General features: G+C 60.1%; 102 protein-coding genes and 4 tRNA genes (1 of these 106 cut by a window edge). 35 read left to right on the forward strand and 71 right to left on the reverse strand.

The features are described from left to right. A protein-coding gene (locus DEM27_RS15665) for an FUSC family protein (RefSeq protein WP_109459186.1) crosses the window boundary here: on the reverse strand, positions 1-319 show its start. The gene continues 1,697 nt to the left of window position 1, outside the view; 319 of the gene's 2,016 nt are visible here — the first part of the coding sequence; it begins with the start codon at positions 317-319; its stop codon lies beyond the left edge, outside the window. Between the two features lie 10 nt (positions 320-329). Further along, on the reverse strand, positions 330-869 hold the full coding sequence (locus DEM27_RS15670) for a hypothetical protein (RefSeq protein ID WP_109459187.1): 540 nt from the start codon (positions 867-869) through the stop codon (positions 330-332). 225 nt (positions 870-1,094) lie between these two features. On the opposite strand from DEM27_RS15670, the gene DEM27_RS15675 reads away from it, so the two are divergent. Next, positions 1,095-2,309, forward strand: coding sequence for an NADP-dependent isocitrate dehydrogenase (locus tag DEM27_RS15675; RefSeq protein ID WP_109459188.1), 1,215 nt, complete (start codon positions 1,095-1,097; stop codon positions 2,307-2,309). Positions 2,310-2,474: 165 nt separating this feature from the next. Beyond that, positions 2,475-3,098 (forward strand): glutathione S-transferase family protein, encoded by a 624-nt coding sequence (locus DEM27_RS15680; protein ID WP_109459189.1) that lies wholly within the window; start codon positions 2,475-2,477, stop codon positions 3,096-3,098. Positions 3,099-3,141: 43 nt separating this feature from the next. Here the strand turns inward: DEM27_RS15680 and DEM27_RS15685 are convergent, their stop codons facing one another. From DEM27_RS15685 to wrbA, 4 genes are all read right to left on the reverse strand, one after another. Beyond that, entirely contained in the window at positions 3,142-3,996 is an 855-nt protein-coding gene (locus DEM27_RS15685) for an AraC family transcriptional regulator (protein ID WP_109459190.1), read from the reverse strand. A gap of 239 nt (positions 3,997-4,235) precedes the next feature. After that, a complete protein-coding gene (locus DEM27_RS15690) occupies positions 4,236-4,511 on the reverse strand; it encodes a hypothetical protein (RefSeq protein WP_109459191.1) in 276 nt (91 codons plus the stop codon). Between the two features lie 184 nt (positions 4,512-4,695). Then, a tRNA-Leu gene (locus DEM27_RS15695) sits at positions 4,696-4,781 on the reverse strand. 144 nt (positions 4,782-4,925) lie between these two features. Next, entirely contained in the window at positions 4,926-5,525 is a 600-nt protein-coding gene (wrbA, locus tag DEM27_RS15700) for an NAD(P)H:quinone oxidoreductase type IV (RefSeq protein WP_109459192.1), read from the reverse strand. Positions 5,526-5,751: 226 nt separating this feature from the next. On the opposite strand from wrbA, the gene DEM27_RS15705 reads away from it, so the two are divergent. From DEM27_RS15705 to DEM27_RS15760, 12 genes are all read left to right on the forward strand, one after another. Beyond that, positions 5,752-6,525 carry a competence/damage-inducible protein A gene (locus DEM27_RS15705; RefSeq protein WP_109459193.1) on the forward strand — a complete coding sequence of 258 codons (774 nt, stop codon included), beginning with the start codon at positions 5,752-5,754 and terminating at the stop codon, positions 6,523-6,525. 111 nt (positions 6,526-6,636) lie between these two features. Beyond that, positions 6,637-7,479: a universal stress protein gene (locus tag DEM27_RS15710; RefSeq protein ID WP_109459194.1), complete on the forward strand. Its 843-nt coding sequence runs from the start codon at positions 6,637-6,639 to the stop codon at positions 7,477-7,479. 240 nt (positions 7,480-7,719) lie between these two features. After that, entirely contained in the window at positions 7,720-8,217 is a 498-nt protein-coding gene (gpt, locus tag DEM27_RS15715; protein WP_109459195.1) for a xanthine phosphoribosyltransferase, read from the forward strand. Between the two features lie 73 nt (positions 8,218-8,290). After that, a complete protein-coding gene (locus DEM27_RS15720) occupies positions 8,291-8,875 on the forward strand; it encodes a hypothetical protein (RefSeq protein ID WP_109459196.1) in 585 nt (194 codons plus the stop codon). Between the two features lie 620 nt (positions 8,876-9,495). Beyond that, complete coding sequence (locus tag DEM27_RS15725) at positions 9,496-13,302, forward strand: vitamin B12-dependent ribonucleotide reductase (protein ID WP_109459197.1); 3,807 nt, start codon at positions 9,496-9,498, stop codon at positions 13,300-13,302. A 221-nt stretch (positions 13,303-13,523) separates the two neighbouring features. Next, on the forward strand, positions 13,524-14,753 hold the full coding sequence (locus DEM27_RS15730; protein ID WP_165823449.1) for a nucleotidyltransferase domain-containing protein: 1,230 nt from the start codon (positions 13,524-13,526) through the stop codon (positions 14,751-14,753). After that, on the forward strand, positions 14,750-16,462 hold the full coding sequence (locus tag DEM27_RS15735) for a ThiF family adenylyltransferase (RefSeq protein ID WP_109459198.1): 1,713 nt from the start codon (positions 14,750-14,752) through the stop codon (positions 16,460-16,462). Before DEM27_RS15730 ends, DEM27_RS15735 begins: the two co-directional genes overlap by 4 nt. Continuing rightward, positions 16,459-16,938 carry a Mov34/MPN/PAD-1 family protein gene (locus DEM27_RS15740; protein ID WP_205908909.1) on the forward strand — a complete coding sequence of 160 codons (480 nt, stop codon included), beginning with the start codon at positions 16,459-16,461 and terminating at the stop codon, positions 16,936-16,938. The genes DEM27_RS15735 and DEM27_RS15740 overlap by 4 nt, the downstream gene beginning before the upstream one ends. Next, complete coding sequence (locus tag DEM27_RS15745; RefSeq protein ID WP_109459199.1) at positions 16,935-18,014, forward strand: SAVED domain-containing protein; 1,080 nt, start codon at positions 16,935-16,937, stop codon at positions 18,012-18,014. Before DEM27_RS15740 ends, DEM27_RS15745 begins: the two co-directional genes overlap by 4 nt. Before the next feature lie 29 nt (positions 18,015-18,043). Next, positions 18,044-19,135, forward strand: a complete 1,092-nt coding sequence (locus DEM27_RS15750) for a S1 family peptidase (RefSeq protein WP_165823450.1) — start codon at positions 18,044-18,046, stop codon at positions 19,133-19,135. 242 nt (positions 19,136-19,377) lie between these two features. Then, complete coding sequence (locus DEM27_RS15755; protein WP_109459201.1) at positions 19,378-20,307, forward strand: RpnC/YadD family protein; 930 nt, start codon at positions 19,378-19,380, stop codon at positions 20,305-20,307. 205 nt (positions 20,308-20,512) lie between these two features. Then, complete coding sequence (locus tag DEM27_RS15760; RefSeq protein WP_245445865.1) at positions 20,513-21,019, forward strand: very short patch repair endonuclease; 507 nt, start codon at positions 20,513-20,515, stop codon at positions 21,017-21,019. Here the strand turns inward: DEM27_RS15760 and DEM27_RS15765 are convergent. The 7 genes from DEM27_RS15765 to DEM27_RS15795 form a co-directional block, all read right to left on the reverse strand. After that, positions 21,011-26,884 (reverse strand): DEAD/DEAH box helicase, encoded by a 5,874-nt coding sequence (locus tag DEM27_RS15765; protein ID WP_109459203.1) that lies wholly within the window; start codon positions 26,882-26,884, stop codon positions 21,011-21,013. The genes DEM27_RS15760 and DEM27_RS15765 overlap by 9 nt on opposite strands. A gap of 5 nt (positions 26,885-26,889) precedes the next feature. After that, positions 26,890-28,926 carry a hypothetical protein gene (locus DEM27_RS15770; RefSeq protein WP_109459204.1) on the reverse strand — a complete coding sequence of 679 codons (2,037 nt, stop codon included), beginning with the start codon at positions 28,924-28,926 and terminating at the stop codon, positions 26,890-26,892. Positions 28,927-28,929: 3 nt separating this feature from the next. Further along, positions 28,930-31,383, reverse strand: a complete 2,454-nt coding sequence (locus tag DEM27_RS15775) for a hypothetical protein (protein ID WP_109459205.1) — start codon at positions 31,381-31,383, stop codon at positions 28,930-28,932. A gap of 52 nt (positions 31,384-31,435) precedes the next feature. After that, entirely contained in the window at positions 31,436-33,256 is a 1,821-nt protein-coding gene (locus tag DEM27_RS15780; RefSeq protein WP_109459206.1) for a DNA cytosine methyltransferase, read from the reverse strand. 581 nt (positions 33,257-33,837) lie between these two features. Continuing rightward, the gene (locus DEM27_RS15785) at positions 33,838-35,718 is read right to left on the reverse strand and encodes an AAA family ATPase (RefSeq protein ID WP_109459207.1); all 1,881 of its coding nucleotides are present in this window, start codon (positions 35,716-35,718) and stop codon (positions 33,838-33,840) included. 9 nt (positions 35,719-35,727) lie between these two features. Beyond that, positions 35,728-36,348: a PDDEXK family nuclease gene (locus DEM27_RS15790; protein WP_109459208.1), complete on the reverse strand. Its 621-nt coding sequence runs from the start codon at positions 36,346-36,348 to the stop codon at positions 35,728-35,730. Between the two features lie 359 nt (positions 36,349-36,707). Beyond that, positions 36,708-36,911, reverse strand: coding sequence for a hypothetical protein (locus DEM27_RS15795; protein WP_109459209.1), 204 nt, complete (start codon positions 36,909-36,911; stop codon positions 36,708-36,710). 273 nt (positions 36,912-37,184) lie between these two features. Here DEM27_RS15795 and DEM27_RS15800 point away from each other — a divergent pair, with 273 nt between their 5' ends. After that, positions 37,185-37,634 carry a PIN domain-containing protein gene (locus DEM27_RS15800; protein ID WP_245445867.1) on the forward strand — a complete coding sequence of 150 codons (450 nt, stop codon included), beginning with the start codon at positions 37,185-37,187 and terminating at the stop codon, positions 37,632-37,634. A gap of 36 nt (positions 37,635-37,670) precedes the next feature. Here the strand turns inward: DEM27_RS15800 and DEM27_RS34040 are convergent, their stop codons facing one another. Next, positions 37,671-37,847 (reverse strand): hypothetical protein, encoded by a 177-nt coding sequence (locus DEM27_RS34040; RefSeq protein WP_165823451.1) that lies wholly within the window; start codon positions 37,845-37,847, stop codon positions 37,671-37,673. A 313-nt stretch (positions 37,848-38,160) separates the two neighbouring features. Between DEM27_RS34040 and DEM27_RS15805 the strand changes: the two genes are divergently transcribed. Beyond that, positions 38,161-40,308, forward strand: coding sequence for a DNA cytosine methyltransferase (locus DEM27_RS15805; RefSeq protein ID WP_109459211.1), 2,148 nt, complete (start codon positions 38,161-38,163; stop codon positions 40,306-40,308). Between the two features lie 39 nt (positions 40,309-40,347). Here DEM27_RS15805 and DEM27_RS15810 read toward each other — a convergent pair whose 3' ends face one another. Beyond that, positions 40,348-41,028 carry a hypothetical protein gene (locus DEM27_RS15810; protein ID WP_109459212.1) on the reverse strand — a complete coding sequence of 227 codons (681 nt, stop codon included), beginning with the start codon at positions 41,026-41,028 and terminating at the stop codon, positions 40,348-40,350. 793 nt (positions 41,029-41,821) lie between these two features. On the opposite strand from DEM27_RS15810, the gene DEM27_RS15815 reads away from it, so the two are divergent. From DEM27_RS15815 to DEM27_RS15855, 9 genes are all read left to right on the forward strand, one after another. After that, the gene (locus DEM27_RS15815) at positions 41,822-42,298 is read left to right on the forward strand and encodes a hypothetical protein (protein ID WP_128755520.1); all 477 of its coding nucleotides are present in this window, start codon (positions 41,822-41,824) and stop codon (positions 42,296-42,298) included. Between the two features lie 41 nt (positions 42,299-42,339). Next, positions 42,340-42,795, forward strand: coding sequence for a hypothetical protein (locus tag DEM27_RS15820; RefSeq protein WP_109459214.1), 456 nt, complete (start codon positions 42,340-42,342; stop codon positions 42,793-42,795). A gap of 183 nt (positions 42,796-42,978) precedes the next feature. Continuing rightward, entirely contained in the window at positions 42,979-43,824 is an 846-nt protein-coding gene (locus DEM27_RS15825) for a hypothetical protein (RefSeq protein ID WP_109459215.1), read from the forward strand. Between the two features lie 10 nt (positions 43,825-43,834). Continuing rightward, entirely contained in the window at positions 43,835-46,159 is a 2,325-nt protein-coding gene (locus DEM27_RS15830; protein WP_109459216.1) for a hypothetical protein, read from the forward strand. Between the two features lie 12 nt (positions 46,160-46,171). Next, a complete protein-coding gene (locus tag DEM27_RS15835; protein WP_109459217.1) occupies positions 46,172-47,305 on the forward strand; it encodes an AAA family ATPase in 1,134 nt (377 codons plus the stop codon). Next, positions 47,302-49,128: a TniQ family protein gene (locus DEM27_RS15840; RefSeq protein ID WP_165823452.1), complete on the forward strand. Its 1,827-nt coding sequence runs from the start codon at positions 47,302-47,304 to the stop codon at positions 49,126-49,128. The genes DEM27_RS15835 and DEM27_RS15840 overlap by 4 nt, the downstream gene beginning before the upstream one ends. Positions 49,129-49,359: 231 nt before the next feature. Next, positions 49,360-49,575 (forward strand): helix-turn-helix domain-containing protein, encoded by a 216-nt coding sequence (locus DEM27_RS15845; protein ID WP_109459219.1) that lies wholly within the window; start codon positions 49,360-49,362, stop codon positions 49,573-49,575. A gap of 123 nt (positions 49,576-49,698) precedes the next feature. Beyond that, positions 49,699-50,127, forward strand: coding sequence for a GNAT family N-acetyltransferase (locus DEM27_RS15850; RefSeq protein ID WP_109459220.1), 429 nt, complete (start codon positions 49,699-49,701; stop codon positions 50,125-50,127). Positions 50,128-50,430: 303 nt separating this feature from the next. After that, positions 50,431-50,754 carry a DUF1883 domain-containing protein gene (locus DEM27_RS15855; RefSeq protein WP_109459221.1) on the forward strand — a complete coding sequence of 108 codons (324 nt, stop codon included), beginning with the start codon at positions 50,431-50,433 and terminating at the stop codon, positions 50,752-50,754. Positions 50,755-50,790: 36 nt separating this feature from the next. On the opposite strand, the gene DEM27_RS15860 is transcribed toward DEM27_RS15855, so the two are convergent. Together DEM27_RS15860 and DEM27_RS15865 are read right to left on the reverse strand one after the other, a co-directional pair. Further along, positions 50,791-52,083: a replication-associated recombination protein A gene (locus DEM27_RS15860; protein ID WP_245445869.1), complete on the reverse strand. Its 1,293-nt coding sequence runs from the start codon at positions 52,081-52,083 to the stop codon at positions 50,791-50,793. 103 nt (positions 52,084-52,186) lie between these two features. After that, a complete protein-coding gene (locus DEM27_RS15865) occupies positions 52,187-53,539 on the reverse strand; it encodes a DegQ family serine endoprotease (RefSeq protein ID WP_420028830.1) in 1,353 nt (450 codons plus the stop codon). Positions 53,540-53,663: 124 nt separating this feature from the next. On the opposite strand from DEM27_RS15865, the gene DEM27_RS34965 reads away from it, so the two are divergent. Both DEM27_RS34965 and DEM27_RS15870 read left to right on the forward strand, forming a co-directional pair. Next, positions 53,664-53,798 carry a hypothetical protein gene (locus tag DEM27_RS34965; protein WP_280954519.1) on the forward strand — a complete coding sequence of 45 codons (135 nt, stop codon included), beginning with the start codon at positions 53,664-53,666 and terminating at the stop codon, positions 53,796-53,798. Between the two features lie 76 nt (positions 53,799-53,874). Next, complete coding sequence (locus DEM27_RS15870; protein WP_109459224.1) at positions 53,875-54,225, forward strand: lysozyme inhibitor LprI family protein; 351 nt, start codon at positions 53,875-53,877, stop codon at positions 54,223-54,225. Positions 54,226-54,386: 161 nt separating this feature from the next. On the opposite strand, the gene ilvD is transcribed toward DEM27_RS15870, so the two are convergent. Then, complete coding sequence (gene ilvD, locus DEM27_RS15875) at positions 54,387-56,222, reverse strand: dihydroxy-acid dehydratase (RefSeq protein ID WP_109459225.1); 1,836 nt, start codon at positions 56,220-56,222, stop codon at positions 54,387-54,389. Between the two features lie 309 nt (positions 56,223-56,531). On the opposite strand from ilvD, the gene msrP reads away from it, so the two are divergent. Then, positions 56,532-57,482 (forward strand): protein-methionine-sulfoxide reductase catalytic subunit MsrP, encoded by a 951-nt coding sequence (gene msrP, locus DEM27_RS15880; RefSeq protein ID WP_109459226.1) that lies wholly within the window; start codon positions 56,532-56,534, stop codon positions 57,480-57,482. Further along, positions 57,482-58,129, forward strand: coding sequence for a protein-methionine-sulfoxide reductase heme-binding subunit MsrQ (msrQ, locus tag DEM27_RS15885; RefSeq protein WP_109459227.1), 648 nt, complete (start codon positions 57,482-57,484; stop codon positions 58,127-58,129). Before msrP ends, msrQ begins: the two co-directional genes overlap by 1 nt. 73 nt (positions 58,130-58,202) lie before the next feature. Here msrQ and rplQ read toward each other — a convergent pair whose 3' ends face one another. The 31 genes from rplQ to rpsL form a co-directional block, all read right to left on the reverse strand. After that, positions 58,203-58,628 (reverse strand): 50S ribosomal protein L17, encoded by a 426-nt coding sequence (gene rplQ, locus DEM27_RS15890; RefSeq protein WP_109459228.1) that lies wholly within the window; start codon positions 58,626-58,628, stop codon positions 58,203-58,205. A gap of 43 nt (positions 58,629-58,671) precedes the next feature. After that, a complete protein-coding gene (locus DEM27_RS15895; RefSeq protein ID WP_109459229.1) occupies positions 58,672-59,682 on the reverse strand; it encodes a DNA-directed RNA polymerase subunit alpha in 1,011 nt (336 codons plus the stop codon). Between the two features lie 103 nt (positions 59,683-59,785). After that, positions 59,786-60,175 (reverse strand): 30S ribosomal protein S11, encoded by a 390-nt coding sequence (gene rpsK / locus DEM27_RS15900; RefSeq protein ID WP_109459230.1) that lies wholly within the window; start codon positions 60,173-60,175, stop codon positions 59,786-59,788. Between the two features lie 136 nt (positions 60,176-60,311). Continuing rightward, the gene (gene rpsM, locus DEM27_RS15905; protein WP_007531685.1) at positions 60,312-60,680 is read right to left on the reverse strand and encodes a 30S ribosomal protein S13; all 369 of its coding nucleotides are present in this window, start codon (positions 60,678-60,680) and stop codon (positions 60,312-60,314) included. Between the two features lie 225 nt (positions 60,681-60,905). Continuing rightward, positions 60,906-61,556 carry an adenylate kinase gene (locus tag DEM27_RS15910; protein ID WP_109459231.1) on the reverse strand — a complete coding sequence of 217 codons (651 nt, stop codon included), beginning with the start codon at positions 61,554-61,556 and terminating at the stop codon, positions 60,906-60,908. Beyond that, positions 61,553-62,893 carry a preprotein translocase subunit SecY gene (gene secY, locus DEM27_RS15915; RefSeq protein WP_109459232.1) on the reverse strand — a complete coding sequence of 447 codons (1,341 nt, stop codon included), beginning with the start codon at positions 62,891-62,893 and terminating at the stop codon, positions 61,553-61,555. Before secY ends, DEM27_RS15910 begins: the two co-directional genes overlap by 4 nt. Before the next feature lie 234 nt (positions 62,894-63,127). Beyond that, positions 63,128-63,598 (reverse strand): 50S ribosomal protein L15, encoded by a 471-nt coding sequence (gene rplO, locus DEM27_RS15920; protein WP_109459233.1) that lies wholly within the window; start codon positions 63,596-63,598, stop codon positions 63,128-63,130. 13 nt (positions 63,599-63,611) lie between these two features. Beyond that, on the reverse strand, positions 63,612-63,812 hold the full coding sequence (gene rpmD, locus DEM27_RS15925) for a 50S ribosomal protein L30 (RefSeq protein ID WP_109459234.1): 201 nt from the start codon (positions 63,810-63,812) through the stop codon (positions 63,612-63,614). 14 nt (positions 63,813-63,826) lie between these two features. After that, positions 63,827-64,396: a 30S ribosomal protein S5 gene (gene rpsE, locus DEM27_RS15930; protein ID WP_109459235.1), complete on the reverse strand. Its 570-nt coding sequence runs from the start codon at positions 64,394-64,396 to the stop codon at positions 63,827-63,829. A gap of 144 nt (positions 64,397-64,540) precedes the next feature. Further along, positions 64,541-64,903 (reverse strand): 50S ribosomal protein L18, encoded by a 363-nt coding sequence (gene rplR / locus DEM27_RS15935; RefSeq protein WP_109459236.1) that lies wholly within the window; start codon positions 64,901-64,903, stop codon positions 64,541-64,543. 12 nt (positions 64,904-64,915) lie between these two features. Then, complete coding sequence (gene rplF / locus DEM27_RS15940) at positions 64,916-65,449, reverse strand: 50S ribosomal protein L6 (RefSeq protein WP_109459237.1); 534 nt, start codon at positions 65,447-65,449, stop codon at positions 64,916-64,918. A gap of 44 nt (positions 65,450-65,493) precedes the next feature. Next, positions 65,494-65,892 (reverse strand): 30S ribosomal protein S8, encoded by a 399-nt coding sequence (gene rpsH / locus DEM27_RS15945; protein WP_109459238.1) that lies wholly within the window; start codon positions 65,890-65,892, stop codon positions 65,494-65,496. A 12-nt stretch (positions 65,893-65,904) separates the two neighbouring features. After that, positions 65,905-66,210 carry a 30S ribosomal protein S14 gene (gene rpsN, locus DEM27_RS15950; protein WP_109459239.1) on the reverse strand — a complete coding sequence of 102 codons (306 nt, stop codon included), beginning with the start codon at positions 66,208-66,210 and terminating at the stop codon, positions 65,905-65,907. Positions 66,211-66,242: 32 nt separating this feature from the next. Next, a complete protein-coding gene (rplE, locus tag DEM27_RS15955) occupies positions 66,243-66,800 on the reverse strand; it encodes a 50S ribosomal protein L5 (RefSeq protein ID WP_109459240.1) in 558 nt (185 codons plus the stop codon). Further along, positions 66,793-67,101: a 50S ribosomal protein L24 gene (rplX, locus tag DEM27_RS15960; protein WP_109459289.1), complete on the reverse strand. Its 309-nt coding sequence runs from the start codon at positions 67,099-67,101 to the stop codon at positions 66,793-66,795. The genes rplE and rplX overlap by 8 nt, the downstream gene beginning before the upstream one ends. 12 nt (positions 67,102-67,113) lie before the next feature. Continuing rightward, entirely contained in the window at positions 67,114-67,482 is a 369-nt protein-coding gene (gene rplN / locus DEM27_RS15965; protein WP_007770138.1) for a 50S ribosomal protein L14, read from the reverse strand. Between the two features lie 232 nt (positions 67,483-67,714). Next, positions 67,715-67,951 carry a 30S ribosomal protein S17 gene (rpsQ, locus tag DEM27_RS15970; RefSeq protein WP_109459241.1) on the reverse strand — a complete coding sequence of 79 codons (237 nt, stop codon included), beginning with the start codon at positions 67,949-67,951 and terminating at the stop codon, positions 67,715-67,717. An 11-nt stretch (positions 67,952-67,962) separates the two neighbouring features. Beyond that, entirely contained in the window at positions 67,963-68,163 is a 201-nt protein-coding gene (gene rpmC, locus DEM27_RS15975; protein WP_109459242.1) for a 50S ribosomal protein L29, read from the reverse strand. Between the two features lie 11 nt (positions 68,164-68,174). Then, positions 68,175-68,588 (reverse strand): 50S ribosomal protein L16, encoded by a 414-nt coding sequence (rplP, locus tag DEM27_RS15980; RefSeq protein WP_003573792.1) that lies wholly within the window; start codon positions 68,586-68,588, stop codon positions 68,175-68,177. A gap of 37 nt (positions 68,589-68,625) precedes the next feature. Continuing rightward, positions 68,626-69,363: a 30S ribosomal protein S3 gene (gene rpsC / locus DEM27_RS15985; protein WP_109459243.1), complete on the reverse strand. Its 738-nt coding sequence runs from the start codon at positions 69,361-69,363 to the stop codon at positions 68,626-68,628. After that, positions 69,363-69,752, reverse strand: coding sequence for a 50S ribosomal protein L22 (gene rplV / locus DEM27_RS15990; protein ID WP_109459244.1), 390 nt, complete (start codon positions 69,750-69,752; stop codon positions 69,363-69,365). The genes rpsC and rplV overlap by 1 nt, the downstream gene beginning before the upstream one ends. Before the next feature lie 2 nt (positions 69,753-69,754). Then, positions 69,755-70,033: a 30S ribosomal protein S19 gene (rpsS, locus tag DEM27_RS15995; RefSeq protein WP_028735901.1), complete on the reverse strand. Its 279-nt coding sequence runs from the start codon at positions 70,031-70,033 to the stop codon at positions 69,755-69,757. A gap of 15 nt (positions 70,034-70,048) precedes the next feature. After that, positions 70,049-70,885, reverse strand: a complete 837-nt coding sequence (gene rplB / locus DEM27_RS16000; protein ID WP_109459245.1) for a 50S ribosomal protein L2 — start codon at positions 70,883-70,885, stop codon at positions 70,049-70,051. An 11-nt stretch (positions 70,886-70,896) separates the two neighbouring features. Further along, positions 70,897-71,190 carry a 50S ribosomal protein L23 gene (locus DEM27_RS16005; RefSeq protein WP_109459246.1) on the reverse strand — a complete coding sequence of 98 codons (294 nt, stop codon included), beginning with the start codon at positions 71,188-71,190 and terminating at the stop codon, positions 70,897-70,899. Beyond that, on the reverse strand, positions 71,187-71,807 hold the full coding sequence (gene rplD / locus DEM27_RS16010) for a 50S ribosomal protein L4 (protein ID WP_109459247.1): 621 nt from the start codon (positions 71,805-71,807) through the stop codon (positions 71,187-71,189). The genes DEM27_RS16005 and rplD overlap by 4 nt, the downstream gene beginning before the upstream one ends. A 12-nt stretch (positions 71,808-71,819) precedes the next feature. Then, positions 71,820-72,461, reverse strand: a complete 642-nt coding sequence (rplC, locus tag DEM27_RS16015; protein WP_109459248.1) for a 50S ribosomal protein L3 — start codon at positions 72,459-72,461, stop codon at positions 71,820-71,822. 173 nt (positions 72,462-72,634) lie between these two features. Beyond that, entirely contained in the window at positions 72,635-72,943 is a 309-nt protein-coding gene (gene rpsJ / locus DEM27_RS16020; protein ID WP_003507767.1) for a 30S ribosomal protein S10, read from the reverse strand. Positions 72,944-73,231: 288 nt separating this feature from the next. Beyond that, positions 73,232-74,407: an elongation factor Tu gene (gene tuf, locus DEM27_RS16025; RefSeq protein WP_109459249.1), complete on the reverse strand. Its 1,176-nt coding sequence runs from the start codon at positions 74,405-74,407 to the stop codon at positions 73,232-73,234. Positions 74,408-74,479: 72 nt separating this feature from the next. Next, positions 74,480-76,579 (reverse strand): elongation factor G, encoded by a 2,100-nt coding sequence (fusA, locus tag DEM27_RS16030; RefSeq protein WP_109459250.1) that lies wholly within the window; start codon positions 76,577-76,579, stop codon positions 74,480-74,482. A 29-nt stretch (positions 76,580-76,608) separates the two neighbouring features. Continuing rightward, complete coding sequence (rpsG, locus tag DEM27_RS16035; protein ID WP_109459251.1) at positions 76,609-77,079, reverse strand: 30S ribosomal protein S7; 471 nt, start codon at positions 77,077-77,079, stop codon at positions 76,609-76,611. A 77-nt stretch (positions 77,080-77,156) separates the two neighbouring features. Then, positions 77,157-77,528, reverse strand: a complete 372-nt coding sequence (gene rpsL, locus DEM27_RS16040; protein ID WP_003547537.1) for a 30S ribosomal protein S12 — start codon at positions 77,526-77,528, stop codon at positions 77,157-77,159. A gap of 514 nt (positions 77,529-78,042) precedes the next feature. On the opposite strand from rpsL, the gene DEM27_RS16045 reads away from it, so the two are divergent. Next, positions 78,043-78,336 (forward strand): transcriptional regulator, encoded by a 294-nt coding sequence (locus DEM27_RS16045; protein ID WP_109459252.1) that lies wholly within the window; start codon positions 78,043-78,045, stop codon positions 78,334-78,336. An 83-nt stretch (positions 78,337-78,419) separates the two neighbouring features. On the opposite strand, the gene rpoC is transcribed toward DEM27_RS16045, so the two are convergent. From rpoC to DEM27_RS16120, 15 genes are all read right to left on the reverse strand, one after another. Then, positions 78,420-82,628 carry a DNA-directed RNA polymerase subunit beta' gene (gene rpoC, locus DEM27_RS16050; RefSeq protein ID WP_109459253.1) on the reverse strand — a complete coding sequence of 1,403 codons (4,209 nt, stop codon included), beginning with the start codon at positions 82,626-82,628 and terminating at the stop codon, positions 78,420-78,422. A gap of 189 nt (positions 82,629-82,817) precedes the next feature. Beyond that, positions 82,818-86,954 carry a DNA-directed RNA polymerase subunit beta gene (rpoB, locus tag DEM27_RS16055; RefSeq protein WP_109459254.1) on the reverse strand — a complete coding sequence of 1,379 codons (4,137 nt, stop codon included), beginning with the start codon at positions 86,952-86,954 and terminating at the stop codon, positions 82,818-82,820. 254 nt (positions 86,955-87,208) lie between these two features. Then, positions 87,209-87,586: a 50S ribosomal protein L7/L12 gene (rplL, locus tag DEM27_RS16060; protein WP_109459255.1), complete on the reverse strand. Its 378-nt coding sequence runs from the start codon at positions 87,584-87,586 to the stop codon at positions 87,209-87,211. Between the two features lie 57 nt (positions 87,587-87,643). Further along, the gene (gene rplJ / locus DEM27_RS16065) at positions 87,644-88,165 is read right to left on the reverse strand and encodes a 50S ribosomal protein L10 (protein ID WP_109459256.1); all 522 of its coding nucleotides are present in this window, start codon (positions 88,163-88,165) and stop codon (positions 87,644-87,646) included. Between the two features lie 342 nt (positions 88,166-88,507). Further along, the gene (rplA, locus tag DEM27_RS16070) at positions 88,508-89,206 is read right to left on the reverse strand and encodes a 50S ribosomal protein L1 (RefSeq protein WP_109459257.1); all 699 of its coding nucleotides are present in this window, start codon (positions 89,204-89,206) and stop codon (positions 88,508-88,510) included. A gap of 1 nt (position 89,207) precedes the next feature. Beyond that, on the reverse strand, positions 89,208-89,639 hold the full coding sequence (gene rplK, locus DEM27_RS16075) for a 50S ribosomal protein L11 (RefSeq protein ID WP_109459258.1): 432 nt from the start codon (positions 89,637-89,639) through the stop codon (positions 89,208-89,210). Positions 89,640-89,790: 151 nt separating this feature from the next. Further along, entirely contained in the window at positions 89,791-90,321 is a 531-nt protein-coding gene (gene nusG / locus DEM27_RS16080; RefSeq protein WP_109459259.1) for a transcription termination/antitermination protein NusG, read from the reverse strand. Positions 90,322-90,337: 16 nt separating this feature from the next. Further along, the gene (gene secE, locus DEM27_RS16085) at positions 90,338-90,538 is read right to left on the reverse strand and encodes a preprotein translocase subunit SecE (RefSeq protein ID WP_109459260.1); all 201 of its coding nucleotides are present in this window, start codon (positions 90,536-90,538) and stop codon (positions 90,338-90,340) included. A 196-nt stretch (positions 90,539-90,734) separates the two neighbouring features. Next, positions 90,735-90,810: transfer RNA gene (locus tag DEM27_RS16090), tRNA-Trp, on the reverse strand. A 308-nt stretch (positions 90,811-91,118) separates the two neighbouring features. After that, positions 91,119-91,793: a hypothetical protein gene (locus tag DEM27_RS16095; protein ID WP_109459261.1), complete on the reverse strand. Its 675-nt coding sequence runs from the start codon at positions 91,791-91,793 to the stop codon at positions 91,119-91,121. Positions 91,794-92,168: 375 nt separating this feature from the next. Continuing rightward, complete coding sequence (locus DEM27_RS16100) at positions 92,169-93,062, reverse strand: NAD-dependent epimerase/dehydratase family protein (RefSeq protein ID WP_109459262.1); 894 nt, start codon at positions 93,060-93,062, stop codon at positions 92,169-92,171. A 122-nt stretch (positions 93,063-93,184) separates the two neighbouring features. Further along, complete coding sequence (tuf, locus tag DEM27_RS16105; protein ID WP_109459249.1) at positions 93,185-94,360, reverse strand: elongation factor Tu; 1,176 nt, start codon at positions 94,358-94,360, stop codon at positions 93,185-93,187. A gap of 292 nt (positions 94,361-94,652) precedes the next feature. Further along, on the reverse strand, positions 94,653-95,147 hold the full coding sequence (locus DEM27_RS16110; protein ID WP_109459263.1) for a histidine kinase: 495 nt from the start codon (positions 95,145-95,147) through the stop codon (positions 94,653-94,655). Positions 95,148-95,273: 126 nt separating this feature from the next. Then, positions 95,274-95,347: transfer RNA gene (locus tag DEM27_RS16115), tRNA-Gly, on the reverse strand. A gap of 24 nt (positions 95,348-95,371) precedes the next feature. After that, positions 95,372-95,456 (reverse strand) — tRNA-Tyr (locus DEM27_RS16120). 199 nt (positions 95,457-95,655) lie between these two features. Here DEM27_RS16120 and rlmB point away from each other — a divergent pair. After that, the gene (gene rlmB / locus DEM27_RS16125) at positions 95,656-96,525 is read left to right on the forward strand and encodes a 23S rRNA (guanosine(2251)-2'-O)-methyltransferase RlmB (protein ID WP_109459264.1); all 870 of its coding nucleotides are present in this window, start codon (positions 95,656-95,658) and stop codon (positions 96,523-96,525) included. Positions 96,526-96,638: 113 nt separating this feature from the next. Here rlmB and DEM27_RS16130 read toward each other — a convergent pair whose 3' ends face one another. From DEM27_RS16130 to DEM27_RS16145, 4 genes are all read right to left on the reverse strand, one after another. Beyond that, the gene (locus tag DEM27_RS16130) at positions 96,639-97,382 is read right to left on the reverse strand and encodes a hypothetical protein (protein WP_245445871.1); all 744 of its coding nucleotides are present in this window, start codon (positions 97,380-97,382) and stop codon (positions 96,639-96,641) included. A 508-nt stretch (positions 97,383-97,890) separates the two neighbouring features. Beyond that, positions 97,891-98,100: a hypothetical protein gene (locus tag DEM27_RS16135; protein WP_109459265.1), complete on the reverse strand. Its 210-nt coding sequence runs from the start codon at positions 98,098-98,100 to the stop codon at positions 97,891-97,893. 20 nt (positions 98,101-98,120) lie between these two features. Beyond that, positions 98,121-98,369: a 30S ribosomal protein S21 gene (gene rpsU / locus DEM27_RS16140; protein ID WP_109459266.1), complete on the reverse strand. Its 249-nt coding sequence runs from the start codon at positions 98,367-98,369 to the stop codon at positions 98,121-98,123. 129 nt (positions 98,370-98,498) lie between these two features. Next, the gene (locus tag DEM27_RS16145; RefSeq protein ID WP_109459267.1) at positions 98,499-98,708 is read right to left on the reverse strand and encodes a cold-shock protein; all 210 of its coding nucleotides are present in this window, start codon (positions 98,706-98,708) and stop codon (positions 98,499-98,501) included. Positions 98,709-99,066: 358 nt separating this feature from the next. Here DEM27_RS16145 and DEM27_RS16150 point away from each other — a divergent pair, with 358 nt between their 5' ends. Genes DEM27_RS16150 through DEM27_RS16160 form a run of 3 tightly spaced genes read left to right on the forward strand, consistent with a single transcriptional unit; the run spans position 99,067 to position 100,276 of the window. Next, positions 99,067-99,678: a hypothetical protein gene (locus DEM27_RS16150; protein ID WP_245445873.1), complete on the forward strand. Its 612-nt coding sequence runs from the start codon at positions 99,067-99,069 to the stop codon at positions 99,676-99,678. Then, the gene (locus DEM27_RS16155) at positions 99,675-99,938 is read left to right on the forward strand and encodes a hypothetical protein (RefSeq protein WP_245445875.1); all 264 of its coding nucleotides are present in this window, start codon (positions 99,675-99,677) and stop codon (positions 99,936-99,938) included. Before DEM27_RS16150 ends, DEM27_RS16155 begins: the two co-directional genes overlap by 4 nt. Further along, complete coding sequence (locus tag DEM27_RS16160; protein ID WP_245445877.1) at positions 99,911-100,276, forward strand: hypothetical protein; 366 nt, start codon at positions 99,911-99,913, stop codon at positions 100,274-100,276. The genes DEM27_RS16155 and DEM27_RS16160 overlap by 28 nt, the downstream gene beginning before the upstream one ends. Here DEM27_RS16160 and DEM27_RS16165 read toward each other — a convergent pair. The 3 genes from DEM27_RS16165 to DEM27_RS16175 form a co-directional block, all read right to left on the reverse strand. Next, the gene (locus DEM27_RS16165) at positions 100,273-100,560 is read right to left on the reverse strand and encodes a type II toxin-antitoxin system RelE/ParE family toxin (RefSeq protein ID WP_109459268.1); all 288 of its coding nucleotides are present in this window, start codon (positions 100,558-100,560) and stop codon (positions 100,273-100,275) included. The genes DEM27_RS16160 and DEM27_RS16165 overlap by 4 nt on opposite strands. Positions 100,561-100,566: 6 nt before the next feature. Next, positions 100,567-100,803 (reverse strand): CopG family ribbon-helix-helix protein, encoded by a 237-nt coding sequence (locus DEM27_RS16170; RefSeq protein WP_109459269.1) that lies wholly within the window; start codon positions 100,801-100,803, stop codon positions 100,567-100,569. 78 nt (positions 100,804-100,881) lie between these two features. Beyond that, positions 100,882-101,073: a hypothetical protein gene (locus DEM27_RS16175; RefSeq protein ID WP_109459270.1), complete on the reverse strand. Its 192-nt coding sequence runs from the start codon at positions 101,071-101,073 to the stop codon at positions 100,882-100,884. 148 nt (positions 101,074-101,221) lie between these two features. On the opposite strand from DEM27_RS16175, the gene DEM27_RS16180 reads away from it, so the two are divergent. After that, positions 101,222-101,449: transposase (locus tag DEM27_RS16180; protein ID WP_133251698.1), on the forward strand; the 228-nt coding region annotated here is incomplete at its 3' end.

The raw sequence follows: 101,449 nt of genomic DNA on the forward strand, positions 1-101,449 counted from the left end.
GCTCCAGCGCCGCCGCGAGCGCTATCGCCGCCACCGCGACGAGACAACCGATCGCCCGCGTCTTCAACTGGTCGGCAGCAGAAATATCCCGCACCGTCAGCCCGCCCTGGATCGACAGGACAATGCCGATCGAATAGGCGGCCGGCGGCAACGGCATGGCAAAGATGTGCACCGCGGCCAGCAGAAGTGTGCTGATGACGATCGTCAGCGTAACGCGCAATCCGAGCCGCAGGCGCGAAAATGCCGGATCGTTGGCAAGCAGCCAGTCGCGAATCTGCAGCCCGGCGTGGCGCGAGGGCTGCTTTCCGGTCTCCGTCAGTAGGGCGATCTCAGCCTCCCTGCTTTGCGATCTCCACCATGATGCCCTTTAGCGATGAAAAATTCCCGTCATCGAAATTTTCCGTCAGGATGTCGTCGATGACGGGCTTGCCGCCCTCCTCGACGACCAGGAACTTTACCGTCGAGACCTTCTGATATTCCGGCTCGGTGCCGGCACAGCTCATGTTCTTGAAGGTCGCGTCCACTTCCGTCGCTCCATCCTTCGGTCCCTTGACGGCAATGGCCGTGTCCTGCAGCGGGCAGCCGTCCTGGCCGTTGACGATCACGTCGTAGTCGAACGGCGACGTGCCTTCGTCATAGGCCGGAAACTTGGCGGCGGCCCGGTATTTTTCGACGAAATCCTTGCTGTAGAGGCGTCCGAGACGGGGCTCGTCGAACAGATCCTGAAACTCGTGATCGCCCTCCTGCCAGTTGGTGGTGGTCGCATCCATCACTTCGCGCACCGGAACGGCAGGATCGCCGGCCAGGGCGGCGCCGGATGCCAGGCAGGAGGAAAAGCACAGGAAGGAAGCGAGGACGACGGTGCGCATGACGGCAAATCCTTGTTTTACCGGAGAGTGAGTCGGGCCGGAGAGTAGCGACTCGCCGGGGTTTGACAATCTCGAAAGAGCATGACGCCTCTGTGGCGGCTTCTCTCAAAAAAGCAGACCTCCGGTCGTTGCCGGCTTTGCGTTCCGGGGCGACAGTGCTATAGCGCACGGGATTTGACTTCACCCTCCCGGGACCCGTTCCCCCAAGCGCTCAAGAGGCTTTTCATGCAGAAGATCAAGGTAGCAAATCCGGTCGTCGATCTCGACGGCGACGAGATGACCCGCATTATCTGGCAGGCGATCAAGGACAAGCTGATCCTTCCCTATCTCGATCTCGACATCGAATATTACGACCTGTCGGTCGAAAACCGCGACGCCACCAACGACCAGGTCACCATCGACGCCGCGCACGCCATCAAGAAACACGGCGTCGGCATCAAGTGCGCGACGATCACGCCGGATGAGGCCCGCGTCAAGGAATTCAACCTCAAGCAGATGTGGAAGAGCCCGAACGGCACAATCCGCAACATCCTCGGCGGCGTCATCTTCCGCGAGCCGATCATCTGCAAGAATGTGCCGCGCCTCGTTCCCGGCTGGACGCAGCCGATCGTCGTCGGCCGCCACGCCTTCGGCGACCAGTACAAGGCAACCGACTTCAAGTTCCCTGGCAAGGGCAAGCTGTCGATCAAGTTCGTCGGCGAGGACGGCGAGGTCATCGAGAAGGACGTGTTCGACGCCCCCGGCGCCGGCGTTGCGATGGCGATGTACAACCTCGACGAATCGATCCGCGAATTCGCCCGCGCCTCGATGATGTACGGCCTGATGCGCAAGTGGCCGGTCTACCTGTCGACCAAGAACACCATCCTGAAAGCCTATGACGGCCGCTTCAAGGATATCTTCGAGGAAGTCTACCAGGCAGAATTCAAGGCGAAGTTCGACGAAATCGGCATCACCTACGAACACCGCCTGATCGACGACATGGTCGCTTCGGCGCTAAAATGGTCCGGCGGCTACGTCTGGGCGTGCAAAAACTACGACGGCGACGTACAGTCCGACACCGTTGCACAGGGTTTTGGTTCGCTCGGCCTGATGACCTCCGTCCTGCTGTCGCCCGACGGCAGGACCGTGGAAGCCGAAGCCGCCCACGGCACCGTGACCCGCCACTACCGCCAGCACCAGAAGGGCCAGGAAACCTCGACGAACTCGATCGCCTCGATCTTCGCCTGGACCCGCGGCCTCGCACACCGCGCCAAGCTTGACGACAATGCCGACCTCGCGAAGTTTGCCTCGACGCTGGAAACGGTGTGCGTCGCCACCGTCGAAAGCGGCTTCATGACCAAGGACCTGGCGCTCTTGATCGGCCCCGACCAGCCGTGGCTGTCGACCACCGCCTTCCTCGACAAGATCGACGAGAACCTGCAGAAGGCCATGGCCGCCTGAGGCTTCAGGCAAACCGGCAAGATATGCGACGGCGGGGTTTTCCCCGCCGTTTTCTTTTGCAGGCCATGGCTTGATGCCGGTCAATGCCGCCCCAAATCTGCCTGGACCGGCTTGCAATGCACTTCTTTGCATTGCAGGTTCGACGAGAGCCAAGAGGAGGCACCATTGACCGCGAAGCTGACATTCTACACCAACCCGATGTCGCGCGGCCGAATTGCCCGCTGGATGCTGGAGGAAACCGGCGCGCCCTACGAGACGGAATACCTGTCCTTCGGCGGCGCGATGAAATCGGCGGATTACAAGGCCGTCAATCCCATGGGCAAGGTGCCGGCGATCAGGCACGGCGATAAAGTCGTCACCGAATGCGCGGCGATCTGCGCCTATCTCGCCGACGCCTTTCCCGAGGCAGGGCTTGCGCCGCCGACCGACAAGCGCGGCAGCTATTATCGCTGGATGTTCTTCGCGGCCGGGCCGCTGGAGATGGCGGTGGTCAACAACGCGCTCGGCTTCCAGATTCCCGAGGACAAGCTGCGCATGGCCGGCTGCGGACGCATGAGCGACGTCATGGAAACGCTCGAGGCTGCCGTCTCCGCCTCCCCCTACATCGCCGGCGACCGTTTCAGCGCCGCGGATGTCTATGTCGGCTCGCATATCGGCTGGGGTATCGGTTTCGGCACCATCGAAAAACGACCGGCCTTCCTCGATTATTGGGGCCGCGTCAGCGAACGCGAAGCCTACAAGCGTGCCAACGCCCTCGACGACGCGCAGATGCCGAAACAGGCAGGCTGAAACCGGTGGGAGGCGCGCGGCACGGCAGCGCGCCCCGGTCGCGTCATGCCGCCAGCGGCATATAGATCTCGGTCACCAGTTCGGTCGGCGCGACATCCTGCGGCGTGTTGAGATAGTGTTCGAACATCAAGGCGTCGCGCAGCGTGCGGCCCGACTGCGGCAGCCATTCGGCGTAAAGCCAGCGATAGGCCAGATGCATGTCGGCATAAGGCCCCTTGTGGCGCAGCACGGCGTAATCGCCGCCATCCAGCGACCGCCGCTCCAGCGGCGCTTGCGCCGGCAGGTCGGCAGGCGCCTCCACGCAGGCATAGGACCGCAGTTTTTCAGCCGGCACGAGACCGGGATCGTCGAGATAGACACCGATCATCGTCATCTGCGGCGGCATCAGGCCACGCACATGCAGCGTTCCTGTAAGGGTTTCGAAAGCGCGACCGATATCCATATAGCTGCCGGAATGCGCTACGCCGACAAGGGATTTCGGGGCGATGGTCTTGATGGTGACGTCGTACATGAGGTTAGCCTTTCCACGAGCTGCTGGTTCGAAAACAACGTGGCTTCCCTCTTTCCGGTAGCGTGCCGGAGGCATGCCGTAGACCGACTTGAAGATCCGGTTGAACGACTGGAGATTGGGATAGCCGGATCGTTTCGCAATTCCTGATATCGGCAACCCGGTGCGGACGATCTCGCCCGCGGCGCGATGCAGGCGAAGCCGCTTGACGGTGGCCGCCAGCGTTTCGCCGTAGATCGCCCGGTAGATCCGATGCCAGTGGTAACTCGACAGGCAGGCGATTTCGGCGAGCCGGTCCATATCCAGCTCCTCGTCGAGGTGGTCGTGGATATAGGCTGAAACCCGCCGCAGGCGGTGTTCGTAAAGGCTCCATGCCGTTTCGCCGTTCATATCGAGGTCCCTTGCAATTCGATCGACCGGACAGAACCATACACCGATTTGACAAATCCTGCGGAGTTGCCGACCGGCCGTCTTGCGCCAGTGGCTGTGGATCGGCAGGGCACCTCATAGCACGATCAGCCTTGCCGCAGGCAGGCGGCAAGGCGAGACGCGGGAAGCACCGCCTCGATGTACCTGTGGATGATCGGGTATCGCGGCATCGTTTTTCAGCCAGTCCCGGCAGGGTTGCCTCAGTAGATGTAGCGATCGCGATCGCAAACCTTGACGCGATGGAAATAGGAATTCCCATGGCCGTCGAAGACGCGGATCCGCTCGAAGGAGCATTTGCCGTCGCTACGGACCCAGCGAACCCGCTCGTTCGGCCAGGTGGAACGGATCCGTTCGATGCTCTTGTTGCCTTCACCACGACCACCGCCCTGGTCTCCGCGGGCAGCATTGGCTTGCGTCGTGACGAGCATGGTACCGGCGCTGGCTGCGGCCAGCAGGACGATCATAACTTTGCGCATTGCGGTCTCCTCTCGTGTGAAAAGGATGATCCACGTCATCCCAACCGCGACGATGCGCCGAGCGGATCGACAGTGCAGTTCCCGGCGGAACAGGAAAAGGGATTGACATAGACCGGAAGCGCAGGCCGCTTGCCGCATCTCGCATCATCAACCGGAAGGAAACAGGACAGGCAACCGGTCCATATGGTGCGGACGACGGGGGTCGAACCCGTACAGCCGAAGGCCGAGAGATTTTAAGTCTCTTGCGTCTACCAATTTCGCCACGTCCGCGCGCGTCCTGTTTCAACGACATGGGCGCGTCCGTCAAGTACCCTTTTCAGGCCTGGTTTTTTGCAGCAGAAAGCGGCCTCTGAAATCAGGGCGCAAAAAGAGGCGCAGGTTTCCCCGCGCCTCCCGTTTTCATCTCAAAAATGCTCAGCCGGCGATCTTGGCCGCGATCTTGGCGACGTGGCCGCCCTGGTAGCGGGCGCCTTCCAGCTCGATGGCCGAAGGCTGGCGGGAGCCGTCGCCGTTGGTGATCGTCGAGGCGCCGTAGGGCGAGCCGCCCTTGACTTCTTCCGTGCCCATCTGGCCCTGGAAGGCATAAGGCAGGCCGGCGACGACCATGCCGTGATGCAGAAGCGTCGGGATGAAGCCGAGGATGGTGGATTCCTGGCCACCGTGCTGGGTGGCGGAAGAGGTGAAGACCGAGCCGACCTTGCCGACCAGCTTGCCTTCGGCCCACAGGCCGCCGGTCTGATCCCAGAAATTGCGCATCTGCGAGGCAACCGTGCCGAACCGCGTGCCGGCGCCGACGATGATGGCGTCGTATTCGGCCAGTTCAGCCGGCTTGGCGATCGGAGCGGCCTGATCGAGCTTGAAATAGGATGCCTTGGCGACGTCTTCCGGCACCAGTTCCGGAACGCGCTTGACGGTGACCTCGGCACCGGCCGCGCGGGCGCCTTCGGCAACGGCATTGGCCATGGTTTCGATATGGCCGTAGGCCGAATAATAGAGAACGAGAATTTTCGCCATTGTCTGCTCCTGAAATTGAAAAATTCGCGGCGGCTTTGCCTGGCAACAGATGTAGCAGCCCTGCCCGGCAAAGCCAGTGTTCACCGAGACAACGCACTGTTCAATGGACGTGACCGATATTTCGCTTGCAGCGGGGAATCCGCATGGCCGAAAAGAAGAGCCTGCAGGACTTGCATTCCCTCCGGCCGGGACTACGGTATCGCCAGATCGAAACACGGATGCTCCCATGACCACGCAGACCATCGTCACCGCCGCCATGCTCGCCATCGGCGACGAACTTCTTTCCGGCCGCACCAAGGACAAGAATATCGGTCATCTCGCGGATATCCTGACGCTTTCCGGCATCGATCTGAAAGAAGTGCGCATCGTCGCCGACGAGGAAGGCGCCATCGTCGAGGCGCTGAATGCGCTCAGAAGCCGCTATACCTACATCTTCACCTCCGGTGGCATCGGCCCGACCCACGACGACATCACCGCCGATGCTGTATCGGCGGCCTTCGGCGTGCCCTGCCTGCACGACCCGGCCGCCATGACGCTGCTCGGCGACATGTATGCGAAGCGCGGCATGGAATTCACCGAGGCGCGCAAACGCATGGCCCGCATGCCGCAAGGCGCTGGCCACATTGCCAATCCGGTCTCCACCGCTCCCGGCTTCACCATCGGCAACGTCTTTGTCATGGCCGGCGTGCCGCAGGTGTTCCAGGCGATGCTCGATGCCGTCATCCCGACCCTCGATACCGGCACGCGCATGCTGTCGCGCGCCATTCCCTGCCCTTTCGGCGAAGGCGACATCGGCACGCCGCTTTCCGAAATCCAGAAGGCGCATCCCGAAACCAGCATCGGCTCCTATCCGAAATACGACGGCAAGGCTTTTTCGACGGAAATCGTCGTTCGGGCACGCAGCGAGGCGGTGCTGGAACCGGCGGCAGAGGCCGTATTCGCCATGGTCGAGACGATCAAGGCCGCCAAGATTGCCCAAAACACCTCAGCGGAAGCCTGACTGCGGCAAACTGGCAGGCCGCATTTGATCCCGGTCAAGGAACCGGTGCGGACAGGCCGACATTATAGACATGAGGCGTAGCATATTCCGCCTTCCAGGGAGATAATTGCCATGACCTATAAGACAATTCTTGCCGTTCTCGATTCCCCCAGAAACACCGCTCAGGTCGCCGATTTCGCCATTTCGCTGTCGCGCGATTTCGATGCGCACCTGATCGGCCTGCATGCGGAAACACTCGCCAGCGTCGCGCTCGTCGCGCCGATGGAAATTCCCGATCCGGTCGCCATCCAGGCACTGCAGGACATGGCGCAGGCCGACACCGCCGAAGTCGGGCGCATCTACAAGGAGCGGCAATCGCTGGCCGGCGTTTCGGCGGAATGGCGCGGCCTGTCCTCGGCGGCAGGGTATAGCGGCACGACCGTCATCGATGCGGCCCGCACCGCCGACCTGATCATTGCCGGCCAGGGCAACCCCGAACATCCGACCGATGGCTGGCGGGATCTCGAAAGCTTCCTGTTCGACAGCGGCCGGCCGGTCCTGCTCATTCCTTACATCCTGCGCGAACCCCGCCCGATCAAGCGGGTGCTGATCGCCTGGAACGGCTCGCGCGAAGCTGCCCGCGCCACCTTCGATGCCCTGCCGTTCCTGAAGCAGGCCGACGACGTGGAGATCTTCACCGTCGATCCGGAAGAAACGACCGTGCAGTCCGCCGCGATCGCCGGTGCGGAAATCGCCGCCACCCTCGCCCGGCACGGCTGCAAGGTGACGGTGGCAACCGGGGAGACCAACGGACTGCCTGCTGCCGCGGTCATCGAGAATCGCCTGTCCGACGGCAGCATCGATCTGCTCGTCATGGGCGCCTATACGCATTCGCGGCTTTGGGAAATGCTGTTCGGCGGCGTGACCCGGACGCTGCTGGATTCGATGACGGCGCTAACATTGCTGTCGCGTTGAGGCGCCAGCGCCTTGAAAATGCGAAGCCCTTGCTTTTGCCGGGCAAATGCCGCTAATTGCGACGACCTGTGAGAGAAACGCTGGATCGTCGGCGATGACGGGCGCAGCCTTGGGCTGCACCCTTATTGCCGGCAGAATCGGGCAGCCTGCCGTTTTGCGGCGGCTGCCTTTGTCGTTTTCCAATGGTCGCCGATCCGTGTCGGCGTCGTCCCTTGCCCGCAGAAGCTTAAGGTCACTTCCATGTCGCTTCCCGAAAAAGCCTTTCCCGTTTCCTGGGATCAGTTCCATCGCGATGCCCGGGCGCTTGCCTGGCGCCTTGCCGGTCTCGAACAGCCGTTTCGCGCCATCGTCTGTATTACGCGCGGCGGCCTAGTGCCGGCCGCGATCATTTCGCGCGAACTCAACATCCGCCTGATCGAGACGGTGTGCATCGCCTCCTACCACGATTACGTCAACCAGGGCGACATGAACCTGCTGAAGGGAATTTCGCCGGAACTCACCGTCAATGGCGGCGAAGGCATCCTCGTCGTCGACGATCTGACCGATACCGGCAAGACCGCGGTCGAAGTGCGCGACATGTTGCCCAAGGCGCATTTCGCCTGCGTCTACGCCAAGCCGAAGGGCGTGCCCACCATCGACACTTTCGTAACGGAAGTCAGTCAGGATACGTGGATCTACTTCCCTTGGGATATGGGCTTCACGTACCAGGAGCCGATTGCCAAGGGCAGCCGCGGCTGAACACCCCTGCCCGCCATCGCCATTTGCGACCGGCGGGCATCTCGGCCGGCGGACACTTCGTGCGAGACAAAAGATGCGCAAATTTCTGCCCCATATCCTGTCACTGCTGATGTTCGCCCTGCCCGCCGGGAATCCGGCCTTCGCCGGCGAGGGCCGGCATGTGGCGCCGATCCGCGCTTTCGTCGAAAGCAACGTCCGGCCATGGCTGGCCGATCCGGCGATCATCGCCGCGCTGAAAGTGCAGAATGCGGCGCATGCGCGCCTGCTCCCCGGCGATATAGAAGCGCTGGACACGGAATGGCGCACCGAGGTCGCCGATGGTCACTACAAACTTATCAACAAGCTTCTTTCCGATCCGATATCGGCAATGCTGCTCGCCAAACAGGGCCAGTTCAGCGGCGCCGTCACCGAAATCATCCTGATGGATGCCTATGGTCTCAATGCCGCTCAAAGTTCCGTGACCAGCGACTACTGGCAGGGCGACGAGCAAAAATTCCAAAAATCCTTCGGCGACGGCAAAGACGCCTTTTTCATCAGCGATCCGGAGAAGGATCTCTCCACGCAAATGCTGCAATCGCACGCCTGCCTGACCATCGTCGACGAGACCGGAACGCCGATCGGCGCCATTGCCGTCGGCATCGATCTCAACTTCCTCTGAGGCTGCGACTCAGAAGGCACGACCCCAGGCACGTTGCAGACCGCTTGCCAATCCGCCAATCGTGGCAATCGTCGTTTTTTCGCCCTGCAGGTCGTGGTGGAGGCGAGTTTTTTTCATCGCAAAATCGCTGCCTGGGGCAAGCGCTTGAAATCTCTGATGTCTTCGGCTTTCCCCATTTTCCACAGCTGTGACCTACAATATGTTGTGGTTAAATTTCCGCTAAAAACCAGCCCTTGACGGACTCACCTGTTTTCAAGTTAATGGCAAAACGTTGCGGCGGCGGCGGAACCGGACGATGACGAGACCGGTTTATTCACGGAATGAGCTTTGTTTTGGCTGGTGCGTTCATGATGAGCGCGCCTTGTGTTGTGTGTCCATTCCGGCCGCTGTTAGAAAACGTGATGCGAGACCAGGCGGCAACAACTTGTTAATAACACGAATGCTACTATATTTAGGGTTTGCAGCCTAATCCACCACAATATACAGGGGGCACATCTTCAAATGTGTTCCCCGAATGGAAGCGGAAGACGAACTGGCTGCGCAAACCCATTGCGAAGCCGGACAGGATTTTTTGCGTCTTGCTGACGAGGGCGGGCGCGTCATAACGAGGATTGACGGACATGCGCATAGAACGTCGTTTTACCCGGGAAGGCCAGTCGCCTTACGCCGACATCGAGTTCCGGAAGGCCACCAGCGAGATCAAGAACCCCGACGGTTCGATCGTTTTCCGGCTTGCCAACATCGACGTTCCCGCGCAGTTCAGCCAGGTCGCGGCCGACATCCTGGCACAGAAATATTTCCGCAAGGCCGGCGTTCCCGCCAGCTTGAAGAAGGTCGAGGAAAATTCCGTCCCTTCCTGGCTGTGGCGTTCGGAGCCGGATGTCGCGGCCCTCAAGGATATCCCCAAGGAAGAACAGTACGGTTCGGAAACCGACGCGCGGCAGGTCTTCGATCGTCTCGCCGGCACCTGGACCTACTGGGGCTGGAAGGGTGGCTATTTCTCGTCGGAGGCGGATGCGCTCGCCTTCCGCGACGAACTGGCCTACATGCTCGCCACCCAGCGTGTCGCACCGAACAGCCCGCAATGGTTCAACACCGGCCTGCACTGGGCCTATGGCATCGACGGCCCCGGCCAGGGCCATTTCTACGTCGATCCGTTCACCGGCAAGCTGACCAAGTCCAAGTCGGCCTATGAACATCCGCAGCCGCATGCCTGCTTCATCCAGTCCGTCGAGGACGACCTGGTCAACGAAGGCGGCATCATGGACCTGTGGGTCCGCGAAGCCCGCCTGTTCAAGTACGGCTCCGGCACCGGTTCCAACTTCTCCTACCTGCGCGGCGAAGGCGAAAAGCTTTCCGGCGGCGGCAAGTCTTCCGGCCTGATGTCGTTCCTGAAGATCGGCGACCGCGCCGCCGGCGCCATCAAGTCGGGCGGCACCACCCGCCGCGCGGCCAAGATGGTGGTGGTCGACATCGACCATCCTGACATCGAGGAATACATCAACTGGAAGGTCAAGGAAGAGCAGAAGGTGGCAGCCCTCGTCACCGGCTCGAAGATCGTCGCTTCGCACCTCAAGGCGATCATGAAGGCCTGCAACGAGCTTTCCGGCGAAGACCGTTTCGATCCCGCCAGGAACCCGGCCCTGAAGCGCGAGATCCGCGCCGCCAAGAAGGACCAGGTGCCGGAAAACTATGTGCAGCGCGTCATGCAGTTCGCGCGCCAGGGTTACACCGACCTGAAATTCAAGACCTACGACACGGATTGGGATTCGGAAGCCTATCTCACCGTTTCCGGCCAGAACTCCAACAACTCCGTTTCGCTCAAGGACGACTTCCTCAAGGCGGTCGAGAATGACGGCGAGTGGAACCTGACCGCCCGCAAGGACGGCCGCGTCATGAAGACGCTGAAGGCCCGCGACCTCTGGGAGCAGATCTCCTACGCCGCCTGGGCATCGGCCGATCCGGGCCTGCATTTCAACACGACGATGAACGACTGGCACACCTCGCCGGCCGCCGGCCCGATCCGCGCCTCGAACCCGTGCTCGGAATACATGTTCCTCGACGACACGGCCTGCAACCTCGCTTCGCTCAATCTGATGCAGTTCAAGGATGCGACGACGAAAAACATCAACATCGCCGATTACGAACATGCCGTCCGCCTGTGGACCGTCGTGCTCGAAGTCTCCGTGATGATGGCGCAGTTCCCGTCGCGCCAGATCGCCGAACTCTCCTACGAATACCGCACGCTGGGCCTCGGTTATGCCAACATCGGCGGCCTCTTGATGTCGTCGGGTATTCCGTATGACTCTGCGGAAGGCCGCGCCATCGGCGGTGCCTTGACCGCGATCATGACCGGCATCTCCTACGCCACCTCGGCCGAAATGGCTGCCGAACTCGGCACTTTCCCGGGCTTCAAGCCGAACCGTGACAACATGCTGCGCGTCATGCGCAACCACCGCCGCGCCGCCCACGGCAAATCCTCGGGTTACGAGGCGCTGTCGGTCAATCCGGTCGCGCTCATCCATGGCGATTGCCCGGATCAGGACCTCATCACTCACGCCAAGGCCGCCTGGGACAAGGCGCTGGAACTCGGCGAGAAGCACGGCTACCGCAACGCCCAGACGACGGTCATCGCCCCCACCGGCACCATCGGCCTGGTCATGGATTGCGACACCACCGGCATCGAGCCCGATTTCGCGCTGGTGAAATTCAAGAAGCTCGCCGGCGGCGGCTACTTCAAGATCATCAACCGCGCCGTTCCGGAAGCCCTGCGCACGCTTGGCTACACCGAAAGCCAGATTGCCGAGATCGAGGCCTATGCCGTCGGCCACGGCAACCTGAACCAGGCGCCATCGGTCAATCCCTCGACGCTGAAGACCAAGGGTTTTACGCAGGAGAAGATCGACGCCGTCAACGCCGCACTCGGCCAGGCCTTCGACATCAAGTTCGTCTTCAACCAGTGGACGCTCGGTGCCGACTTCCTCAAGCAGGTGCTGAAGGTTTCCGACGAACAGCTCTCTGACATGGGCTTCAACCTGCTCGAACATATCGGTTTCTCGCGCAAGGATATCGAGGCGGCCAACGTGCATGTCTGCGGCGCAATGACTCTGGAAGGCGCGCCGCACCTCAAGGACGAGCACCTCGCCGTCTTCGATTGCGCCAACCCCTGCGGCAAGATCGGCAAGCGTTACCTCTCGGTCGAAAGCCACATCCGCATGATGGCGGCCGCCCAGCCGTTCATCTCCGGCGCCATTTCCAAGACGATCAACATGCCGAACGAGGCGACCGTCGAGGATTGCAAGAACGCCTACATGCTGTCGTGGAAGCTCGGCCTCAAGGCCAATGCGCTCTATCGCGACGGCTCCAAGCTTTCGCAGCCGCTCAACGCTTCGCTGATCGAGGATGAGGACGACGAGGATGCCCTCGAGGAGCTGATCCAGGCGCCTGCCGCCGTTCAGGCCGTCACGGTCACCGAAAAGATCGTCGAGCGCATCATCGAGAAGGTCGTGCGCGACCGTGAAAAACTGCCGAACCGCCGCCAGGGTTACACCCAGAAGGCCATCGTCGGCGGCCACAAGGTGTACCTGCGCACCGGCGAATTCGGTGACGGCCGCCTCGGCGAAATCTTCATCGACATGCACAAGGAAGGCGCCGCCTTCCGCGCCATGATGAACAATTTTGCCATCGCCATCTCGCTCGGCCTGCAGTACGGCGTGCCGCTCGAAGAATATGTCGAGGCCTTCACCTTCACCAAGTTCGAGCCGGCCGGCATGGTCCAGGGCAACGACGCGATCAAGAACGCCACGTCGATCCTCGACTACGTGTTCCGCGAACTCGCCGTCTCCTATCTCGGCCGTCACGACCTCGCCCATGTGGATACGTCGGATTTCTCCAACACCGCACTCGGCAAGGGCATCCAGGAAGGCCGCACCAACCTGCTCTCCACCGGCTGGACCCGCGGCTACAAGCCGACGCTCGTTCCCGGCACCGGTTCCGAACGCCAGCTCGCCGAGCCGAAGGGTTCCGCGACGGCTGCTCCAGCCAAGGCCTCGGGCGGTGCGACGATCACCGCCTTCACCGGCAACGCCGCCCGCAAGATCGAGCCGGTCGCAGCCATCTCGACCTCCGAAATCGTCGCCTTCAAACGCGATTACGAAGAGCGCGCCAAAGAATTGGCCGAGGAGATCGCCGAAGAGGTAACGGAAGAAACCGAACAGGAAGCCACCGCCCTCTTCTCCGACAAGGCCGCCGCCGACGCCGCGACCGCCAAGACGGAAGCCAAGAAGCTGGAAGCTGAACGCCGCGCCCGCTCGATCATGCAGGGCTACACCGGCAACATGTGCACCGAGTGCCAGAACTTCACCATGGTGCGCAACGGCACCTGCGAGAAGTGCGACACATGCGGCGCGACCAGCGGATGCAGCTGAGGCGCTACTGGTAACTGCACCGTGAATGAGAAACCAATCCGACTACTGGCCAAACGGCTCAAGTATTGGCCATTTTGAAACCTGAAACTGGCCAACGCCACGTCGACTGTTTCCGGGCACTGAAAAGTGCCCGGAAAATAACTCACAGAACAAATAGTGAAACCAAGCAAAAGTTGTAGTTAAGTCACCCTATTCACGCGTAGCCATGAGGTCTCCCAGTCATGAACGTGCATGTGAATTCCATCGAAACATTCCTCGAAGCCCTCCGTAAGGAACTCGAGGTTCCGGACTATCGCTACGAGCAGGCAGAGCAGAGCTACACCTCCCTCGGAAGGTGGCTACATCGCGAGGCGAGCACAGTTCGCCAATTCGATCCGCAGGTCTACTGCCAGGGATCCTTCCGTCTCGGAACCGCTATCCGACCGCACACCGATGCCGAAGAGTACGATGTCGACTCCGTCGTCGAGCTTCGTTTGCTGACGAAACGCGACAAGACACAACAGCAACTGAAGGCCATGCTCGGTGTCGAGATACAGGCCTATCATGATGCCATGGCGATGGTGAAACCTGTCCGCGAAGGGAACCGCTGCTGGATCCTCGACTATGCCGACGGTGCCCAGTTCCATATGGATGTCGTCCCTGCCGTGCCGAACCACGACCAGCAGTACAGGCTCCTGACCGCGAGCTTTCTCGATGCGCGATGGGCATCCACGGCGATTGCGATCACCGACCGACGGGAGCCGACCTACACGTTGCTCACCGATGACTGGCCTCGGTCGAATCCCAAGGGCTACGCCAACTGGTTCGCGTCGCGGCAGGCCGAAGTATTCGAGCGCCGGCAGCGTGCAGTTCTCGATTCCCTCAGAAGGCAGGGCCTCGTCACCGCAAGCGTGGAACGCCTTCCCGCTTTCAAGGTGAAGACACCCCTTCAGTCCGCCATCATGATCCTGAAGAGGCATCGCGACAACATGTTCGCGCAGGAACTGGACCTCCGTCCGATCTCGGTTATCATCACCACGCTTTCGGCTCATGCCTACAACAACCAGGACACCATTTCCGGTGCGCTCTTCGCCATCCTGAACGACATGGACAAGTTCATCGTCTATGACGGTGCCAAGTGGATCGTAGCGAATCCCACTGACCCGATGGAAAATTTCGCCGACAAATGGAATCGTGATCCTAAGAAGAAAGAAGCCTTCGATGCTTGGCTTCGCCAGGCGCGAGCAGACTTCTACGCAGCGGCGCAGGCCGCGACCTTCCAGGATATGGCCAACGCACTTATCCCGCGAATGGGTTACGCGCCTTCAATGCGGGCGATGGATCGGCTCACGGGTGGCTCTCGTCTGCTTCGGGCTGCCACTGGTGCCTCGGCTGCGGCTGTTGGGTCGGTTGCGGCCCCGAGCTTTGCAAATGCCGAGCGTCGCCCATCGAAGCCCCAGGGCTATGCATGATCTGGTGGTGGCTCGATCAGCAGAGGGCGAAAGCTGAGAAGGCAGCTTTCGTCACTCTCCAGGAAGAACATGATTGGCTGGCAAGCGTGCGCACGAGGCACCTCGCCGATTACCAGCTTTGTGTCGATGTCGAGATCATACACGCTGGCGAGACATTCAAGCTGGCCGTGATCTACCCGAGCACGTTTCCCGACACACCGCCAATCGTGATGCCCTACGGCGAGCAGCGGTTGTCCTCCCATCAGTATGGCCCCGGCGGCGAACTTTGCTTGCAATGGCGGCCGGACAACTGGGATCCCTCGGTTACCGGTGCGATGATGGTCGAGAGCGCCTACGGCCTGATTGCTGGCGAGCGACTGTCGGACGGTACGTCCGGTGCGGTCCCGTCGGAGCATCGCTCGACGCTTGCGGGAGAGCTGCGGTTCGAGACCTGGCGGCTGATGGTTCCGGAAGGTGCCTGGCGATCACTCGATGGCCAGCTCCCGGAAGCTATTCTTCAGATCGCGGTCACGATGACCGTGCGTAGGACACAGAAGGTAGCTCACCTAACCGCCATCGGCGCGACCGGTAACGAAATCTGGACAACACCGAGGCCAGCACCCGATGCACCAGGGAAACGTATCGGATATCTGATGCGGACCGCCCAGAACATGGATTCGCTGGCGCTGCACCCGGGCGGACACTTCAACGATCTCAGCAATCGGATCCCTGAACTCGCTTCACTCCTCGCCGGGCCGCAGTTACCATTCATCGTTCTCTTCGAGCAGAGTGGGAGGCGTACTGCTTTCGATATAGTGCGCAAGGACGGCCAGCCGTTCTTTATCCCGTACCGGATCATCGAGGAGCAGGAGCTATCGAAACGGTCTGCTTCGAACCGCGAGGCAATTTCTGCAACGCGTGTGGCCATCGTCGGCTGCGGCTCGATCGGTTCGAAGATCGCCGCCTCGCTCGCACGAGCTGGTGTGAGGAAGTACGTCCTTGTCGACGAAGACATATTTTTGACCGGAAACCTTGTGCGCAACGAACTCGATGCCTGGGCGATCGGTTGGCATAAGGTGGATGCGTTGGCCGACCGCATCGGACAACTCGCATCCGATACCGACATAGTGGTGCACCGCGTCGAACTGGGAAGCCAGACATCGTCCTTGATGCTGGATTCAGTGCTGGAAGCTATTGGTCAAGCCGATCTCATTATCGATGCTACAGCCGACCCAACCTCCTTCAATCTGTGTGCGGGCGCGGCAAGGCGGCACCGGAAGCCGATGATCTGGGCTGAAGTTTTCGGTGGCGGGATCGGCGGCCTTGTGGCTCGATCACGTCCGGATGTAGATCCGCCTCCCATCGAGGCGCGAAAACAGATCGCTGTATGGTGCGATGACCAGGCCACGCCTTGGGAATTCCGCCCGGGACCAAACTATGATGCCGTCGGGCGTGACGAGGTTCCCTTCGTCGCTGATGATGCCGATGTCTCTGTCATTGCAGCCCATGCGACACGACTCGCGCTTGATATCCTGCAAGGCGGACAAACGGCGTTTCCTCATTCGGCCTACATGATCGGCTTGCAGAAGGCCTGGATCTTCGAGGCACCATTCGACACCTTTCCGATCTATCTCGCGCCTATCGGCCCATGGCAGGATCCACGTTCGCACCCCGATGCCGGAGATATCGCCGAACTGATGGCAGAGATGATCGACGAGGAGGCTTCGTGACGGTGGAGCTTGTCCTCCCCCTATCGATAGTCGGCCGGATGAAAGTCAGTCTCGCTCGAGCTGTCGATCGTGAAATCGGCGGCGTGCTGATGGCGCGGCAGATCGTGCCGGGATGCTTTGAGATCGTCGATTTTTCCGTCGACGAGCAGACGGGAGAACGGGCGCACTTCGTCCGGGACCCTGCCCTCCATGATTCCTTTCTGGACGAATTCTTCGCAAGGACGGGCCACGACTACGCGAACTACAATTACGTTGGTGAATGGCATTCTCACCCCCATCTCCCGGTCACTCCGAGCCTCACCGACCTCGGCAGCATGGAAGACCTCGTCAACGGCGAGCGGAACATCCCCTTCGCGGCCCTTCTCGTTGTCAGGTCGGACACTCCTTCCGAATTCATGGCTACCGCCACTTTTCATCAGCGTGGGACGTATCCGGCCCCCGCGCGCATCAGAGTTACAACCGAGGTACATCAGTGAATAGAGAGACAATCGACTGGGCATTCCGCGAGTTCATTCGCTTTCTGCTCAGGCCGAAAGGATTCGAGGTTCGGATCGCGGCGGGCTGTGTGGCGGTTCTCGTCGTTCTCCTCGGCTGGAATTTTGTCGTCAAAGCCACTGCACCAGAAGGATATTCCATCGAAGTTGGTTCGACGAATGCCATTCCCGAATGGGTCCAGTGGCCGCTGGTCGCGATCTTTTCGGCGATCTTCGTCTTCTGCGTCTTCATGGGATGGAGGCGCTCTACGCGCGAGAACGAACTGCGGAACAGGAAGAAGGTCATCGTCATCGAAGGTCGCGGACTTCGAGAGGATGATGGTTCGCCACTGACGGAAGCCGTGCCCGCCGACATCGTTGGCAATCGTATCGGGGTTCTGCTGGACCTTAGACAGCGGAAGGATGGCATCGTGGTGGATCCTGAAGAACTACTCCTCGATGTCGACAGCACCCGAAAGCAGGTCCAGCAGCATGCGAAGCATGGTGATAGCCGCGACGTGACGCTGGTCTACGGTGGACTGACTCCGGTTCCGTTCACTTTTCTCTCGGGTGTCGTCTTCGATGACGAAGGACGGATCGTCGTCATGGACTGGGACAGAACCCTTGAAGCCTGGCGCAGCCTAGACAGCCATGATGATGGCCAGCGGTTCGAAGTCGAAGGGCTCGATGACACCGGAGGCGCGAGGGAGGTCGTGCTGGCAGTATCGGTGTCGTACCAGGTGCGGCCTGAGAACATCGCGACTACATTCAGTCATCCGGTCATCCGCATGACGATGCCGGACCTGACGTCATCGCATTGGTCTCAGGCGAAACAGAATGCTCTCGCGACGCAGTTCTTCGAGGTCGCCAAGCTCCTTGAGGCGAAAGGCGTAAGCACCATCCATCTGCTCCTCGCCGGACAGAACAGCGTCGTGTTCAACCTTGGCCGCAGATACGACAAGCGAAACCTACCTGATGTGATCGTCTATCAATACGAAGGCGACAATCCGAAAAGGTTTCCTTGGGGTGTCAGAATGCCCGTCCGCGGGCAGCGGGTGCCGTCGATCGTACGGACCTGAATTAGCTGTCATGACAGGAAATGCGTAGCATGCATCCGAGCAGACATCCTCACTATCCGATCACGGTCCAAACCTGTGAGGACCACAACCAGAATAGCCGCCGTCGTCCCCTCGTGCCCTACGATGACGAGCCTCCCACACTGTTCCGGGTGGACGATCCTTTCTGCCTGCGGAAAGCCATCGTACCGATGTTCCATGCGGATGACACCGACATCCTGACTGGCATGGGTACCGCCTTCGCGCTGGATCCGTGGGGAAATTTCCTGAGCGCAGATCACGTCACAGATTTCCTGCGTCGAGGGGTGACCGAGCAATCTGGAGAGATAGCAATTCCAGACGGTGCTCATGCTCTGGCGCTTCTTGGAATGGGCGTAATATTCGGTGAGGTTGGCATACCCCCAGAAGCGCTTGTTCAGATGACCGGCACACGAACACCCATGATCCCGGTGGACGACCCCATGAATTTCACGGGCCGAACGACGACGCGGCCGTACGACATAACTTTTCTGAGCTCTGCAACAACACCGTCGGAGCGCTTGCTGCAGAATCTTCCCATCAGGCGCTATCCGACCTCGCCTCGGGTGGGCGACCTCGTCGTAGCCGTGGGTTATCCGAAGATCGAACTGGCACGGGGACCTGCTCCGAGCCTGCCCACGTCGATCACTGAGGGAATGTTTGCGGCATATGGGGTCGTCAGCAACCTACACCCAAGAGGGCGTGACCGTGCCAACCCTACCCCTGTGTTTGAGGTCGAAGCCAACTGGCCATCTGGCATGTCTGGAGGTCCGGTCTTCAACGCCGCTGGCGAGGTCATAGGCCTTGTGAGCAGGAGCATCGCACCCGCTGACGAAGACGCTTTGGGGACTGCGTGGGCTACCTGGCTGGCGGCGTCGGTTCCGCCAACGGAGCCAGCCGCTATCTCTTGGCCGGAAAGCATCGATGCCGGCGATCTATATTTCCGGAATGCATGGGCCGCGGTACGACTTGATCCTTGGAGACTCGAAGGGTTCCCCACCACGGAACAGGAAGCGACAGCCTTGGCTCGCAATCTGGGTCATGACTTTAGACCTCGCCTGGTCAGTCAGCGGCTGGGAACTGAAATTTACAGCGTCTGCTCTTGAACGGGGATCGTACTAATGGATCTCCATCTCGCGGATCTGCAGTTGCACGCACAATTTGTGCGGATGGCTTTCACCTCCCTGGAGCAAGCCTCTTCCTGTCCGGTGCAACCTGTAGGTCGTGCGTACCTGTGATACCTGGAACGTCGCTCTCGCTCAGGGCTCCAAGTCTGGTTTCTGTACCTACTGTTAATCGTTCAGAGCGATACAGGAGGTGACAATAGCAAGGTGCCAGGGGCGGTCGGATGGGTGAGTACGATATCAGATTAAAAGACGCCTTTGGGAGAGCTGGGAAGGAGCTAGGCGAATTCTTGTTCGGCGAAGAAATCGTGTCTTACGATATCGCCAGGCTGCTCAGAGGTGACCCTCGTGAGGCTGATGTCATGGCTCGGCTGAAAGATGGCGGCCTTTTACATATCGAATTTCAGACACATAGCGAACCCGAGATGCCATGGCGCATGTTGAACTATAGGGTCGCGATGATGGAGCGGGAGTGCGAATGGAAGCCGCCCTTCGTTCCGATGAGGCAAATCGTGCTCTACTTCGGATTCTACAAACATTCGATGCCAAACGCGCTGACCGCCGAGGCGATCAGGTTTGAGTACGAAGTTCACGATATTCGAGGCGTGATCGATGGCGGGACTCGGGTTGATCGCTCGCTGACGTTCGAAAAAAATCTCCTAATCGCCCTCGCCGCAGGAAAAACAGTGGGAACACGTTGGATACCCGACTTTGATCAATGGGAGGAGCTTGTGATTATCGCTGGTTCCTTGCCGAGCAAGGAGCGAAGGTCAGATTGCCTGAGGATGGCCGAAGTCTTTTCAGTCCTTCGCGGTGCCCAACGACACGTAGCCAATTTGATAGCAAGGTACAGAAGCATGCCAATCGATGTTAACATCTCTGAGACGACGTTCACTAAGGAAGTGTTCGATCAAGGCGATGCACATGGCTACGACCGCGCCTATCATGAAATATCCGATGAGATCGAGGCTTTGAGATCATCGTTAAAACTGCGTTTAACGCGCTCCGACGCAACTGACACTCAAGCCGAAGCATTGGCTACCCTCTCATTTTCACGCTTGATCGAGATGTGCAAACTTCTTGACGGCGGGACTGCCGCCACGGACGCGCTGACAGAGATGAACCTCATCAGCAACACCTCCAGCTATGATTGAAGGGCCGTTTACCCGCCTCAGCGCAGAAAGCCCGGCACTCCGGCCGCCCTCGCATCATTGATCAGTGAATCTCAATCACCGAGCGCCTCCGCCCGCTCGATGCGATCGCCAAGGCCCATGACATCGTCCGTATCCTCTGGTTGGCGACTGCCGCTACGGGTGAACATGATTTTGCTGTGTACGCCACGCGTCAAGAGCCGCATGCGTGGCATCGCAAACTATTCCTGCGAAACTGGTGTATTCGCCATTTTCAGGCCATGCGAGTATCGCAGAGTTAAGCATGGATTATACTCCTCCCTCTTCTCCTGTACGCCGACGAATGCAGAGAACTCGCGGCCGCGACAATCTGTTCGAACGCTCCGTAAGATCACGAGTCCATGCCAAGGGCATTCGTTACAGGATCCATTACCCGGTCCCGGGCATCAAACGCTTCACCTGCGACTTCGCAATACCCGGCCTGAAGATCGCTGTTTTCCTAGACGGCTGCTTTTGGCATGGATGCACCACGCATCCGCCTTCCGTAAAGAAGAACAGCGTTTTCTGGCTGGAAAAGATCGCCCGAAACCAGGCACGCGACATCCGTGTGCGCGAGCATCTCGAAAAAATCGGATGGACGACATTGCGCTTCTGGGAGCATGAACCGGTCGAGTTCATCGTTGATAAGATAGCCTCGACCGTCCAAAATCTTCGAGCCGCCGCAATCTCATCTTGAGGACGAGCGCGCGCGCTGTAACACATGAAGGGGGCGTCGTGACAGTTCGAAACTGTCGATCGCGACGTAATGCCGATCCAGACCCAAGGAATCTAATAGACGCTCCGCGTCCCATAGGGGATGGATGACCACGCCCCAGCGATTGTTGCGTTCATCGAGGGAGAAGACCGGGATGTCCGGCCTCCCCTTGACGCTCGAGACCGTGTTGCCGGGGATGAACGTCCTCGTCTGGAGGGCGAGTTCCCTGGCGGTCGCGGGCCAGTCGTTCAGTTCGAAGTGGCCGTAGTTGCCGTCGATCCCGCACTCATAACTGGGATCGACCATCGCCCGCAGGTAGGAGAGCCCCAGCCGCCAGTCGAGGAGGCCGTGGAAGTTCCGGTTGTTGTACCTCTGCAGGCACCTGTAGCAGGATGCACCGCACCGCTTCATGTGCTCTGCATCGGCGACGTCTGTTCTCGGCCATGCACCCTCCTCGTCGAGGATGCTGCCGATCAGGGCGGAGACCGGAATGGTGCTGTCGCCAAGCAGATGTCGGCAGAAGCCGGAGCCGTTCGGCAACGCGTCCGATATCTGGAGATATGGCAGCCGCTCACCGCTCGGAGAGTGCATGATGTTGGGCGCAAGCGCGTCGAACTCCTCCGGCGCGATGTCGAGATCGAGGGCGGCGCGCTGGACGATGATCTCGGTCGCCGAGATTGCCGCAGCGCGGACGCTTGTGCGGGACGGTTCGCGGCGACCCACGGAGAGGCCGATGTCCATGTCGAGCAGGCGGAGATTCGGATTGAGCTTGACGGGTCCAATCTGCAGAGAGTTGGTGACCTTGGTGGAGGCGAGCCAGGCGCTGACTGGCGGCTCATCGACGGCCCTGTAGCGGCCGTTCTGATCATCGCCGAGGACATCAGTGGCGATGGCCTGTCCCGAAAGCCTTAGAAGCGGCTTGTCCGCCCACCACCAGATGCGCTGGGCGTTGTTGTCGACCACCTCCTGAACTTCGAAGCCCGTGAAATCCGTATCGTCCCTGAAACCGGGGTTGACGAGGAAGATCTCGGACTGCTCCGCGAAGTTGACGCTAAGATTTGCATCGGTCTTCTGCTCGTCGGGCTTGCCGAGGCTCGCAAGCGTCATGCGCTGGCCGATCTTGGAGGCAATGTTCTCGTCCGTGGGGATGAGTTCCGTGCGATAGGCCGCGGGCGTGATGCACCTTCTCCCGGTGTCGGCCAGAGGCGCGTCGCAGGCATGGCAGGATACCGTGTGTTCGGTGCCCCTGCTCCACGCGCCGCACTGGCCGCAGAAGCGGAGGTGGAAGTCGTCCTTCCTCCATTCGGAGATCGGGTCCACGGGCCCGTCGAAGTTCGTTGCGTGCTGGTCGGGATCGAGCAGAACGCCAGTGAATCCGATGCATCGGTGGCGCAGCTTTTCCCGCGTGCGCACGCTCCCCGGCGCGAAGTCGAAGATCGCCATATCCTGGTCGCGGTCGATGGTGTCCCACTCGGCCTCGAAGTTCCCCCTCCCGTTCGCCTTCTTCAGCTCGACGTAGAGGTTCCGCGACCGTGTCGGCATGCCGTATAGCGGCAGCAGCCCGCGTTCGGCGAGCGCCGCGGCGATGCCCACCGCCTGCATCCCGAACTCCTCCTCGAGACCGTCGATCTGGGCAATGACGGCGTCAGCCGTAACCTTATCGATGATCGTCTGCAGATCGCAGCCGGACACCGCGGCGAGGATCGTCGCGAGACGGATGCGCCGATGGTCTGTCCGCGCCAGCGCATCGGCCAGCCGGTTTCGCCAGTCCATGTCTTCGCGGAAGTATTCTCTGCAGTAGAGGAACTCGCCGTGAATGTCGCCGGGAATGACATCGTCGCCCGCCCATGCGCCGCCGGATTCCTCGCGCAGGATGCGGAAGGCTTCCACCAGCCAGAACTTGCGCAGCAGCCGGGACGGAATATCCGTCAGTCCCGTGGTGATGAAAGGCGGCGGCGGAGCAGAACCCGTGATCTCGATCGGGTTGTGGAAGTAGTGGATGTCATGACTCTTGCTGCGGCAGACGGTCAGAACGGTCGAAAACGCCTGCCCGCGGCGACCGGCACGGCCCACGCGCTGCTGGTAGTTGAACCGCTGCGGGGGCATGTTGCCCTGATAGACAGCTTGCAGGGAGCCGATGTCGACGCCCACTTCCATGGTCGTCGTGACAGAGAGCAGATCGGCTGTGTCGAAAAGCCTCCGCCAGCGGAAGTCCTCGTCGGTCTCGTTGTCCTCCTTGACGAACACGCCCTTGAACTGCTGCAGCCGCGTGGCTGGATCGTTCGTCTGGCCGGTAAGCTCCTCGCACTTTAGCCTGAAAAGCGGCTCGTCGCTCGAAATTGCGCGCATCACCCTGCGCCCAAGGAAGTTCTCTCCGGATATCCGCGAAGCCGTGAGATCCTCGGGCCGGGTGAGCGTCTCCCCGCATCGCGTGCAGCGTCCGAACCCGGAATGGAGATGGATGCGGCCGCAGCGCTTGCACCGCCAGGCAGCACCGGACGGATCGGCGGCGCGGAAGTAGAGCATGCTGATGTCTATCGATCCATCGCCTCGGGTCTGTCCGAGCGTGGTGCGGAGCTTGTCGAGGAAGTCGTTGCACTCCTGCTCCGGGTGCTGGAGTATCTTCTCAATCAGGCGGCGGAACTTGTTGTCGCCTCTGCCGAGCATGTCGAACGCATTGCTCCAGGCATTGCGGGTAACGTCCTGGAACTGGTTGGGCGTGATCCGGTAGGCGTCTGCAAAGATGCGCAGCATCGCATCGTCGCGCGACTTCTCAGGCGTATATTCCTCGGGGCCATAGAAGCTCGGCCATCCAAGTCCGGTCTCCTCGAGCGCGAAGTATGTCTTGCTGAACAGGAGATCCGTCGCGTCCAGCGGCTGATCGTCCTGCACCCTCTCGCGCGCCTTGCGAATGAGCTTGAGCTGTTCTTCCGGGACATCGTGCTTCCACGATATCTGATCGCTGCCATCCCTTTCGAAGAACTCGTACCAGGCGTGGCGCTTGTTGATGCGATTGAGCTTCGTGTCGGCGCCCTCGACCGGAGTGGAGCCAAGCTTCATAAGTTCCGTCAGGATCGGACGCGTAAGGTTGCCCACCTTGTCGCGTTCGAACTCGAAAAGCTCTTTAAGCGGAATGCTCGGAGGCATTCCCGCTGCGTCCTTCCGCTTCTTGAGTGCGTTGAGGTGTGGTCGGAGATGCTCGGCATCCTTGTCCTCCACCGTCAGATCGATGATCTCTTTCTTGATGCGCTGGTACTCGGCCTCGTCTTCGGGACTGTACGCGTACGCGAGTGCAATCCGCGTGGCCGCCGAGATGAGGATTTCGCGGCGCAAGTCGCGCTGGTGCTGGACCTCGACCTCAAGAGCCAAGTTTGCCGCATCCTCGCGGCTGTCGGAGAATGCGACCAGCTTTCCATCGCCGCCCTGTGCCTTCAGCGAGGCGACCAGTTCGGTGGCGAGGAGCTGGGACGTCTTTCCGAAACCTGTCCTGAAGCTTCGGATGGGCGACAGGCGGCCTTCGCGCCTCTTGGAGTTCGCCTGACGGTATCGACCGGAATAGTCGGTTCCGCACTTGGCGCAGCAGAAGGGAACCGCAGTGCCGTCGTCTTCGACTGTGCGGCTCTGGAACCCGTCAGCGCCTGACCAGCGAAGCAGGTGGCCGGGCACGTCGCCCTTCTCTTCCCTGTCGCTCACGACGCCCGTTCGCGGATTGAGATATCCCGGTGTCCAGCGATATGGTGTCCTGCCTGTCCGAATTTCGACTTCGGGCTGCACCTTACTTGGCCAGAAGAGGGCGAATTCGCGGAAGCTGGCATCCTCGAACCGTATGGAGGACGCGGTTTCGGGAAGCTTCTCAAGCTCCTGCGGAGCCGGGAGAAGCGAGACCCTGCGTGACGAGCCGGGATCCGTCTCCCCGCGCTTTCCGCCCAGATAGAGATCGCCGCAGGCCTCGCAGTAAAGCATCTCGAAGAGCCGCTTGCGGCCTTCCTGATCGCTCTCCCCGTCATAGTTCTGGCCGCGCTCGATGCTGGGAGCGCCCCATACGACGGCTCCGTCCTCTTCTCGATGGATGGACGCGAACAGGCCTTCGATGTTGCGGACGAAGCAGTGCATCCTGAAGCCGGGCAGCGCCGCGACGGTGGCACGCTTCGGCGCGAGTTCGCCTGGCAGGACGGTGTCGGGTAGATCGGGGATCGCGCGCAGCGCAAGCAGGCCGCGGACAGCTAGCCTGTCGTCGGCTTCGAACAGGGCATTGCCGATGTCCGCGACCGTGCGCGGGAGCTTGGCACCGGGTTTTTCGGGGTTCTGAAGTGCGAAGTCGAGCATCGCCGCCGCAGTCGCCGTGGCCTCCTCCAGCATGTTGGCCGGGGTCTTTCCGGCAGCGCCGGGGATGCTCGCAGCCGCCGCGAGGAAGCGGTCGAAGAGTTCGCGAGGGCTCCTTCGATGATCCAGTTCCTCCAGCGCGCGTGCGAGATCGGCGAGGTTTTCGCGGGACGGCATTGCCTCGGGGCGCTGGACTTCGATCGGGCGGCCTGTAACGACGCTCTTTCTCCAAGCTTCATCGATGTCTTCGGCCCCGGCGGTTCCAGCGTCGCCGAACATGTTCTTCAGGTAGTCGATGCTGGCTGGAGCGTTCTCCTCGTCCATCGGCAGCGACGCTGACGAGGCGAGAATGCGCAGCTTGTGGGCGTGGGCCGGATCGGTGAGACCGAGACGCTCGAGTAGTACCTTGAGCAATCCGGCCATTTCTGCACCCGCGGATCCGCGGATGAGATGGAGCTCATCGAGAACGAGGAAGAAGCGCGCATCCTTGTTCTCCATGAGCCATGCGCGTGTCTGCGACAGGATCGGGTCATCCACTTCGCGCACCAGCATCGCATTCAGAATCGACTGGTTGGTGACGAGGATGTCCGGCGGGGTCGCCTGCATGTCCCAGCGAGAGATCAGTTCGGCACCGTCGGTCGTGGGGAAGATGTAGCGCAGGTCGGGATCATTTTCCGCCGCGAGCCGCTGCTGGATGGACTGATAGCGCTGCAGCTCCGTCTTCAGCTCCTTGCGTGCGCGCGCGTTCCGCTTCTTCCATGCCTCGTCCTTGCTCTTGCGCGGATGGCTCAGGAACCCCGTGACGGGAGACTTGCCCGTGTACCGTCCGAAGAAGATGCGGTTTCCGTTGAAGTGGCGGGCCATGACATCCTGCGCGTCGTCCGAATCAAGCGCCTTGCGCAGGCGCACCATCTGGTCCTCGACAAGTGCGTTGAGCGGGTAGAGAACGAGGGCGCGGACCGCCTTGGGCCTGTCGGGGTGCTCGTTCCTGCGGTGGTGCTGGAATCGGGCACGGTCTTCGAGCCAGTCGTCATCGAGAGGCTGCAGGGGCGCAGGCCACGACGTGGCTTCCCGTGCAAGCTGGGCGAGGATCGGCAGCATGAACGATTCGGTCTTACCGGAACCCGTACCCGAGGTGACGATGCCTGGCGTTCCGTCGCGCGCCCCCTTCTCCAGCATCTCGACCTGATGGAGGTAGGGCGAGTAGGCTCCCTTGATCGCCTGACTGGACCTCTCCCGGTCGAAGAGGCCGGAAAGCGCGAGTTCCACGAAGGCCTGCCGTTCAGGCCGCGAAAAATCGGGGAGCCGCTTTTCGGGGTCATCGATCAGCCCCTCAAGTCCGTATCCTATGGGTTCGTAGCGAGGAACCGTCTCGAAGATCGGGTCGAGCGCAAGCTGTCCGGGCGTGGTGAGAAGCTCCTGCCTCATCGCCGACACGCGCGGGTCATCGATCCGGTACGCCGTGTCCAGGTACGCGAGGAATTGGTCGATCATGCGGTTGAAACCGCCAATCGGATCAAACATGTTCTTCAGCCCTCTATGTTTATGAAATATTCGTCGTATTCGTGCTCGTGTCCTTCGGCGGTCGCCGCCAGCCACTTCGCCTGCTTCATGAAGACTTCGACCACTTCGGGAACCTTCGTCCACGACGGGGTGCGTGCGACCGCCTTTGCCGTGGTCTGCATGGCGGAACCTTCCATCTTGCGGTCGACGAGAACCCCCACCGCCTCGCGGACTCTCTCCTGATCTAGGTTCGATGTCGGCCAGAAGCCTTCGAACTTCGCGGATCCGGGACGAGGAGTCTTCTGGGGCTTCAGCGGGAACAGATGTCTAAGCGTGGAATCCGGGATCGGAACCCGTAGGCCGTCCGCGCCCGCGCTTGCGACAAGCGCCAGGTTGCGCGGAATGCGTCCGACCCTCCTCATCTCGATTATCTGTGGAAGCCAGTATTCGCACGGGCCACTCGTGATGCTGCACAGCGCTGCGGCAAAAAGCACATCTGGCCGCTTCTTTGCCTTGTCGATGGTCGTCCTGAGACCCGATTGCTCGTCGTTCAGGAGATCGGTGAGGGAGATCTTGGTGGGATCGCAGAAGACGATGGCGGCATCGTCCCCGGCAAAAGCCGTGGCAATGTCGACCGCGCCCGACGCGGAATCGGGACCGAGCAGCACCGGAACGATGTCTGTGAACGTCGCGACGACAGCGGCAACGTCGGGGAGCGTCAGGCCGGTCGCGACAGCCAGCTCGTAGAGAGTCTCCTTCCTCTGCTCGTCCGAAGCGAGCGGCGGCTGCTGCGTGGCCGCTGGAATCTCCCTGGCCTGTTCCTCCACAGATGGCGCCGGGGCGGCGGGCGCGGCGGCGGCGATCTGGGCCATGTCATCACGCAGGCGGGCGACCTCGTCGCGTATGGCGGCGGTTTCGCGGGAGGATCCGCTCCTCATCCCTTCCGCTGCGCTTGCAATCTTGCTGCGCAGCATATCCTCGTGCTTCTCGGTCTCGCTTCTCAGGAGCGTCTCCCGATGGGAGAACGTCGCCAGCTTCGTTTCCGCGTCCGAGACTTCGATCCGAAGCGCAGCAAGCCTCGCGCTTTCCACCTCCGTCTCCCGGCGGATCCGCTCTTCCAGCTCGGATCGCAGGCGTGCCTTCTCCGTTCCCTCGAAGCCCGCGAGCCTTTCCCTGAACGCGGGGTCGCGTGCCAGGATCTCCGGCAGGATGTCGGCAAGCTCACTACGCTTCGACAGGTGTCCCGCGATGGATGCGAGATCAGCCTTGTCATCCTCGCTGACGGTTCTGTCTTCCAGCAATCGCAGCAGTTCCACAGGCTCCAGTGAACCAGCGTCGCCTGGAAGTCTGAGTGCCGCCTTCGATCTCGAGAGCCACCGCTCCACCGACTGGCGGATCTCCTCCTCCGACCGCAGATCCGTGCTCTTCGGCTCCGACCATTTAGCCGGAGAGACGAACACGACAAGGCCATTGCCCAGCTTGATGGTGTCGGGGCGGTTTTCAAGCGCAGCCGTGGCAACCGACCGAAGGGACTGCTGGCGCAATCCGTATCGCCCTCCCGGGAGATGTTCGAACCCCGATGTCATCCAGTGGCCGGACCGGACCTCGATCGCCGCGATGGTCGCCTCGACGGGAATGTGCAGCGTGCCCGCCGAAAGGGCGTAGATCAGTTCCTCGAAGCCACCGTCCTGCGGGCTGTAGCCGACATTGAGTTTTGTCGCGGTCGTGAAGGATACCGCATCGAACTTTCCGGGGCATGCGTTCTCGTTGACAATCTTCGGAAGCTCGAAGACGGAGCTGGCGCGGATACGGGAGGCCACAGTCGAGATGGTGGATGCGAACGCGGGAACTGAAGCGTCATCCTTCTGAACGACCAGCTTCTGCTCCTTCTTCTCGCCGCCGACCAGCCAAAAGGTATCCGTGCCGCCCAGCGCTATCCTGCTGTCGCGGGTCTCCTTGACCTTGCCGCCGTGGGCCTCGCCGTTCTTCACTTCGGCAATGATCGCGACATCGTGCGCGACCAACTGTCTCACTCTGTAAACCGTCTTGCCTGATACTGACATCTTCTATCTCTTTTCGGCCATGACGCGGGCGATCCGCGTCGTCCGTGATCTGCTGTCGTAGATCGCGCGGCCCCGGTTGGAAGCCGATGCGAGGAACCTGTCTATCCACCGCGTGCGTTCTGCTTCTTCTTCCCTCTCCTTGTCCGTGACGGACACGAGGCCTGAAATGGCCGTGAGGGAGGAAGCGCCTACGGCGTACTGGTACTGCCACCCGTCTTCGGAAGCGCCAGGAGCGGCATTGCAGAGAACCCTGTCGGATGCCCATCTCGCCCAGCTCGACGGAAGGAGGACGCGAGAGCGCCGTGGCTTGAGAATGCCGCCTGATTGAAGGAATACCGGGCCGCCAGCGCGCAGATGGTGGGAGAGGATCGCCACGGAAGGAGAGACGAACGTCTTCACAGGCTTTCCATCGACTACCGAGCGGTAGAGGAAGGGATTGCGCGATTCCTTCCTTTCGAGTCTGTAGAGGCCGTCGGCAATCTTGTCGTCGTAACGGACTGCGAAGAACCCACGCTCCTCATCGAGCCTGCCAATCACCTGGTAGCCGTGCACGCCGTCGGGATCGCCGACATCGGCGCGCGCTTGCTTCGACGTGGGCTTTTCGGCGATGGCCATCCTTTCGATGAAGTCGCGGCGCACGCGCTCGTCCGGACACCTGACGGCATATCTGGGCAGCGCCCACTTCGACAGGCCGTTCCATGTCTCGACCCTGGCTCCGGCCGCTCCCGCCGCGGCATGAAGGCGTTCGAGCACCGCGATCGGCGTCGGGCCGCTGATCCTGACGAGATCGGAGCCGACGCGCTCGGCCATCAGAGGATTCTGAAGCAGCCGGCGGACCGGGAAATGGCGCAGCAGCGTCATCTCCAGCCAGCCGGCATCAGAGAAGGATCGAAGCAGATCCCATTTGGATGGGCGGCCGTCCTCGGGCATGCCTCGCTGGATGATCTCGATGGCCTCGGAGAACGAAAGCCCCCGCGCCGTCCGTTCGTAGAGCGCCTCGCCAATCGTCACCAGCTCATCGCAGGGAGCTACGCGGTCTCCGGCCCAGTCTTCGACTGTGGTGACAAGTGATGGCACCGTATCGTGGTGGAACTCATCCTCCGAGATCTCCCTTGCGAAGTCGAAGGAAAGCCGACGAAGCTCTCCAACCTCGTTCGCCCGCGGGACAAGCAGGATCTCGCGGATCTCCTTGTTGCTGCGGGCGACGAACGCTCCTGAATAGATTCCTTTCAGGAACGAGAGACCCTCTTCGCTGCGAACCATGTCGACCGGCTTGCCATTCTTCTCGACGCGGATGGCGGCCGGCATCGGACCTGCAATCATCGGAGCCAGCGGCGTGCGGCCAAGGTGCGCCCCACCAACCCTGATGCCGTCCCGCCACCCGAATTCCCTCGGGGCGCTTGCCGTCTGGGCACCGCCTCCGACCTGGTTTCGAAAGTGGGCCACCACCCAGTTGGCGTTCAGTCCGGCAACAGATCGGATTGCGTCAGCATCGCATGCGGCGAGCTTCGAGCTTGTCATCAGGAGGATGTTGGATGGCGATGTTCCTCCCCGGTATTTGCCCCAGCCGCTGTTTTCGAGGAACACGATCCCTTTCCGAACCAGCTTTCCAAGAGTCTTGGGAATGAATTTAAGCGCCTCCTCGGGGGTCGCAATCGGCACCCGGTCGCCGAGCGGAGAAACCCGAAACAGCTCGTGTTCGCCGAAATTGCCCTCCGCGACCTCGACCTCTTCGAGCGCAGCCTGTTCCGCCACGAGCGAATACCATGCCTGCCAGAAGGGTGTCTCCATATATTCGCGCACGCCGCGTTTCCGCGCGATGTCAAATTTTTCGAAGTTGTACACGAACGACTGCATCGTCTGGCCGCTCATGTTGGCCGTCGTGATTTTGTTGGCGACGGTAAGCGGGTCGAGAAGTCGTTCCGGAGGAATGGAATCCCGTACCTTTCGCAGTTCCACCTTGTGGCGCCAGGTCGGAAAGGCCATCTGCAGCGTGCGGCCGATACGGCTGATGTTGTTTGGAATGTTCTCGGGCAGCACCAGATCGATCTGATGTTCTCGCCAGAGAAACTCCTTCAGGTGCCGCCACATCAGGTCGAGACCGTTCATCGGGAACCCGGTGAAATACTCGTTGAGCTGCTTTGCGAGAAGATCGTCGCGGAAGTCTCGATCCCCGCGCTGTCTTGTCTTGGTCGTCTGCATCCAGCAGAGGAACACGAGGATCCTCACGTAGTCAGGGGTATTCCCCTTCCTCGGTGCCATGTCGCCGGAAAAGCGAGCCTTGAGGATGTCGATGTGCGGAAGGGTCTTGATGAGCTGCTTGCGAGCCTCTTCCAGATCGGTGACCCCGAAGATGTCGAGGAGATCGTCATCGGCGACGTAGACGCTGCCGACCGGACCGGTGCTGCCCGGAGCCAGAAAATATCTTTCGATGCATTCCGCCTCGAAATTTCTCAATCTTCCTTCGCCTCCCCCCCTTAAATCCCCAAACGAAGCCTGACCCGATCCCCTATCGGTAGTGGAGTTCCTCGGACTTGCCCCTGCCCTGCTGGCGCGGCGGCTCGAGGTGAAGCACAAGATGCGGAGCCTTGAGCGATGCATCCGGCGACATGTCCGTGTCCTCGAAGGTCAGCCGCGCGAGACGGAACGTTCCCTCGTCGCTTCCGAGCAGGACAGCGGCGCCATCCTCCGGCATCGCCAGTTGAGGAAGGTCCGAGACGCGCCGCTCAGAAAGCTGGTCGTGCAGCAGCTTCAGGCGTGCGCGGAGGTAGCGGACAGGGATGTTGAGCTCGATCTGCCCCGGCTTCGATCCGAGGATGGCGAGAAGCTGGACGATCGCCCGGTCGATCGCGTCGACCTCGCCTTCCTTCGTCAGGGGCAACGCAATCATGCCTGCGCCATCGGTCCCGCGGCGCTGCTGCTCCTCGTAGACGGCGACGAGATCCTGGTCGGCGAACGTGTCGCGCGAGGCGCGCCACTCGTCGCGTCGACGGTACCGAAGCTTCGCGTTGCTCAAGCGATATCCGTTCGCGGCCACTGCGTCGGCGGGGATTGGCTCGCCCCACCCGGCCGGCCAGTAGGTTCCACTGCCGTAGCCGTCTCCCGACCGCTCGGAGTCGTTTCTCTTGTTCATGTACCGCTTCACCATCGGGGGAAGCTTGCGGCCGTTGGCGATCACCTCGGAGGTCATCCGCGCAGGAACGCCCACGGCTGCTCCGGCGAGAAGATGGCGCACGAGCTTCATCATGAAGAACGGAGGGACGGCGTTTCCAACCTGCCGATACTGCGCATCGCGGGCGCCGAGGAACTCGAAAGAATCCTTGAAGCCCTGCAGACGGGCACCTTCCCGCACCGTGAGGGCGCGGTCATGCAGAGGATGGGTGAAGCATCCCGAGGTGACGTTGCCGAAGCCAGCCGAGATCGTGTAGGCCGGAGTGGCCGCGTGGAGGCGGCCATAGAGAGTGGCGTAGTCCGTGAGCCGGACCCGGCGGAAGCGGTCTGGCAGAAGCTCGGGCGGTATATCCTTCCAGCATCCGCCCTGCGGCACCTTGGACACCCGCTTCCTGTTCAGATCGGAAAGCTTGTTCGAATGGTGGTTCGGAGCCATGCCTGCGGTGTCGCGCACGAAACTCTGAAATGCGGTGGGCAAGCCGACGGACCCGAGAGTGGCGACCGCCGCCGCGTCCGTGGAACAGTCGGAAAGGTCGGAGATTGCTTCACTGACACTGACATATTCGGGAAGCTTTCCCGACGCATCGGATGCGTGGGTGTGCAGTGGGAAGTTTGCGGGAATGGGATCCAGCGTGGCGACGAGGATGAAGCGGTTACGGAGCTGTGGCAGGCCGTAGTCGGCCATGTTCACGACGTCGGCGAAGACGTTGTATCCTCTGTCCTCAAAGAGCTTGAATAGCTCCTTCACGATGACGAGGTTCTTTCCGTAGACCACGCCGGGGACATTCTCCATGATGACGCGGCGCGGCTTGCGTCCGACGGCGGTGAACCCATCCAGCAGTCTGATGAAGTGAACGAACAGGGCGTTGCGGGGGTCATCGAGGTGGAACACGCCCATCGTGCTGACCGCCTGGCACGTCGGCCCGGCGAAGAACCAGTCGATCTGGTCGATCCCGGCGCGCTCAACGACGTCGGCGGCGGAGACAAGCGATACGTCGCAGCAGTCGACCAGTGCTTCGGGATGGCTGTTGCGGAAGGTCCGGGTTGCATCTGTGTCGATGTCCAGAGCCCATTTGACTTCGAGATCAGGTATCGCCGCGCAGGCACCGGCCGACATGCCGCCGCAGCCGGAATAAAGGTCGATTGCTGTCTGGCCCATGATTCCCCCAAGGATTTCACGCAGTAGTAGCAAAGGGAACGCAGATCATCGACAGGATTTGCAGCAAAAAGCCATTTTTTTATGAACGCAGGCAGTGACTTGAGCTTGTATAGCGGGTCAACAAGGACAAATACCCCTACACGAAGTTCCCATACGGGCGGGATCAAGGTGAAGAGCGTTAAACGGTGGGCATCGTTTCCACGCATGATAGAACAGTTCCTCCAGCAGCGCGGGGCCGCGGTTCTACCGCCGCGCGAACTGGAGGCGATAAGGCACCATCCGCTAGGCCTCGTCGCGAAAGCCAGCAACTTCTACGTTATGACGGGCACCCGACTGGAAGCTCATCGCTAACATCTGTGGCGGGTGCCCAGGCACTGGCGATGGGAGCGATCGGGGTCACGTGGTCGCGCTTGCCGTAACGGCGATCATCGGATGCACGGGTATAGTGACCTTCCTGCTGATCCGCCGGATTGCGCTAGCGCCTTAGTTCTTCGGCGACAAGGATTTGATGATCCTGTCGTGGGCGACGATGCCACTCGAGGTCGAACGGCACCGAAAGTGCCGTTCCATTTCGAAGGCCATCAAGCAGCCGTGTGATCTCCCGGAGACCGTCCGATAAGTCGCAGGACCTCCTGGCCAAGAATGACATCGCGCCCCATGAGGAGCTCGGCGAGCCCGTGCACGTCTTTCGTGCGGGCCTGGATAATCTCCTCAGCGCGTTCGAGCTGCTTCTCGAGAAGCCGTTCAACCTGCCGCCGGAGCACAGAATTCTGCCGTCGAAGCTCATCGAGGTCCTTTGATGTCGAAACATCGCAGTAAAGAAGTGCCCCCAGGCCCATGCTGGCAAGCATGAGAGTGGCAAGGTCCGAAGCCCGCTGAAGGTCTGACCCATCGGCACCGCCTGAGCCCTCGAAAACATCCCCGAGAACGACCTTTTCGGCAGCCATGCCACCGAGCATCATGGCAATCTCATCGAGATAGGACTGACGGCTTCGGCTGCGTGTCACCCGCCTCCGCCATTGAACGTGCCCAATGCTACCATCGCGATGCCCCACCTCTTTCGCGACGACGATCATTTCGATCTCGGCTACAGCGAGTTCGAGGCCGACGACAGCATGCCCGGCTTCGTGGATGCATGCTGCCCAACGCTCCGCGCTTCCGAGGGCAGCAAGGGGCGGCACGAGCGCCAGCACGTCCGCGGCCTCCACATCCCTGCCCTGTTTGCGCGCAATCCGGCGGGCATCCTTCGCGACCTGTGCAATCAATGCGCCCGAATATCCGCTCATCGCCTTCGCGGTTTCCTGCAGAGCCTCGGTAGCGCCGGAACTAAGCTCGAGATGGGTTGCGAGCATCTGCGCTCTCGCCGCCTGATCAGGAAGGTCGATGATGATGTGTCGGTCAAGGCGACCGGGCCGTCTCAAGGCGGAATCGAGATTGTCCGGGTAGTTCGACGCCGCCACGACAACGACACCCTCGCGGTCATCCGAGCCATCCAACAATTCCAGGAGGGCATTCACGACCTGCGTGCTATAGCCCGCGTTGTCCCCCCGGAATGATCGCCTGTCTCCGATCGCGTCGATTTCGTCGATCAGCAAAACTGTAGGCGCATTCTCCTTAGCATCCCGAAACGACTTGCGCATGGCCCCAAGCAGGTCCCCCAGGTGCCCTTTGGATTGCCATTGTGCACTTGACGTACCGATGAAATGCGCGCCGCACGACCTAGCCAGCGCCTGCGCAAAAAGCGTCTTGCCGCTTCCCGGCGGTCCGGAAAGAAGCAGGCCAGCGTCCACGTCCCGCCAGGCAATCCTTCCAACCCTCCAGTCCGCCAGATCAGACACGAGGTTCGTTCCCCAATCCCGCGCGTGGCCGTACCCCTCGAGTTCTTCGAGGCGCGGTTCCCATTTGGCCGGGCTCCTGGCACTGGTCGCCACGGCGAGCTTACCGAGCACGGCATCGATCGGCCTTCCCTTGCGTAATGCCGCAAACAGCTCCTTAGGACGATACTGTGCAAGCGCCACCGCATGTTCGCGCCCAATGCGAATCCGCCAAGCGTCCTTGGCAGCCGAAATCAGATGTGCCGGTTTTACCGGATCCACCTGAACAATCCGGTCGAATGCAAGTTCGAACTCAGGGGGCATCTTGCAGCCGCTCTCGATCAGGACGACCACGGCCGACTTCAATCGTACGGTATCCTGGGCATCCTCGCACATCGTCTCGCCGCGTCTGCTGAACATGATCGACGCGACATGATAGTGATCCAAGGCATCGCTCGATTTGAGCACTGCCCTCGTGGCGTCGCGGTAAGCTTCGAACGCAGCATCCGGTGGAGTTGTCAGCCCGATGACTTTTGAATCAGAACGCATCTGGAGAAAAAGGCCGCATTTTCGAAGTGCACTGCGGATCGCATAGCCATAGGCCTTGTTTTCGAGCGTGGCATCAGGCTCGATGGGTTTCTTATTCATGCCCGCCTCCTACTTCGCGCGCGGGCGGACGACCGTGTCCGGGCCAAGCAGGTTCTCATCGACGTCCACATCGAGGTGGCCGCGCAGGATCAGGGAAGCGATCGTCTCCATCGCACGCCCTTCGCATACGGCGGTGAGGCATTCGGTCAATGTGAGCGTGCCCATTTCTTCCAAGGCGGCAAGCACTCGGATACGATCTCCAAGCGTTGCTTCATATCGGGCATACCTCACCAGGTCCCTGGCATTGTGGAGGCGAACCGGATTGAGATCGGAGAAGCGCACCAACTGATAACGGTACCCTGCCATCGCGAGCACATTCTCAAGCCATTCCGAAGCCTCGTCATCTCCTGTGCAGACCTCGACCATCAAACGCTCGGTCATGGTCTGAACCATGAAGTCGACATGGTGGCGAAGGCGACGTTGACCGACATCGTCGGCGATCTGATAAGTGAACGGCTGCCATGAGACGACGTCTCGGTCGAGGTCCAGGAGGCATGCGTAATCGCGCGCTTCCTGGGATCGGAATACGGGGTGGCCGACGGCCTTCAACGTGGCGAATGGAAATAGCGGGCGGTAGTCTTGGAGATCGCTGGCGACATCACCAGCGGCATGAGCGGATAAGGTCTTCATGACCGTCCCTCCAACGAATAGCGAACTGGGCGGTGCCGGGAACGGTCCCGGGAAGCCGTCAGCGTATTCGGAAGGTGGACGTAAACCTGTTGCTCATGGATAGAACATTTAGTGAACACAAATTCGGACGTCAACCAGAATTCTTCGCCGCAGTGAGACCGGGCTCACAAATGGGAAATCGGCAGCGCCTTTTTGCTGCGAAAAACGGAGGTTTTTAAGCATTCCATGACGGGTGATACCCGCGATTCGGCCATATCAATCAGTGCGATAGACCGAAGCCACGGAAAATCGACACACCCTCTCTTGTTGGTTCTGCCGTCGCCGGTTACGGTTTGTCACCGTAGTCGCAGAAAACTTGATCAGAGATTGGTATCGTCATCGTCCGAAAGGGGACCGGGCCGGGAGAAGAGTTCTTCCAGCGTCTTTTTGCCAGAAACGAACGTAACGTCAAATCTGCCGTCGGTGTCGATCACTCTCTGAGTGCCGCGTGTTTTAGCTGCTTCCAGAACTTCCTGGATGCGGGCCTCGGCCTCGTGTCTCTGCCAATCGGAATCACGCGTCATCTGGGCCTCTCTCGGACGACATCATGCCAGCCTGCGCAGTATAGCGAACGAATTGGATCGCACCTCAGAGTTTTTCAAGACGGCAGTTTCTGACCACAGGATGTTACGGTGCGGACAGACCCTATTCTTCTACTGGATACGGACATCGTCAGCCTTATGGGTCGCGTGAAACCGCCGAACGGTCTGCGCCCCTGGCTCCTCCGCGTCGGCATACATCGTCTTGCACTCTGCTATCCAGTCGTAGCAGAACTGCTACGCGGAGCCCACCTTCGGGTGAAGGATGATCCCCAGAGAGCGCTTCTCATCGCCAACTGGGTAGATGAGCTTACCTCCATGGCCTTTCCGTTTCCGGAAATGACAACGGAGGTGGCAACGGTCTACGCCAGCATGACATCTGTCCCCAGCCTCCGGCACATGTGGACCGTTCAGAGCGGCCAGAAAAGCAACAGGCTCGGACATGATTTAATGATATCGGCCGTCGCCATCGTCCACCGGATGCCGATTCTCACTGCGAACGTCGATGATTTTCTCGAGATCGATGAACTTTTTCCCCTACCCGGCGTGTACCACCCTATGAAGGCGCGATGGTTCGTGGATCCCGGCTTCGAGGTGCCTCTGCCATATTTCGATCCAACCGAGCCCGACCCGCATGAGAAGGCTCTGCCCAAGCTCACCAGCCCTAGCGCCTACGGTTCGATCGTCCCGGGAAACGACACTCAATAGAGCACCGAAATCCTATTTTTCCGGCTTGATGGAGCCTCACCTCTTCAGACTTTCCCTACGTTTCCCCTGAGATACGATCTTGCGGCCGACCTTGGCCGGCTCGAATCCCACCTTTGACAGTGCATCGCCAAGCGTTTCATTGTCGGCCGCCATTTCCCCGATCGCGCCAGCCTCACCGGCTTCGGCCTCATCCTTCTTTCCATGGTCTGGCATGCCAATCTCCGATTTCGACAGTCCGCCATCGCGGAGATGTTACGAGCTTTGGCTTACATGCTAACCCATTTTGCAGCTTGCCTGAAGGACGCCGCTACAACGTCCACGAAGGGTTTTCCGAAATCGGGTAGCGATTGCCATCAGCGCCAGAGCCGCTTGAGCACATAGGATCTGCCCAAGCTCCCGAAGGCGCCTTACACCTTCCCGTCGGCATGACCGGCTAGCTCCGAACAGGATAGCTAGAGTTTTAATCAATCCCTTTCCGGGACAGCAATTCCGCCGCGGTACGACTACCCGAAACGGAGAGCCTGCGATGGCGCGGAAAGTCAAAAACAAGCCGGTGCTCGATGATGTCCAGGCGAAGGCCATGGGCAAGACGAAACGGGAAATCCTGAAGGTCCATGCCGAGATCGGGGGACGTTTCTTCAAGCTTGGCAAACTCATCGAGGAACTCGCACACGTCGCCCCGGAAATCGACCTACGGGAATTCCTGAGCACGGAGTGCGCCATAGACCGGGCCGAGGCCAATACGCTGCTGCGCTTCGGGGAAGTTTTCCGCGGGCGCGAGAAAACCATCACCAAGGCATACCTGCCGCCTTCCGCGCTCATGGCGATCGCGAAAGCCGATGAAGCCACCCGCATCGAAGCCTTCACCCGCATTGATGCCGGGCTGCGGCTGGACGCCGATGATGTCGACGCTCTCAAGACCGATCTCCGCCGCATGTCCCGGTCATACGACGAGAACCGCAGGGATGATCGGCTGTCCGCTCTCGAAGACAGGGCAACTCAAACCGCTCGGCTGACCGCAAGGACCCTGGAACGGCGCGTGGACGGGCTGCTCGACATGATCCACGAATTCTTCGAGGAGCACCTGCTGGTACCCGAAGGCTGGGGAGTCTACGAGTACGTTGCCGACATAGAAAGTGCTGGCTACAAGGCCAGCCATGCAAGGATTCGATCCGAGGCTGCCGCCGCACTCGATGAATTCGAACGGGTCTATGGGCGCCAGCACCTTCCAGGAAACGAATGGCGGTCCGCCCTCGCCCGGGGCGATGAACTCGGCCCCGGCCTTGCCAAGGCGCATCTGTCGCTGAAATCCTTTGTGGCCGGACGTTTCGGAGAACCGATAGGCTTCGATTTCCAGACAGACGAATCCCAAACCATCGGATTCGACATCTGGGAGGGGCTGGTATTCCTGTCTCCCGACACGAAACAGATCGGAAGCCCGTGGAAGTATCCGGTTGCCCAACCTCCGTTCCGTCTGAACTGCGTGGAGATCTGCGCTGGTGCCGGCGGCCAATCCATTGGCCTCCATGCCGCAGGATTCGACCCTGTCGCACTCTACGAGAACGACGACGACGCGGCAGCCACGCTTCGACGGAACTGGTACCGTTGGAAGGTTATAAGGAAGGACGTCAGAAATGAATCCTTCGTCCGCTATCGTGGTATCGACCTGGTGGCCGGAGGAATTCCCTGCTTGCCTTATTCCCAAGGCGGTGGCGGACTGGGGAAGATGGACGATCGCGACCTGCTGAACGAAGCCGTGCGGGTCGTGCGGGAAGCGCAACCCAAGGCCTTCTTCTTCGAGAATGTTCCCGGTTTCATGTTCGACAGGCATTCAGACCACCGAGCCCGGGCACTCGCCGCGTTCCGCGATCTCGGCTACGAAGTCACGATCCAAAAACTGGAGGGCAAGGATTTCGGCATTGGCCAGGCTCGGACACGCATTGTCATTGTCGGCTTTGCGGACGGGCTGCTGCATCGTTTCAACATGCCTCGAACCGCTGACGCGAGCACCGTCAATGTGCTGGAGGACCTGTTGATGGTGCATCGAACACCTCCGGAAACGCGCCCTCGCGACGGAGAAACCAGCGATGGGTACTCCGCTGAACAGAAGCGTTTCGACGAGTGGGCGGACCACTGGATCAGGGAATACGGTGGACGATGCACGCCGACCATTGCCGGGATCGCCAACGGTGCTCAGGACAACACCGCCAAGGCCTGGGCAGCAGCCGGCTTCGATGTCAGGAAGTTGGCCGGCGGCCCGCCAACCCCCGCCGATATCACAAGCATCGACTACCTTCCATGTCTCACGATCCGGATGCTTCAACGCCTCCAGAACTTTCCGGACGAGTGGGCATTTTCCGGAGATCGGAGCCAGCAAATCCGGCAGATCACCAACGCATTCCCTCCACGGCTCGCACGATCGATCGCGCAGGCGATCTACACGGCACTTACCGGAGTCACCTTTAATCAGAAGAGCTTGATGACTTCGCCTCTTCCACGCGGCTCGATCGGTGCGACACCGCCGAAGATCAATCTGAATGCGGGGCGGTACGAGCCGGATGATGGTGTGCCATCCGAGACTTGGAAGACGAGGTTCAAGCGAGGCGTCGCCATGCCGGGTGACGGCTGGCCGGAAGGCGACCCATATCCCGGCGATCGGACATGGGACGCATAAACCTGAGACACTCTCGGAAGCAAAGGGCAGTCCTCTCGTCTAACGGCTGTGCCTTGGCAGGTTCCTCGGGTCAAAGAGCGCGTTCAATGCCTGTTCCATTTCCGCATTTTCGTGCTGGCGAATCTCCAGCACCTTCCTGCCATCGATGGTGATGAGAGCCGGAATCTCTTCATCGAAAGGATAGGAGACTCGGAACTCTCGGCCCAGCACATCCTCGAAAACGAAGCTCTCCGTCTCCCGGACGCTATCACGTTCGACGATCACTTCCTCGATGTCGTTGACTTGAGTGGTACCACGAACCGCCTCCTCCCACGCAAGCGCGAAAGCGGTGGATTGGATGATCCTGGGCCGGGAATAGTCGACGTCGATGACGGTATACGTCATCATCTCCTCTTTCATGCCCGCGAGTATCTCCTCGTCGGTGCCTTCTATGCGATGGCTCGTATCCTGCAGGTACCACCAGTGGATCCACCCGTTGTCGCCAACCTCGATAAGATCGTAGCAATTCACGGCAACCGTCGCGTCCTGAAGAGTGACATCGCGGTCTACGTCCACGCCGAACCAGAGTGACATAGGTGAGAAGACCCTGGGGCCGGCCTGGAAACGAACTGCCAGTTCTCCCCCATCCTCCTCAATCACCATGGTCAGCCCGAGGCTCCTGTATGCCGGACCAAGCACCTGTTCGATCTTCGCTACCACGCCCTTCACGTTTTCCCGCATCGTCAGCCTCCCCTGTGAGCCGTCTTGCTCACCAGAAAGCTGCGGGGCGGCGATGCAACCGACAACGGATGCCGACAGTGTCCGGGCTCGCTTCGACGAAGGCCGTGTCGGGACGAGAAATCCAACCGGAGTCGTCAAGCTGTCTTTGTTGCGATCGCGGAGAGAGAATCAACAGGACAAGTATATGAAGATCATCGACAATATTCCCAACGAAGGATTCGCACATAAAGTTGACAATGCGCGAAATAGGAAAGAGAGATCGAATATTACCGACCACACCTAACGTCGATCCGGAATTTTTTGTAGTAACTACCGTTGACGTCAGGCGATTTTTCGTCCTCAATATTCTTCATCGAAGCTGACGAGTAGCGCAATGACCTACCATTTCGCAGCCATATCAGGGCGAATAGCCCTTCGGTCCAGTGCCGCCGTCTAGCGGACGATCTGCGCCATTGCGCGGGTTCTTCGACCGACTGAAGTATCCGGGTCCTCCAAAAAAAGTGAACCGACCTTCATTTTCCCTCCATACGGACGAAAAAAATCCGAGTATGTACTTGTTCCGGCCCGAGGCCATATGCCCCGGGAACTCAGTCTGTGCTGATGATCGAAAGGAACCACACATGCGTAATATATGTTGCTAACACCTGACCCAGGCCATGCCTAGGGCGTAAGCCCAGCGACCGCCTGGCGCATAGCCTTGCTTCCCAAACATCCGAGACCATGATCCCGACGAGCATCCATCGTCGGAACGGCATCGTGCGTCCTGCATCACGACAACCAGGAAGGTTCAGACATGAAGCCTGCCGTCGAAGAACCGTGCCCGCTGTTCGCGGCACCAATACGCCCTCGACACCTCGTCTCACGCCGAGGACCGGCTCAACCGCCAATGCTGGGTTCTGTAACCGAATCCGGCCTCACACACAAACGTTTCATGAATAGGGAGATTGAAATGGACAATCGCAGGACCTGCGAACTCATGCAAAACGCCCTCGATATTCTCACCGAGGGAACGAGAACCGCCAATTTGCGCCGGGAATTCCAGTACGACGAACTCGAGCAAGCGGCCATCCAGGAAGCACTCGGCATCGCCGCGGACCTCCCCTCTCAAGAACGCAAGGCATGGGAATTCATGGCTTCCCCGCTGGTCGAGATGAGCGAGCAGCTTGATGCCCCGCCGCTGCGATTTCCTTCGTACGAGACGTTTCTCGGCCTGCTTCGCACGAAGATTGCCGCAACCGAAGTGGCGGCGCAAGGCGAGACGGTCGGTTGAGTTCCACGATCAGCAACTTCCCCCGCAACAAGGAAACCACAATGTTTCACGAAGAAATGACCGCCTTCTACACGACACTGGCCGACTTCCACCCCTCCGTCCTCAGGTGGGCAAGCGATATACTGCAGGATGAGCCAATGCTTGCACCAACCTTCGCGACCACGCTGAACGCCATCATCCAGCAGGCCCAATTTCCGGAAATCGGCGATGATTTGGCCCACAATTCTCTGATTTACATGATCGAGTGTGAGGCTGGCCCAGCCCTCCGGCGGCTGGGCATCAGCTTGCCGATCCCCTCGCCCGCAGTTTTCGCGAAACTGGCGCGCTCTTTCCGTGAAGACGACGAAATCTCCAAAGTCCTGCTCCAGGAGCCCTTGATGGTGGAAAAAGGCCCTCTCGGGGCCTTGCGCAGGAGACTGTGGGCAGAGGGCTTGAGGGAGCCCTATGTGTCAGTGAAACTCGCCGAGATCCAGCAGCACTACGCACAGATAAACTGATTCCGTTGCGTCAGGCCGCTTAACCCAGCAAGCGGCACATTCCCACACACATCGCAAATCCGGCCTCGCCGTGCGCCCCACCGCGCGGAACGGCGGAGCCATGCCCATCCCAACAACAGACCCTCCAGCCCCGCGGGCGACTGCCCGCCGGGAACGGAGAGTCGCGTCCCAAAGGAATTCGAAATGACGCGTATTCGCCAGGTCATCCGATACATGAAGGAGCTGGAATCCGGTTTCGATCGAACTTTCCTCCCCCTGCCCATCGAAACCGTCTTCCTGAAAGCAAACGAGCCCCTCTCCGGCCGTTACGTCCCATTCGAATCCGATCCGCACGACGAAGAGGATTATTCAGGCCTCACCGGCATTCCCTGGGTATGGCAGCCGACCGAAGAGGCCACGCCTTCCAGGTGGTATCCTTCCCGTACCAAGGGCCACAGCCGCGGCACCATGGTCAACAGCAAGACGTGCAAGGCGATCACGTACTCGAGCACCTACGAGCGAAATCTCGCCTACATGATGTGCGCCTCGAAGCACGTCATGCTCGTGGAAGACCAGCCGTCCGCGGTTCCGATCCCGCAGGAGGACGGCACCTCACAGCACACCATCGACTACCGAACCACGATGGCGACAGGAACCGTGATCGTCGTGGGAGTGCGCCCGACCTACCTCTTGGAAAAGGACGGCCTGGAATACACCATCGGCACCTTGGACCGGAACCTGCCCCACGGCTTCGCCGACGGAGCCACCATCATCACCGAGCGGGAAGCCACCGATGCGCGCTGCTGGAATGCAATGAGCATCCTGCGTGCGCTCAAGCATTCCGTTGCGGCCGACAACGATCGCCTTCGCGAATACGCATCACGCTTCCACGGCACCGTCCACATCCGAGATCTCCTCGCGGGGTGGGAGATCCCAGCCTATGGCCGCAACGCGGTCTGGTGCCTGATCCACGACGAGATCCTCATGCAGGTCCGCCCGGATCTCAGGCTCGTCGATGCCCCCTACGTCAGATTCAATCACGTCAACTGAGAGCAACGACATGCAGCCCGACCTCAGACAGATTCTCGCCCTTCAGCACAATCCTGTTTCGCTGCCATATATCCGGCTCCCCGAAAACGCCCGGGTGAAGGATCTCGGCATCGAATACTGCGTCCTCTACTGCGACCGGAGTGGAGCCGTCCTGCGCCGTATGGATGAGACCAATGCGACCGTCAGCTTCACGCAGCCGGAGCTAAACGAACGGCTCAACCGCCCTCTCAACCCGATGATGGTCGAGTTCGGATTTTACGGCAAGAGCAAGGCCAAAGCGCGTCTCTCCGGCTCCAGCAGCCTGTCGACCCTGTCCCCCGCCGATCAGGACGATGTCTTGCGTAAGGAGTTCTTTGTTCGGAAGTTTCTCGAAATGCAAGCGGACTACAGGGAGCAGCGACGACTCGCCCGTATCCATGGTCTGCCCAAGCCTCCCGTCGTCAGCAAGTCGCGGGAACCGCTTCTTCGCATCATTCCGGTGATCGCCCACGAGTGGCGTGAAATGCAGGCCCGTGTGACGGGTGCCAAGGCCCTGACGTATCGCACGAAGGCAAACATCGCGCTCTTCGAGCCCAAGCCTTCGACCGTCAAGGGCTGGATTCTCGAGATGGAGCTGAACGACTTCGATCCCATCTGCCTCAGGAACGACTACAGGCGAGACCGCCCCGAATATTTCACGGCGGACGAGTTCGTTCATCTCAACGCGGCAATCCACGAGGCCTGCTCGACCACGAGGCCCGACCTTGCCGCGATCCATCGAGACATGACGTTCAAGATGGAAGCAGAGAACAAGTTGCGGGGGCCTGATGACCAGCTCAGAATTCCCTGCGAGGAAACCCTCCGCAACCGCTTCAACGCCCGGCCGGAGATGTGGCGCGACCTCGGTCGCGATGGGAAGGAGGCCGCCCGTCGGGAATGGCAACCAGAATCAGGCGGCATCGACGTGATCCGTCCGCTCGAGCGGATCGAGTGCGACGACCATGAGACCGACCTCCAGTCGCTGTTGGTCAAGATCGGCATCTGGAAAAAATTGTCGAAAGCCGAGCGCAAGAAAATCAAGCGGTTCCGTCTCACGATCACGGCGATGATCTGCGTAGCGACCCGTTGCATCGTCGCCCTGCATGTCAGTGCGGAACCGCCGTCTCTGAAGTCGGCGATGACAGCTCTGGAGATGTCGACCCGCGACAAGACGGAAATCGCGCGCCGCCTTGGCTGCCAATCGCCCTGGCCGCAGGGCGGCACGCATGAATACGTGGCAGTCGACAGCGCTATGTATTTCGCCCACCGACCATATCGTGTCGCGCTCAATGATGCCGGAATCGAGATTTTCCTGCCCAGAGCAGGTGATGCCTCGTGGCGTGGCTTCATCGAACGCTGGTTCGAGACCTTCAGCCACCAGATGTTCAATTATTTCGACGCCCGCACGTGGGGATCGGTTGCCGAGAGGGGCGACTACGACGCCGAGGCACACGCGAACATGGTCGCGGACCAGGTTGCGGAATGCATGATCCGCTGGTGCGTGGATGGCTATCACAACGCCCCGCATTCCGGTCTGAACGGCGCAACTCCCCTCAATACCTGGTTCGAACTTGCGAGGGATCACGGGGTCATGCCGGGGCCAACCGGAGCGCTTCGCACCCACTTGTTCGGCACCTACGTGACGCGCAGAGCTTCAAAAAAGGGCTATCGCGTAGCAGGTCTCTATTACCAGAGCAAAGAGCTCCAGCAGATCCGCCGGAAAAACAACAAGGCCCAGCTTGTGGGCCGCGTGAACAATCATGACCTGGGTGCGATCTCGATCCTGACACCAGAAGGCTGGATCGAGGTTCCCTGCATTCATCGGGAGCTGGAAGGGGTCAGCATCTGGCAGTGGCTGGCGGCGTCCGAGCGCCTCAGGCTCTTTAACGCCGACAACGGGAGGGCCTCCCGCCAGACCATGCTCGACACCTTCGCGTGGCTCAAGCAGCAGGCGGAAATGGCCCGGCTTGAAGCAGGTCTCGTCAGCCCGGTTCTGACCGACGAGGACTATCTCCGCTTCGAGAAAAAGATGGATCACGTCTTCGATGTCGTCGACGGCCCCGTCAAGGGCGAACCACGCCCCGAGGGGGAATGGCACCCGTCCAACGAACTATTCGCGGCGCTCCGGATCGAGCCGATCGTCTACGCCAAGGCCAGGAGCGCGAAGGAAATCCGCCAGGAAGCCGAGACGGGCGGCCGACCTGCTCTCGGTTCCACCGCCCTGCCCGCCAAGCCCAGCCCCCCCGCCACACCGGACGGCACAAAGGAGACCTCGGTCGTCCGCCGCATCAGCAACAACATCTTTGACGACGAATAGGAGCACAGACACATGACCGATTTCGAAAAAGACCATGAAGCTCGTCGCAGCCAGGCTGCCATTGACCGCGTTCGCAGCCTCGTCGGAGATGACCGTCTTGCGGTCGCCGACCGCATCTCACAGCTATACAACAAATACATTCCCCTCGACCGCGACGAACTCCTCAGAGAAGCCCTGATGGGCTTGGTCGCAAGCGTAACAACGCCGATCACCGGAAAGCCCGACAAGCGTCGCATTGTCGCCGTGTGCGGCCGCTCCGGCGCGGGGAAGACAACCGCGATCATGAAACATGTCCGCAATCTCAAGGCGATGGCCTCCTATGTCGATGAGGACGGTGTGACCATTCATCCCGTCATTTTCATGGAGGCGGGCTCTCCTTGCACCCCACGTCTTCTCGCCATCGCCGGACTCGAGGCGCTCGGTCATACGCCGCCGGACACCATCCGCGAGAACGAAGCCTGGCTGCTGTTTCGTCGCCTTCTCAAGGTGCACAAGGTCATGTGGGTCGTCATCGACGAGGCGCAGAATGCAATCGAGACTGCCAACGTCCGGCAAGCCACGGTCATCGGGGATGCATTCAAGTCCCTCACCCAGATGCCTGACTGGCCCGTCCGGCTCATCCTCGCGGGTGTACCTCCGCTCGCAAGCTTCCTTGCCCGCAAGCAGCTCTACAATCGCAGGACCGTCATCCCGTTCGACACGGTCAACGCGGACGGGAGCATGGATCTCATCGACAGCATCCTGGAAACGGTCGTCATCGAACATGCCGGAATGGAGCTCTGCCTCAATCTCGACGGCTATGCGTCGGGAGACGAGGAACCTGATCCTCGAAAGCTCAAGGAGGTCTTCCTCAGGAGAATGGCACATGCCTGCGACGGTGAATTCGGCTCTATCGTCCAGATGATCCGAGGCGCGGTCGAGGCAGCGATCCTCGACAGTCGCGAGCACGTTACGCTCGACGACTTCATCAAGACCTACGCCTCATTCTCAGGATGCAGGTCGAGCAAGAACGTCTTCACGGCCACCAACTGGGAGGAACTCGAACCCTCAGTGGCTCTGCTGCGCGACGACGACCGAGCCTGGGAAGAATCCCGCCTCAAATCGAAGGGCAAGAACGCAACGAAATACGGAGTACGCCCTCAATGACCAGGCTTGCAGAACTTCTTCCCTTCAATGCTGACGAAACCGTCGCCAGCTACTGCTCCCGGCTGGCTGTCGCGTGCGGATATCGCCATTCACGATCCTTCGCAAACGACCTCGGCTTCCGTTTTCAGGGACTGGTTGTCGGCAACGATACGGATGTCAAACAGTTCGCTTCGGTTCTGGACGTGCCGGAATCGAAACTGTCTCCTGGCGTGATCGTGACCGAGAACCGGACGAGTACCGTCTCCGGCCAGAAGCTGACGCGTGCCCTCATGGAGCGGTACCGCCTCCGGCTCTGCCCCTTGTGCATCCGTGACGACGAGCGCAACCTCGAAGGCCGGAAGGGCTTCAGAGCATACGGCCGGATAGATTGGCTCGTGTGTCCCATCAGAACCTGCGAGACCCATGGAACCAAACTGATCACACCGATTGGGGAGGATGCACGCCAGTACATGCATGACTTCGCCGTGAATCTCGCGATTGCAGCAGCCAATGTCGAGGAATTCTTGTCGCAGGCGGAACCCATGGATACCGACAGCCTGCAGCGCTACGTTCAGGCACGGCTCAGGGGAATGCCCACGGCCTCAACTTGGCTCGACACCATGCCCTTGTATATCGCCGTCCGGCTCTGCGAAATAGTCGGCGCCGCGGAGCGGCATGGGGTCCGCTTCAAACCGAAGACTCTAAATGATCAGGAGTTGTCGTCCGCCGCGGGCACAGGATTCGACATTCTTTCCGGAGGCGCGGACGAGTTCCGGGACTGGCTCGTCAGAAAAACGGAGAGCTTCTATCGCAAGAACAGCGATCTCGGCGGGCGCTTCCTCTTCGGCCGACTATACGAGAAGGTCGCGTATGAGACCGACGACAGTGCATATGATCCGATCCGTCACATCATGCGGGAGGTCGTGATCAACACCCTGCCGCTCGGTCCAGGTGAAGAGTTCTTCGGCCCCGTTACCGAGCGCCGGATTCACTCAGTGCATTCTGCATCCCGGGAATACGGCATTCATCCAGCACGCCTCGCCAAGCTACTTGCGGCTGCCGGGCTGATCACCGTGGAAGCCTCCAAACTCACGTTCGAGAAGATTCTCGTCGCCGCCGACACCATGGAGAGGTTCGTCGCCGAAGCCAAAAAAGGCCTGAACGCAGCGGAAGCGAAGGCGGCACTAAACGCGAAGGGAACACAGTTCGAGCAACTCGTGAAGCTCGGATACATCAAGGCCGATGTGGAAGACGAAACGGGAGCCTTCTCCTTCATCAACCGATTTTCACCTGCGGGAATAGAGGAGTTCCTGCGGAAATTGCGGGTGGCCGTGACGTGCGAAAATGACGATGGTCTCATCGATCTGCAACAGGCGAGGAAGAGAGCGAACTGCTCGTTCGGCGAACTGATCGATCTCCTTGTGAATAACAAGCTCGAGCGAGTTGCGTTCGCGTCCGGGGAGCACGGCCTCGCCGCTATCCGTGTAGATGTCGACGAAATCAAGCAGTACACGGCAGGCGCAAACCACGATTGCATCCCGATCCACAAGTTGGTCAAGCTGATGCCGTCATCGAGCAAGATCATCAGAGCGCTTCTGGCGGAAAAGAGAATCCCGACTGTCGAGCTGCGCAATCACGTGACGCGGAACCTTCAGAAATATGTCGCACAGGAAGATTTCGATACGTTCATGCGGGAGTTCGTGTCGCTTGGGAATATAGCGACGCGCGTGAATTTGAGAACTTGGACTGTCGAAAGGGAGTTGCGCCATTATGGGGTGGTGCCGGTGTACGTTGCCGGCGGCATGCCGTTCTATCGACGGGCGGATGCAGAAGCCATCTTCTAGCGCATGCCGCACCTCACATGGAAAGCCGGGCACGACCCGGCTTTTTTGTTGCCCTGATACTTTGGCCAGTTTTTGCATTCAGAATGGCCAATCCTGGGTACGGAATCCGCGCCTGCTGACAGAAAATCAAAGGGTTACGACTGAATTGGCCAGTACTAGACTGGTTTTCTCATGAACTCACGCTAGAGTTCAAATGAGATGAACAGAAGGCTGCGGCAAACCTCGCCAAACATGGCGTTGGCTTTGCCGCAGCCTCTGGCGTTTCCACGATCCGTTCGCGCTGCCGAAATCCGCGCTGCCCCGACAATGGCGCGCATCAAGATCATCCGCCGTGCGTTACGCCTGACGCAAGAGGAGGTTTCTGCACGCTATCAAATTCCGCTCGGCACATTGCGGGATTGGGAACAAGGCCGGTCGGAACCGGACCAGACGGCGAAGGCCTATTAGGCCGACGCTTTGCAACGGGGAGCTGCGTAGACGAAGCCTGCCAAAACATGCCATGAAAACAGTCTGGATATCAGACTTTCTGAGATCACGTTTTTAATGCGGCCGGAACCCATATTGTCTGCCATGCCCCCCATTATCGACATCATCCCCACCAACCCAGCCCCGGATGTCAAAGCCAGCATCGATGCAGCCTTGACGGCGTTTAACGCCAGGATGCGGGATTTTATGCCCGAGGAGCCGGATTTCGCCATCGCCATCCGCGACCCGGAAACCAATGCGGTCACAGGCGGTCTCTACGGCGTGGATGAGTATGGATGGGCCTTCATCAAGCTCCTCGTGGTACCGGAACACTATCGCGGCATAGGGCTTGGCACGCGATTGATCGAGGAAGCGGAGAAAATCGCGCAGGCCCGCGGCTATGTCGGCATCTGGCTGAATACCTACGAATTCCAGGCACGACCGTTCTACGAAAAACTCGGTTACACGCTCTTCGGTGAGCTTGAAGGAAACAACGGCGCTATTCCCCAATATTTTCTCAAGAAGAAATTCTGAGACGGAGCAGCCTGCTGCTAATATATCGATTCAAGCGTTTCGCAAGTTGAGTCGGGATATGCCCGCAGACCATTGAAAGATCTATGGTTTTCATCGTGATTGAGCCGCGGAGACTCCACGCCTGCCTGTCTGCAACCGGCTGCTATACCGGCCGTCCCCATCCTGTCGAGTCGAACCTTGACGCGGCGCAATGCCTGCGAAGGCGTGAATTATCACCGGCTTTCCAGGCGGCGGGCAACATTTCCTTAACTCTGAAAAACTAGCATGGGATCCCAAGGTCCATGAGGGATGAAGAGAAGTAGAATGCCCAAGCCGGCCTTCCGCTATACACATTATGATTTGGGCGTCTTACGGGCCGGCACTGCCATCGAAGTCACCCTGTCTGCCGTGTGCAATGTCCGGCTCATGACCCCCTGGAACTTCCAGGCCTTCAAGGAAGCGTTGAAACACCAGTTCGTCGGCGGCGTCGCACGCCGCTCCCCCATCAAGCTGACCATTCCCGAAACCGGTCCCTGGCACCTGGTCGTCGATATGGAAGGCCAGCATGGCCTGGCGGAATCGAGCGTCAAGATGATCGACAGCGTCAACCCGGCCCGCTTCCAGCCTGCGGAACCCGCCGTCGGCTGAGCCGCCGCCGAGCAAGCTTCTGCACGAAGCGTCTTGCTACTCCGGTTTCTGGCCCTTCAGCCTTTTCCAATAATGCAGTCTCTTCGAAAGCTCGCGCTCGTAGCCCCGTTCGTTGGGCTTGTAGAAATCGAGGTCCTTGTCGCCCAGTTCGGCCGGGAAAAACATCTGGCCGCTGAAGGCATCCGGGAAATCGTGATCGTAGAGATAGCCCTCATGATAACCCAATTGTTTCATCAGTTTTGTCGGGGCATTCAGGATATTCTTCGGCGGCGGGATCGATCCGGTTTGGCGTGCCAGTGCAGTCGCGGCGTCGAATGCCCTGTATGACGCGTTGGATTTCGGCGATGTCGCGACGTAAACGATCGCCTGCGCCAGGAACAGCCGGGCCTCCGGCCAGCCTATGCGCTCGAACGCCTCCCAGGCGGTGATGACCTGCTGCAGGGCTTGCGGATCGGCCAGCCCGACATCCTCCGAGGCGGCGCAGGCCAGGCGCCGGAAGACGACATTGGGGTCTTCGCCGCCCTCGATCATCCTGGCCGCCCAATACAGCGAAGCGTTGACATCGCTGCCGCGCAGGCTTTTGTGAAAACAGCTGAGCAGGTTGTAGTGCCCGTCATTGGCCTTGTCGTAGAGCGGCATGCGTTTCTGCAGGAAGACTGATAGGTCGCTTTCGGAAAGCGGCGTCGTTACATTCGTCCGGAACAGCTCCTCGACCATGCCGATCAGGTATCGGCCATCGCCATCGGCCAGGTCGACCAGGGCGTCCCTTGCCGATGCCGTGATCGGCAGTGGTTTTTGCGCATGCTCTTCGGCCCGCTCCAGCAATTTGACCAGTGCCTGCCGGTCCAACGGATTGAGCGTGAAGACCCGTGCGCGCGACAGCAAGGCGCCCACCAGGCTGAAACTCGGATTTTCCGTTGTGGCACCGACCAGCGTGATCACGCCGCTTTCGACATGCGGCAGGAGGGCATCCTGAGTCGATCGGTTGAATCGATGCAGCTCATCGATGAACAGGATCGTCTGGCGTCCGAGCCCGCGGTCCTTCTTCGCTTCCTCGAAGACCTTCCTCAGGTCCGCCACACCCGACATCACCGCCGAAAGCTGGACGAACCTGGCATTCGCCTCCGCTGCGACCAGCCGCGCGATCGTCGTCTTGCCGACGCCCGGCGGTCCCCAGAGAATGAAGGAGGAAATCGAGCCCGACGTCACCATCCGGGCAATAGGCCCGCTTTCGCCCAGCAAATGATCCTGGCCGACCACATCCGCCAGGGTGCTGGGACGCAACGCTTCAGCGAGCGGTATCGGCGCCTGCGATTCGAAAAGTGACACGCATATCTCCAAACTTACACTCCGTATAAATGGGGAGCGAAGCTGCTGTTTCAAACAACCTGATTGCCGACATACGCCGCGTGGTGCGCCAGCAAAATGGCGGTTAGCGGAAAAACTGCCGCAGGCGCTGTCCGTCGCGGTCGATTTCCACGCGCCAGAAACCCGGATCGTCCTGCAGCGCCGCCGCCAGTGTCTTCGTTGAGTCGACGGCATTGCCGTTGACCGAAACGATCACATCGCGTGCCGCAAAACCGAGGCGGTCGGCGGGCGAGCCCGGCTTGACTTCCGTGACCACCACGCCGGTCGTATCGCTCGCCATGCGCAGTTCGTCGGCCACGCGCGGCGACAGGTTTGCGACGACGGCGCCGGCAAACGGGTTGCGGCCCTCGATCTGTCGCTGGTCGCGCGGCGCCGTTTCCGGAGCGCCGTCCAGCGTCAGCTTCACCGTTTCCTCCTTGCCGTTGTCGAGAACGGTCAGGTCGACGGCGATGCCAAGGCCGGCCGTGGTCAACCGATACCCCAGGGCGTCCGGATGCTCGACCGGCACACCGTTGACGGCAGTCACCACCTCGCCCGGCTTCAGGCCGGCCTTTGCCGCCGGTCCGTCGCCGGCAACCTTGACCACCAGCGCGCCGCGCGCCGTCTGCAGGCCGAGCGCCTCGGCCACTTCCGAGGTCACCGGCTCGAAGGTGGCGCCGACATAGGGGCGCTCGAAGCGTTTCGCGCCGTTTTCGGCAGAGGCCAGGAACACCTTCACCAGATTGGCGGGAATGGCAAAACCGACGCCGTTCGACCCGCCGCCGCGCGAAAAGATCGCCGTGTTGATGCCGATCAGTTCGCCCTTCATGTTCATCAGCGCCCCGCCGGAATTGCCGGGATTGATCGACGCATCGGTCTGGATGAAGAAACCGAACTCCGACTTGACCACCTGGTTGCGCGCCAGCGCCGAAACGATGCCGCTCGTCACCGTCTGGCCGACGCCGAACGGATTGCCGATGGCGAGAACGAGATCGCCCACCTCCACCGCGTCGGAATTGCCGATCGGCAGGCTCGGGAAATTACCGCCGTCCTTGATCTTCAGGACGGCCAGATCGAGCCGATCGTCCTTGAGGATCACCTCGCAGGGAAATTCGCGACCGTCGGCCAATGCTACCTTGATATCGTCGGCACCCTCGATGACGTGGTTGTTGGTCACCACCGTTCCGTCTGCTTCGACGATCACGCCGGAGCCCAGCGAGGACTGCTTCTCCGTGCGGTTCGGCATGCGCTGGCCGAAGAACTGTTCGAAGAAGGGATCGTCGAGGAAGGGCGAACGACGCTCGACCATACGCTCGGCATAAACGTTGACGACGGCACTGGCCGTCTGCTTGACGAGCGGCGCGAAGGAGAGCTGCATCTGCAGCTGGCTTTCGGGCACGGTCTTGGCCGTCTCCTGCGCGTTCACCACGGGGATCATGAGGAAAAACGACAGGACGGAAGCCGAAAGACGCATCGTGAAGCCGCGCATGGAAGATCCTTTTGAAAATATCGGGTCAGGCAGGTTTTAACGCTCGACGCTAGAAAAGGAAGAGGGCGGAAGCATGGAAAACGGCTGGCAGGACAAACAAGGCAAACCACGATCGCCAGCGAGCCTCGACATCTCGCCTGCATCTGCCCGCAAGGCCCTGTTTTGGAAGGGGCGCGCCATCATCGCCGGCGATCCTTCCTTGCCATAACGGCGGACTGCATCATGTCTACTACCGAGACATGCCGGTTGCACCGGATGTTGCCGATTGAACATGGAGTAGTTTTATGACGCGTTTTTCCACTGCCCTCGCCCTTGCCCTGCTGCTGGTCCCGGGCGCTACCACCGGCGCCGCAGCCGCCAGTTTCGATTGCGAAACGCCGGAGCTGAAGGCGGACGAAAAGGCGATCTGCGAGACGAGGGCGTTGAACGATGCCGATGTGCGGATGGTCACCACATTCGAATTGCTTTCCGGCCTGCTTGCCATGGGTGCGCGCGGTAGCTTGCAGGATGAACAATCGGCCTGGCTGCAGAAACGCCAGGCATGCGGCGCCGATACTGCCTGTATCGCTGCCGCCTACGAGGAGCGCATGAAGCAGCTGGGAGAAACCTACAAGAACATCAACCGGCCGCTGTGAGGCGTTGCTAGACGAGACGACATCGCTTCTTCGGAGAACAGCTGGTTCTTAATCAGCTGCTCTCCAGACGAGACGCTTCTCTCATACGCATAAAGAAAAACCCTTCCCCCGCAGGCGAAGGAAGGGTCTTGAATGTCAATCCGGAAAAATGCCGGCGATTTTTATTCCGGCAGGATGCGCACGGCGCCCTTGTCGGCACTGGCGGCGAAAGCGGCATAGGCCTTCAGCGCCGTGGTGACGTTGCGCTTGCGCGGCGCGGCCGGCTTCCAGCCGAGCTTGTCCTGCTCGGCGCGGCGCGCTGCCAGTTCGGGCTCGGAGATGGCCAGATCGATGGTGCGGTTGGGGATATCGATATTGATGATATCGCCGTTGCGCACCAGGCCGATGGCACCGCCCTGCGCCGCTTCCGGCGAGGCATGGCCGATGGACAGACCGGACGTGCCGCCGGAGAAACGGCCGTCGGTGATCAGCGCGCAGGCCTTGCCGAGGCCCTTCGACTTCAGGTAGCTGGTCGGATAGAGCATTTCCTGCATGCCCGGACCGCCCTTCGGACCCTCGTAGCGGATGACGACGACGTCGCCGGCCTTGACCTCGTTGCCGAGGATGCCCTTCACCGCCGCATCCTGGCTTTCGTAAACGACAGCCGGGCCGGAGAACTTCAGGATCGACTCATCGACGCCGGCCGTCTTCACGATGCAGCCGTCGAGCGCGATGTTGCCGGAGAGAACGGCCAGGCCGCCATCCTTGGAGAACGGATGTTCGACGGAGCGGATGACGCCCTTTTCACCGTCGGTATCGAGTTCGTCCCAGCGGGATTCCTGGCTGAAGGCAACCTGCGTCGGGATGCCGCCCGGTGCAGCGCGGAAGAAGGTCCGCACGGTCTCGCTGCTGGTGCGGGTGATGTCCCAACGATCGATGGCATCGCCCAGCGTCTCGGCATGCACGGTCGGTGTATCGCGATGGAGAAGGCCGCCACGGTCGAGTTCGCCGAGGATGCGCATGATGCCCCCGGCGCGGTGGACGTCTTCCATGTGCACGTCCTGCTTGGCCGGCGCCACCTTCGAGAGGCACGGCACCTTGCGCGACAGCTGGTCGATGTCGTCGAGGTCAAAATCGATACCACCTTCATAGGCGGCCGCGAGGATGTGCAGCACGGTGTTGGTCGAGCCGCCCATGGCGATGTCGAGCGACATGGCGTTTTCGAAGGCGCGCTTGTTGGCAACGTTGCGCGGCAGGATGCTGTCGTCTTCCTGCTCGTAATAGCGGCGGGCGAGATCGACGATCAGGTGACCGGCTTCGACGAAGAGGCGCTTGCGATCGGCATGCGTGGCGAGCGTCGAGCCGTTGCCGGGCAAGGACAGGCCGAGTGCTTCCGTCAGGCAGTTCATCGAATTGGCCGTAAACATGCCGGAACAGGAACCGCAGGTCGGACAGGCCGAACGCTCGATGGCCTTGACGTCCTCGTCGGACATCTTGTCGTCGGCGGCCGCGACCATGGCATCGACGAGATCGAGCGCGTGGGTCTTGCCGTGAAGGACGACCTTGCCGGCCTCCATCGGGCCACCGGAGACGAAGACGGACGGGATGTTGAGGCGCATGGCGGCATTCAGCATGCCGGGGGTGATCTTGTCGCAGTTCGAGATGCAGACCATAGCGTCGGCGCAATGGGCGTTGACCATGTATTCGACCGAGTCGGCGATGATTTCGCGCGACGGCAGCGAATAGAGCATGCCGTCATGGCCCATGGCGATGCCGTCGTCGACGGCAATGGTGTTGAACTCCTTGGCAACACCGCCGGCCGCTTCGATTTCGCGGGCGACGAGCTGGCCGAGATCCTTGAGGTGAACGTGGCCGGGCACGAACTGCGTGAACGAGTTGACCACGGCAATGATCGGCTTGCCGAAATCGCTGTCCTTCATGCCCGTCGCGCGCCAAAGGCCGCGGGCACCGGCCATATTGCGGCCATGGGTCGTGGTTCTCGAACGATAAGCAGGCATGGTGTTTTCCTCGACGTCTTTGAATCTATCCGGGGAGTGCGGGGCAAGGCGTCTCTACCGCAGCCCATTTTTCTCAGGTCCTAACGCAATTGCCGGAATCTGTCACTATCAGGTAGGCCGAATCCGGTACGGTACAAGCGGCAGCTGCGGCCAAGCGCGGCGGAATAAGCAGGGCTGTACACGGCTCTTCACGTCAAAACACGAAAATGTGGTGTAACCACGGAAGAAAACCGTCACGCCGGCCGTAACAAAACCAATCTTGAATCCGTATTGGCGATATGATGCGCTTCACGCTGAAAGGAACGTGCCATGGCCGCCTATCGCCCGCCAAGAATTCCCGCCTCGGAAATCACGCCGCAGCCGATTTATCTCAACCGTCGCAACTTCCTCGGCGCCGCAACGCTTGCCGGCGCTGCCATGCTTGGCGGCGCGCAGGCAGCAGCCGCCGCCCTTGCCGTCGTACCGAGCCGATACAAGGTCGATGAAAAGCTGACGCCGCAGAAGGACGTCACCACCTACAATAATTTTTACGAGTTCGGCCTCGACAAGGGCGATCCGGCAGCACTGTCCGGCGATTTCAAGCCACGGCCCTGGACGATCGCCGTCGATGGCATGGTCGGCAAACCCGGCACCTTCGACATCGACCAGCTGATCAAGGATTTTCCGATCGAGGAGCGCGTCTACCGCATGCGCTGCGTCGAGGCCTGGTCGATGGTCATTCCGTGGAACGGCTTTCCGCTGGCCGCCCTGCTCGACAAGGTCGAACCGCTCGGAAGCGCAAAATACGTCGCCTTCGAGACCGTGGTGCGGCCGGAAGAAATGCCGGGCCAGGGCGGTTATTTCCAGTCGCTGAGCTGGCCCTATATCGAGGGCCTGCGGCTCGACGAGGCACGCCATCCGCTCACCCTGCTCGCTGTCGGTCTCTACGGCGAAACGCTGCCGAACCAGAACGGCGCGCCGATCCGGCTCGTCGTACCGTGGAAATACGGATTCAAGGGTATCAAGTCGATCGTGCGCATCACCTTGACCGACCAGCAGCCGAAAAACACTTGGCAGGTCACCAATCCGCAGGAATACGGCTTTTACGCCAACGTCAATCCCGAGGTCGACCACCCGCGCTGGAGCCAGGCGACGGAAAGACGCATCGGCGAAGGCGGTTTCTTCTCGTCGGGCGGGCGGCGCCCCACCCTGCCCTTCAACGGTTATGCCGACGAGGTGGCAAGCCTCTACGCCGGTATGGATCTCAGGGCGAACTATTGATGGCGCCGGTTCTTCCCAAACGCTGGCAGCCGGCTTCCGTCTGGCTGCTCTATATCGTCGGGCTGCTGCCGGCCGCGTGGTCCTTCTATCTCGGCGCAACCGACGACCTCGGCGCCGATCCGGTGAAAAGCTTCGAACTGCTGCTCGGCCTCTGGACGCTGCGCTTCCTGATCGCTACGCTGGCGGTCAGCCCCTTTCGGGACCTCGCCGGCTGGAACCTCATCCGTTATCGCCGGGCGCTTGGGCTCTTGACCTTCTATTACGCGCTGATGCATTTCTCGGTCTATGCGATCCTCGACCAGGCACCGATGTTCAACGCCATCCTCGCCGATGTTCTCAAGCGCCCCTTCATTATGTTCGGCATGGCGGCGCTGTTGTTGCTCATACCGCTGGCGATCACTTCGAACATGGCCTCGATCCGCAGGCTCGGAAAAAACTGGATCCGGCTGCATCGGCTGATCTATCCGATTGCCGCGCTTGGGGCCTTGCATTTCGCACTCTCGACGAAGGTCTTGACGCTGGAGCAATATGTCTACATCGGCCTGATCGTCGTGCTGCTGTTGTATCGCGGCGTGCGGCCGATCCTGCGAGCGAGAAAGAACGAGCGGAAAAACCTGCGCGCGCAGGCAACCGAGCGCATCGCCTGAAACAAACATGGTCCCAAACGCAAACAGCCGGATCTTTCGACCCGGCTGTTTTGTTTCCGCGAGGCGGAAAAGATCAAGCGGCTTCGGCAGCGTCTGCTTCAGCAGCAACGCGAGCCTTGTCGGCTGCGCCCTTGGCATCGACGTCGCGCTCGACGAACTCGACAACAGCAAGGGCAGCGTTGTCGCCCTGGCGGAAGCCAGCCTTCATGATGCGCAGGTAGCCGCCGTTGCGGGTGGCGTAACGCGAAGCGATCGTGTCGAACAGCTTCGAAACGACGGCAACGTCGCGGATCTGCGAGATCGCCTGGCGGCGGGCATGCAGGTCGCCGCGCTTGCCGAGGGTGACGAGCTTTTCGACGATCGGGCGAATTTCCTTCGCCTTCGGCAGGGTGGTGACGATCTGCTCATGGGTGATGAGCGAGGCAGCCATGTTGGCAAACATTGCCTTACGATGGCTGGCGGTTCTGTTCAGCTTGCGACCGGCTTTCTGGTGGCGCATGGCTACTCTCCTTCACTTGCAGGCAAAACCCGCAGTCTAATGGTTAATATTGGTCTTCGTATCGCTTGGCGAGATCTTCGATGTTTTCCGGCGGCCAGGCGGGCACTTCCATACCGAGATGGAGACCCATGGAAGCCAGGACTTCCTTGATTTCGTTCAGCGACTTGCGACCAAAATTCGGCGTGCGAAGCATTTCGGCTTCGGTCTTCTGAATGAGGTCGCCGATATAAACGATGTTGTCGTTCTTGAGGCAGTTGGCCGAACGGACCGAAAGTTCCAGTTCGTCGACCTTCTTGAGGAGCGCCGGATTGAAGGCCAGTTCGGTAACGGCTTCTTCTTCGGCTTCCTTCTGCGGCTCGTCGAAGTTGACGAACACGCCGAGCTGGTCCTGCAGGATGCGGGCCGCAAATGCGATCGCATCTTCGCCGGTGATGGAACCGTTGGTCTCGATCGTCATCGTCAGCTTGTCGTAGTCGAGAACCTGGCCTTCACGGGTGTTTTCCACCTTGTAGGACACTTTCTTGACCGGCGAATACAGGCTGTCGACCGGAATGAGGCCGATCGGCGCATCTTCAGCGCGGTTGCGCTCTGCCGGAACGTAACCCTTGCCGTTGTTCACGGTGAATTCCATGCGGATCTCGGCGCCCTCGTCGAGCGTGCAGATAACATGGTTCGGGTTCAGGATCTCGATATCGCCGACCGTCTGGATGTCCCCGGCGGTAACGACGCCCGGACCCTGCTTGCGGACGACCATGCGCTTGGCATCGTCGCCGTCCATCTTGATGGCGATTTCCTTGATGTTCAGGACGATGTCGGTGACATCTTCGCGAACGCCCGGGATCGAGGAGAATTCATGCAATACGCCGTCGATCTGCACGGCAGTCACTGCACCACCGCGCAACGACGACAGCAGCACGCGACGCAGTGCGTTGCCGAGCGTCAGGCCGAAACCCCGCTCCAGCGGCTCGGCGACGAGCGTCGCCTTCGTCCGGCCGGAAGAGGTGAACTCGACCTTGTTCGGCTTGATCAGTTCTTGCCAGTTCTTCTGAATCATGTGTTTTCCTTCCGTTCGCTGCCACCATCCAATCGTGGCAACCGAGCATTAGAAACGCCGGGAGGAGCGCCGAAGGGGCGCTCACCGGCGGATAAAGGAATGATCAGACGCGGCGCTTCTTGCGCGGACGGCAACCATTGTGCGGGATCGGCGTCACGTCGCGAATGGACGTGATCACGAAACCGGCAGCCTGCAACGCGCGCAGGGCGGATTCACGACCCGACCCCGGACCGCAGACTTCCACTTCCAGCGACTTCATGCCGTGTTCCTGGGCCTTCTTGGCGCAGTCTTCGGCAGCGATCTGGGCAGCGAACGGGGTCGACTTGCGCGAACCCTTGAAGCCCTTGGCACCAGCGGACGACCAGGCAATGGCGTTGCCCTGTGCGTCGGTGATGGTGATCATCGTGTTGTTGAAAGTCGAGTTGACGTGAGCGACGCCCGACGTGATGTTTTTACGTTCGCGGCGGCGAACGCGTGTGGCTTCCTTGGCCATGTCTTACCTTTCGTTGATCTCTTCACCGCCGTAACACCAGCGGCTACACCGGTGAACGGCGCAAAACCCTTCACCAAATTCAAAAAGGAGGCCGGCGACCTGCGCCAGCCTCCCCTTCCCGGATATGATCCGGAAATTACTTCTTCTTACCAGCGATCGCCTTCGCCGGACCCTTGCGGGTGCGGGCGTTGGTGTGCGTGCGCTGACCGCGAACCGGCAGGCCGCGGCGATGACGCAGGCCGCGGTAGCAGCCGAGGTCCATCAAGCGCTTGATGTTCATCGAGGTCTCGCGACGCAGGTCGCCTTCAACCTGGTAATCGCGGTCGATGGTTTCGCGGATCTGAAGGACTTCGGAGTCCGTCAGCTGGTGGACGCGCTTGTCAGCGGGAAGACCAACCTTCTCCATGATTTCCTGCGCGAATTTCGGACCAATCCCGTGAATGTAGGTCAACGCGATAACAACGCGCTTTGCCGTCGGGATGTTGACGCCAGCGATACGTGCCACGTCTATTCTCCTTGCGTTCCAGTTGTCATCCGACAAAAGGGCTTTTTCGTTACGCGGCCCAGAGAGCCACCAGTTCAAAAATCAGGTTCACAACAACAAACGACCGAACCCGGACTTCTCGAAGAAATCCGCGCCGATCGCATGGTATGTCGCGAGTTGGCGCGGTGTTTAGCGGAATCGCTGCAAAAAAGCAACTGCCTCGCCAAAGTAATTTCCGTCAACCGCCTAGACGGATGCCAGAATCCTGTCGATATCCGCCGTCACCTGTTCGATGTCGGCCATACCGTCCACGGAAGCGAGCTTACCCTTGGCATGGTAGTAGCCGATCAGCGGAGACGTTTCCTTGTAATAGGCCTGCAGGCGGGTGACGACGGTGTCGCGATTGTCGTCCGGCCGGCGCTTGAAATGCGTCGAACCGCAGCGATCACAGACGCCTTCCACCTTCGGCTTGAGATTCGTGTCGTGGTAACCGGCGCCACAGTTGGCACAGGTGTAACGACCCGAAACGCGGTCGGCGAGCACGGCGTCGTCGACGCGGATCTCGATGACCTTTGAAAGATCCAGAGACTTCGCCTTGAGCATGGCTTCCGTAGCGTCAGCCTGCACCAGTGTGCGCGGATAACCGTCGAGAATGAAACCCTTGGCGCAATCCGGCTGGTCGATTCGCTCCGAAACAATGGCGTTGACGATCTCGTCGGAGACGAGCTTGCCGGCGTCCATCACGGCCTTGGCGCGCTTGCCCACTTCCGTTTCGGCGGCAACCGCCGCACGCAGCATGTCGCCGGTGGAAAGTTGGGGAATCCCGTGCTTTTCCACGATTCTCTGGGCCTGGGTCCCCTTGCCCGCACCCGGCGGCCCCAAAAGAATAAGTCTCATCGTCCCCTCTTTCCTCCACGCAATTTCGATTTCTTGATCAGACCCTCGTATTGCTGGGCAATCAGATGTCCTTGAATCTGTGCTACAGTATCAAGGGTGACGCTGACAACAATCAAAAGCGACGTACCACCAAGGGATAACGGTACACCCGTCTGAGAAACCAGAATTTCGGGAAGAATACAGACGAAGACGAGATAGATTGCGCCGACGACGGTGATGCGGGTCAGCACGAAGTCGATGTACTCCGCGGTGCGCTCTCCCGGCCGAATCCCGGGGATAAAGCCGCCGTGCTTTTTCAGATTGTCGGCGGTGTCCTTCGGATTGAAGACGATCGCCGTGTAGAAGAAGGCGAAGAACGCGATCAGGGCACCGTAAAGCACCATGTAAAGCGGCTGGCCATGGCCGAGCGCCGCCACGATCGAGGTCGCCCAGCCGGGCAGTTCCGTCGAATTGGTGAAGCCGGCGGCCGTTGCGGGCAGCAGCAGCAGCGACGATGCGAAGATCGCCGGGATGACCCCCGAGGTGTTGAGCTTCAGCGGCAGGTGCGAAGTATCGCCCTGGAACATGCGGTTGCCGACCTGGCGCTTCGGATACTGGATCAGCAGGCGGCGCTGGGCGCGCTCGACGAAGACGATCAGTGCGATGCAGAGGATGGCGACGATGATGACCGCGAGAATCAGGCCGGTCGACAGCGCGCCGGTGCGGCCGAGTTCCAGCGTGCCGGCCAGAGCCGACGGCAGGCCTGCGGCGATGCCGGCGAAGATGATCAGCGAAATACCGTTGCCGATGCCGCGCGAGGTGATCTGCTCACCGAGCCACATCAGGAACATCGTGCCGCCGAGCAGCGTGATCACGGTGGAAATACGGAAGAACCAGCCTGGATCGACGACGATGCCGCTGCCGCTTTCAAGGCCGACCGCAATGCCATAGGCCTGCAGCGCGCCGAGCAGAACGGTGCCGTAACGGGTGTACTGGTTGATGATCTTGCGGCCCTGCTCGCCTTCCTTCTTCAGGTTTTCGAGCGCCGGCACGACCGAAGTCATGAGCTGCACGATGATCGAAGCGGAGATATAGGGCATGATGCCGAGCGCAAAAATCGCCATGCGTTGCACGGCGCCGCCCGAAAACATGTTGAAAAGACCGAGGATACCGCCTGCCTGGCCATGGAAGGCCTGGGCGTAAGCATCGGGATTGAGACCCGGAAGCGGAATATGTGTGCCGAGGCGATAGACCAGGAGCGCTGCGAGGGTAAACCACAGCCGCTTCTTCAGATCCTCAGCCTTGGCGAAAGTCGAAAAATTCAGATTTGATGCTAATTGTTCCGCTGCAGACGCCATGCAATTCTCCGCGTAACCAACTCCGGAGGCAAGACGAACCGGCCATGTCCGGAAGCAGTTTCTCAATCCTGTTCAAAAAACCGGGTGTCGGACAGATTGCGGCGCAATCGGATGCCTCACCCTTGTTTTCCGTTTAAATCCCGGAAGACGAAGACTCGTCTTGAGGAACGTGAGGCCCACATATGGGAGTAAAACCGCCCGGTGTGAAGCCACCCCGGGCGGTTGAAGTCAACTTTATTCTGCGGCAGCCAGGAGAAGCTTGACCGAGCCGCCAGCCTTTTCGATCTTTTCGACCGCAGGCTTGGAGGCGCCGGCAACTTCGATGGTGACCTTCGCCGTCAATTCGCCGTCAGCGAGAACGCGAACACCATCCTTTTCGCGGCGGATAACGCCGGCAGCCTTGAGGGCTGCTGCATCGATGGTCTTCGAAGCGTCGAGCTTCTTGGCATCGATTGCCGTCTGGATGCGGCCGAGCGACACGACAACAAATTCGCTTGCGAAGATGTTGTTGAAGCCGCGCTTCGGCAGACGACGGTAGATTGGCATCTGGCCGCCTTCGAAGCCGTTGATGGCAACGCCCGAACGAGCCTTCTGACCCTTGACACCGCGACCACCGGTCTTGCCGGAGCCGGAACCGATACCGCGACCCAGCCGCTTGCGGCTATGGGTTGCGCCTTCGTTGTCCTTGATTTCATTCAGTTTCATGATCTTTTCTCCCTCACTTCTCGTCGACGATGCGGACGAGATGCTGGACAGCCCGGATCATGCCACGAACAGAAGGCGTATCTTCCAGCGTGCTGCGGCGATGCATCTTGTTGAGACCGAGACCGATCAGCGTCTGGCGCTGGATGGCCGGGCGGCGGATGGGGCTACCGATCTGTTCGACGGTAACCGTCTTTTCAGCAGTCTTGTTAGCCATTTGGAATGCTCCTCTTATTCTTCGGAAGCATTGCCGGAGGCGGCGCGACGTGCCTGGAGCGTGGCGTATTTCAAGCCGCGCTGTGCCGCGATGTCCTTCGGATGAACCTGATGCTTCAGAGCGTCGAACGTTGCACGAACCATGTTGTAGGGGTTCGAGGAACCGGTCGACTTGGCGACGACGTCATGAACGCCGAGCGTTTCGAAAACGGCGCGCATCGGACCACCGGCGATGATACCGGTACCGGCCTTGGCCGAACGAAGCAGAACCTTGCCCGCGCCGTGGCGACCGTTGACGTCGTGATGCAGCGTGCGGCCATCGCGCAGCGGAACGAAAATCAGTTCGCGCTTGGCGGCTTCCGTCGCCTTGCGGATTGCTTCCGGCACTTCGCGTGCCTTGCCGTGACCGAAGCCGACGCGGCCCTTCTGGTCGCCGACGACGACGAGAGCGGCGAAACCGAAGCGACGGCCACCCTTGACGACCTTCGCAACGCGGTTGATCGCGACCAGCTTGTCGACGAACTCGCTATCGCGCTCTTCGCGGGCCTGGCGATCTTCGCGCTGGCCCCTTCTTTCCTGTGCCATTGTCCTTTTCCTTTTTCTTTTGCGGGTGCAATTGGCAAATCATGATAAGGACCCCATTGCTCTCTTTTCGAGATCCAATGCGGCCCGGCGATTGGCAATACCCAAAAATCTCCTCCGGATGACGACATCCGGAGGAGAAACTCGTCAGAAGTTCAGGCCGCCTTCGCGGGCTGCTTCTGCAAGTGCCTTGATACGGCCGTGATAGATGAACGCGCCACGGTCGAAGACGACGTCCTTGACGCCGGCCTTGACGGCACGTTCGGCAACCAGCTTGCCGACGGCAGCAGCGGCTGCCGTATCGGCGCCCGTCTTCAGAGACGGACGCAGAGTGGTGTCGAGGGTCGAGGCGGACGCGAGCGTACGACCTGCGACATCATCGATAACCTGTACGTAGATGTTCTTCGACGAGCGATGAACCGACAGGCGCGGACGGCCATTGGCCACCGACTTGAGGTGACGGCGCACGCGGTTGGCGCGACGTGCAAGTGCTTCTTTCCTGCTAGCCATTTCGCGTGATCCTTACTTCTTCTTGCCTTCTTTGCGGACAATCCGCTCTTCCGCGTACTTGACGCCCTTGCCCTTGTAGGGCTCGGGACCGCGGTATTCGCGAATTTCGGCCGCAACCTGGCCGACCTGCTGCTTGTTGATGCCTGAAACGATGATTTCCGTCGGCTTCGGCACAGCAATGGTGATGCCGACCGGCGGCTCATACACCACGTCGTGGGAGAAACCGAGTGCCAGCTGCAGGTTCTTGCCCTGGAGCGACGCGCGGTAACCGACGCCGTTGATTTCAAGCTTGCGCTCGAAGCCGTCCTTGACACCCTTGAAGATGTTCTCGACCATCGTGCGGGACATGCCCCACTTGGAACGAGCACCCTTGGTTTCGTTGGCCGGCTGGACAACGACGGCGTTGTCTTCCAGCTTCACGGAGATATCGTCATTTGCGACGAAAAACAGTTCGCCTTTCGGGCCCTTTGCAGTCACCTTCTGGCCATCAACGGTGGCCGTGATCCCTGCAGGAACCGGAACGGGCTTCTTACCGATACGAGACATTTTTCAATCCTGTCTGTTCGCTATGGAGAGATCCCTGCCCTGTCTTAGAAGACAGAGCAAAGAACCTCGCCGCCAACGTTCTGTTCGCGAGCCTGGTGATCGGCCATCACGCCCTTCGGAGTCGAAAGGATGGTGATGCCGAGGCCGTTCGCGACCTGCGGAATGGACTTGACCGAGACATAGACCCGGCGGCCCGGCTTGGAGACGCGGCCGATCTCACGGATCACGGACGCACCTTCATAATACTTGAGTTCGATTTCCAGCTCGGTCTTGCCGTTGTCGAAGGTGACTTCGGAATAACCGCGAATATAGCCTTCGGCCTGCAGGACATCGAGAACGCGTGCACGGAGCTTCGAAGCCGGAGTGGATACCGAGTTCTTGCGGCGGGCAGCGCCGTTACGGATACGGGTGAGCATATCGCCCAAAGGATCAGTCATAGTCATGTGCCCGTCTCCTTACCAGCTCGACTTGACAATACCCGGCACCTTGCCGGTATTGCCCAGTTCGCGCAGTGCAATACGCGACATCTTCAGCTTGCGATAGAACGCACGCGGACGACCGGTCACTTCGCAGCGGTTGCGAATGCGCGTCTTCGATCCGTCGCGCGGCAGTTCTGCCAGCTTCAGGGTTGCCTTGAACCGGTCTTCGATCGGAAGAGACTGGTTCATGATGATCGCCTTCAGGGCGGCCCGCTTGGAGGCTTGGCCTGCAACGATCTTGCGGCGGCGCTTGTTCTTTTCGACTGCGCTTGTCTTCGCCATATCGAGTTCCTTTTCTACGCTCGTCGTTACGGTTACGTACGGAACGGGAAGTTGAACTCTTTCAGGAGAGCTCGTGCTTCGTCGTCCGTCTTTGCCGTCGTGCAAACGATGATGTCCATGCCCCACATCTGATCAACCTTGTCGTAGTTGATCTCCGGGAACACAATGTGCTCCTTGATGCCCATGGCGAAGTTGCCACGGCCGTCGAAGGACTTCGGGTTCAGGCCGCGAAAGTCGCGAACGCGCGGCAGCGCGATGTTGACCAGGCGATCCACGAATTCATACATGCGGGCGCCGCGCAGGGTGACCTTCGCGCCGATCGGCATGTGCTCGCGGACCTTGAAGCCTGCGATAGAGTTACGCGCCTTGGTGATCACCGCCTTCTGGCCGGCAATCGCAGCGAGGTCGGCAGCAGCGACGGACGGCTTCTTCGAATCAGCCGTGGCTTCGCCAACACCCATGTTGATCACGATCTTGTCGAGCTTCGGGATCTGCATCTCGTTTGCAAACGAGAACTGCTCCTGCAGGGCAGCGCGAATGCGAGAGACGTATTCCGTCTTGAGCCGCGGCTCATACTTTGTCTCAGCCATCGATCACTTCTCCCGAACGCTTGGCCACACGGACCTTCTTGCCTTCGATCACCTGGAAACCGACGCGGGTCGGCTTGCCATCCTTGTCGGCAACCGCGAGGTTGGACAGGTGGATCGAGGCTTCCTTGTTGATGATGCCGGCTTCCTGCGTCTGCGTCTGGCGCTGATGGCGCTTCACGACGTTGACGCCGCGAACGACCGCGCGGTCTTCCTTCGGCATAACCTGGAGTACTTCGCCGGTGCGGCCCTTGTCCTTGCCGGCCAATACGACGACCTTGTCGCCCTTACGAATCTTTTGCATCGCCATCGCTCCTTACAGTACTTCCGGAGCCAGCGAGATGATCTTCATGTGGTTCTTGGCGCGAAGTTCGCGCGGAACCGGTCCGAAGATACGGGTGCCGATCGGCTCTTTCTTATTGTCGATAAGAACAGCTGCGTTATTATCGAAACGGATGACGCTGCCGTCCGGACGACGGATGTCCTTTGCGGTGCGCACGACAACCGCCTTCATCACGTCGCCCTTCTTGACGCGGCCGCGCGGAATGGCTTCCTTGATCGAGACGACGATGATGTCGCCGATCGAAGCGTACTTGCGCTTGGAGCCGCCCAGCACCTTGATGCACATGACACGACGTGCGCCGGAATTATCCGCCACGTCGAGGTTTGTTTGCATCTGAATCATGTCAGGTCGCCTTCTTGTTGTTACCGGACCGGTTGGGCACGCCTCGCGACAGCCCCCTGTTCCAGCTTATGAAATTCTCTAATTCTCGCGCGGGATCGATCGTGCCAGGGTGGTTTCCCAACGGGACCTTCCGTGCGCATTAAAGCAAAAGACGCCCGCGAACGAGCGTCCTTGCGCTGCTTCATACAGAATTTCGCGCCAGAAGCAAGGCCCCGGCGCGAAACTTCTGAAATTAAGCGTGGGAGGCTACGACCGTCCAGCGCTTGTCCTTGGAGATCGGCGCGCATTCCTCGATGGAAACGATGTCGCCGGTCTTGTACTGGTTGGTTTCGTCGTGCGCCTTGTACTTCTTGGAGCGACGGACGGTCTTCTGGAGCAGCGGGTGAGCGAATCGACGCTCGACCCGGACCACGACGGTCTTGTCGTTCTTGTCGCTGACGACGACGCCCTGCAGAATGCGTTTCGGCATATTGTTCTTCCTTAGGCCTTGGCTTCTGCCGCCTTCTGGCGGGCAATGGTTTTGATTCGCGCGATGTCCTTGCGGACTTCGTTGATGCGAGAGGACTTTTCGAGCTGGCCGGTCGCCTGCTGGAAGCGCAGATTGAACTGCTCCTTCTTCAGCTTGGCAAGCTCGTCCTTGAGCTGATCGGCGCTGAACGCACGAACGTCGGATGCCTTCATGGTCTCAATCCTCACTCTGCAATGCGCTGTACGAAGCGCGTCTTGACCGAGAGCTTGGCAGAGCCCAGGCGAAGTGCCTCACGGGCAATTTCTTCGCTGACGCCATCGATCTCAAACATCATACGACCGGGCTTGACCTTGCAAGCCCAGTATTCGACGGAACCCTTACCCTTACCCATACGAACTTCGGTCGGCTTGGCCGTCACCGGAACGTCAGGGAACACGCGGATCCACACTCGGCCCGCGCGCTTCATGTAGCGGGTGATCGCGCGGCGAGCCGCTTCGATCTCGCGGGCATTGACGCGGTTCGGTTCCTGCGCCTTGAGGCCGAATTCGCCGAACGCCAGGTCAGAGCCACCCTTGGCAACGCCCTTGATGCGGCCCTTGAACTGCTTGCGGTACTTGGTACGCTTTGGCTGCAACATTTTCTTATTCTCCGAACTTATCTTTCGCCAACGCTAATCAAGCGTTTTCGCGACGACGATCGCGGTCGCGATCCCGGTCACGATCTCTGCCACCGGAACCCTGCGCATCGCCTTCGAGCGCACGACGCTCGGAAGCCATCGGATCGTGCTCAAGGATTTCGCCCTTGAAGATCCAGACCTTGATGCCGCAGATACCGAAAGCGGTTTCAGCTTCTGCCGTACCGTAATCGATGTCGGCGCGCAGCGTGTGCAACGGCACGCGACCTTCACGGTACCATTCCGTACGGGCGATTTCCGCGCCGCCGAGACGGCCGGCGCAGGTGATCTTGATGCCTTCGGCGCCGAGACGCATGGCCGACTGAACGGCACGCTTCATCGCACGGCGGAATGCCACGCGGCGCTCGAGCTGCTGGGCGATCGACTGGGCGACGAGCGTCGAGTCGATTTCCGGCTTGCGCACTTCAACGATGTTGAGGTGCGTTTCCGAATTGGTCATCTCGGAAAGCTTCTTGCGAAGCTTCTCGATGTCGGCGCCCTTCTTGCCGATGATCAGGCCCGGACGAGCCGAGTGGATCGTGACGCGGCACTTCTTGTGCGGACGCTCGATGACCACCTTGGCGATACCGGCCTGCTTCAGCTCTTCCATCAGGTAAGCGCGGATTTTCAGGTCTTCGTGCAACAGCTGGCCGTATTCGGCGTTGTCGGCGAACCAACGGCTGTCCCAGGTACGGTTGATGCCGAGGCGGAAACCGATCGGATTGATTTTCTGACCCATTATGCGGCCTCCCCGGCTGCTTCGACTTCGCGAACGACGATCGTCAGATGCGCAAACGGCTTTTCGACGCGCGATGCGCGGCCACGACCACGAGCGTGGAAACGCTTCATGACGATGGACTTGCCGACGTAGGCTTCTGCGACGATCAGCGAGTCAACGTCGAGATCGTGGTTGTTCTCGGCATTCGCGATGGCCGACTCAAGAGTCTTCTTGACGGTGCCGGCGATCCGCTTGCGCGAGAATTCCAGCTCTGCGAGTGCACGGTCAACCTTCTTGCCGCGGATCATCGCGGCAACCAGGTTGAGCTTCTGGGGGCTGACGCGGATCGTGCGCGCAACAGCTTGCGCCTCATTATCCTTCAGCCGGCGTTCGGCTTTAGCCTTGCCCATAATTACTTCCTCTTCGCCTTCTTGTCCGCACCGTGACCGTAATAGGTCCGGGTCGGAGAGAATTCGCCAAACTTGTGACCGACCATGTCTTCGTTGACGCTGACCGGAACGTGCTTGCTGCCGTTGTAGACGCCGAAGGTGAGACCGACGAACTGCGGCAGGATCGTGGAGCGACGGCTCCAGATCTTGATTACTTCGCTGCGACCGCCTTCACGAACCTTCTCAGCCTTCTTGAGAAGATAGCCGTCAACAAACGGGCCTTTCCATACTGAACGAGCCATTCCTGACTACCTCTCTTACTTCTTGCGCTGATGGCGCGAACGCATGATGAACTTGTCGGTCGACTTGTTCGAACGAGTCCGCTTGCCCTTGGTCGGCTTGCCCCACGGGGTGACCGGATGACGGCCGCCCGAGGTGCGGCCTTCACCACCGCCGTGCGGATGGTCGACCGGGTTCATGACGACGCCGCGAACGTGCGGACGCTTGCCGCGCCATACGGAACGACCGGCCTTGCCGTCATTGATGTTGCCGTGGTCCGGGTTCGAAACGGCACCGATGGACGCAAGGCAGGAGCCGTGCACCAGGCGCTGTTCGCCGGAGTTGAGACGAAGGATCGCCATGCCCTGGTCACGACCGACGAGCTGGGCGTAGGTGCCTGCCGAACGGGCGATCTGACCGCCCTTGCCCGGCTTCATCTCGACGTTATGAACGATGGAACCGACCGGGATGTACTGCAGGGGCATGGTGTTGCCCGGCTTCACGTCGACGGCCTTGTCCGAAGCGATGACCTTGTCGCCAGCAGCGAGGCGCTGCGGAGCGATGATGTAGGCCTGTTCGCCGTCGGCGTAGTTCACCAACGCGATGAATGCGGTACGGTTCGGGTCGTATTCCAGACGCTCGACGGTGCCTTCGATGTCGAACTTGCGACGCTTGAAGTCAACGAGACGGTAGGTCCGCTTGTGACCGCCACCCTGGAAACGGACGGTGATGCGGCCGAGGTTGTTACGACCGCCCTTCTTGGAGAGACCCTCGGTGAGCGTCTTGACCGGCTTGCCCTTCCACAGGCCCGACCGGTCGACGATGACCAGCTGTCGCTGGCTCGGGGTCGTCGGATTAAAAGTCTTCAATGCCATTTTTTCAATCCTCAGAGGCCGGTTGACACGTCAATCGACTGACCTTCGGCCAGCGTGACGATCGCCTTCTTGACGTCCTTGGTCCGACCAGGGATGCCGCGGAAACGTCTGGTCTTGCCCTTGCGGACGAGCGTATTGACAGCCTTGACCTTGACGCCGAAGAGCGCTTCGACGGCAGCCTTGATTTCCGGCTTCGTCGCAGTCTTGGCAACGTTGAACACGACCTGGTTATGATCGGAAACCAGCGTCGACTTTTCGGTGATCGACGGGGTGACGATCACATCATAGTGGCGAAGATCCGTCATTTGAACCGCTCCTCCAGAGCTTCGACTGCAGCCTTGGAAAGCACGAGCTTGCCGCAACGCAGGATATCGTAAACATTGATGCCCTGGATCGGCAGAACATCGATGTTCGGGATGTTCCGGGCAGCGAGCTTGAAGTTGTTGTCCAACTCGGCGCCACCGATGAAGAGGGCGTTGGTGAGGCCGAGCGATGCGAATGCACCGGACAGAGCCTTGGTCTTGGCTTCGGCAGCAACCAGCTGATCGAGGACGATAACGTCTTCGGACTTCAGCTTGGCCGACAGGGCATGACGCAGAGCGAGAGCACGAACCTTCTTGGGAAGGTCATGTTCGTGGCTGCGGGAAACCGGACCGTGAGCCTTGGCACCGCCGCGGAACTGCGGAGCACGAGCGGAGTGATGGCGGGCGCGGCCCGTACCCTTCTGCTTGTACATCTTGGCGCCGGTGCGGGACACTTCGCCGCGCGTCTGCGACTGGTGCGTACCCTGCTGCTTCTTGGCCAGCTGCCAGCGAATCATGCGGGCGAGGATATCTTCGCGGGGTTCGAGGCCGAAGATGGCGTCCGAAATGGAAACCGTACCGGCGTCTTTGCCCTCAAGTGTTTTGACGTTCAATTCCATCGGTATGGCTCCTTACTTCGCGGACGCTTTGACGGCATCGCGAACGACGATCCAGGAACCCTTGGAACCCGGTACTGCGCCCTTGACGAGAATCAGGCCACGCTCCCCATCGGTCGAAACGACTTCGAGGTTCTGCGTCGTGACGCGGGTCTGGCCCATGTGACCAGCCATGCGCTTGCCCTTCCAGACACGGCCCGGATCCTGGTTGGAACCGGTCGAACCGTGCGAACGGTGCGAGACGGAAACACCGTGCGTTGCACGCAGGCCGCCGAAGTTGTGGCGCTTCATGGCACCAGCAAAACCCTTACCGATCGTCGTGCCGGTGACGTCGACGAGCTGGCCAGCGGCGAAATGATCCGCCTTCAGCTCGGTGCCGATGTCGATCAGATTGTCTTCCGAAACGCGGAACTCGACCATCTTGGCCTTGGGCTCGACGCTTGCAGCGGCGAACTGGCCACGCAGGGCCTTCGTGGTATTCTTTACTTTTGCCTGGCCTGCGCCGAGCTGTACGGCGACGTAGCCGTTCTTGTCGGCGGTGCGCTGGGCAACCACCTGGCAGTTTTCCAAGCGCAGTACCGTTACCGGGATATGCTCGCCGGCGTCGTTATAGACCCGGGTCATTCCCACTTTCTGTGCAATCACACCTGAACGCATAGGTTCAATCCTCTTGAGAGTCGCGTCGGGATCGAAAAAGATCCCTGCCCGCCTCCTTGTTTAAGGATTCCGCTAGAGTCCTCACGGACTTTCGGGTTTCCCGTTTCGAGAAGTCGTTGGCAGCAACTGCCACGTACCTTCCTTGTTATTTCGGCTCTCGCCGGAATTACTGCTTAGAGCTTGATCTCGACATCAACGCCGGCAGCAAGGTCGAGCTTCATCAGAGCGTCGACGGTCTGCGGGGTCGGATCAACGATATCCAGGAGACGCTTGTGGGTGCGCATCTCGAACTGTTCGCGGCTCTTCTTGTCAACGTGGGGGGAGCGGTTGACAGTGAATTTTTCAATCCGCGTAGGAAGCGGCACCGGACCACGAACCGAAGCGCCCGTGCGCTTGGCCGTCGAAACGATTTCCCGCGTGGAGGCATCAAGAATCCGGTGATCAAACGCCTTGAGGCGGATACGGATATTCTGGCCGTTCATTCGAGTTATCCTTGTTATCGTTGTTAAGCGAACACCCCAATGGGCCGTTCGTCATTCGTTTCCGGGTGCTGATGCTTCAAAGAACACAAAGAGCAAATCGCCCTCTGTCCGTTTCTGCAATTCGACCCGCACATATACGGATTTGACGTCCGATACAACAACCGAACGTCCGCGAAAGCGAATTTTTTCGCTTTCGTCCATTCGAGAGGCTCAAGTCTTCAAACCCGAGCTTCGACCAGCAATTAATCAAGCAAGCGCGGTCCGGAGACCGCGCTTGCCAAAGAGCCGTTACTCGATGATCGAGGCAACGATGCCGGCGCCGACGGTGCGGCCGCCTTCGCGGATAGCGAAGCGCAGCTTTTCTTCCATCGCGATCGGAACGATCAGTTCGACGGCAACCGTGACGTTGTCGCCCGGCATCACCATTTCCGTGCCTTCCGGCAGCGAAACGATACCCGTCACGTCCGTCGTGCGGAAGTAGAACTGCGGGCGGTAGTTGGTGAAGAACGGCGTATGACGACCGCCTTCTTCCTTCGTCAGGATGTAGGCTTCGGCCATGAACTTCTTGTGCGGCTTGACCGAACCCGGCTTGCACAGGATCTGGCCACGCTCGACGCCGTCACGGTTCACACCGCGAACCAGCGCGCCGATGTTGTCGCCGGCCTGGCCCTGGTCGAGCAGCTTGCGGAACATTTCAACGCCGGTCACCGTCGTCTTCGACGTCGGGCGGATGCCGACGATCTCGACTTCTTCACCGACCTTGACGATACCGCGCTCGACGCGGCCCGTCACGACCGTACCACGGCCCGAGATCGAGAACACGTCTTCGATCGGCATCAGGAACGGCTGGTCGATCGGACGCTCAGGCGTCGGGATGTAGGCATCGACAGCGGCCATCAGTTCGCGGATCGCGTCTTCGCCGATCTTCTTGTCCGAATCTTCGAGGGCAGCCAGAGCCGAACCCTTGATGATCGGAATGTCGTCGCCCGGGAATTCGTAGGACGACAGAAGTTCGCGGACTTCCAGCTCGACGAGCTCGAGAAGCTCGGCGTCGTCAACCTGGTCGACCTTGTTGAGGAACACGACGATCGCCGGAACGCCGACCTGGCGGGCGAGCAGGATGTGTTCGCGCGTCTGCGGCATCGGGCCGTCTGCGGCAGAGCAGACCAGGATCGCGCCGTCCATCTGGGCGGCACCGGTGATCATGTTCTTGACGTAGTCGGCGTGGCCGGGGCAGTCGACGTGCGCATAGTGGCGGTTCGGCGTCTCGTATTCGACGTGTGCCGTCGAGATGGTGATGCCGCGGGCCTTTTCTTCAGGGGCCGCATCGATCTGGTCGTAGGCCTTGAACTCGCCGAAGTACTTCGTGATCGCCGCCGTCAGCGACGTCTTGCCGTGGTCAACGTGGCCGATCGTACCAATGTTGACGTGCGGCTTGTTGCGCTCAAACTTACTCTTTGCCATTTTCGGCTCTCCGTTTTCTTAATCCCCCGTAAAGGGGGTTATCTCTGTTTCTTTCAGAAGCCCGAGGGCCGATTACTTCTGGCCGGAATACTTGGCCTGGATTTCCGTGGCAACGTTCGACGGGACCGGCGAGTAGTGATCGAAGGTCATCGAATACTGTGCACGACCCTGCGACATGGAGCGCAGGTTATCCACGTACTTGAACATGTTGGCCAGCGGAACGTGCGCGTTGATGACAACGGCAACGCCACGCGCTTCCTGACCCTGGATCTGACCGCGACGGGAGTTGAGGTCACCGATCACGTCACCGACGTAATCTTCCGGGGTCACGACTTCGACCTTCATCATCGGCTCGAGAAGCTGTGCACCAGCCTTCTTGGCTGCTTCACGGAAGCAGGCGCGCGAGGCGATTTCGAAGGCGAGGACCGACGAGTCGACGTCATGGAATGCACCGTCGATCAGGGTAGCCTTGACGCCGAGCATCGGGAAGCCCGCGAGCGGACCGGAGCTCAATACGCTTTCGATACCCTTCTGAACGCCCGGGATGTATTCCTTCGGAACAGCACCGCCGACGATCTTCGATTCGAAGACGAAATCTTCGCCATCCGGGTTCGGTTCGAACACCAGCTTGACGCGGGCGAACTGACCGGTACCGCCGGACTGCTTCTTGTGGGTGTAGTCTTCTTCGTGCTTCTTCGTGATGGTTTCGCGATAAGCAACCTGCGGAGCACCGACGTTGGCTTCGACCTTGAACTCGCGACGCATACGGTCGACGATGATGTCGAGGTGAAGTTCACCCATGCCGGCAATGATCGTCTGGCCGGATTCCTGGTCGGTCTTGACGCGGAAGGACGGGTCTTCGGCCGCCAGGCGGTTGAGCGCGAGGCCCATCTTTTCCTGGTCGCCCTTGGACTTCGGCTCGATGGCGATCTGGATGACCGGCTCGGGAAATTCCATGCGCTCGAGGATAACCGGCTTCAGGGGATCGCAGAGCGTGTCGCCCGTGGTGGTTTCCTTGAGGCCGGCGAGAGCAACGATGTCGCCTGCGAAGGCTTCTTCGATGTCTTCACGGCTGTTGGAGTGCATCTGCAGCATGCGGCCGACACGCTCGCGCTTGTCCTTGACCGTGTTCATGACCGACGAGCCCTTTTCGAGCTTGCCCGAGTAGATGCGGGCAAACGTCAGCGAACCGACGAAGGGGTCGTTCATGATCTTGAATGCGAGCATGGAAAGCGGCTCGGCGTCGTCTGCGTGACGCTCGATTTCGGTTTCAGTCTTCGCGTCGATGCCCTTGATCGCCGGAATGTCGAGCGGCGACGGAAGGTAATCGACAACGGCGTCGAGCAGCGGCTGCACGCCCTTGTTCTTGAAGGCGGTGCCACAGAACATCGGGTGGAACTTCACTTCGATCGTACCGCGGCGGACCAGTGCGCGGATCTGGTCGTTGTCGGGAAGGTTGCCTTCCAGATAGGCTTCGGTCGCGGCTTCGTCGATCTCGACAACCGTCTCGATCAGCTTTTCGCGATATTCCTCGGCCTTGGCCTTCATGTCTTCCGGAATTTCGACGACGTCCCACTGGGCGCCGAGCGATTCGTCGCGCCAGACGAGAGCGTTCATCTCGACCAGGTCGATAACGCCCTTGAACTCGGTTTCTGCGCCGATCGGCAGCTGCATGACCACGGCGGTAGCGCCGAGACGGGTCTTGATCATTTCTACCGAGCGGTAGAAGTCAGCTCCGGTCTTGTCCATCTTGTTGCAGAAGATCATCCGCGGGACGTTGTACTTCTCAGCCTGGCGCCAGACGGTTTCCGTCTGCGGCTCGACGCCGGCGTTGGCGTCGAGGAGGGCGATGGCGCCGTCGAGCACGCGCAGCGAACGCTCGACTTCGATGGTGAAGTCGACGTGGCCGGGGGTGTCGATGATGTTGAAGCGGCGAGCCTTGCCGTCACGGCCCTTCCAGAAGGTCGTGGTGGCAGCGGAGGTGATCGTGATGCCACGCTCCTGCTCCTGCTCCATCCAGTCCATCGTGGCTGCGCCGTCGTGCACTTCGCCGATCTTGTGCGACTTGCCGGTGTAGTAAAGAATACGCTCGGTGGTCGTGGTCTTGCCGGCGTCGATATGCGCCATGATACCGAAATTGCGGTAGTCTTCGATTTTGTATTCGCGAGCCATAGGGACTGCCTTTCAAAAATTTCCGTCGATTACCAGCGATAATGCGAGAATGCGCGGTTCGCGTCGGCCATCTTGTGGGTGTCTTCGCGCTTCTTGACGGCGCTACCACGGTTGTTGGCGGCATCCATGAGCTCGCCGGACAGGCGATCGACCATGGTGGTTTCGTTGCGCTTGCGGGCAGCCGTGATCAACCAGCGAATGGCCAGAGCCTGACGGCGCTCCGGACGAACATCGACGGGAACCTGGTAGGTCGCACCACCGACGCGGCGCGAACGGACTTCGACGTGCGGCGCAATGTTGTCGAGCGCGCTGTGGAAGATACCGAGGGGTTCCTGCTTGGTCTTGGACTGAACCGCATCGAAGGCACCGTAAACGATGCTTTCAGCAACCGACTTCTTGCCGTGAAGCATGATGGCGTTCATGAACTTGGTAACAACGAGATCACCGAACTTCGGATCCGGATTAATTTCGCGCTTTTCTGCACTGTGACGACGGGACATACGACTTGTCTCTCAATAGTTAAGACGCCTTACCACGCGGAGTACCTCGCGCGGCGCCGAATTCATAAAACCGAAGATTACTTCGGACGCTTCGCACCGTACTTGGAACGGCGCTGCTTGCGGTTCTTGACGCCCTGGGTGTCGAGAACGCCGCGGATGATGTGGTAGCGAACGCCCGGCAAGTCCTTGACGCGACCGCCGCGGATCATGACCACGGAGTGTTCCTGAAGGTTGTGACCCTCACCCGGAATGTAACCGATGACTTCGAAGCCGTTGGTCAGGCGGATCTTGGCAACCTTACGAAGCGCCGAGTTCGGCTTCTTCGGGGTCGTCGTGTAGACGCGGGTGCAAACGCCACGCTTCTGCGGGTTTTCCTGAAGGGCAGGAACCTTGTTGCGCTTTACGTTCGCCTGGCGCGGCTTGCGGATCAGCTGGTTTACGGTAGGCATATAACCATCCCTTGCAAAACTTGTCTCTAGAACCCTTCCGGGTTCCACTCTAGCCGTTTCCGGCGGTGACCACACGCTTCTCTCATGCACAAAATGTGGCCCGATCCGCCGTCAACGGATGAACCACGATTGGAAGCAGAGGACGCACGTCTCGGTGCGTCTTGCGTGCAGCATTTGTATTCAACGTGCGTATGAAACCTTGTTTGAGGTATACTCCAGGACGCGTCGTCCCGAACAGCCATGCCTCACATGGATTTCGATGTGCGGCGTACTACTGTTTTAACCCCGTCCCGTCAAGGCCATTCGCGAATATTCTCGCTTTGTGCCGCCGCGAAGCCTTGATCCGCAGGGCTTTGCAGCGTCGGCACCGATAAAACACAAACGCACCGCAATATGTTTTATGCATTCGCGCCGTTTGCGTTTAAATATTTGTCAACCAAGTCGGACGACGCCCCGCCTGCAATTTCGATTCGGTTCTTCGAATCGCCGTTCATCGCCACACAAGGAAAATGGTATGATCACTCTCCCCGACAACGATAACAATACCGATGATCCGATGGTCTTCATCATTATCGGCAAGGCCTACGAACAGGACGGCGGCGAGGGTATCGACCTGCACATCATGCTGCGGGCTCCCGACGACGATTCGGCGGTACGCGAAGCGCTGAACGCCCTCTCCGAGGAAGGCTTCCTCGAGGCAGACCTCGACCAGATCGGTACGATCACCGAGGCGCCGGTCGACGAGCCGCATGCCTCCGCCTATCAGGGCGCCCTCGAAGGCGAAGTCGCGATCATCCGCTTCGGCTGAACCGCCCTCACCCGCAGCAAACCGAAAAAAGCCGCCCGGATCGCTCCGGGCGGCTCTTTTTCGTCTGAAGAGTGTCCGGCCGATTATTCGGCCGGGGTGTTCTCGCCTGCAAGATCCTGCAGCATCGGCGTGGCGACGGCGACGCCGCTGCCCTTCTTGCGCTCCTCGAGGATGAGTTCGTCGCGCGAGGTGGCGATGCGGCGGATCTGCGTCATGGTGCCGCCGGTACCGGCCGGGATCAGGCGGCCGACGATGACGTTTTCCTTGAGGCCCTGCAGCGTGTCGGTCTTGCCGGCGATCGCAGCTTCCGTGAGAACCTTAGTGGTTTCCTGGAAGGATGCAGCCGAGATGAACGACGGGGTCTGCAGCGACGCCTTGGTGATGCCGAGCAGGACAGGATCGCCGTAGGCCGGCTTCTTGCCCATTTCGATCAGGCGGTCGTTGTTGTCCTCCAGCTCGATACGATCGACATTGTCGCCCACGATATAGTGCGAGTCGCCGGCATCGGTGATTTCCACCTTCTGCAGCATCTGGCGCACGATCACTTCGATGTGCTTGTCGTTGATCACGACGCCCTGCAGACGGTAGACTTCCTGGATTTCGTTCACGAGGTAGGAAGCGAGTGCCTCCACGCCCTTGATCGCCAGGATGTCGTGCGGCGCCGGGTTGCCGTCGAGGATGTAGTCACCCTTTTCGATGTAGTCGCCGTCCTGAAGATGGAAGGGCTTGCCCTTCGGGATCAGGTATTCGACCGGCTCGACACCGTCTTCCGCCGGCTCGATGAGGACACGACGCTTGTTCTTGTAGTCGCGGCCGAAGCGGATCGTACCGTCGATCTCTGCGATGACGGCATGGTCCTTCGGACGACGGGCCTCGAACAGTTCGGCAACACGCGGCAGACCACCGGTGATGTCCTTGGTCTTGGCGCTTTCCAGCGGCGAACGGGCAAGAACGTCGGCCTGGCTGACCTTGGTGCCCGGCTCGACCGAGAGAATCGCATCGACCGACAGCAGGAAGCGCGCTTCGCCGCCGCGCGCCAGCTTGGCAACGGCGCCGTTCTTGTCCTTGATGACGATCGCCGGCTTCAGGTCGGCACCGCGCGGCGTCGAACGCCAATCGATAACCTGACGCTTGGTGATACCGGTGGATTCGTCGGTCGCTTCGAGAACGGAGATGCCGTCGATGACATCTTCGAATTCGACCGTACCTTCGACTTCCGTCATCATCGGGCGGGTATAGGGGTCCCACTCGGCAAGACGCTGGCCGCGCTTCACCTTGTCGCCGTCGTCGACATGGATCTTCGATCCGTAGGCGACGCGCTGCGACGAACGCTCGACACCACGCTCATCGAGAATGGTAATCGCCATGCTGCGGCCCATGGCAACCAGAACGCCATCCGAGTTGCGCAGCATGTTGCGGTTCTTCATCTGCACCGTACCTTCGTACGACGCTTCGAGGAACGAGGAGTCAACCACCGTTGCCGTACCGCCAAGGTGGAAGGTACGCATGGTGAGCTGGGTACCCGGTTCGCCGATCGACTGTGCCGCGATGACGCCGACCGCTTCGCCCATGTTGACCGGAGTACCGCGTGCCAGGTCGCGACCGTAGCAGACGCCGCAGACACCGGTCTGGACTTCGCAGGTCAGCGCCGAGCGGATACGGATCGACTGGATACCAGCCTTCTCGATCTCGATGACATCGGGTTCGAGGATCATGCGGCCAGCATCGACGATGCGCTCACCCGTCAGCGGATGATCGATATCGTCCAGTGCCGTACGACCCAGAACGCGCGCGCCGATGGACGCAACGACCTGGCCGGCATCGACGATCGCCGTCATGGTAAGGCCCTTGTCGGTGCCGCAATCCACGAGGTTGACGATGCAATCCTGCGCGACGTCGACGAGACGACGGGTCAGGTAACCGGAGTTGGCCGTCTTCAAGGCGGTGTCGGCGAGGCCCTTACGGGCACCGTGGGTCGAGTTGAAGTACTCGTTGACGGTCAGGCCTTCCTTGAAGTTCGAGATGATCGGCGTCTCGATGATTTCACCCGACGGCTTGGCCATCAGGCCACGCATGCCGCCCAGCTGGCGCATCTGGTTCGGTGAACCTCGGGCGCCCGAATGGGACATCATGTAGATGGCGTTCATCGGCTTCTGGCGATTGGTGGCAGGATCGAACTCGACGGCCTTGATGCGGGCCATCATGTCTTCTGCAACCTTTTCGGTGGCCTTGCCCCAGGCGTCGACGACCTTGTTGTACTTTTCGCCCTGGGTGATCAGGCCGTCATTGTACTGCTGCTCGTATTCCTTGACCAGGCTTTCGGTGTCGCCAACGATCTTCGCCTTGGTTTCCGGAATGACCATGTCGTCCTTGCCGAACGAAATGCCGGCGCGGCAGGCATGGGCGAAACCGAGCTGCATGATGCGGTCGCAGAAAATCACCGTGTCCTTCTGGCCGCAGTGACGGTAGACCGTGTCGATCATCTTGGAGATGTTCTTCTTGGTCATTTCTTGGTTGCAGGTGTCGAACGGCACCTTGAAGTTCTTCGGCAGCAGTTCGCCGATGAGCATGCGGCCAGGCGTCGTTTCATAGATCTTGGAAACCGGCTTGCCTTCCTCGTCAACGGTCTTGAAGCGACCCTTGATCTTGGAGTGCAGTGTCACGACCTTGTTTTCCAGCGCGTGGTGCAGTTCGCCGATGTCGGAGAAGGCCATGCCTTCGCCCGGCTCGTTCTGGTTCAGGATCGAGAGGTAATAGAGGCCGAGAACCATGTCCTGCGACGGAACGATGATCGGTGCACCGTTGGCCGGATGCAGGATGTTGTTCGTCGACATCATCAGGACGCGGGCTTCAAGCTGGGCTTCGAGCGACAGCGGCACGTGAACGGCCATCTGGTCACCGTCGAAGTCGGCGTTGAAGGCCGTGCAGACGAGCGGATGCAGCTGGATCGCCTTGCCTTCGACCAGCATCGGTTCGAAGGCCTGGATGCCCAGGCGGTGCAGCGTCGGAGCGCGGTTCAGCAGGACCGGATGCTCGCGGATGACCTCGTCGAGGATATCCCAGACTTCCGGCTTCTCTTTTTCAACCAGCTTCTTGGCCTGCTTGACGGTCGAGGAGTAACCCTTGGCGTCGAGGCGGGCGTAGATGAACGGCTTGAACAGCTCGAGCGCCATCTTCTTCGGCAGGCCGCACTGGTGCAGCTTCAGTTCCGGACCGGTCACGATGACCGAACGGCCGGAATAGTCGACGCGCTTGCCGAGAAGGTTCTGGCGGAAGCGGCCCTGCTTGCCCTTGAGCATGTCGGACAGCGACTTCAGCGGACGCTTGTTGGCGCCGGTGATGACGCGGCCACGGCGGCCGTTGTCGAACAGCGCGTCTACAGATTCCTGCAACATGCGCTTTTCGTTGCGGATGATGATGCCCGGAGCGCGCAGTTCGATGAGGCGCTTCAGACGGTTGTTACGGTTGATGACGCGGCGGTAGAGATCGTTCAGATCCGACGTCGCGAAACGGCCGCCGTCGAGCGGAACCAGCGGGCGCAGGTCGGGCGGGATGACCGGGACGACCTTCATGATCATCCATTCCGGGCGGTTGCCGGATTCCATGAAGTTCTCGACGATCTTCAGGCGCTTCATCAGCTTCTTCTGCTTGAGATCCGACGTGGTGTCGGCAAGCTCGGAGCGCAGATCGCCAGCGATCTTTTCGAGGTTCATCGAAGCGAGCATCTCGAAGATGGCCTCGGCGCCGATCATCGCCGTGAACTGGTCTTCACCATATTCATCGACGGCAATCATGTATTCTTCTTCGGAAAGAAGCTGGTTTTCCTTGAGCGCCGTCAGGCCCGGCTCGGTGACGATGTAGTTCTCGAAGTAGAGAACACGCTCGACATCCTTCAGCGTCATGTCGAGCAGCGTGGAGATGCGGCTCGGCAGCGACTTCAGGAACCAGATGTGGGCAACGGGCGCAGCGAGCTCGATATGGCCCATGCGCTCGCGGCGAACGCGCGACAGGGTGACTTCGACGCCGCACTTTTCGCAGATGATGCCCTTGTACTTCATGCGCTTGTACTTGCCGCACAGGCACTCGTAGTCCTTGATGGGACCGAAGATGCGCGCGCAGAAGAGACCGTCGCGTTCCGGCTTGAACGTGCGGTAGTTGATCGTTTCCGGCTTCTTGATCTCACCGTACGACCAGGAAAGAATCTTCTCCGGAGACGCGATCGAAATCCGGATGGAATCGAAGGTCTGCGCAGGGACCTGCGGATTGAAAAGATTCATGACCTCTTGGTTCATGCCTGTCTCCTTATGGGGCGAAGACGCCCTCGGCTTGCGTTCAGGTCCGGCAATTCCCGGGAACCGGCCCGACGCTCAAAACAAGAATAACCGCAAAATGCGGCGAAATTTCCCGGCCCTGGCGCTCGGATGAACGGCACCCCGGGCGGGAAGCGGTGTGCGCCGGATGTTAGCGCACACCTATTCTCTTTACTCGGCTGCGTCCGGCAGCTGCGCCGCCGTTTCGTCGATCTTGGAATTCTCCAGTTCGACGGAAAGACCGAGCGAGCGCATTTCCTTGACGAGAACGTTGAAGCTTTCCGGTATACCGGCTTCGAACGTATCGTCGCCGCGGACGATGGCTTCGTAGACCTTGGTGCGGCCGGCGACGTCGTCCGACTTCACCGTCAGCATTTCCTGCAGGGTGTAGGCGGCGCCGTAGGCTTCCAGAGCCCAGACCTCCATTTCCCCGAAGCGCTGACCACCGAACTGCGCCTTGCCACCCAGCGGCTGCTGCGTGACGAGCGAGTACGGACCGATCGAACGGGCGTGGATCTTGTCGTCGACCAGGTGGTTGAGCTTCAGCATGTAGATGTAGCCCACGGTGACCTGGCGGTCGAACTGCTCGCCGGTACGGCCGTCATAGAGAGTCGACTGACCGGACTCCTTGAGGCCCGCCAGCTTCAGCATCTCGTTGACGTCCTTTTCGACGGCGCCGTCGAAGACCGGGGTGGCAATCGAAACGCCGCGGCGGGTCTGCTCGGCCAGGCGCACGATCGACTCGTCGTCGTACTGCTTGATCGGCTCGCCCTTCGGACCCGTGCCCATGACGCCGTCGATGACGTCGCGGAGTGGCTGGATGTCCGCACCGGCACGATAGGCATCGAGCATCGCGCCGATCTTCTTGCCCATGCCGGCGCAAGCCCAGCCGAGATGGGTTTCGAGGATCTGGCCGACGTTCATGCGCGACGGCACGCCGAGCGGGTTCAGAACGACGTCGACATGCGTACCGTCTTCGAGGAACGGCATGTCTTCGATCGGCACGATGCGCGACACGACACCCTTGTTGCCGTGACGGCCGGCCATCTTGTCGCCCGGCTGGATCTTGCGCTTCACAGCGACGAAGACCTTGACCATCTTCATGACGCCCGGAGGCATTTCGTCGCCGCGCTGGACCTTTTCGACCTTGTCCATGAAGCGCTGTTCGAGGCGCGACTTGGATTCGTCGTACTGCGCACGCAGAGCTTCGAGCTCGCCCTGGACCTTCTCGTCCTCGACGGCGAACATCCACCACTGCGAGCGGGGATATTCGGAGACGACGTTGTTGGCGAGTTCGACACCCTTCTTGAAGCCCTTCGGGCCGGCAATCGAGGTCTGGCCACGCAGCATGTCGAGCAGACGGCCGTAGACGTTACGGTCGAGGATCGCCTGTTCGTCGTCGCGGTCCTTGGCGAGGCGTTCGATTTCCTCACGCTCGATCGCCATCGCACGCTCGTCCTTTTCGACGCCGTGACGGTTGAAGACGCGAACTTCGACGACCGTACCGAACGTGCCGGGAGGCATGCGCATGGAGGTGTCGCGAACGTCCGAGGCCTTTTCACCGAAGATGGCGCGCAGAAGCTTTTCTTCCGGCGTCATCGGGCTTTCGCCCTTCGGGGTGATCTTGCCGACGAGGATGTCGCCCGGCTGCACTTCCGCGCCGATGTAGACGATGCCGGCTTCGTCGAGGTTCTTCAGCGCTTCTTCCGAAACGTTCGGAATGTCGCGGGTGATTTCTTCCGGACCAAGCTTGGTGTCGCGCGCCATCACTTCGAATTCTTCGATGTGGATGGAGGTGAACACGTCGTCGGCAACGATACGCTCGGAGAGCAGGATCGAGTCTTCATAGTTGTAGCCGTTCCACGGCATGAACGCGACGAGCGCGTTGCGGCCGAGCGCCAGATCGCCGAGATCCGTCGACGGACCGTCGGCGAGAATGTCGCCCTTGTTGACCACGTCACCGACGGTGACCAGCGGACGCTGGTTGACGCAGGTGTTCTGGTTCGAACGCTGGAACTTCTGCAGGCGGTAGATATCGACGCCCGACTTCGACGGATCGAGGTCTTCGGTGGCGCGGATAACGATACGCGTCGCATCGACCTGGTCGACCACGCCGCCGCGGCGGGCACCGATGGCGGCACCGGAGTCACGGGCAACGATCGGCTCCATGCCGGTACCGACGAACGGCGCTTCCGCACGAACGAGCGGAACGGCCTGACGCTGCATGTTCGAGCCCATGAGAGCGCGGTTGGCGTCGTCGTTTTCCAGGAACGGGATGAGAGCCGCTGCGACCGAAACGAGCTGCTTCGGCGAAACGTCCATCAGGTTGATGTTGTCGCGCGGTGCCAGCATGACTTCGCCGGCGTGACGGCAAACGACGAATTCTTCGCCGAAGGAACCATCCTCGTTGAGGACCGAGTTCGCCTGCGCAACGTGGTACTTGGCTTCTTCCATCGCCGACAGGTAGACGACGTCATAGGTCACCTTGCCGTCGACGATCTTGCGGTAGGGCGATTCGATGAAGCCGTACTTGTTGACGCGGGCAAAGGTCGCCAGCGAGTTGATCAGACCGATGTTCGGGCCTTCCGGAGTCTCGATCGGGCAAATACGACCATAGTGGGTCGGATGCACGTCGCGGACTTCGAAGCCGGCGCGTTCGCGGGTCAGACCGCCCGGGCCAAGCGCCGAAAGGCGGCGCTTGTGGGTGATTTCCGACAGCGGGTTCACCTGGTCCATGAACTGCGACAGCTGCGAGGAGCCGAAGAATTCACGGACGGCGGCGGCGGCCGGCTTGGCGTTGATCAGGTCCTGCGGCATGACGGTATCGATTTCGATCGACGACATGCGTTCCTTGATGGCGCGCTCCATGCGCAAGAGGCCCAGGCGATACTGGTTCTCCATCAATTCGCCGACCGAACGGACGCGGCGGTTGCCGAGGTTGTCGATGTCGTCGATTTCGCCCTTGCCGTCGCGCAGCTCGACCAGCATCTTGACCACGGCCAGGATGTCGTCCTTGCGCAGGATACGAACGGTATCGGCGACGTCGAGGTCGAGGCGCATGTTCATCTTGACGCGGCCGACGGCGGAGAGATCGTAACGCTCCGCATCAAAGAACAGCGAGTTGAACATGGCTTCGGCCGATTCCATCGTCGGCGGTTCACCCGGACGCATGACGCGGTAGATGTCGAACAAAGCGTCCTGGCGGTTCTCGTTCTTGTCTACGGAAAGCGTATTGCGGATGTAGGCGCCGACATTGATGTGGTCGATGCCGAGAACCGGGATCTCGTCGAAACCGGCCTCGAGGATGACCGGCAGGGTCTTCTCGTCGATTTCGTCGCCGGCTTCCAGGTAGATTTCACCCGTCTGGAAATTGACGATGTCTTCGGCCAGATAGTTGCCGTACAGGTCGTCGTTCGATGCCTTCAGCGCCTTGAGGCCCTTTTCGGTGAGCTGGCGCAGCAGGCGCGGCGTCAGCTTCTTGCCGGATTCGACGACCACTTCGCCGGTATCGGCGTCGATCAGGTCGTTGAGAACCTTGGTGCCCTTGAGGACGTCCGGCTGGAACGGAATCCGCCAGCCGTCGCCGTCACGCTGGTACACGGACTTCGAGTAGAAGGTTTCGAGGATTTCCTCGCCATCCATGCCGAGCGCCATCAACAGCGACGACACCGGCAGCTTGCGGCGGCGGTCGATACGGGCGTAGACGATGTCCTTGGCGTCGAATTCGATGTCGAGCCAGGAACCGCGATACGGGATGACGCGGGCAGCGAAGAGCAGCTTGCCGGAGGAATGGCTCTTGCCCTTGTCGTGGTCGAAGAACACGCCAGGCGAACGGTGCATCTGGGAGACGATGACGCGTTCGGTGCCGTTGACGATGAACGTGCCGTTGTTGGTCATGAGCGGCATGTCGCCCATGTAGACGGACTGTTCCTTGATGTCCTTGATCGACTTCGCGCCGGTATCCTCGTCGATATCGAACACGATGAGGCGCAACGTCACCTTGAGCGGTGCCGCGTAGGTCAGGTCGCGCTGGCGGCATTCCTCGACGTCGAACTTCGGCGGTTCGAATTCGTAGGAAACGAATTCGAGCATCGAAGCACCGGAAAAGTCGGTGATCGGGAAGACCGACTTGAAGACGGACTGCAGTCCTTCATCCGGACGACCGCCTTGCGGTTCGTCCACCATGAGGAACTGGTCGTAAGAAGCCTTCTGAACCTCAATGAGGTTCGGCATTTCAGCGACTTCGGGGATTTTGCCGAAAAACTTGCGTACGCGCCTGCGACCGTTGAACGAAAGGGTCTGAGCCATCGTCGCTCCTTCAATATATGCATCCGGGCCTGCAACGGACGGGTGTCGATGGCCAGTCGATCCCGTCGAACATGGGACAGTTCAATCTCGTCTCACATCCCGAGTTCCGTAGGCCGGAGCGCCTGCACGGTTCGGTTCGAGACCATCCTCTTGAAGAACCCATTACCCAAAAGCCGTTTTCACGCGGCTTTTGGGTAATCCGTTCTCGACGAAGACGATGGGAGAGGGTGACCCCTCTCCCAAGGCATTCGATATTACTTGACGTCGACCTTGGCGCCGGCATCCTCAAGCTTCTTCTTGAGGTCGGCAGCTTCAGCCTTCGAAACGGCTTCCTTGACCGGCTTCGGAGCGCCTTCGACGAGGTCCTTGGCTTCCTTGAGGCCGAGGCCGGTGATGGCGCGGACTTCCTTGATGACGTTGATCTTGTTGGCGCCAGCGTCAACCAGGATAACGTCGAATTCGGTCTTTTCTTCTTCAGCCGGAGCAGCAGCAGCGCCACCGCCAGCAGCAGCAACGGCAACCGGAGCAGCTGCGGAAACGCCCCACTTCTCTTCGAGCATCTTGGAAAGCTCAGCAGCTTCCAGAACGGTCAGAGCGGAGAGGTCTTCAACGATCTTTGCGAGATCAGCCATTTTCTTAGTTCCTTTGATTCGGTTCGAACTTTTGGTTTTAAACAGCGAAAAACCGCCTTAAGCGGCTTCTTCGTCCTTCTTGGCGTAAGCCGCGAACACGCGGGCAAGCTGGCTTGCCGGTGCAGCGACAACCGTAGCGACGCGGGTAGCCGGGGCGTTCAGGAGGCCCAGCAGCTTGCCACGCAGCTCGTCCAGCGAAGGCAGGGTCGCAAGCGACTTGACCGCATCCGCAGTGAGCGTGGTTGCGCCCATGGCACCACCGAGAACAACGACCTTGTCGTTGGTCTTGGCGAAGTCCATGACGACTTTCGGAGCCGTTACCGGGTCTTCGCTGTATGCAATCAGCGTCTGACCCTTGAAGAGATTCGACATCCCTTCCGACTCCGTACCCTGAAGAGCGATCTTGGCCAGACGGTTCTTCGCGACTTTGACGGTGCCGCCAGCAGCGCGCATCTTCGAACGGAAGTCGTTCATCTGCGCAACTGTGACACCAGCATAGTGGGCCACGACAACCGAACCGGAAGCCTTGAAGACTTCGTTCAGCTCCGTGACGAATTCGCGTTTTTCCGCTCTTTCCACTGTCTGTCTCCAGTAGACGGGACCGCAATCCTGCAGGCCCCATCGGGTTTGCCTTTGCCTCTCGGGATCTCAAAAACTTCAAGATCCCAAGCGACGCTTGAGGATCCTGTCCCCCCGCACTGCGCACCCCGAGGGGCGTCAGGCACAAGGCACATCAGGCTCGAACCGAAGCAGGTGCAATGCACCTTGAATATCGGGTCTTACCCGTCTCATGCAGGCCAAGTGATTAAGGGAAAACCACCTGCAATCTCGGACAGGAGTTCCGGATTTCTCCGGAAATTTCCGGCCCTTGCGGACCGGAAATTCAGTTTACCCGGCCCGCAAGGGCCGGAGAATTCATGATCAGGCTGCCGTTACGGAAGACGGATCGATCTTGACGCCCGGACCCATGGTCGAGGAAATCGCAACGCGCTTGACGTAGTTGCCCTTGGCACCGGCCGGCTTCGCCTTGATGACGGCGTCAGCGAATGCCTTGATGTTTTCTTCCAGAGCCTTGGCGTCGAAAGAAGCCTTGCCGATACCGGCATGGATGATACCAGCCTTCTCGACGCGGAACTCGACAGCACCGCCCTTGGATGCCTTGACGGCGCCGGCGACGTCCATGGTCACCGTACCGACCTTCGGGTTCGGCATCATGCCGCGCGGGCCGAGAACCTTACCGAGACGGCCGACGAGCGGCATCATGTCCGGGGTCGCGATGCAACGATCGAAATCGATCTTGCCGCCCTGGACGATTTCGACGAGGTCTTCCGCACCGACGATGTCAGCACCGGCAGCCTTGGCTTCATCGGCCTTGGCGCCACGAGCGAACACGGCAACGCGAACGTCGCGGCCTGTGCCGTTCGGCAGATTGACCACGCCGCGAACCATCTGATCGGCATGACGCGGGTCAACGCCGAGGTTCATGGCGATTTCGACGGTTTCGTCGAACTTGGCGGTTGCGCGCTCCTTGACGAGAGCGATTGCGTCCGTAAGAGCGACCAGCTTGGTCGGGTCGATGCCTTCACGGATCTTCTGGATACGCTTTGCGAGCTTTGCCATGTTACGCCACCACTTCCAGGCCCATGGCGCGGGCGGAGCCCTCTACCATTGCCATTGCGCCTTCGATATCGGCAGCGTTGAGGTCCTTCATCTTGGCTTCGGCGATCGACTTGATCTGAGCCTTGGTGAGCTTGCCAACGGTTGCGCCCTTGCCCGGGGTCTTGGAACCCGACTGGGTCTTCGCTTCCTTCTTGAGGAAATACGTGACCGGCGGCTGCTTCATCACAAAAGTGAAGGACTTGTCCTGGTAATAGGTGATGACGACTGGAATCGGCATACCCTTTTCCATTTCCTGCGTCGCTGCGTTGAACGACTTGCAGAATTCCATGATGTTGATGCCGCGCTGACCAAGTGCAGGACCGATCGGCGGGGACGGATTGGCCGACCCAGCCTTTACCTGCAGCTTGAGCTGGCCCATAACTTTCTTAGCCATAACTCTCTGCCTTTCATTGATGGCCGGTTGCCCGACCCTTTATGCCGGACATCCTGCCCGGCGGCTGCGGTTGCGTGGTGCGGATCTTTGAGGCCCGGCTTCAGACCCCCTCACCTTCCACGCGATTGCAGGATCGACGATCCTGCGGCGATCAGACCTTTTCGACCTGAGCGTATTCCAGCTCGACCGGGGTTGCCCGGCCGAAAATCGAAACTTCCACCTTGAGGCGCGAACGCTCCTCGTCGACATCCTGAACGATGCCGTTGAACGAAGCGAAAGGACCGTCGGAGACGCGAACCTGCTCGCCGATCTCGAAGGAGATCGAAGCCTTGGGACGCTCGACACCTTCCTGAACCTGGCCGAGGATACGATCAGCTTCGGAGTCCGGGATCGGAACCGGCTTGTTGTCGGAGCCAAGGAAACCCGTCACCTTCGGGGTGTTCTTGATGAGGTGATAAGCCTCATCGGTCAGGTTGGCGCGAACCATGACATAACCCGGAAAGAACTTGCGCTCGGAATCGACCTTGCGGCCGCGGCGCACCTCAACGACCTTTTCGGTCGGAACCAGGATTTTTTCGAAGAGATGCGTCAGGCCCTTCTGGCGCGCCTTCTCCTCGATCGATTCCGCGACCTTCTTTTCGAAATTCGAATATGCGTGGACGATGTACCAACGCGCCGCCATGATCATCTCCGCCTAATTACTTGCCGACATTCAGCACGAAGCTGAGCAACCAGCTGATCAGCTGGTCAGCAGCAAAGAAAAACAGCGCAGCAAAAACCACCATCACCAGCACCATCGCGGTGGAGATCAACGTCTCGCGGCGCGACGGCCACGTCACTTTCGACGTCTCGGAGCGAACCTGCTGCAGAAACGCTAATGGATTGGTTTTAGATGCCATTGACCGCCCACGCCTTTACGGCGCGTAAAGCTGACAAGTTCAGCCCCACGCACCGCGTGTCTGTTTGAACCCTACATAAACACCGATTCCCCTTTTAACAAGAGGTAAATCCGTGTTTAGCGAACTTTGCCGGACATGCCGGCTGCCAATCTCCATCGAGGCTGCGAACTTTCCGCGCCAATCACTGTTGGAAACATGGCAGGGGCAGAGGGGCTCGAACCCCCGACCTGCGGTTTTGGAGACCGCCGCTCTACCAACTGAGCTATACCCCTTCACCCGTCTTCAGGCTTGATGAGGACACCGGTTGGGGCGCCTCGCCGTTGGACAAGGCGCTCTTTAAGGCGGGAGCGCCGGCTTGGCAAGTCCGTTTTTTCGTTTTCGTGATAAGAACGGTGCAAAGTGCGGCGATGATGGCCGGCCCGCATCGACGAGAGGCTATGAAATCGTTGCGGTTTGCCTACGGGAGCCAGTCACCCCGTCCAGTGCCGCGGCCGATTCGGCACCGCGCTCTATAGGTGGCAGGACAATGCTGCCGCTTCCTTGTCGTCAGGCGGGACCAATCGCGTTGCCCCGCCCGCCCCTACCAGTTGAGTGCATATTTTGCCGTTACCGAACCGACGGCCGCGCGATCGGGATTGGCAACCGAAACGCCGAAATCGATCGCGCCCCAGATTTTCTGCTCGATGCCGACCCGGCCGTGCACACCGGCGCCTCTGCCGGCGACGCCCGCCTGGGCCACCAGGGCGGTGCCTGAACCCGATGCAACGAGCCGCGCAGTCTGGGATAGCCGGAAATCCCGGCAACGGCTTTTGTAACCGTTGCAGCCTAGCGAGACGGAGCGGTTGCTTTCGAGGTCAAGGCTCGGCGTGACGATCCACGTATGCAGGCTCGCCACCGCGGCGTTTCCAGAGCCGTTCACCGCATCCAGACGAAAGTTGACTTCCCGGGTGGACGACCGAGCCGTGCCCGTTCCGCGGCTGGAAGCGACCGTCGCCCAGATCTGCACCGGCGTGCCGTGCTTGCCGATCTTGCCGGACTCCGATGCCTTGACCGCGACCTCGGCCCCCAAGCTGGCGGAGGCCGATCCGGTCTGCTGCAGGCGCACGCCCATTCTGACGCCATAAGAATTACCGGCGATCTTCGACGGCGACCAGATCAGCGGCCTTTCGTCGGCAAACGCGACGCCGCCGGGCAAGAACAGGCACAAGGCAATCGTGCGCGCGAGAATACGCGTTGCACATGTTGAGCTTTTCATACGGATTTCCCGACCTGGGGCATGTCGTGCCCGGATGGCGATGCCGATCACAATCGATAGGGCGGTTCTAACATGGCCGGCTCCGCTTTTCGACCGGGTATCGCGCCTGCGGCCACCGGCGCTCCCGGGGTGTTGTAGAGATCACACGGCAAGTCGCGGCGCGAAGCGCCGGCAAATCACCGGTCCCGATCCGGTTCGGAATCAGAAAATCGCTAAAGAACAATGTCTTGAAAGGCCGGATCACGCATGGCCCTGCCATCGGAGGAAAGAGACACCAAATCCCGTGTCAACCAAAAAACACCGGCGGAACCGGGGTTTTTCCGTGGCGTCACCGTGCAGGCGGCGCTGGGGCCGCCCGCATGGAGGGCAACGGCCTCAGAGTTTCACGTATTTTCGCCAGTCGTGTTCTTCCTTGAAACCCAGCACCTCGCGAATTTTGCGGTTGGAAAGAAGCCCCTCGAATTCGCCGATCTCGCGTGTAAAGGGAACGTTCGGATAGAAACGACGTGCCAGCTCACGCGATGGCGTGTTTGCCGACACCGTGTCGTTGGCAGCATTGAAGACCTCGTAACCCAGCCCATCCTTCTCGATGCAAAGATGTACGATCTGGCCGAGATCGCGCGCGTCGATGTAGCTCCAGGCAATACGCTTGCGCATCTCCGGCTTTTCGAAAAACTCCGGGAAACGGTCATATTCATGCGGCTCGATGACGTTGCCGATGCGCAGGGCATAGATGTCGAAACCGGAGCGCTCGGCAAAGGTCCGCGCCGTCTTCTCGTTGACGACTTTCGAGAGGCCGTAGGAATCCATCGGATTGACGTCGTAGTCCTCTTCCAGCGGAAATCGGTGGAAATCGCGATGCCCTTCGGCGAAGCAGACGCCGTAGGTCGTCTCGCTCGAGGCGATGATGATCTTGCGGATGCCGAGTTTCACCACCGCTTCGATGACATTGTAGGTGCTGATCGTGTTGATGCGGAAGGTTTCGTTGTCCGGCTTGATCAGGATGCGCGGCACGGCGGCAAAATGCACGACGGCGTCGAAAGGCAACACGCCCTTGCCGGTATCGAGATCGGGAAAATCACGATGCATCGACAGGGCGTTGAACACCTGCCCCTGATCGGTGACATCGGCGATGAGGTTGGTGACGCCGGGGCTGTCGAGCGGCACCAGGTCGACATTGTGAACGTCATACCCATGCTCCACCAGCCACGGCACCGTGTGGCGCCCAGCCTTGCCGGAGCCGCCGGTGAAAAGAATACGCTTCTTCATATGCTTCCTCCCTCCAATCATTTTGATCACTCCGCGATGCGGCTGTCACGACATCGCTACGTCGCCCACAACAAAAAACCCCGCCGTTTCCGGCGGGGTTCTTTTCAGGATCAATCTGTCGATTACTCGATGATCGAGGCAACGATGCCGGCGCCGACGGTGCGGCCGCCTTCGCGGATAGCGAAGCGCAGCTTTTCTTCCATCGCGATCGGAACGATCAGTTCGACGGCAACCGTGACGTTGTCGCCCGGCATCACCATTTCCGTGCCTTCCGGCAGCGAAACGATACCCGTCACGTCCGTCGTGCGGAAGTAGAACTGCGGGCGGTAGTTGGTGAAGAACGGCGTATGACGACCGCCTTCTTCCTTCGTCAGGATGTAGGCTTCGGCCATGAACTTCTTGTGCGGCTTGACCGAACCCGGCTTGCACAGGATCTGGCCACGCTCGACGCCGTCACGGTTCACACCGCGAACCAGCGCGCCGATGTTGTCGCCGGCCTGGCCCTGGTCGAGCAGCTTGCGGAACATTTCAACGCCGGTCACCGTCGTCTTCGACGTCGGGCGGATGCCGACGATCTCGACTTCTTCACCGACCTTGACGATACCGCGCTCGACGCGGCCCGTCACGACCGTACCACGGCCCGAGATCGAGAACACGTCTTCGATCGGCATCAGGAACGGCTGGTCGATCGGACGCTCAGGCGTCGGGATGTAGGCATCGACAGCGGCCATCAGTTCGCGGATCGCGTCTTCGCCGATCTTCTTGTCCGAATCTTCGAGGGCAGCCAGAGCCGAACCCTTGATGATCGGAATGTCGTCGCCCGGGAATTCGTAGGACGACAGAAGTTCGCGGACTTCCAGCTCGACGAGCTCGAGAAGCTCGGCGTCGTCAACCTGGTCGACCTTGTTGAGGAACACGACGATCGCCGGAACGCCGACCTGGCGGGCGAGCAGGATGTGTTCGCGCGTCTGCGGCATCGGGCCGTCTGCGGCAGAGCAGACCAGGATCGCGCCGTCCATCTGGGCGGCACCGGTGATCATGTTCTTGACGTAGTCGGCGTGGCCGGGGCAGTCGACGTGCGCATAGTGGCGGTTCGGCGTCTCGTATTCGACGTGTGCCGTCGAGATGGTGATGCCGCGGGCCTTTTCTTCAGGGGCCGCATCGATCTGGTCGTAGGCCTTGAACTCGCCGAAGTACTTCGTGATCGCCGCCGTCAGCGACGTCTTGCCGTGGTCAACGTGGCCGATCGTACCAATGTTGACGTGCGGCTTGTTGCGCTCAAACTTACTCTTTGCCATTTGAATGCTTCCTGTGGATCGGTAGGAGGGGACCCGGCGAGCGGGTTTAGTGCCGCCGTTTAAGGCTTTCGCAACAAATGCGCAAGACTTAATTGCGAAGCGCTTGCGGACGGGCATCCGCCTGCAAAATCGGGCAAAACGGCGGGCGGCGTTTTTCGTCGGCGACAAACGGAGCCGATCGTGTCGCGCTTCGAAAAAACAACGCCCCCGGCCGCCGAAAAGCGGCGAGCCGGAGGCGGTTCGGATTGCCAATGCCAAGGCCGGGTGCGGCCATGGTATTGCGCCCTGCGACTTAGTTCATAGGCTTCAGCGAGGTGATCAGGGCAACCAATGCCGCAGCATTCTTTTCCTGCTCGCCCTTCGTACCCCAATAGGTGATGACCAGCAGCTTGTCCGGCTTCGGAGCGACCAGCGAAACACCGATCGAAACGTCGCCGTCCTTGTCGGTGCCGCTCCAGTCGAAGTTGGTCATGCTCATGCCGTTGATCTTGTCTTCGGACTGCTTCTGGGTGGCCGGATCGACCGTTACGCCGTTGTCGGCGAGAAACTTGAAGACGTCGTCGATGACCTGGTCGGACGTCTCGGCCGAGGCGACGTCGATCGAGAGATAGATCGAGTTGTCGTCGGAGGTGGCGTCGATGCCGCTATCGGTTTCCTTCGGGTTCCAGGAATCCGGGATGGTGATCTCGGCAACCGGATCGTCGCTCGGGAAATGCAGCGTCGCGGCAAAGGAAACGGAGGGGAGCAGCATGACTGCCAGGGCGGCAGCAAAAATGGTTTTCTTCATAGGTGGGTTCCAAAGCTAGAGAACGGAAAAATCCTGCGGAAGGACAGCTATCCGAAAACACGTCAAGAACCCACAGCCGACATCGCTGCGATGGCGCGCAATACCAGACTATTTTTGGGAGAAGATTGGAGCGGGTAGCGGGAATCGAACCCGCGTATTCAGCTTGGAAGGCTGCTGCTCTACCATTGAGCTATACCCGCGGGGGTGGTCCGATCTGAGACGAATGGTGGAGAGAGTTGGATTTGAACCAACGTAGGCTGAGCCAACGGATTTACAGTCCGTCCCCTTTAACCACTCGGGCATCTCTCCAGTATTCGTCCGGATCGTGAGACCAAGTTTGCCAGACTTCGAAGCGGTGCCGCCCGTCGTCTGCGCCGCGTATATGACCGCCCGCTCCGTTTCTGTCAACACGATGACAGTGGAAAATTGCTGAAAAATTTCAAGCCCTGTGGAAAGGCCCCTTATTGACGGGACTATGCGCTGGCGCCGCGCGCCGCTATAAGACCGCATGAGCAAAGACAAAGATCCGTCCGCCCGGGACACCCATTACGCCACCCTGCGCCGCGCCCACCGCGATGCCAAACGCGAGCGCGGCGAAATCCCCACCCCGCAGAAACAGAAGCGCAAGCGCCCTGGTGCCGAAGACTGGAAGCCGCCGGCGCTCGAAGCCAACCAGGTGTTTCTTTACGGCCTGCACACGGTCCGCGCCGCGCTGGAAAACCCGGAGCGCAAGAACATCCAGCTGTCGGTGACCCAGAATGCCCTGGCGCGGCTGGAAATCGACGCGGAGGCCCTGGGCATTCCCGTTCAGATGGTTGCCCCGCAGGATATCGACAAGGTGCTCGGCCCGGAGGCGATCCATCAGGGCGTCATGCTCGAAACCCGCCCCCTGCCTGTCCGGCGGCTGGAGGCGCTGAAGCAGAGCCCGCTGCTGCTGGTGCTCGACCAGGTGACCGATCCGCACAATGTCGGCGCGGTGATGCGCTCGGCCGTGGCCTTCGATGCGGGAGCGGTCATCACAACGATGCGCCATAGCCCGACCGAATCGGGCGTGCTCGCCAAATCGGCGTCCGGCGCGCTGGAAATGATTCCCTATATCCAGATCACCAATCTGGCGGAAACGCTCGGCGAACTGCACGAACTGGGCTTCCACACCGTCGGTCTCGATTCGGAAGGCCCCGCCCCCCTGGAGCAAAGCCTCTCCGGAGAAAAGGTCGCCCTGGTGCTCGGTGCCGAAGGCAAGGGCTTGCGCCAGAAGACGCGCGACACCGTGAAAACGCTGGCACGGCTCGACATGCCTGGCCGAATCAAGTCGCTCAACGTTTCGAACGCAGCCGCCATCGCACTCTATGCAACCCGGCAGCACCTGAAACGCTAAAACATGCCGCGCAAAAATGCGCAGCGGTTTTGCAAAAACGACATACAGACATAAAGAGCGGAAGCGTGAGAGAATCGGAAAGATCGCGACCCGCTTTGAAGCGAGCGCGCCGTTCAGGACGGCAGGTTGCAGGTGACGTCTCCCCCCATGGGCGAGAACGTCGCCTTGCCGCCGGCCCAGCGCATCTCGACCGGATAGTTGATCACCGTCGGCAGTTTATCGATCTCTTCCTTAAAATCCGGCGTGCGCTTCTTTTCGGCGTCATAGATCGCCGTGCAATCGGGGATGCGCTTTGCCGCCAGGCCGGTCTTCGTCGCGATCGCGGCGGCGCAGGCGCCGGTGTCCTTATAGAGGGAACATTCCGCCGTCAGCGACCGCTGGTAGTGCAGCACCAGCGTATCGGCGCCGGACTTGATCTCTGTAAATCCATCGCCGGCAAAGGCATCGTCGAAAAGCCGCCCCACCGTCCGGCGGTCGTAGACGACGAACGGCAATCCGCCGTTCCAGCCGTCCGATGCCTGGAAGAAGATGTAGTCGCCGGAAACGCCGAGGAAATAGCCTGCCACTTCATCCTTGACGATCTTTTCGCCCGGCGTATCGACCGTGCAGGCATCCGCCGGCCCTATCAGCGACAGTTTCTCGGCGCCGATCTCGCCGATATCGACCTCCTTGACCGCAAAAGCGGCGAACCGGCTGCAGGCGACCTGCGGCTTGGCATCCGGATCAAGATCGCTGGCCGGCAATTCCAGTGTTTCTTCGCTGACCGGTTCGTCGAACGGCCCCAACTCTTCCGCCAGAACGGGCGCAACAACGCCGCCGCCCAGGATGCCCAGCAGCAGGAGGGCTTTTATACGCATGGACATCTCTCCAAAAAACCGCGGCGGCACGCGCCGGCCGATCGCGACTATCGCCGCAAAAGCCGCCGAATTGCAATGTGCGCCGTTGCCACGCTTTGCAACCGCCAGAAGCCCTGACCGGTTTTAACGTTAACAAAAACTTCTGATCGCGAGGCTGCCGCGGCGGTAATGCCGCCTCGACCTCACCGGCGAAGCCTACGAAAAGCTATGGGAGTAAGCGATGCAACGGGACTTGCGGCATCCGGTCTGCTGCAGGCATCTACAACCGTCCGCCTGACCATGCCAAGACGGGTCAGCGGAACATCTGCGGCCGCACGGCGAAAACGGGCAGTGCTGACACATGGCCCTGATGCGCGCTGGCAGGAAATCCTGTCAGAAACCCTTGGATATGCCGCGCCATCGGGGAGAAACCGCCGGTATCGTCCTTTCAGCCAGACCCCTTGTCTGAAGGTTTTTCGCCCAGTTTTCTCGACAGCGGGCGAAAGCCGGTATCTCGCAAGGCGCAGGACTATTTCGTCCTGGCCCGGGATGAGGACTTGCTTTTTTCGACGGCTTTGGGCGCCGCCTGCTCAAGGCGCGCCAACCGAAGTTTAGCCGTCTTGGCCTCGCGTGCCGCTGCTTCAGCCGCGAGAATTTCCTTGGCCGCCTGGTTGGTTTGTTCCGCCTTGGCCTGTGCCGACATTTTCGTCGGGCTGAAGAGTTGATCCTTGTCAACCATCACGGATCTCCTCTGCAGCCCTAAGCCGACCTGCTGCGGGTGACAGTTTTCTTCTTGGGGGCAGGCAGAAGACCTTCGCGTTGCGCCCGCTTGACAGCGAGTTTCCGCGCCCGGCGAACGGCTTCCTGCTTTTCCCTCGCCCGCTTCACGGACGGCTTTTCATATGCGGTTCGGGCGCGCATTTCGCGAAAGATGCCTTCGCGCTGCATCTTGCGCTTCAGGGCTCGGAGGGCTTGTTCGACGTTGTTGTCTCGCACGAGTACCTGCAAAACGTTTCCTTTCAAACAATGGAGTTGGGCCGAAATAAAAATAAAAAAGGCCGGGAGAGATCCCGACCTTCCGACGTCATCGCCTCAAACGTGCCAGTACATCCGTGGTCACGCGGGACAACGAGCCAATTAGGCAGCCTGCAGATTATCCGCAGAGTTCTTGCCCGAACGGCGGTCCTGAACGATGTCGTAACGGAGCTTCTGGCCCTCGATGAGGTTGCGAATTCCGGAACGCTCGACAGCCGAAATGTGAACGAAGACATCCGTGCCGCCGTTGTCAGGCTGAATGAAACCAAAACCCTTGGTGCTGTTAAACCACTTTACGGTACCTGTATTCATAACGATTTCCTTTCAATCGTTGGAGAGCTGGCCGAATTGGCCATGATAGATCGACGATGAAAGGAGATCGGAAAGAGCCGTAGAAGGCGTCGGACAAGAGTCTCTAGCAAAGTTCGATATATGAAAGGTAGTGCCTTTTGATGAAAAGACAAGGGCAGCAGCCGATTTTCGTTCGCTACCCCATACAAGGGCGCTACAATTGTTATCCTTACCTCAAGTTTATGTCCACAAAGAGGCAAAATACCAGCGATTTTACTGCACCGAGGCCTGTCGCTACAGAACGTTGCCGCGAATGCCCCGACACGAAGAGACGCAACACCCCAGGCGGAAAGACATAAAACCTAAACGGTAGAAGGAAATGGTACGCCGAAGCGGAGCGGAGGCAAACCCGCGCGATGGGTTGGAGGGCGGCATCGCGCAAGAAAAGATGGTGCCGCTTACAGGCACCGACTCGAACCAAATCTTCGCCGAACTGGCTCATTGGGAGCAGATTTTAAAGGATACGTCGCTGGCTCACCCAGCCCCGCCTTCACCACAAGGGGGCGCGGCCATGTCACTCAAAGAGACATTCCGGCGCGTTGCAGTGGACGCAAAACCGCGCAAAAAGCGGCTTCCGCCCTTTTCCATACGGCTGTCACCAGAGCAACGCGCCCGCCTTGCTGTTGAGGCGGCAGGCGCTCCGCTCGGTGCCTATATCAAGGCCAAGGTGCTTGGCTCACCTTTGCCCGTCCGCGTCCGCCGGACGGGTCTGGCAGTGGAAGACCGGACAGCACTGGCACAGGCGTTTGCCCTTCTGGGGCGCTCGCGCCTGTCCAGCAACTTAAACCAGCTCGCCCACCTCGCCAATGTCGGCGCATTGCCGATGATACCGGAGACGGAAGCCGAACTTCGCGACACGCTGGCGGATGTGCAGAACATCCGCCGCCTGCTGATGACCGCGCTCGGCCTTAAGCCGGAGGATCGCCCGTGATCCTCAAGGGAAGCCAACGCGGATCGGGACAGAACCTCGCCGCCCATCTGCTCAAGATGGAAGACAATGAGCATGTGAGCCTGCACGAGCTTCGCGGGTTTGCATCCGACAATCTGCACGGCGCGTTCAAGGAAATTGAAGCTGTCAGCCTCGGGACGCGGTGCGGGAATTACCTCTTCTCCCTGTCGTTAAGCCCGCCCGAAAACGCAAAAGTTCGGGGAAAACGTCCGTCATGGTGCGCGGCTTCAACGTCAACATGAACCAGGTCAACGGGTCGGGCGACAATCTTTCCGAACAATCCCGCCCGCTCTTGCAGGTCGAGGACGTGCGCCGCGCCACGGGCGGCGAGTCCGGCCTTCTGGAATCCCGCGACCACGGCTATTTTACCGTCGATATGCCGAATTTCTGGGAACGCCCTGAAATGTCCGGCATGCTGCGCGACGTGCGGCAGAAGCCCGACAAATATGCTTGGCTTGGCAAGGTCAGTAATCCCGCGCCGCTATCGCTGCCAATGCCCGCGCCTGTCGCTGCGGATTCCGAAATCGAGGATTTGATAGAGCTTCTGCGGTCAGAAGAGAATGACCAATTGCGAGGTTAAACCTCGGTCGGCCATTCCTGCGCGCCGTGCTGGACAAAAAGAGCTTCGATATGATTGTCGCGGACGCGATAGGCGACGATATAAGGCGTTGTCGGAATCACAAGCTCCCGCGTGCCTCTGATTTCTCCGGGACGGCCTATAAACGGATTGGCGGATAGAAGCGTTTTGGTCTTCGTGTGAATTTCGTTCACGATGCGCGCGGCAGCGCGCGGATTGCGCTGTCCGATATAATCACCGATTGCGGCAAGCTCGCGCAGATAACGTCTGGTAAAGACAATGCGCACAGGCGGTTATGCCTGATTGTATTTGTTGAGAACGGCAGCGATTTCATCATCGGTTGCAAAATTGCCAGCCTCCGCATCCGCAATTCCCGCCGCTACGCCGGCCAGCCATTTTTCCTGCCATGCAAGCGAGCGGCCATGGGAAAGAGCGTCCTCGATGATCTGGTCGCGGGTCAGGGTCGAGCGTTCCGCCAGCATGTCGATGCGGCGGCTCAAATCCTCGGAAATTTCGACGATGTTCTTCATACGTTCATTCTGCCATATTGCCCCTGCCGCTGCCAAGATATTTATGAAGGATGTAGACCGTCTTTAAAGCCCCGATGGTCACCACCATGCGGGCGGCGGGCCGTCCGATGTGCTCAGCCTGTTGTTCCCGTTTTCATCCACCCAAACCCTAAGCTTGGCGTTTGCTCCTATCAGGATGGAATTGAAAATTGCCGCGCTGACGATCTTCTCGCGGACGATTTCCGCCGAAACAAAATCACAAAACCGTTTGGGCATGATCGGACGCATCATGCCGGATATGGGAAAACGCTCCTCCACTTCGTCATAGTCAAGGACGGCATTTTTGTCCCATTTTTCTAATGAGACCTATGCGCGGAAATTTATAGACGGCTGAATTTATTGATGATTCAATTCGTTCGTCGAATGATGGAGGTGTGTGATGAGCCGTCGCCAGATTGGTCAGGAAGCATTCGGGTTTGCAGTTGATCGGTCCGGCACTTCTTCGCTGGATGATCTTGCTGACCTGATCGATTGGGCACTGGTCGATCAAGCGCTGGTGGTTATTTCATGCGCGGCCAGGGGCGAGCCGGCATGGCCGCCGCTCGCCCTTTTGAAGGCGATGCTGTTGTCGATCTGGTATGACTTGTCGGACGTGAAGCTGGCTGAG

This window comes from Rhizobium album (assembly GCF_003122325.1).
GTDB classification, from domain to species: Bacteria; Pseudomonadota; Alphaproteobacteria; order Rhizobiales; family Rhizobiaceae; genus Metarhizobium; species Metarhizobium album.

What these genes read in the sequence shown, in the direction of transcription:
- DEM27_RS15670 (WP_109459187.1), bottom strand. Translation starts at nt 869, where the DNA reads ATGCGCACCGTCGTCCTCGCTTCCTTCCTGTGCTTTTCCTCCTGCCTG.
- DEM27_RS15675 (WP_109459188.1), top strand. Translation starts at nt 1,095, where the DNA reads ATGCAGAAGATCAAGGTAGCAAATCCGGTCGTCGATCTCGACGGCGAC.
- DEM27_RS15685 (WP_109459190.1), bottom strand. Translation starts at nt 3,996, where the DNA reads ATGAACGGCGAAACGGCATGGAGCCTTTACGAACACCGCCTGCGGCGG.
- DEM27_RS15690 (WP_109459191.1), bottom strand. Translation starts at nt 4,511, where the DNA reads ATGCGCAAAGTTATGATCGTCCTGCTGGCCGCAGCCAGCGCCGGTACC.
- wrbA (WP_109459192.1), bottom strand. Translation starts at nt 5,525, where the DNA reads ATGGCGAAAATTCTCGTTCTCTATTATTCGGCCTACGGCCATATCGAA.
- DEM27_RS15705 (WP_109459193.1), top strand. Translation starts at nt 5,752, where the DNA reads ATGACCACGCAGACCATCGTCACCGCCGCCATGCTCGCCATCGGCGAC.
- DEM27_RS15710 (WP_109459194.1), top strand. Translation starts at nt 6,637, where the DNA reads ATGACCTATAAGACAATTCTTGCCGTTCTCGATTCCCCCAGAAACACC.
- gpt (WP_109459195.1), top strand. Translation starts at nt 7,720, where the DNA reads ATGTCGCTTCCCGAAAAAGCCTTTCCCGTTTCCTGGGATCAGTTCCAT.
- DEM27_RS15720 (WP_109459196.1), top strand. Translation starts at nt 8,291, where the DNA reads ATGCGCAAATTTCTGCCCCATATCCTGTCACTGCTGATGTTCGCCCTG.
- DEM27_RS15725 (WP_109459197.1), top strand. Translation starts at nt 9,496, where the DNA reads ATGCGCATAGAACGTCGTTTTACCCGGGAAGGCCAGTCGCCTTACGCC.
- DEM27_RS15730 (WP_165823449.1), top strand. Translation starts at nt 13,524, where the DNA reads ATGAACGTGCATGTGAATTCCATCGAAACATTCCTCGAAGCCCTCCGT.
- DEM27_RS15735 (WP_109459198.1), top strand. Translation starts at nt 14,750, where the DNA reads ATGATCTGGTGGTGGCTCGATCAGCAGAGGGCGAAAGCTGAGAAGGCA.
- DEM27_RS15750 (WP_165823450.1), top strand. Translation starts at nt 18,044, where the DNA reads ATGCATCCGAGCAGACATCCTCACTATCCGATCACGGTCCAAACCTGT.
- DEM27_RS15755 (WP_109459201.1), top strand. Translation starts at nt 19,378, where the DNA reads ATGGGTGAGTACGATATCAGATTAAAAGACGCCTTTGGGAGAGCTGGG.
- DEM27_RS15765 (WP_109459203.1), bottom strand. Translation starts at nt 26,884, where the DNA reads ATGTTTGATCCGATTGGCGGTTTCAACCGCATGATCGACCAATTCCTC.
- DEM27_RS15770 (WP_109459204.1), bottom strand. Translation starts at nt 28,926, where the DNA reads ATGTCAGTATCAGGCAAGACGGTTTACAGAGTGAGACAGTTGGTCGCG.
- DEM27_RS15780 (WP_109459206.1), bottom strand. Translation starts at nt 33,256, where the DNA reads ATGGGCCAGACAGCAATCGACCTTTATTCCGGCTGCGGCGGCATGTCG.
- DEM27_RS15785 (WP_109459207.1), bottom strand. Translation starts at nt 35,718, where the DNA reads ATGAATAAGAAACCCATCGAGCCTGATGCCACGCTCGAAAACAAGGCC.
- DEM27_RS15790 (WP_109459208.1), bottom strand. Translation starts at nt 36,348, where the DNA reads ATGAAGACCTTATCCGCTCATGCCGCTGGTGATGTCGCCAGCGATCTC.
- DEM27_RS15795 (WP_109459209.1), bottom strand. Translation starts at nt 36,911, where the DNA reads ATGACGCGTGATTCCGATTGGCAGAGACACGAGGCCGAGGCCCGCATC.
- DEM27_RS34040 (WP_165823451.1), bottom strand. Translation starts at nt 37,847, where the DNA reads ATGCCAGACCATGGAAAGAAGGATGAGGCCGAAGCCGGTGAGGCTGGC.
- DEM27_RS15805 (WP_109459211.1), top strand. Translation starts at nt 38,161, where the DNA reads ATGGCGCGGAAAGTCAAAAACAAGCCGGTGCTCGATGATGTCCAGGCG.
- DEM27_RS15810 (WP_109459212.1), bottom strand. Translation starts at nt 41,028, where the DNA reads ATGCGGGAAAACGTGAAGGGCGTGGTAGCGAAGATCGAACAGGTGCTT.
- DEM27_RS15815 (WP_128755520.1), top strand. Translation starts at nt 41,822, where the DNA reads ATGAAGCCTGCCGTCGAAGAACCGTGCCCGCTGTTCGCGGCACCAATA.
- DEM27_RS15820 (WP_109459214.1), top strand. Translation starts at nt 42,340, where the DNA reads ATGTTTCACGAAGAAATGACCGCCTTCTACACGACACTGGCCGACTTC.
- DEM27_RS15825 (WP_109459215.1), top strand. Translation starts at nt 42,979, where the DNA reads ATGACGCGTATTCGCCAGGTCATCCGATACATGAAGGAGCTGGAATCC.
- DEM27_RS15830 (WP_109459216.1), top strand. Translation starts at nt 43,835, where the DNA reads ATGCAGCCCGACCTCAGACAGATTCTCGCCCTTCAGCACAATCCTGTT.
- DEM27_RS15835 (WP_109459217.1), top strand. Translation starts at nt 46,172, where the DNA reads ATGACCGATTTCGAAAAAGACCATGAAGCTCGTCGCAGCCAGGCTGCC.
- DEM27_RS15840 (WP_165823452.1), top strand. Translation starts at nt 47,302, where the DNA reads ATGACCAGGCTTGCAGAACTTCTTCCCTTCAATGCTGACGAAACCGTC.
- DEM27_RS15845 (WP_109459219.1), top strand. Translation starts at nt 49,360, where the DNA reads ATGGCGTTGGCTTTGCCGCAGCCTCTGGCGTTTCCACGATCCGTTCGC.
- DEM27_RS15850 (WP_109459220.1), top strand. Translation starts at nt 49,699, where the DNA reads ATGCCCCCCATTATCGACATCATCCCCACCAACCCAGCCCCGGATGTC.
- DEM27_RS15855 (WP_109459221.1), top strand. Translation starts at nt 50,431, where the DNA reads ATGCCCAAGCCGGCCTTCCGCTATACACATTATGATTTGGGCGTCTTA.
- DEM27_RS15865 (WP_420028830.1), bottom strand. Translation starts at nt 53,539, where the DNA reads ATGATCCCCGTGGTGAACGCGCAGGAGACGGCCAAGACCGTGCCCGAA.
- DEM27_RS34965 (WP_280954519.1), top strand. Translation starts at nt 53,664, where the DNA reads ATGGAAAACGGCTGGCAGGACAAACAAGGCAAACCACGATCGCCAGCG.
- DEM27_RS15870 (WP_109459224.1), top strand. Translation starts at nt 53,875, where the DNA reads ATGACGCGTTTTTCCACTGCCCTCGCCCTTGCCCTGCTGCTGGTCCCG.
- ilvD (WP_109459225.1), bottom strand. Translation starts at nt 56,222, where the DNA reads ATGCCTGCTTATCGTTCGAGAACCACGACCCATGGCCGCAATATGGCC.
- msrP (WP_109459226.1), top strand. Translation starts at nt 56,532, where the DNA reads ATGGCCGCCTATCGCCCGCCAAGAATTCCCGCCTCGGAAATCACGCCG.
- msrQ (WP_109459227.1), top strand. Translation starts at nt 57,482, where the DNA reads ATGGCGCCGGTTCTTCCCAAACGCTGGCAGCCGGCTTCCGTCTGGCTG.
- rplQ (WP_109459228.1), bottom strand. Translation starts at nt 58,628, where the DNA reads ATGCGCCACCAGAAAGCCGGTCGCAAGCTGAACAGAACCGCCAGCCAT.
- DEM27_RS15895 (WP_109459229.1), bottom strand. Translation starts at nt 59,682, where the DNA reads ATGATTCAGAAGAACTGGCAAGAACTGATCAAGCCGAACAAGGTCGAG.
- rpsK (WP_109459230.1), bottom strand. Translation starts at nt 60,175, where the DNA reads ATGGCCAAGGAAGCCACACGCGTTCGCCGCCGCGAACGTAAAAACATC.
- DEM27_RS15910 (WP_109459231.1), bottom strand. Translation starts at nt 61,556, where the DNA reads ATGAGACTTATTCTTTTGGGGCCGCCGGGTGCGGGCAAGGGGACCCAG.
- secY (WP_109459232.1), bottom strand. Translation starts at nt 62,893, where the DNA reads ATGGCGTCTGCAGCGGAACAATTAGCATCAAATCTGAATTTTTCGACT.
- rplO (WP_109459233.1), bottom strand. Translation starts at nt 63,598, where the DNA reads ATGAAACTGAATGAAATCAAGGACAACGAAGGCGCAACCCATAGCCGC.
- rpmD (WP_109459234.1), bottom strand. Translation starts at nt 63,812, where the DNA reads ATGGCTAACAAGACTGCTGAAAAGACGGTTACCGTCGAACAGATCGGT.
- rpsE (WP_109459235.1), bottom strand. Translation starts at nt 64,396, where the DNA reads ATGGCACAGGAAAGAAGGGGCCAGCGCGAAGATCGCCAGGCCCGCGAA.
- rplR (WP_109459236.1), bottom strand. Translation starts at nt 64,903, where the DNA reads ATGGCTAGCAGGAAAGAAGCACTTGCACGTCGCGCCAACCGCGTGCGC.
- rplF (WP_109459237.1), bottom strand. Translation starts at nt 65,449, where the DNA reads ATGTCTCGTATCGGTAAGAAGCCCGTTCCGGTTCCTGCAGGGATCACG.
- rpsH (WP_109459238.1), bottom strand. Translation starts at nt 65,892, where the DNA reads ATGACTATGACTGATCCTTTGGGCGATATGCTCACCCGTATCCGTAAC.
- rpsN (WP_109459239.1), bottom strand. Translation starts at nt 66,210, where the DNA reads ATGGCGAAGACAAGCGCAGTCGAAAAGAACAAGCGCCGCCGCAAGATC.
- rplE (WP_109459240.1), bottom strand. Translation starts at nt 66,800, where the DNA reads ATGGCTGAGACAAAGTATGAGCCGCGGCTCAAGACGGAATACGTCTCT.
- rplX (WP_109459289.1), bottom strand. Translation starts at nt 67,101, where the DNA reads ATGCAAAAGATTCGTAAGGGCGACAAGGTCGTCGTATTGGCCGGCAAG.
- rplN (WP_007770138.1), bottom strand. Translation starts at nt 67,482, where the DNA reads ATGATTCAGATGCAAACAAACCTCGACGTGGCGGATAATTCCGGCGCA.
- rpsQ (WP_109459241.1), bottom strand. Translation starts at nt 67,951, where the DNA reads ATGCCGAAACGCATTCTGCAGGGCGTCGTCGTCAGCGACAAGAACGAC.
- rpmC (WP_109459242.1), bottom strand. Translation starts at nt 68,163, where the DNA reads ATGAAGGCATCCGACGTTCGTGCGTTCAGCGCCGATCAGCTCAAGGAC.
- rplP (WP_003573792.1), bottom strand. Translation starts at nt 68,588, where the DNA reads ATGTTGCAGCCAAAGCGTACCAAGTACCGCAAGCAGTTCAAGGGCCGC.
- rpsC (WP_109459243.1), bottom strand. Translation starts at nt 69,363, where the DNA reads ATGGGTCAGAAAATCAATCCGATCGGTTTCCGCCTCGGCATCAACCGT.
- rplV (WP_109459244.1), bottom strand. Translation starts at nt 69,752, where the DNA reads ATGGGCAAGGCTAAAGCCGAACGCCGGCTGAAGGATAATGAGGCGCAA.
- rpsS (WP_028735901.1), bottom strand. Translation starts at nt 70,033, where the DNA reads ATGGCTCGTTCAGTATGGAAAGGCCCGTTTGTTGACGGCTATCTTCTC.
- rplB (WP_109459245.1), bottom strand. Translation starts at nt 70,885, where the DNA reads ATGGCATTGAAGACTTTTAATCCGACGACCCCGAGCCAGCGACAGCTG.
- DEM27_RS16005 (WP_109459246.1), bottom strand. Translation starts at nt 71,190, where the DNA reads ATGACGGATCTTCGCCACTATGATGTGATCGTCACCCCGTCGATCACC.
- rplD (WP_109459247.1), bottom strand. Translation starts at nt 71,807, where the DNA reads ATGGAATTGAACGTCAAAACACTTGAGGGCAAAGACGCCGGTACGGTT.
- rplC (WP_109459248.1), bottom strand. Translation starts at nt 72,461, where the DNA reads ATGCGTTCAGGTGTGATTGCACAGAAAGTGGGAATGACCCGGGTCTAT.
- rpsJ (WP_003507767.1), bottom strand. Translation starts at nt 72,943, where the DNA reads ATGAACGGCCAGAATATCCGTATCCGCCTCAAGGCGTTTGATCACCGG.
- tuf (WP_109459249.1), bottom strand. Translation starts at nt 74,407, where the DNA reads ATGGCAAAGAGTAAGTTTGAGCGCAACAAGCCGCACGTCAACATTGGT.
- fusA (WP_109459250.1), bottom strand. Translation starts at nt 76,579, where the DNA reads ATGGCTCGCGAATACAAAATCGAAGACTACCGCAATTTCGGTATCATG.
- rpsG (WP_109459251.1), bottom strand. Translation starts at nt 77,079, where the DNA reads ATGTCCCGTCGTCACAGTGCAGAAAAGCGCGAAATTAATCCGGATCCG.
- rpsL (WP_003547537.1), bottom strand. Translation starts at nt 77,528, where the DNA reads ATGCCTACCGTAAACCAGCTGATCCGCAAGCCGCGCCAGGCGAACGTA.
- DEM27_RS16045 (WP_109459252.1), top strand. Translation starts at nt 78,043, where the DNA reads ATGATCACTCTCCCCGACAACGATAACAATACCGATGATCCGATGGTC.
- rpoC (WP_109459253.1), bottom strand. Translation starts at nt 82,628, where the DNA reads ATGAACCAAGAGGTCATGAATCTTTTCAATCCGCAGGTCCCTGCGCAG.
- rpoB (WP_109459254.1), bottom strand. Translation starts at nt 86,954, where the DNA reads ATGGCTCAGACCCTTTCGTTCAACGGTCGCAGGCGCGTACGCAAGTTT.
- rplL (WP_109459255.1), bottom strand. Translation starts at nt 87,586, where the DNA reads ATGGCTGATCTCGCAAAGATCGTTGAAGACCTCTCCGCTCTGACCGTT.
- rplA (WP_109459257.1), bottom strand. Translation starts at nt 89,206, where the DNA reads ATGGCAAAGCTCGCAAAGCGTATCCAGAAGATCCGTGAAGGCATCGAC.
- rplK (WP_109459258.1), bottom strand. Translation starts at nt 89,639, where the DNA reads ATGGCTAAGAAAGTTATGGGCCAGCTCAAGCTGCAGGTAAAGGCTGGG.
- nusG (WP_109459259.1), bottom strand. Translation starts at nt 90,321, where the DNA reads ATGGCGGCGCGTTGGTACATCGTCCACGCATATTCGAATTTCGAAAAG.
- secE (WP_109459260.1), bottom strand. Translation starts at nt 90,538, where the DNA reads ATGGCATCTAAAACCAATCCATTAGCGTTTCTGCAGCAGGTTCGCTCC.
- DEM27_RS16095 (WP_109459261.1), bottom strand. Translation starts at nt 91,793, where the DNA reads ATGAAAAGCTCAACATGTGCAACGCGTATTCTCGCGCGCACGATTGCC.
- DEM27_RS16100 (WP_109459262.1), bottom strand. Translation starts at nt 93,062, where the DNA reads ATGAAGAAGCGTATTCTTTTCACCGGCGGCTCCGGCAAGGCTGGGCGC.
- tuf (WP_109459249.1), bottom strand. Translation starts at nt 94,360, where the DNA reads ATGGCAAAGAGTAAGTTTGAGCGCAACAAGCCGCACGTCAACATTGGT.
- DEM27_RS16110 (WP_109459263.1), bottom strand. Translation starts at nt 95,147, where the DNA reads ATGAAGAAAACCATTTTTGCTGCCGCCCTGGCAGTCATGCTGCTCCCC.
- rlmB (WP_109459264.1), top strand. Translation starts at nt 95,656, where the DNA reads ATGAGCAAAGACAAAGATCCGTCCGCCCGGGACACCCATTACGCCACC.
- DEM27_RS16130 (WP_245445871.1), bottom strand. Translation starts at nt 97,382, where the DNA reads ATGCGTATAAAAGCCCTCCTGCTGCTGGGCATCCTGGGCGGCGGCGTT.
- DEM27_RS16135 (WP_109459265.1), bottom strand. Translation starts at nt 98,100, where the DNA reads ATGGTTGACAAGGATCAACTCTTCAGCCCGACGAAAATGTCGGCACAG.
- DEM27_RS16145 (WP_109459267.1), bottom strand. Translation starts at nt 98,708, where the DNA reads ATGAATACAGGTACCGTAAAGTGGTTTAACAGCACCAAGGGTTTTGGT.
- DEM27_RS16150 (WP_245445873.1), top strand. Translation starts at nt 99,067, where the DNA reads ATGGTACGCCGAAGCGGAGCGGAGGCAAACCCGCGCGATGGGTTGGAG.
- DEM27_RS16160 (WP_245445877.1), top strand. Translation starts at nt 99,911, where the DNA reads ATGGTGCGCGGCTTCAACGTCAACATGAACCAGGTCAACGGGTCGGGC.
- DEM27_RS16170 (WP_109459269.1), bottom strand. Translation starts at nt 100,803, where the DNA reads ATGAAGAACATCGTCGAAATTTCCGAGGATTTGAGCCGCCGCATCGAC.
- DEM27_RS16175 (WP_109459270.1), bottom strand. Translation starts at nt 101,073, where the DNA reads ATGATGCGTCCGATCATGCCCAAACGGTTTTGTGATTTTGTTTCGGCG.